The following is a 114,203-nucleotide window of genomic DNA, read 5'->3' on the forward strand; positions in this document are numbered from 1 at the left end:
TCCGCGCCGGGACGCGGCCTCACCCCGGACGGTTACCACTTCCTCGCCGCGCTGCCCCGCATCGACCGGGAACAACGCAACGAGGATCTCGCCGCCGCGGTCGCCGAGCTGGTCAAGCTCTCGATCAAGCAGTGGCCCGGCACTCCGGCGCCTCGGGTGCGCCTGCTTCCGGCGGAGCTTCCGTACGAAAGTCTGCCGCCCGCCGAGGGTGAGAAGATCCCGATCGGTGTGGCCGAGGCCGACCTCCAGCCGGTCTGGCTCGACTTCGACAACGAGCCGCACGCGCTGCTCTTCGGCGACGTCGAGTCCGGCAAGAGTTCGTTCCTGCGCGGCCTCGCCAAGTCGATCGCGGCGAGCCACACCCCGGCGCAGGCCCGGATCCTCCTGGTCGACCTGCGGCGCAGCCTGCTCGGCTGCATCCCGGCCGAGCACACCCTCGGGTACGGAACGTCCGCCCAGGTCACCACCGACCTGATCAACCAGGTGGCGGTGGCGATGCGCGAACGGCTGCCCGGTCCGGACGTGACACCGGAGATGCTGGCCAGTCGCAGCTGGTGGAAGGGCCCGCGGCTGTACGTGCTGATCGACGACTACGACCTGGTCGGTCAGGCGGCGCTTCAGCCGCTCATCGAGTTCCTGCCGCAGGCCCGGGACATCGGCTTGCACGTGGTCGTCACCCGGCGGGTCGGCGGGGCGAGCCGGGCGCTGTTCGAGCCGATGATCGGCCGGATCCGGGAGCTGGCGTCGCCGGGCATCGTGATGTCCGGACCGCGCGAGGAGGGTCCGCTGTTCGGCACGTTGAAACCGCAGCCCCTGCCGCCGGGACGGGCCTGGATGGTGACCCGCAAACATGGCGCCCGGCTGGTCCAGCTGGCCTGGACGCCACCTAGCCGCTAGCGCCTCGGCATCCCCACGTATTGCTGCTCCAGCGGCGTCTGGTTCAGGAAGACGAACCGGTCCGGGCCGTTTCCGGTCACCGCGATCATGTCGTCGGTCATGAACTGGAGCAGCTGCCCGTTCTGCTGGTCCAGCCGCAGCGACGCTGCCGCGAGGGTGGCCTCGTCGCCGCCGAGCCTCTGCAACAGGGTCAGGCCGGCTTCCTGCAGCGCCGCGACGCCCGGCCGGTCCAGTTGCCGTAGCACGGTGAGCTGCGTCGACCACGGTCCGAGCGGCGGTGCGGCGGCCGGTCCGGTAACGCCCAGGTCGTAAACGATCAGCGACGGCGTCTGCGCGGTGCCGGGCGGCAGGCTGCTCGGTTCGCCGCCGAGGACGGTGAGCCGGTTGTACTGCCCGGTGGCCCGCTCGCCGAACCCGGACCAGGCCCGTTGCTCGGTGGTCACCACGATCGCACGGGCGCCTACTGCGAACGCTCGGAAGATCAAAAGCTGCGCGGCCCACGCGCCACCGACCAGAGCGACGCGCTCCGGCCTCGGCGAGAAGAGCTTCAGGGGTACGGGAATCTGCTGCTGATTGCGCCCGAGGAGCAGCCCGGCGCCGGTGGCCGGGGTGACGGTGATCCGGCGCAGGCCGGCCCGGGGCATCGAGTGCCAGCCGATCCGCAGGCGTGATGTTCGGCCGGACGGTCCGGTGGGGTCATCGTGTTTGTCGGGTTTGTGGGGGTCGTCAGGTGGGCGGCGAGGAGCTGTCGGGCGGGCCAGGGGTGCCGTGGTCACCAGGGGGGCTGAAGCGCGGGCGGTGGGTGTCTGCTGCCCCGTGAGGGCGGAGGGGTGCGATGCCGTTGCAGGCTGGTGGCCGGTCGGCCTTTGGGTGGGGACGGCGGGTTGTTCGGGCGTACCGAATTCGTTCGTGCGAAATGGGGAGCTGTCGCGAGGCGACTGGCTGGCGCCGGGAGGGGTTGTCATCCGGCGCCACCTCCGGTGGGAGCCGTCGCGTAGGTCGCGGGGCCATGCTCGCCGTCGAGCGGGCGAAGCTCGCCGCCGGCCCGGCGAACACCCGCGAGAAGGACCCGGTCGAGGGCGTCGAGGTCGGCATCGGGCCTGGTGGCGAGGCGGATGAACGCGCGGACCGCCACGTCGTCGCCGGTCGGGTCGAGGATCAGTGCGACGGTGGTCTGCGCGGCTGGCGCGGTCGCGGCCCAGGCGAAGAGCGGTCCGATCTCAGTGACCGAATTCGGCCAGGTCTCCAGCCAGTAGGTCCGGTGGATCAGACGGCCGGAGCGCCAGTGGGTCCAGCTTTCGGCAACGCCGGAGCCGTCCGCTTTGCCTGTTTCGGCCAGTGCGGCGGGTTCGACGTCGCAGGAGCGGGCCAGAAGTTCCAGCAGTTCCTCGGCGACGAGGACGCGGCCGGGAATACCGAGGCGGCGCAGCGCGGTCGCGGTCTTGCGGGTCAGCGCGGCGGTCAGAGCAGCCGCCGAGGTGAGGTCGGCGGTGTGATCGAGAACGGACTCGGCGAGGGCTTTGGCGTCGAGCCGGACGCTGATCGAGGACTCCCGGTGGGCGGGGGTCGGCGTGGAGCCCAGCAGCTGGCGATAGGAGGCGCCGGCCGGTGAGGCCGGCGGGAGGTCGGTGCTGGGGGCCGGCACCGTGTGGGTGACAAGCTCCAGGATCACGCCGGGCTGATCGGTAGCGGTCATGGTGCTGACCAGAGCTTCGAGCGGGACCGGAGCTTGTGGATCGAGGGCGACGACGCCGAACCAGCCGGCTTCGTCGCGGGCGATGCCGGTTTCCTCGTGCGGGCTTTTTCCGGATATGTCGGTGACTGTCAGGCCGGGCGCGATCGTCCGGAGAGCGGCCAGAACCGGACCTTCGTCGGCCTGGCGGCGTGCGGCGCGGCGGCGGCGATGATCGCGGGTGAGCGCGTGGTGTTCCAGCCACCAGCGGTTCTGCCGGCGGGTGAGGGCTGCGGCCAGCAGACCGGCCGCCAGCACCGTGGCGACCAGGGCGGGAACGACGCCCTGCGTGGCGGCGGCGATGACGGCGAAGAGGGCGACCTCGGCGATCAAAATCTGACTCAAGGACAGCGAACCGAGGTGGCCGCGCCGGGCGACGGCCCGGACCGTATCGTCTGCCACACCCTCTCCCTACGATCCGTAGTGGACACATCCTATCCGGGTAGTCATGATCGTCGGGCGGCCGCTCGCAGGTCGTCGAGCATCAGCGTCCGTAGATCGTCGCGGCTCGGCATCCGGCCCATCGCCCGCAGCCGCCCCGATTGGGCTTTGCGCATGCCTTCGAGCAGCTTGCGGGCCTCGCGGGCGTTGCCGAAGTTGCGATTTCGCTCCAGGCTGGAGAAGTGTTCGTGCAGGGCGGTCGGCAGCCCGGCCGCGAAGATGTAGTCGTCGTTGCGCGCGATCCGGTCGGCGATCATCACGAGTTCGTCGGGGCCGTAGTTCTCGAATTCAAGGGTCTTGGCGAACCGGGACGCCAGACCCGAGTTGGCGTCCAGAAAGTCCGACATTTCCGTCGTGTACCCGGCCACGATCACCGCGACCTGGTCCCGGTGGTCCTCCATCAGCTTCACCAGCGTGTCGATCGCTTCCTGACCAAAATCGGCCGCCGCCCCTCCGGCCCGGGCGAGCGTGTACGCCTCGTCGATGAACAGCACCCCGCCCATCGCCGCCTCGAACACCGACGTCGCCTTCTCCGCGGTGTGACCGATGTACTGTCCGACCAGGTCACGCCGGGACACCTCGCGGAACTGGCCGAGCGGCAGCACGCCGAGCGCTTTCAGCAGCTGGCCGTAGATCCGGGCGACAGTCGTCTTGCCGGTGCCCGGAGCGCCCGTGAAGATCAGGTGGTGGCTGACCGCGCCGACGCTCAGCCCGGCGCCGCGCCGCCACTCGTTCACCTGGATCTCGTCGATCAAGGAACGGACCTCGTCCTTCACCCCGTCGAGACCGATCATCGAATCCAGTTCGGACAGCAGTCGATCCACCTCGGCGTCGTCCTGTGCGGTGGTCGTGGCCCGGGTCAGGCCACCGCTACCGGTCAGATCGACGGTGGCGGTCGCCTTCTCGTCGACGTACACGGCCGGCTCGGCGGTCTGCTCCACCCGGCATTTCTCGATCGTCGCGGTGCAGCCCGGCCCGACGACGATGCCCGAACCGATCGTCTGATGCACCCAGGTCTCGACGATCCGCGGCGAGCTGCCGTGCGCTGCGACGATGCCGGCGTCACCGGTGCCGGAGATGTCGCAGCGCTCGATGACCGGCCGTCCGGACTGGTAGATGTAGATGCCTCGATAGCCACAATCGGCCACGGTGGTGCCTCTGATGGTGGGATCCGCACCGAGCCGGACGATCACCCCGTCGTCAGAGATCCCTCTGATCTCACTGGACTCGACGGTGCCGCCCGCGTCGGAGAAGACGAACCCGTACTGCGCGCGCAGAACCCTGATCTCATCGGCCTCGACGGTGGCTCCGTCACTCGCTTGCACCCCGGCGCCGTAACCCGCGTTGATCTCGCTTCTTCTGATCGTGAGATGTCCGCTTTTGACCACAGCAGCGGGGTAGTCGCCCGATGTGAGGTCGACCCCCTCGACGACGACCGCGCCCCCGGTGACCTCAAGCGCCGGGCCGTCGAGCTCGGACGCGTCGATCAGCACATCACCGGTGCCGTGGCCGGTGCCGTTGTCCTTGCCGTTGTCTTTGCCGTTGTCCTTGCCGTTGTCTTTGCCGTTGTCTTCGGCCGCCCGCAGCGTCAGCCGCCGCCCGATGATCTCGAGCCGCTCCCGGTAGACGCCGGGCGCGATCATGACGACCGCCCCGTCCGGCGCGATCTCCAGAGCATCGCGCAAGGTCGGATAACTACCGGGGACCGCCAGGGTGCTGACCACGAGCGGAACTCCTTCATGCGTCCGGTTGATCACCGTCCGGTTGCGACTCCGCACGGGGCGTAAGCCGAGGCTATCGCCCCGGACCGATCATGGAGGCCCCCGTCGATATCTCACCCTCTCCATTTTGTACGCGTCAACGAGGCCGGCAAGTGCGACTACACCTCCCGGACTACACCGCGACCTGGCTGCCACGCACGGCCGCAGCGCGAGCATCCGGCCAAGCGCACCCGCGGCGATAGGGACTATGAGCGGACGCCCTCCGCCGCGAGCATCCCACCCCGCGCCGCCCCGCCCGCGCCGTCCCGCCCGCGCCGTCCCGCCCCGCCCCGCCCGCGCCGTCCCGCCTAGTGCCGTGCCGCCTCGTGCCGCCTCGTGCCGTGCCGCCTCGTGCCGCCTCGTGCCGTGCCGCCTCGTGCCGCCCCGCCTCGTGCCGTGTGCCGTGCCGCCCCGCCCCGCCCCGTGCTGTGCTGCCCCGCGCCGTGCCGCCCCGCTCCGCTCGGCCTGGATCTTGTGGACTTCCCCGCTGACGTGTCCGCGCAACTCCGCAAGATCGAACAGGCCCAGCCGATCTTGTGGAGTTACGCGCAAACGGTTCGACGAAATCCACAAGATCTGGGAGGCACCGCGTTCACGACGTCGAAACGGTGAGACACCGCGTTGGGCGAACCTTGGAGACCGGTTGGGACACGACAGTGCCCGGAACAGGGCCCAGAACACCCACGAGTTTCCAAGATCCGGCACTGTTCACCTGCTGTGGTGGCAGAGCGTCACACAACGCTCCCAGACCACCCGAAATCGACATGCCACCGATGGCCGTCCCGCGAACTTGTGTACTCGTGGTCGATCGGCTGGCCGAACCGCACAAGATCTCCGACCGGCACCTCGCACCGAGAAGCCTCCACGCCGCCCCGAACCCCGCTACTACTCCACGAATGGCGAAACCCCGAGCGGCCAGAACTTGCCAAGATCTGCGAGGCGAGGCGAGGCGAGGCGAGGCGAGGCGAGGGCGGTGCGGGCGCGTGGCGTGGCGTGGCGGCGCGAGGCGTGGCGTGACGGCGCGAGGCGAGCCGTGCCGGCGCGAGGCGTGGCGGTGCGGGCGTGGGGCGGCTTCGGGGCGGCGGGCCGTGGGGCGGTAGGGCGGTGGGGCGGGGGAATAGCGCGGCCCGCGTACCCAAGCGCTGTTAAGCGTGAGGGGGACGCGGGCCGGCGGTGGGCCTGGGGTCAGCGGGGGCGCTGCTGGCGGAAAGCGCCCTTGCTCGGGCGCATGTTCTTGGGGATGGCGCCCTTCGGCATCTGCGGGCGGGCCATCAGGGCGCCGAGCCGCTTGTCGAGGGCGTTGACGTCCTTGCCGGTGAGGTTGCGCGGCAGCTTCAGCATCGTGGAGCGCAGCTTGCGGACCGGGAGCTGGCCCTCTTCGCTGCCGATGATGTAGTCGTAGAGCGGCGCGTTGCCGATCACCTTGACGAGGCGGCGCTTCTCCTGGCCGAGCAGGGAGCGGACGCGCTGCGGGTCACCCTCGGCGAGCAGGATGACGCCGGGGCGGCCGACGACCACGTGGACCATGTCGAACTGCGTTGTGGAGCTGGCCGCGGCGCGGACCCGCCAATCGCCGCGCATGTTCTCCATGAGCGAGGCGGCGGCGCCGGGCTGGCCCTCCGCGACGTTCATCATCGCGGTGTTCGAGCGCAGGTTGAGCACGATCAGCACGGCGAGCAGCGTGAAGAGGACGCCGACCGGAATCCAGACCCAGCCCCCGGTGAGCAGCACGACGACCACAGTCAGTGCCACCGGGATCGCGACTGCCGCGATTACCAGCGGGACGAACCATTTGTCCTGCTTTGCCGTGAACGAAAACACCTGGCCGATCTGCTTCAGGCGCTCGCGAAACGACACCTTCTCCTGGGGCTTTGCCATAGCCGCAAAGTGTAGTGGTGCTCAGGTACCTTACGGCGTCCCGGGCACCTCAGGAGTCCTCAGGTAAGGAGGGGTGGGTCCGGGAATCGGGCGTCGTACCCATGACCGGGTGCTGCCTTCGCGCGAAGAGTCAGTGGTGCAAGAAACGCACCGATCGCGAGGAGAAGCACGATGATCCCGTTCACCAACCCCGAGATCCAGCTCGAACTCATCCGTCAGCAGGGGCAGGAGCTGGCCCGCGAGGCCGCGAAGTACCGGCGTGCGCGGGCGCTCCGGCCGGAAAAACCACGCCACTGGCCCCGATTCAAAAGGCCGTCCGGGCAGTCAGTCGCGTGATCGGGCAGGAAATTCTGTCGTACCCGCATGGCATGCTCGACCTCATGACGGTGAGCGCCCACAGCTCGGTTCTGGTCGGCCGCGAGGCCGACCTGGCCGTGCTGCACGAGGCGCTCAAGCGGGTGCGTGGCGCCGAGCCGTCGGCCGTTCTGGTCGGCGGCGAGGCCGGCGTCGGCAAGACCCGGCTGGTCGAGGAGTTCTGCCGCTCGCTCGGCGACGAGCCGGTCCGCATCCTGCACGGGCAGTGCCTGGAGCTGGGTGAGGAGGGCTTGCCGTTCGCGCCGTTCGCGGCTGCGCTGCGTGAGCTGGCCCGCCGTGAGGGCCGGGGTGTCTTCGACGGGCGTGAAACCGAGTTCGCCCGGCTGCTGCCCGAGCTCGGTCCGCCGCTCGACCTTGCCGAGGCTCGCCGCGGGCACCTGTTCGAGCTGGTCGGGGCTCTCTTCGCCCGGCTCGCCGAGGAGCGCCCGCTGATCCTGGAGATCGAGGACCTGCACTGGGCCGACCGGTCCACCCGCGACCTGATCGGTTACCTCCTTCGCTCGGTCCGGGTGCGGCGCCTGCTGCTGATCGCGACATATCGCACCGATGAGCTGCACCGCGGCCATCCGCTGCGGCCGTTCCTCGCCGAGCTCGACCGGGTTCGCGGCGTGCAGCGCCTGGAGGTCGACAGGCTCGACCGCGACGGCACCGCCGAGCTGCTCGGCCACCTGCTCGGCCTGGAGCCCGACCCGCTCACCGTCGACGCGGTCTGCGAGCGGGCACAGGGCATTCCGTTCTTCATCGAGCAGTTCGCCTCCTCCGCCGACCCGCGCTGCGGCGACATCCCGGAGACACTGCGCGACCTGCTTCTCTCCCGCGTCGACCTGCTGCCCGACGACGCGCAGCGGGTGCTGCGGGTGGCCGCGGTCGGCGGCACCAAGTTCGGTCACGAGCTGCTGGCCCAGGTCGCCGGGGTGGACGAGGCGGCGCTGGAGTCCGCGCTGCGCGCCACGGTCACCGCCCAGCTGATCGTTTTCGACCCCGCCGGGGGTTACGAGTTCCGGCACGCCCTGGTCCGTGAGGCCGTCCACGACGATCTGCTGCCCGGTGAGCACGCCCGGCTGCACGCGCGTTACGCCGAGGTGGTGGAGGCTTCGCCGCATCTGGTCGCGCCCGACCGCGCGCCGGCCGAGATCGCCCATCACTGGCACGCGGCCCACGATCATCCCCGCGCGCTGGTTGCCGCGCGTCGCGCTGCTGATGCCGCGAGCAGCCGTTATGCGTACGCGGAGCAGGCCCGCCTTCTGGAGCGGGTGCTCGAGTTGTGGGAGCAGGTGCCCGACGCGGCCGCCCGGCTCGGCACGACGCACCTGGACCTGCTGGAGGAGGCGGCGCTCGTCGCGATCGACTCCGGCGACCACATGCGGGCGCTCAGCCTGACCCGGGCCGCGATCGGCGACCTGGACTGCGAGGCGGAGCCGTTGCGCGCGGCCCGGCTGCTGATCCGCCGGGCCAAGCTGTTGCGCAACGCCGGCAAGAGCGACGGCGCACCCGAGGCCCGCGAGGCCTACCGGCTGCTGCAGTCGGCGCCCCGAGATCTGGCCTGGCTGAAACTGCTGGGCGACGTGGCGTACCAGATGGCCGGCATCGACGGCGACGAGGCGGGGCGGATCGCGCAGGAGATCAAGGCGGCCGCGTCCGAGTTCGGCGACGAGGCCTCACAGGTCGCCGCCGACATCACGCTGGGGCAGGTGTGCGCCGGGCGGATCTCCGCCGAGGAGGGCCTGCCCGACATGTGGCGGTCGGTCGATCGGGCCCGCGCTGCCGGCGACCTGCCGAACTTCGCCCACGCGCTTGTCAACATCTCCGACTCGCTGTTCGAGCTGGGGCGCTACGTGGAGTCCGCCGAGGCCGCCGCCGAGGGCATCCCGCACGCCGACCGGGTCGGCGTGAGCCGGACGACCGGGGTCTACCTCTTGGCGAACTACGCCGAGGCCCTGATGGCACAGGGCCGCTGGGACGAGGCCGACGCCCGCCTCGCCGAGGCAGCCCGGCTCGACCCGCCCGGCATCCTCGCTGTGGCGTGGCTGTGGCTGCGCGCCCGGATCCGGCTGGCGCGCGGGCACGACGGTGCGGCGCACCTGGTCGGCCGGGCGACCGGCCTCCTGGCGAAACCGTTCCTCACGGCCGAGCACCGGGTGCCGTTGCTGGAGCTGCGGATCCTCGCCGACCTGGCGTCCGGCGACGCGGCGGGCGCGAGGGCTGTCGCCCGGACGGCAGTGCATGAGCCGGGGATTCTGGAGCGGCCGCGATACGGGTGGGCGCTGCTGATCGCGGCGGCCCGGGTCGCCGACGACGACGAGCAGCGCTCGGCGATCCGAGAGGTGGCGGCGGCGCTGCCGGTTCGCTATCCGGCCGAGCTGGCCTCAGCAGCCGAGGTGGCGGCACTGCTGAGCAACGAGCCGGCCCTGTGGGCTGCGGCTGTTGCTGCCTGGCGGGCTGACGGGCAGTGTTTTCAGCTGGCCGGGGCGCTGCTGGCCCATGCCGAATCGGTCGCCGGTGATCGGCAGGCGGCTTCCGAGGCGCTCGGTGAGGCTGCCGAGATCGCTGGGCAGCTCGGTGCCACACCGTTGCTCGCAGCCGTGGATGTGCTGGGGCGGCGGCTCGGGGTTCGTCTCGGCGGCGCCGAAATGCCGGGGGGTTCAGGGGCGGCGGGGCACCCCGGGACGGCGGACGTGCTCACCTCGCGGGAACGGGAGGTGTTACGGCTCGTGGCTGAAGGACAGAGCAACAGCCGGATCGCCGCGCAGCTGTTCATCTCGCCGAAAACGGCGAGCGTGCACGTCTCCCGGATCATCGCGAAACTTGAGGTCAGCAATCGGGGCGAGGCCGCCGCGGTGGCCCGCAGGCTGGGCCTGCTCGACGTGTGAGGACGTTCGGCGAACAAAGACTAAAGAGTGGCCGGGTGACCTCCGATACATAGGGCTGAAGCCCTTCACCCCTTCGGAGGCCGATCGTGGACAACGCTCTCGACATGACGTACCAGGTGGTTGAAAGCCTGTTCGGGCCGGACTCCGCTGTGCCCTGGTGGGCCTGGGTCGCCCCGTTCCTGCTGATCTTCGCGAACCAGCTGATGCCGATGGTCGCACCGAGCCCGGCCGGCGCCGGCTCCGGTAAGAAGGGCAAGAAGTCGAAGAAGAAGTGACGAATGCCCTGGAAGCCTCGCGGCGACCAGGGCATTCGTGTGACTCGGTGAGAGAGGGCGTCAGCCTCGGGCGTCGAGGGCCTGCTTGTAGAGCCGGCCCGCCCGGTACGACGAACGAACCAGCGGCCCGCTCATCACGCCGGCGAAGCCGATCTGCTCGGCCTCCTCGCGCAGCTCGACGAACTCCTCCGGCTTCACCCAGCGCTCGACCGGGTGGTGGCGGGGGGTGGGCCGCAGATATTGCGTGATGGTGATCAGCTCGCAGCCGGCCGCGTGCAGGTCGCGCAGCGCCGCCGAGATCTCGGAGCGTTCCTCGCCCATGCCCAGGATCAGGTTGCTCTTGGTGACCAGCTCGGCCTTGCGGGCCTGGGTGATCACGTCGAGGGAGCGTTCGTAGCGGAAGCCGGGACGGATCCGCTTGAAGATGCGCGGCACCGTCTCGACGTTGTGCGCGAGCACCTCGGGCGCTGAGCCGAAGACCTCGGCGAGCTGCGTCGGGTCCGCGTTGAAGTCGGGGATCAGCAGCTCGACGCCACAGCCCGGCTGGAGCTTGTGGATCTGGCGGACGGTCTCCGCATAGAGCCAGGCGCCACCGTCGGGCAGATCGTCGCGAGCCACGCCGGTGACCGTGGCGTACCGCAGGCCCATCGTGGCGACGGACTCGCCGACGCGGCGGGGCTCGTCGGCGTCGAACTCGGCCGGCTTGCCGGTGTCGATCTGGCAGAAGTCACAGCGGCGGGTGCACTGGTCACCGCCGATCAGGAAGGTGGCCTCGCGGTCTTCCCAGCACTCGTAGATGTTGGGACAGCCGGCTTCCTGGCAGACCGTGTGCAGGCCCTCTTTCTGCACGAGGCCACGCATCTGCGTGTATTCAGGCCCCATCTTCGCCTTGACTTTGATCCACGGCGGCTTCCGCTCGATGGGAGTTTCGGCGTTGCGCGCCTCGATGCGCAGCATGCGGCGGCCCTCGGGAGCAATAGTCACAACCCGAGATTACGCCCGAGACAGCCGGGCGTATCGCGTGGGCGACGAGGCTCACGTGGCCGTTTCTGTGAGAGCGATCACGGTAAGCGCAGCAAAATCGGATGCGCCCTTGTAAGTGCCCCGTTAACCTTCTCGTCACGGCAGTGATGGGACCGAGTACCGCCCCGGGACGCCGGCCGAGAGAGCCACCGACAGCTGTGATGGTGGCCCGTGCGCCGGGAGCGCGAAGACACCCCTGAGCCGGGTAACACAAGAGGCGCCCGCCTGAAGCGGGCGTGAAGGTGTGGTGGCACCGCGAGGATCCCGCTCGCCCACACCTCCCTGGGGCCGCGTTGCAGCACTTAGAGGAGGTACCCCGCCATGCAACGCATCCTCTCCACCGAACTGACGGCCCGCACCGGCGAAAAAGTCACCATCGCCGGCTGGGTCCATCGAGTACGGCAGCTGAAGAAGGTGGCGTTCCTGATCGTCCGCGACGCCGCCGGGTTCAGCCAAGTGATCATGACGGAGGCGTCGGAGCAGCTCACCGAGGGCAGCGTCGTCGAAGTGACGGCCGTGGTCACCGCCAACGAGCAGGCACCCGGTGGCGTCGAACTGACCAGCCCTGAGATCACGGTTTTGAGCCGTGTCGACGTACCCCTGCCGTTTGAACTGCATCGACCCGCGCTGAGCGCGGGCCTTCCCGCCCAGCTGGACCATGCCGCGCTCGCGTTGCGGCATCCGACGCGGGCGCGGAACCTGCGAATCGCCGCCGCCGCGACCGCCGGGTTCCGCAAGGCATTGGAAGCGCAGCGGTTCGTCGAGATCCAGACGCCGAAGATCGTCGAGTCGGCGACCGAGTCCGGTGCGAACGTGTTCGAACTGGACTACTTCGGACGGCCCGGATATCTGGCGCAGTCGCCGCAGTTCTACAAGCAACTCATGGTCGGCGTCTTCGAGCGGGTCTTCGAGGTCGGGCCGGTGTTCCGGGCCGAGCCGAGCGACACGGCGCGGCACCTCGCGCAGTACACCTCGCTCGACGCCGAGATGGGTTTCATCACCGACCACCGCGACGTCATGGCCGCTCTGCGCGACACCCTCGCCGGGATGTTCGAGGAGGTCACGCAGCGGACCGGCTTCGTGCCTCCGCCGGTTCCGGCCGAGATCCCGGCGGTGCATTTCGCCGACGCGTTGCGCATCGCCGGCGCGCCCGCGGACGAGCCGGACCTCGCCCCGGCACACGAGCGTGCCCTCGGCGAATGGGCGCTGCGCGAGCACGGTTCCGAGTTCGTCTACGTGACCGGCTATCCGATGCGCAAACGGCCGTTCTACACACATCCCTCCGCCGACCCTCGGTATTCGAACGGCTTCGACCTGCTCTTCCGCGGCCTGGAAATCGTCACCGGCGGCCAGCGGCTGCATCGTTACGAGGACTATCTGAAGGCGCTCGAGGGTGAGTCCTTGGAGCCCTATCGCGGCTACCTCGACGGCTTCCGTTATGGCATGCCACCGCACGGCGGGTGGGCGATCGGCCTGGAACGCCTGGTCGCACGTCTGGTCGGCGCCGCCAACGTGCGCGAGGTGACTGCCTTCCCCCGCGACCTGCAGCGGCTCGCCCCCTGACCCTTTCTCTTGGGTACGGGTAACCGAGGCCGGACAAACCGGGCCGGCACCGCTGCCCCTGGTAAGCGTTCGGCTGAGGACCGGGTGGTTCGGCTGAGGACCGGGTGGTCTGGCTGAGGACCGGGTGGTCTGGCTGAGGACCGGGTGGTCTGGCTGAGGACCGGGTGGTCTGGCTGAGGACCGGGTGGTCTGGCTGAGGACCGGGTGGTCTGGCTGAGGACCGGGTGGTCTGGCTGGCGCTGAGTGCTGTCACAAGGTGGGCGGAGCAGCAGCGGCAGCCAGCCGGATCAGATCTTGAGCGTGAGCGGGCGCCGCCACTCGGTGGGGGCGCCCGCTCGCTCAACAAGATTCGACGGCGCCCTGCGGCCGGCAGCATGCCACCCACCGAGTTTCCATGCTCTGTCCTGCGCCGGCCCGTGCCGTCGCGTGCTCGGCCCCGTGCCGTCCCGCGCCGTTCCCGCGCCGCTAGGCTTGAATCTTGTGGACTTCCCCGGAGACGTGTCCGCACAACTTCACAAGATCGAAAAGGCCCGGCCGATCTTGCGGAGTTACACGCAAACGGTTCGCCGAACTCCACAAGATCGGCGACGCACCGCGTCCTCCAGGTCGAAAACCGCGAAGCCACCGCGTTCACCACGTCGGAACCGTGAAGCATCGCGTTCACCACGTCGGAAACCGCGAAGCACCGCGTTGGCCGAAGCTTGGGACTGACCAGAGGGCATAGAACACCCACGAGTTTCAAGATTCGGCACTGTTCGCCGCTGTGGTGGCAGAACAGAGCGTTACCACAAAGCCGCCAGATCGCCCGAAATCGTCGCGCCACGGAAGGCCGTCCCGCAAACTCGTGCACTTGTGGTCGGGCGGCCGGCCGAACCGCACAAGATCTCCGAGCGGCGCCTCGCACCGAGAAACCGCCACGCCGCCACGTCGCCCCGAACCCGCTACCGCTCCACAATTGGCGAAACCCGAGTGGTCAGCTCGACGGCCCAAACTCACAAGATCAAGAGCGGTTGAGCGAGTGGCGGCGCAGGCTGCGGGCAGCGCGACGGGCGGCGATGGCAGCGCGGGTCGCGCGTTGGGCGGCGGGTGGCGCGGGCGGCGAGGCAGTGCGGGCGGCGAGGCGGTGCGGCGAGGCGGTGCGGCGGTGCGGGCGGTGCGGCGGTGCGGCGGTGCGGGCGGCGAGGTGGTGCGGGCGGTGCGGGCTGGGGTGGCTCGGGCTGGGGTGGTGCGCGCCGAGCAGGGGCTAGAGGATTACGGCGAGGGTTACCACGGCGACGATGGTGAACGGGACGATTGTGGTGATGACCAGGATCGTCCAGGCGACGGGGTGGCCGAAGTTCAGCGCCACCCCACCACCCTGTTTCGGGACGAAGACCCGCTTGTCACGGGGATCGCGGTAAAGAGCCATCAGAACAGCGTAGGCAAGTGCCGCTCGACGACCGGCAGCACCTCGGCCACCGTGATCGGGCGGCCGAGCTCGGCGCTCAGCGAGGTCACGCCGGCGTCGCGGATGCCGCACGGGATGAAGTTGTTGAAGTTCTGCAGGTCGCAGTCGCAGTTCAGCGCGAAGCCGTGCAGGGTCACGCCACGGGCGACGCGGATGCCGATCTGGGCAATCTTGCGGTCGAGGCCGCCGTCGGTGGCTTTGACCCAGGCGCCGCTGCGGCCCTCGACCCGTTCCGCGGTGACGCCGAACTCGGCGCACACGTCGATCAGCAGCTGCTCGGTGCGGCGGACGTAGGCGACCACGTCGACCGGGTCCGGCAGCTTCAGGATGGGGTAACCCACCAGCTGGCCCGGACCGTGCCAGGTGATCTTGCCGCCGCGGTCGACGTCGACGACGGGGGTGCCGTCGAACGGCCGGTCGGTGGCCTCGGTGCGTTTGCCCGCGGTGTAGACGCTCGGGTGCTCCAGCAGCAGGATCGTGTCCGGCCGGGAACCGTCGGCGACAGCCTCGTGGACACGCTTCTGCTCTTCCCACGCCTGGACGTAATCGACCAGACCGGGTCGGAGGACGGTCAGCACATCAGTAGTCACAGCCTTCAGACTACTCACTGGTCGACCGGGTCGACCCCGGGGCGGATGCGCCACAGGAGCACGTCGTCGACCCGCTCGGGCTCGCCGAACAGCTGGATCGCGGCCGTCTTCACGGCTTCCCGGAACAGGATCTTGTGGTCCGACCCGGTGATCTCGTCGGCCAGGAAGATCGCTTCGACATCCCAGTACGCGAGGTCGGACCGGGCGCGTTCCCGATCGGCGTTGGTGAGCCGTGGAACGTACCCATAGAGCGCCGCCCGGGTGAACAGCCAGTCGGTGGCGAGCGGCGGGGCGCCGATCCGGCCCATCTGCTTGCGGCCCTCCTCGCCCGTGGTCATCGGGCCGAGGAAGTATCCGTCCGGGATCCGGAACTGCGCGCCGCCACGGGCCATCGTGTACGCCTGCCAGCGCTGCCCGTCCGCGTGCACGTTCAGCGCGAACGGCAACGCGGTCAGCACGCCGCCCTCGCTGACGTACTGCTGCCAGGTGCCGTTCGCGATGAAGTCCGGCTCGGTGGCGCGGTCCTGGACGCGTACCGGAAGGGGGAAGATCGGGATGAGGCTCACCGCGATGGCCGCCCAGAGGCCGATCCGGGTGTTCTTGGTTTCCCGGCCGCGCAGCAGATCGTCGACCAGGAACGCGAGCAGGATGCCGAAAACGCCGACCAGGGCGAGCGCGAACCGCAGCGGCAGCGCCGAGTCGAACAGCGGCACGTAGGCGAGCGCGGCGTAGGGGAGCGGGATCGGCAGCTCAGCGCCCATCCAGTTCAGCCGCGGGCCCCAGGAGAGCACCAGGAACACCGCACCGGTCACGCCGACCGCGCGCAGCGTGGCACGGCGACCGGGCTCCGCCCGCCGCCAGAGGATCACAAAAGCGACAAGCATCAAGATCAGCAACGGTACGCCGAAAAAGGACGTCTCCTCGGTCCGATTGGGGCCGAGCTCGGAGCCGAGTCCGAACAGCGCCGCCACCGACCGGCTCGGGAAGGCCAGGTAAGCCGCCACGTCCTCGACGAAGTACCGCTGGTTGAAGCCGGTGCCGGAGAACGACTGCGGCCCGGCGAAGTGCATGTAGAGCGGGTACGCCAGCAGCGCCCCGGCCACCGTGGCGGCCACACCGAGGGCTTTCAAGACCGTCCGGACCGCGGCGATCGCCTCGTGCTTGACCGCCTTGGCGAGCGACCACACGGCGATGAACACGCCGCTCGCGATCGCGGTGAAGAACAGGCCCTCCGGCGCGATCGAGAAGCCGACCGCGAGGCAGACGCCGAGCAGCAGGCCGTTACGCAGCCAGCGGCCCTCCTCGCGCAGTTTCATCACCCGCCACAGCACGAACGGGGCGACCCAGCCGGCCGACCAGTTCAGGTGACCGTTCGCATGCGAGACGAAGCCGGGCGCGAACCCGCAGAACAGACCGGCCAGCCCGGCGGCGATCGGGCTCACCGCGAGCCAGCGGCGGAAGAACAGGTGCCACGCTAACGCCGACCCGGCCAGGTTGAGCGTGAGGATCGTCACGAACGTGACCTGCGGCCCGGCCACATGGGTCAGCGGCGCGAAGAGAACCGAGTACACCGTGATCGATGTGTTCGCCGCGAGGTTCACCCCGAGCGGCGCGTTCATCATGTCGGTGAAGTACGGGTTGGCCCCGTTGCTCAGCATGTAGACGCCGTAGCCCAGCAGCCACTCGAACCACGCCTGGTCACCGACGTTGTCGGAGAGGACATGCTGGTACGGCGCGCGCCACAGCCCGCTCGTCACATAGACGGCGAGGGACAGGGCGATCACGGCGACGGTCAGATGCGCACGCCACGGCCGAGATCTCGGCGGTGACGCCGCGGAATCGGACGGGGGATCGGCGGACGCGGCGGGGGCGGGGGCGGTTACGGACATCAGCGGCAGGTTAGCAAGAGTGACCCCGCAATCAGGGGGCCATCACCGCCTTCATGGCCAACGCTCAGGTAACCGTTGCGTGATCGGGTCGCAGCGCGGCCGCCAGAGCACCCTCGATCGTCGGGTACGCCCACGCGAAACCGGCGCCGGACAGCACTCCCGGCAGGATCCGCTGGCTGCGCTGAGCCTCACCGGCGAGCTCGCCGAGAACCAGGTCCAGCGCCGGGCCGGGCACCGCCAGCAGGGCCGGCCGGTTCAGCGTCCGGGCGAAGGCCTTGGTGAAGTCGATGTTGCGGACCGGGTTGGGCGCGACGATGTTGACCGGGCCGGCCACGTCCTCGCGTTCCAGCAGGAACTCGGCCGCGTTGAGCCAGTCGGCGAGCGCCACCCAGGCCATCCACTGCTGCCCGCCGCCGATCCGGGCACCCGCGCCCATCTTGAACGGCAGCAGCAGCGGCTTGACCAGCGAGCCACTCGCATCGATGGCCGGCGCGGTACGCAGCAGCACCACCCGGACACCGGCGTCCTCGGCGGGACGGGCGGCGGCTTCCCAGACCCGGCACAGGTCGGCCAGGAAGGTGGAGCCGGCCGAGGCGTCCTCGGTGACCGCCTGTTCGCCGGTCTCGCCGTACCAGCCGGTGGCTGAGGACTGGAGCAGGGTGCGGGGGCGATCGGCCTCCGGAAGCTGTTTGAGGGTGCGCGCGATGGTGCCGGTGGTGTTGAGCCGGCTGTCGCGCAGGACCCGCTTGTAGCGCGCTGTCCAGCGGTGGTCGCCGATGTTCGCCCCGGCCAGGTTGATCACCGCGTCGGCGCCGGCCAGCACCGAGAGGTCCAGCCGGCCCTGCGCGGGGTCCCAGGTGGCCTCGTCGGGACTCTGTGCCGGTCGGCGTACCAACCGGGTGACGTCGTGGCCGCTCTGGCGCAGCCGGTCCACGAGCCTGGTGCCGAGGAAGCCTGAGGCACCCGCCATGACGATCCGCATGTACTGATTCTTTCCCGAAGATCTCTCACCGCAAAACAAACCGGGGGCACACCTTTCGGCGTGCCCCCGGTCACATGTGCTGTTACAGACCGAGGTCGGCCTCGAAGTGGCCGCCTTCCAGCCGCTCCTTGAGCGTGCCGAGGAAGCGGGCCGCGTCGGCACCGTCCACGATCCGGTGGTCGTAGCTGAGCGCGAGGTAGACCATCGAGCGCGGCGCGATGATCTCGCCGAGCTCCGGGTCGTTCACGATCACGGGCCGCTTGACGACCGCGCCGAGGCCGAGGATGCCGACCTGCGGCTGGTTGATGATCGGGGTGTCGAAGAGCGCACCCCGGCTGCCGGTGTTGGTCAGCGTGAAGGTGCCGCCGCCGATCTCGTCCGGGCCGATCTTGTTGTTGCGGGTCCGGTCCGCGAGGTCCGCGATCCGCTTGGAGAGCCCGGCAAGGTTCAGGTCGCCGGCTTCCTTGATGACCGGGACGACCAGGCCCTTCGGCGCGTCCACCGCGATGCCCAGGTGCTCCGAGCCGTGGTAGGTGACCGTGCCGGCCTCGACGTCGATCGAGGAGTTGACCACCGGGTGCTGCTGCAGCGCCTCGACCGTGGCCAGGGCGAAGAACGGCAGGAAGGTGAGCTTCACGCCGTGCTTGGCCTGGAAGTCGGCCTTCGCCTTGTTCCGCAGGTTGGCGATCTTGGTGACGTCCACCTCGACGACCGTGGTGAGCTGCGCCGAGACCTGCAGCGACTCGACCATGCGCCGGGCGATCGTGGCGCGGATGCGGGTCAGCTTCTCGGTGCGGCCACGCAGCGGGCTGGGCTCCGCCTTGGCCGGGGCGGCCTTGGTGGCGGCCGACGTGGCAGCGGCCGGGGCGGCAGCCGGCGCCGGAGCGGCGGCAGCGGCCTTGGCGGCAGCGGCCTTCTCAGCGGCGTCCAGCACGTCCTGCTTGCGGATGCGGCCGCCGACGCCGGTGCCGGCGAGCGCGGACAGGTCCACGCCCTTCTCGGCGGCCAGCTTGCGGACCAGCGGCGTCACGTAACCGGCGTCGCCGGCGCCGTTCGACTTGACCGTCTCGGCGGCCGGAGCGGCCGGCTGAGACGGTGCCGGGGTGGCCGGCTTGGCCTCGGAGGCCGGAGCCACCTGAGGGGCCGGGGCCGACTCGATCCGCGGCTGAGGCGCGGGCTGCGCCGGCGCCTCCTGCTTCGGCTCGGGCTTGGGCTTGGGCTCGGGCTTCGGCTCGGCGGCGGGCGCGGGCGTCGACTCGGCGGGAGCCGACGCGGGCGCGGCGCCCGGCGTACCGATGATGGCGAGTTCGGCGCCGACGTCGGCGGTCTCGTCCTCGGCGACCTTGATCTCCAGGACGGTGCCGGCGACGGGCGACGGGATCTCGGTGTCGACCTTGTCGGTGGAGACCTCGAGCAGCGGCTCGTCGACCTCGATGGTCTCGCCGACCTGCTTGAGCCAGCGGGTCACGGTGCCCTCGGTGACGCTCTCACCGAGCGCGGGCATCTTGACCGCGGTGCCCTCGGCGGAGCCACCGGCGGCGGGAGCGGCCGTCTGCGGGGCAGGGGCCTCCTCCTCGACCGGCTTCTCGGTCGACGGGGTGTCGAGAGCGGCGGGCTCCGGTTCCGGCTCAGCCTCCTGCTGCTGGGCCGGTGCGGAAGCGGACTCGCCGGCGTCCTCGCCGTCACCGGCGATGACAGCGAGCTCGCTGCCGACGTCGGCGGTCTCGTCCTCGCCCACCACGATCCGGGTCAGCACGCCCGCCGCTGGCGACGGGATCTCGGTGTCGACCTTGTCCGTGGAGACCTCGAGCAGCGGCTCGTCCGCCTCGACCCGCTCGCCCTCCTGCTTGAGCCAGCGGGTGACGGTGCCCTCGGTGACACTCTCTCCCAGCCGCGGCATGGTTACCGATACCGGCATTTTTCCCCAAACTCCCTAAAGCGATGAACGGTGCAGATCAGCTGTGCGCGTGCAGGGGCTTGCCCGCGAGCGCGAGGAAGGCCTCGCCCAGCGCCTCGTTCTGCGTCGGGTGGGCGTGTACGAGCTGGGCGACCTCCTCGGGGAAGGCTTCCCAGTTGTAGATGAGCTGCGCCTCGCCGACGAGCTCACCCATCCGGGCGCCGACCATGTGGATGCCGACGACCGGGCCCTCGTTGACCCGGACCAGCTTCACGAAGCCCGCGGTCTTCAGGATCTGGCTCTTGCCGTTGCCGCCGAGGTTGTAGTTGTACGACGAGATCTTGTCCGCGCCGTACTTCTCCTTGGCCTTCGCCTCGGTGAGGCCCATCGAGGCCACCTCGGGGTCGGAGTAGGTGACGCGCGGGATGCCGGCCTCGTCGATCACGGCCGGGTTCAGGCCGGCGATCTCCTCGGCGACGAAGATGCCCTGCTGGAAGCCGCGGTGTGCGAGCTGCAGGCCGGGCACGATGTCGCCGACGGCGTAGATGTTGCCGACGCCGGTCCGCAGACGCTCGTCGACGATCACGAAGCCGCGGTCGAGGGTGATGCCCTGCTGCTCGTACCCAAGGTTGGCGGTGACCGGGCCGCGGCCGACCGCGACCAGGAGAACCTCGGCCTCGATGGTCTCGCCGCCGGCGATGGTCACCTTCACACCGTTCTCGGTGTTCTCGACCTTCTCGAACGGCTTGCCGACCTTGAAGTTGATCTTCCGCTTGCGGAAGGCGCGCTCGACCTGCTTCGAGATGTCCTCGTCCTCGGCGGCGACCAGCCGGGGCAGGGCCTCGATGATGGTGACGTCGGCGCCGAACGACTTCCAGACGCTGGCGAACTCGCAGCCGATCACGCCGCCGCCCAGCACGATCGCCGAGGTCGGTACGCGGTCCAGCTTCAGAGCGTGCTCGCTGGTGAGCACCCGCTTGCCGTCGACCTCGAGGCCGGGCAGCGAGCGCGAGTAGGAGCCGGTGCCGAGGATGATGTTGCGTCCGGTGTAGCGCTGGCCGGCAACCTCCACGGTGTCCTTGCTGACGAGCTTGCCCTCGCCGGCGACGACCGTGATGTTCTTGTTGTGGCCGAGGAGGCCGGTGAGGCCCTTGTAGAGGCGGCTGACGACGCCGTCCTTGTACGCGTTCACACCGGCCATGTCGATGCCGACAAGATCCGCCTTGACGCCGAACTGCTCGCTCTCGCGAGTCTGGTCCGCGATCTCGGCGGCGTGCAACAGCGCCTTTGTCGGGATGCAGCCGCGGTGCAGGCAGGTGCCGCCCAGTTCGGACTTGTCGATCAGGGCTACCGAGAGGTTGAGCTCGGCCGCACGCAACGCGGCCGCGTACCCACCGCTGCCGGCGCCGAGAATGACGATGTCGAAGGTTCCGCCGTTGGGCTGGCTCACGTTGACTCCAGTGGTCGCATCGTCTCCGTGTGGGTCACACAATGGAAACGGTCACAGTCCCGTCACTGACATCTTGTCACTTGCGGACCCGGTCAATGCAGTCAGGTGCCCCAACGCTGGGCGCGTCGCCGTACCCTTGCTGGATCCGGCTGGAGGAGGGGCAGTGGCTTGGTTTCGGCGGCGACGCGGTTCCGGCGGCCCCGGTGGGCGGCCGGTGAAGCAGGCCGATCTGGAGCATCTTACGGAATTCGCACGTTCCCGGCGCGGTGTCGAGGCATTCATCGAACCGCAGACCACAGTGACCGAGACCACCGTGTTGCTTGTCGCACATGACGGCGAGTGGACCCGGCGCCGGATCGAATCCCCGGAAATCGCCCGGCGGTTCGCCCATCAGCTCTCGATGCCGATCTACGACGTCAAGCTGATGGGCTACCCGCAGCGGATGCGCGATTACAACGAGCGGCAGAAACGTCTCTAGAGCTTGTCGACGATCGCCAGGAACGTGCGGATCGGCACGCCGGTGCCGCCCTTCGTCCAGTAACCGTTCGCCTCACCGGTGTGATAGCTGGGGCCCGCGATGTCGATGTGCGCCCACTCGACACCCTCGGTGACGAACTCCCGCAGGAACACGCCGCCCTGGAGCATGTGGCCGGCCCGGTCCAGGTTCGCGTTCGTCTGGCAGATGTCGGCGATCTCCGACTCCATGCCCTTGCGGACGTCGTCCGGCAGCGGCATCCGCCAGGCCGGCTCACCGACCGCGGCGCCGGCCGCCTCGACCAGCGCGGTCGCCTCGTCCGAGCCCATCAGGCCGGCGATCCGCTTGCCCAGCGAGATCACCTGCCCGCCGGTAAGAGTGGACGCCTCGAACAGGTAATCGGTGCCGTCGGCGCAGGCCCGCGCCATCGCGTCACCGAGCACCATCCGGCCCTCGGCGTCGGTGTTGAAGACCTCGACCCGCTTGCCGTTGAACATGGTGATCACGTCACCCGGCCGGTACGCCGACCCGGACGGCATGTTCTCGGCGATCGCGAGGTAACCGGAGACCGCGACGCCCGGCTTGATCGCGGCGATCGCGAGCATCGCGGAGGCGACGGCGGCCGCACCGGCCATGTCGGACTTCATCTCCCACATGCCGGCCGACGGCTTGATGCTGACGCCGCCGGTGTCGAACGTGATGCCCTTGCCGACCAGCGCGACCCGTTTCGGGTCGGTGACACCCTCCGGCGTGTAGGTGAGTTTCACCAGTCGCGGCGGGGCCTCGGAACCCTGGCCGACCGCCACGATGCCGCCGTAACCACCGGCCTTGAGCTGGTCGAAGTCGAGCACCTCGACATCGAGGCCGGTGCCCTCGGCCTCGGCGACGACCCGGTCGGCGAAGTCGGCCGGGCGCAGCACGTTCGGCGGCTCGTTGACCCAGTCGCGGGTCAGCCGCACGGCACGGGCGACCACCTCGGCACGGCGTACCTCGGCGAGAGCGGTCTCGTCGGACGCGTCCGGCACGTGCACCTGGAGCGCGGTGACCGGGTCGCGGCGGTTCTTCTGCGGCTTGGTCTTGTAGCCGGCGAAGCGGTATCCGCCGAGCAGGGCGCCTTCCAGCACGGCGCGCAGCACCGACGCGGCGTCCTCGTCGGCGAACGGCAGGGCCAGCGCGACCGTACCGCTGCCGGCGAGCGCGCGGACCGCGGCGCCGGCGCCGCGGCGCAGGGTCTCCAGGTCGGGGGCGGGGCCGGTCGGCTCGTTGCCGAGGCCGACGGCGATCAGCAGGGGCGCGGCGACCGTGCCGAGCGTGGCGAGCTTCGTCACCTCACCGGGGGCGCCGCTCGCGCCGAGCAGAGCCAGCGTCGCGGTCAGCTTGCCGTCGAACGCCGCGGCGATGCTCTCGGCGCCGGCGGCGGGCAGCAGCGCGCCGTCCTCCTCGGGCTGGCTGTGCAGGCCGATGACGATGGCATCGACCGCCAATTCGGCCGGGTCGGTGTCGACCAGGCTGAGGCTGGGCTGGGTCACTCGGGCACTCCGGGACGTCGGGGCCGGGCGCCACCGGTGGGCGCGCTCCCGGCTGGTGGGGAAGCAAGTAGCTGTCCCCGCGACTCTAACCAGCCCCAAGGTCACCGGTAAGTTGAGTCTCATGTCTGCCGAGCTTCTCCACTCTCCGCTGCACGAACGCCACGCCGCGCTGGGCGCGAAGTTCGCCGCCTTCGGCGGCTGGGACATGCCGCTCGAGTACGCCGGGGGCGGCGTTCTGCGCGAGCACGCCGCGGTTCGCGAAGGCGTCGGTGTCTTCGACGTCTCGCACCTCGGCAAGGCCCGGGTACGCGGCGCCGGAGCGGCCGATTTCGTGAACTCCTGCCTCACCAACGACCTGGGCCGCATCCAGCCCGGCCAGGCGCAGTACACACTCTGCTGCGACCCGTCGGGCGGCGTGGTGGACGACCTGATCGCGTACCTGTACGGCGACGACCACGTCTTCCTGATCCCGAACGCGGCGAACACGGCCGAGGTCGTCCGCCGGCTCGTCGAGGCGGCGCCGGACGGGATCACCGTGACCGACGAGCACCGCTCGCACGCTGTCCTGGCCGTGCAGGGCCCGCAGTCGGCCGAGGCACTGGCGAAACTGGGCCTGCCGACCGCGCACGACTACATGTCGTTCGAGACCGCCACGCTCAACGGCGCCGAGCTGATCGTCTGCCGCACCGGATACACCGGCGAGCACGGCTACGAGCTGGTGATCCCGGCAGCCGGCGCCGTCGCGGTCTGGGACGCGCTCATCGACGCCGGCGTGCGCCCCTGCGGCCTCGGCGCCCGCGACACGCTGCGCACCGAGATGGGATACCCGCTGCACGGTCAGGAGCTCTCCCTGGAGATCTCCCCGGTGCAGGCCCGCTCCGGCTGGGCAGTCGGCTGGACCAAGCCCGCCTTCTGGGGCCGGGACGCGCTCATCGCGGAGAAAGCCGCCGGACCCCGCCGCCGGCTCACCGGTTTGGAGATCACCGGGCGCGGGATCCCGCGCGGCCACATGCATGTGTACGCCGGGGAGCGCGAAGTGGGTGAGACCACCAGCGGCACGTTCTCGCCGACGAAGAAGGTGGGCATTGCCCTGGCGCTGCTCGACACGTCGGCGGGCCTGTCCGAGGGCGACGTCGTCGAGATCGACATCCGAGGCCGCCGCGTCGAGGCGAAGCTGGTCAAGCTACCGTTCGTCACCCCGTCGGTCCGCTGACCCTCAGCTGAGCGTCAGGACGATCAGGGTCACCGTCGTGGCCGACTCGACGGCTGCTCCGAGGACGTCGCCGGTCACGCCGCCGAATCGGCGTACACAATGGCGCACCAGAAGGACCACGGCGGTGAGTGCGGCGGCGACGGCGAGTGGGCCCTGCCAGGGACGGCCCGGTGTCGCGGCAGTCGCGAGAGCGGCGACGACGGCCGCGGCCGTCAGGACCACCGGAAGCGGCACAGTGGACGCGACCGTGGCGCCCAGGCCTTCCGGACGGGCGGCGGGGATGCCTCGGCGGCAGGCAACCGTGATGGCGAGGCGGCCGGTGGCCCAGGCGGTGATGATGGCGATCGCGCTTGCTTCGGTGAGCGCGGCGGCCTGAATCAGCAGGGTGGTCGCGACCGCCGCCACACCGAACGGCCCGATGTCAGCCTTTTTCATGATTTCTAGGGCTTTGTCGCCGGAGCGGTAGGAGCCCAGCGCGTCCATCGTGTCGGCCAGGCCGTCCAGGTGCAGACCACGGGTCAGCAACGCGCCGGCCGCGACCGTCACGCCGGCCGCGACCAGAGCGGGTGATCCGAGCGCCCGGAGACCCTCGGAGACGCCCGCAAGAGCCGCGCCGATCATCGCGCCCACCAGAGGGGCCAGCGACATCGCCACGGCGGCCGTGGGCCGGTCCCAGCGACTGGCCCGCAGCGGCAGGACGGTCAGCGTGGCGATCGCGAGCCGGAGCCCGTCAAACAACCTCTTGATCCGCCATCATCCCCGGGTGCACCGGAAGGACCGAGGCCAGACCGATCGCGGTACGCAACACCGGCAGCACCGCGAGAGCGTTGGCACCCTCGCCCAGGTCCAGGCCGACCCGCAGCACCGGCGTCAGGCCCAGCACGTCGGCGCCCTGCTTCACCAGGGCGAGCGTGCCCGCCTCCGGCAGCAGGCACCAGTGCCGGGTCTGGCTCGCCAGGTCCCTGGCGACCAGGCCGGCCGCGATGCCGAGCGGGCCGTCCAGCAGCACCGGGATGCGCCGGGCCGCCGCGCCGAGCAGCACACCGGTCGCCACGGCCAGGGCCGGGCCGCCGAGTTCGCGCAGGATGTCGTTCGCGCCACGGGGTTCCTGGCGGATGCGGTGCAGGGCGTCGCGTACCGCGGCGCAGCGGACCATCCAGGCGTGGTCGTCGTACCGGGCGCCGGGCACCAGCACCCGGGGCAGCATCGCGACCGGCTCGGCGCCGGTCGTCGCGGAGAGCACCGCGGTGGCGACCGCTTCCAGGCCGGCGCCCAGCCCGGCCAGCACGATCGCGTCCTTGCCCGCGTCGGCGGCGGCATCGGCGAGCTGCCAGCCCTGGCGCAGCGCGGCCTCGACCGCCTCGTCGCCGGTGACCGGGCCGTCCTCGATGGCGCCGGCCGCACCGGCACGCAGCACCGAGATGTCGGCGCCGGCCTCACCGGCGAGCCGGCCGAGCAGACCGGTGCCCTGCTCGGCCTCGGCGACGCGGCGTTCGATGTCGGCCAGGTCGCTTCCGGCGGTGGCGTCGCCGGCGTGGCCGCCGGCGATCAGCACGACGCGGACCGCGGACCAGGAGCGGGGTTTCGTGGTGTCCTGGGTGGCGGCGGCGAACTCGACGGCCTCGGCCAGCGCGCCGATGCCGGCGCCGGGCAGGTCCAGGGTGCCGAGGCGTTCCCGGGCGTCCGGGCCGGCTTCGCTGCTGGGCAGGGGGAGGTCCATGCCGGGGGCGATCTCGGTGAGACCGGAGTAGATGAGCGGGAGGGTCATGGTGGCGCCGGAGAGAGCCGCGCTCAGGTTCGCCGCCGGCTCTTCCGCGGGCTCTTCCACAGGTGTCACGACCACCGGGGTCTGCACCGGCGGGGCAGGCGGGGCCGGAGTTGCGGCTGCCACCGGCTGCGCCGGCTTCGGCGCGGGGCGCTCGGCCGGCGTCTCAGGCTTCGGCGCGGGGCGCTCGGCCGGCGTCTCACGCTTCAGCCACGTCGCCTGCCCGGCCACCACGAGCGCCACGCCGTCGCAGGCGCTCGCGAGTGCCTGGTTCGTCACACCCAGCGCGTCGGCGAACGCCCGCCCGACCGGCGTCACCGGCACCAGTGACAACCCGACCTCGGGACTCACCAGCACGACACGAGCCACACACGCGCGGACCGCTTCGGCCAGCGCGGCCACGTCGGCCTCGTCGTCGTTGGGCTGACGGGCCGGGTCCAGCACCGCCGCGACCCAGCCGCCGAGGTCGTCGATGAGCAGCGTCTCGTCCGGCTCGGCCTCGGTGAGCAGCGCTGTCAGCCTGGTCGGATCGGGTCCGGTCTCCTCGGTCGACCACGACTGCGGACGCCGGCGCTGGTGCGCCTCGATCCGGGCCAGCCACTCCGGGTCGTCCTCGCCGCCGATCGCGGTAGCGACGTACCGTACCGACGGCGCGTCTGCCACCAGGGATTCGGCGAACGCGGATTTGCCGGAGCGGATTCCGCCGAGCACCAGGACCGTGTTCCACCGATCTTCGGACATGCCCCGTACCTTAGAGCCGGTCCGCACGCGGACAAGCCGTAGGGTGGAAGCCCACCGACGCAGACGACGTGAGGGGGCGGCTTATGCCGTGGAGTTGGCGGTACGAGGACGTCGACGGTAAGCCGGTCGAAGGACCCGCCGAGACGTTCAGCAGCCAGGCGGACGCCGAGTCCTGGATCGGTCAGGAGTGGCGGCAGCTGCAGACCACCGGCGTCAGTACGGTCGTGCTGGTCGAGGACGACCGGGTCGACTACCAGATGAGTCTCACGCCGGCGGACTGACGTGACCTACGAACCGGTCTATACGCGTACGCCGCGCAACGCCTTCCTGCCGAGCCCGGTCTTCGTCGGGATCGTCGCGGTCTTCGCGGTCAGTGGCGTGATGACCTGGACCAGTTTCGGCAACGTCCGGATCGACGTCTTCCTCTTCGTGATCTCGGGCTGGATCATCTCGCTCTGCCTGCACGAGTACGCGCACGCGCTCACCGGCTACTTCTCCGGTGACCTGAGCGTGGCCGACCGGGGTTACCTGCGGCTGAACCCGTTGAAGTACACCCACCCGCTGCTCTCGATCGTGCTGCCGGTGATCGTGGTGATCCTCGGCGGCATCGGACTTCCCGGCGGTGCGGTCTGGATCGACCATCAGTACATCCGCAGCCGGCTCAAGGACTCGTTGATCAGCGCGGCCGGCCCGCTGACGAACGTGGTCCTCGCGCTGGTCGTGGCGGTGCCGTTCCTGGCCGGGCTGGCACCGGAACTGGCACCGACGGTCACCGGTCAATACACCTTGAGCGACTCGGGGCATCTGGAGTTCTGGGCGGCTCTGGCGCTGCTCGCGTTCCTCCAGGTGACGGCGAGCGTGCTCAACTTCCTCCCGGTGCCGGGCCTGGACGGCGGCAGCATCATCTCGCCGTGGTTCAGCCCGGCGTACCAGCGCGCCTGGAACCTCGTCGCCCCGTGGGGCTTCCTCCTGCTGTTCCTGCTGCTCTGGCAGACGCAGGTGGGTGAGTACTTCTACGTGGCGGTGAACTGGCTTGCCGGGCTGATCAACGTGGAGCCGTGGCTCTACGCCCTCGGCTTCGACCTCATGCGGTTCTGGAGCAGCACCTGATAAAAGGCGCCGGACAAAGGGCCCCGGTTACGGACGCTTGGCCGGGCTGGAGGTGAGCGACGGGTCCCGGGTCACGACCGGGTCCAGGATCTCGTCGATCGCCTTCAGCAGGCCGGCGTCCAGCTCCACGCCGGACGCCTTGACGTTGTCGCGTACCTGCTCGGGCCGGGACGCGCCGATGATCGCGGCGGACACGTTCGGGTTCTGCAGCACCCATGCCACGCCGAGCTGGGCCATGGTGAGCCCGGCCTCGGCGGCGATCGGCTCGAGCCGTGCCACAGCGGTGAGCACGTCGTCCTCCAGCCAGCGGGCGATGAACCCGGCGCCGGACTTCTCGTCGGTGGCCCGCGAACCGGCCGGCGGCTGCTGACCCGGCTTGTACTTGCCGGTCAGCACCCCCTGCGCGAGCGGCGACCAGACGATCTGGCCCAGTCCGAGTTCCTCGGAGGCGGGCACCACCTCGGCCTCGATGACCCGCCACAGCATCGAGTACTGCGGCTGGTTCGACACCAGACGGATCTTCAGCTCGTCGGCGAGCGGCTTGGCGGCCCGGATCTCGCCGGCGGTCCACTCGGACACCCCGATGTAGTGCGCCTTGCCCCGGTGCACCACGTCGGCGAAGGCCTCCATGGTCTCTTCCAGCGGCGTGAAGTGGTCGAACCGGTGCGCCTGGTACAGGTCGACGTACTCGGTGCCGAGCCGCCGCAGGGAACCGTCGATCGACTCCATGATGTGCTTGCGGGACAGCCCGCTGTCGTTCGCACCCGGCCCGGTACGCCAGTAGACCTTCGTGAAGATCTCCAGCCCTTCGCGGCGTTCGCCTTTCAGGGCGCGGCCCAGCACCTCTTCGGCGCGGGTTCCGGCGTACACATCGGCGGTGTCGAAGGTGGTGATGCCCTCGTCGAGGGCCGCGCGCACGCAGGCGAGCGCGGCATCCTCCTCGACCTGGGAACCGTGGGTGATCCAGTTGCCGTAGGCGATCTCGCTGACCAGCAGGCCGGAGCGGCCGAGATGACGGTGCTTCATGACACCGTTTCTACAGGACCGGCCGCGCTTCTTCGTTGATCGCTTCCACGGCCGCCGCCCGGTCCTCGTGGATCAGGTCGATCATCGGCTCGCCCTTGCGGGTCAGCGCGCCCCACCGCCCGTTCTGCGACACCAGGAACGCCGACGGGTGGATCACGACCTTTTCGAAGAACGGCTCCACCACGAGCCGGCCGGTCCGGTCCAGCACGCCGAGGCGTTCGCCCGCGCTGACCACGGCCAGGCCCTCGTCGCTGAACCCGTCCAGCTCGCCGCCGATGTGCAGCGTCGTTGCGAACGCCGGCCAGCCCGGCGGCACCGCGATCCGGCCGTGCCGGTCGAGAGCGCCCCACACGCCGCCCTGCTGGATCAGCGCGATACCCCGCCGGAACGGCCGGGCGTCCTCGAACTGGCCGTTCACGACCGCGCGGTTCTGGCGGTCGATCACGAACCAGCCGCCCCGGGGCTGCCGGGACACCCACGCCAGTCCTTCGGCGAAGGGCGCCACCTGCAGATATTCCCGATTTATCAGGACTTTCCCGGATGGGTCGATCAGCTCCCAGGCGGGGGAGTCGGGTCGGCGTACCCAAGCCACACCTTCGGTGAACGGTCGCACCTCGGCGAAACGAGGCTCGACCGCGGCCGCGAACCCCCACAGCCCGGCGCCGTCGTCGAGCAGCGGCATCGGCGCGGTGATCCGCCCAAGCAGTTCGTCACGACTGCGCGGATAGGGACCCCAGCTCTGCGACGCGGTCTTCCTGCTGATCGCGTCCAGCGCCATCTCGACCCGCTCGATCAGCTCCGGGTCACCGCCCTGCCGCACGTCGAGCGCCCGCTCGAAGTGGTTCACCGCCTCCAGGAACCGCCCCTGCTCGAACGCCGACCGCCCAGCCAGCTCGAAGATCTCCGCCCGGGTCCGCGACGGCAGCTCCACCGAGTCGGCCTGCGCGTAGAGCCGGTCCGCCTCATCGAACTCGCCCCGCCACTGCAACACGTGCGCCAACCGAGCCTGCGCGATCGAAATCGGTCGCAACTCCCCGCTGGTTTCAGCGTGCCGCACCGCTTCCCGCGCGTCGTCGAGCGCCTCGTCCAAATCACCGAGAACCCGCGACACCACAGCCCGCAGACTCAGCAGCCCAGCCCGGACGTTGTCCCGCTCGGCGAACTCCAGCCGGTCCGTAAGCCGATCGATCAGATCACCGAGCCGGTCCGGCTCATCGACCTGCTCACGCAGGGTCTCCGGATCGAAGGTCCAGGCATAGGACGCCAAGATCTCCTCAGGATCAGCCCGCCGCCGGTCACCCACCGACCGCTGGTCCCGCCGCTGCCGCACCGGCTCCCGCTTGGGTACGCCCAAAGCAGGCTGATCCCCAGTCCCAGAGGCTGCCTGGCCTCTTTCGGACAGACGGGATCCCAACACCGCTTCGACGGGGCGGCCAGCCTCAGCCGCGACGAGGGCCGTGAGAGGCGCACTCTCCTCAACCGGAACCGTCTCAGCAAGCGAGGTGGTAACGACAACCGCCGCCGGTTCCTCAGTCTGCTCGGCAGCCGGCTCGGCAGCTTCAGCGACCTTGGTCGCCGGCTCGGCGATCGGCTCGGCGGCCGGCTCGTCGGAGGGCTCATCCGCAAACGCCGAGACGCCGAACGACTGGAAGTCAGCGAAAGGCTGATCAAACTCCGGCCCGTGAGCGGCCGGCTCGCCAGTGGCCGGCTCGCCAGTGGCCGGCTCGCCAGTGGCCGGCTCGCCGGTGGCCGGCTCGTCAGCTGTCAGCTCCCCGAAGGTCTGGAACTCAGCGAAGTCCCTGTCGAAATCAGGTTCCTCAACAGCGACGTCCTCTTCAGCTTCCGGCACGATGTCCGCGTCGACGGTCCGGGGGAGGTAAGCCTCTACCTCGCCCACGACCGGCACGTCCGTGCCCGGCTCGCCCAGGCCCGTCTCGGCCAGGTCTGATCCAGCGACGTCAGGCGCGATCACGTCAGGCGCGGCCATGTTGAGCGCGATCACGTCGGGCGCGACCATGTCTGGCGCGACCATGTCGGGCGCGGCCACGTCGGACTCGATCGCCTCTGGTGCAGCCGCGTCGGGCTCGATCGCCTCGGGCGCGGACAGGTCCGGCTCGACGGGTATCGGCTCGAACGGGATTCCCTCCACGGGGAAGGGCTCGACCAGGATTGGGCCGCCTGCGACCGGGGTCTCGGCGAGAGGCTCGTCCTCGAGCGACACCTGCGCGAGGTGCCGAACGACAAGGGGCTCGTCAGCGACGAACTCATCGGGTACCGGCATGTCGACGATCACCGCGTCGAGCGGCCGATCCGCAGGCTCCTCGACAACGGGCGCGACGTCAACCGCGGACTCTTCGACGACGGGCGTGACGTCGACCGGGGGCTCTTCGGCGACGGGCGTGACGTCGACCGCGGGCTCCTCGGCGATGCGCTCCTCGGCGAGGCTCTCGGAGGTGACCAGTTCTGCCCCGAAGGGGTGCTGGACGACGAAGTCCTCGACCGAAGGTTCGCTGATGGGTAGATCCTGTGCGATCGACCGAACGGTGAGCTGCTCCGCCACGAGAGCCTCGTCGCTCACAGCCCGCTCGCCGACTGGCTCCGCCGGGACCAACCGCTCGCCGACGGGCTCCGCTGAGGCCAACCGATCGCTGATCGGCTCCTCAGCGGGAGGCTGCGGGGCGGCCGGTTCGTCGGCGACGAACTGCTGGGCGACCTGCTCCTCCGCGACCATATGCTCCGCAGAGGGCTCTTCCGGGGTCGGATTGTCGGTTTCGGCTTCCTCGTCGGATTCGATTGCCGGCGCGAACCAACCCTGCGGCCGTACCTCGGGCACGACCTCCGGCTCGGCCTCGGGCTCCACCTCTGCCTCGGGAACCGGCGTCGTCGCGCCGAGCCCGCTCATCGAAAGCAACCAGCCAAGGCCGTGCGGTTCCTCAGCCGGAACCTCCGGAGCGGCATGCTCCTCACGACGGACCTCAGCGACAGGCTCGTCAGGCCGAGAGTGTGCGGCAGGACGCCGTTCCACGGGCGGAACCACAGGCTCCAGCGGCGGACCGGTAACAGTTCCGAGCTCAGCGCCGGCAGCGTGCGTACCCATTCGGCGCGGGTCGATCACCTGCCGATGCTCGTAGTCCGCCTCATGCTTCCCAGCAAGATCAGCCTGTCGCGCGTCACCCGCCCGGCTCGCCTCGTCCCGGCGCACCTGCTCCCCGGCCGGGAAGCGCTCGTCGCGGCGTACCTGCTCGCCCGTGGGGAAGCGCTCGTCGCGGCGTACCTGCTCGCCCGTGGGGAAGCGTTCCTCGCGTCGCGGTTGGTCGCCGGTCGGGAAGCGGTTGTCGTGGCGTGGCGGCTCGCCGCCCTGGAAGCGGGATCCGCCGCGGAGCTGTTCGCCGGCGTGGAAACGGTTCTGGCCGTCGCCGGACTCCTCCGTACGGAAGGACACGCCCGACCCGGAGATCGGAGCAGGCCCGGACACGGGAGCGACAGCTCCCGCCCCGGAAACAGGCGCGATCGGACCCGAACCCGCCGGCCGAATCGCCTCGCCGCCGTGCCCAGGTACCACCGGAACCGCACCATGCCGCGCAGGCCCCGAACCCGGTTGCCCAGGAAGGCCGCCACCTCCGACCTGAGGCTGGGGTACGCCGGACCCGGCCGGTGAGGGCTGTGCGTGCGGGTAGGCCGCGGCAGGCGGCATGACCGGCTGCTGCGGCGTTACGCGGGTCGGCTGCGGCGCGGGGCGCGACGGGGCCGGCCCGTTCCGATCCTGGGGGACCGGACGCAGGTCGAACGGCGCTTCCGGGGTGCGGCCTTCGCGTGGAGTGCGACGTTCGTCGGTATATGCCGGGAATGCCTCGGGCGGCGCCGGGCGGGCACTGCCGTAGGCGGACCCAGCCGGCGAAACCGGACCCGTCGCCGGACGCCCGTCCGGACCAAGCCGCGGAATCTGCTGCTCGTGCCCCGGACGACCACCCTGCTCGTGCCCCGGACGACCACCCTGCTCAGGCAGCGGCCGTCCATCAGGTGAGTGCCGGAGACCCTGGTGCTCGGGGCGACGACCCTGAAGTCCAGGCTCGCGGAACCCGGGATCCTGCACCGGACGCGGCTGCCCACCAGGACCACCAGGACCGCCAGGACCACCCGGACCACCCGGCTGCGGCGGCCCGGAGAACCGGCCCTGCGGCGGCATGCCCGGACCGCCCGGGTGCTGCGGCGGAACCTGCCCACCGCGGCCAGGGCCATGGGGAGGAACCGGACCAGGAGGGGCGGAACTGGGAGGAACCGAACCGGGCGTAACGGAACCGGGCGGAACGGAACCGGGCGGAACGGAACCGGGCGGAACCGGGCCACCCTGATAACCGGGACCGTTGGGGCGGCCGGTGTAACCCGGCGGCGGGACCGGACCGCGGCCCCACTGGCCGGGCTGACCCTGGCCCTCGGGAGCGATCGGCGGCTGAGGAGCCCGCCCCGCCGCCGGACGCGCGGAACCGTACTGACCCGGACCCTGCTGCCCAGGACCAGAACCAGGACCAGAAGCAGGACCAGGACCAGGGCCAGGCGCGGAGCCTGGGACAGGCCCGGGAGCGGAACCCGGCCCCTGGCCGTAGACCGGGCCACCACCACGGCGCTGGTCGCCGCCGCCCTGCCACGGGCGGTCGTCGACGCGGTTGTGGACGTGGATGGGTCGGTTCCAGGACGGGTCCTCACGAGGGCCGCGCGGTTCCTCGTACCCTCGCTGGGTTTGATCCTCGGGCCACGACGGAGCCGGAACCGGCGCTGGGCCGACCGTTGCGCGGCCTCGGCCGCGACCGTCCGCGCCCGGGCTGACCGGCGCCGCGCTCGTCGGGACCGAACTCGTCGGAACGCTGCTGATCGGGACAGAGCTTGTCGGGACAGAGCTTGTCGGGACAGAGCTGATGGGTACGGCGCTGGTCGGGACCGAGCTGATGGGCGCGGCGCTGACCGGGGCGGACGCACTGCCTCGGGACGCCTCGTAGACCGGGGTTTGCACGGCCTTGCGGCGTCCGGGGTCGCCCGGGTAGCGCTGTCCGGGGAGTGCTTCCCACTCCCACGTGATCTCGTAGACCCACGCCGGCTCGTCGTCCCAGCTGTCCGGGCCCGGCCGGGAGCTCCAACCGTTCATCGGGCGGCCAACGGGCGGCCCGGCAGTTGGCGACTCTCCGTCACGGCGTACTCCACCTTGTCCAAAAATCGTGCCGTGGCAGGCCGGGGACCGGGTTAGAGTCGCCCGGCTCCACTGCGGGGGGTATTCGAAAGGAGATTAACGGCGTGAGCCGGATCGACGCCAGGGTGCTGACGATCTCTCGAATCGGTCCGTTCCGCAGCTCGGCCACTACTTTCGGTGTGCTTGTTGCGTCGGGTTTCCGGAGGTACTCCACCTACCGGCAAGCCACCATAGCCGGATCGTTCACCAACATAGTCTTCGGCTTCCTGCGCTGCTACGTGCTGCTGGCGGTCGCGGCAGGCGCGGTGGGGCAGCGGCCGGCGGGTTACGACGTGGAGCAGCTCGCGACGTACGTCTGGGTGGGTCAAGGGTTACTCGCGGTGATCGGAATGTGGGGCTGGACCGAGCTGGCCGAGCGGATCCGCACCGGTGACATCGCGGCCGACCTGTTACGTCCGGTCTCCCCGGTGACCAGCTATCTCGCCGCTGACCTGGGCCGGGCCCTGCATGCGATGCTCACCCGGTTCGGCCCGCCGCTGGTGGCCGGTGCGATCTTCTTCCCACTTCACGTGCCCTCTCGCTGGCAGACCGTTCCGCTCTTCGCCGTCTCTGTGATCCTCGCCGTGATCATCTGCTTCGCTTGCCGTTATGTCGTGAATGCGACCGCTTATTGGCTCCAGGACGCCCGCGGGCCGATCATGCTCTGGACGCTGGGTTCGGGTGTCCTCGGCGGCCTCTACTTCCCGCTGCGGCTTCTGCCGGATTGGGCCACCGTCACTCTTTGGCTGGGTACGCCACTCCCGAGCCTCCTTCAAGCGCCACTCGACGTGATTACCGAACGTGACGGCCCGGCTCTGCAGGCGGGACTTGTCGGGGTGCAGGCGTTCTGGGCGGTGCTGACAGTGAGCCTGGCCGTGCTGGTGCAGCGCCGGGCCGAGCGCCGGCTGGTGGTGCAGGGTGGGTGAGCTGCGGGCGTACGCGGCGCTGTTCGGTGCGCAGACCCGGTCGGTGCTCAGCTATCGGACGTCGTTCGTGGTCGAGCTGTTCGGCAACATGGGCGCCACGGTCTTCGACGTGATCACGGTGCTGGTGCTGTTCCGAGCAACACCGCAGGTGGGCGGATTCACCCTGGCCCAGGCGGTCCTCATGGTCGGGCTCAGCTCGGCCGGGTTCGCGCTGGCCGACATGCTGGTCGGCAACGTGGATCGTCTCAAGACCTATGTCCGGGCCGGGACGCTGGACGCCGTGCTGGTCCGGCCACTGCCAGCCCTGCCGCAGCTGCTGCTCATGGACCTGCCGTTGCGTAAGGCGCTGCGTGTCGTGTTCGGCTTCACCGTGCTCACCGGCGCGGTCGTGATGAACGACATCGACTGGACGCCGGCGAGGGTCGTGCTGATCGTCGTGACGCCGCTGGCCGCTGCCGCCTTCTTCGGCTCGATCTTCGTGATCAGTGCCACGCTCGCTTTCTGGTGGGTCGACTCCGGCGAGATCGGCTCTGCCTTCACCTATGGCGGGCGGGATTTCACTTCGTACCCGATCACGGTTTATGGGGCTGGATTCAGGGGCCTTTTCGCGTACGCGATGGGGTTTGGTTTTGTGGCCTATCAGCCGGCGCTGGCGCTCCTGGGCCGAGCCGATCCGCTGGGTCTGCCGGCCGTGGCCGGCTATCTCTCACCGCTGGTCGCGCTGGCTGCGGCGGCTGTCGCCGCCTGCGTCTGGCGCACCGGAATCCGTCACTATCGGAGCACAGGCTCATGATTCAGGTTCGCGAATTGCAAAAGACCTTTTCGGTACGCGTGAAAGCAGGCCGATTCCGGCGTGAGAAACGTGTCGTCACCGCCGTCGACGGGGTGAGTCTGGCGATCGAGCGTGGCGAGATGGTCGGATATATCGGTCCGAACGGGGCCGGAAAGTCCACCACGCTGAAAATGCTGACCGGGGTGCTGACGCCGTCCTCCGGTTTCATCGAGGTATGCGGGTTCACGCCGGTGCCGCAGCGCACCCGGCTGGCGCTGCGGATCGGTGTCGTTTTCGGTCAGCGTTCCCAGCTCTGGTGGGATCTGCCGCTGCGTGAGTCGTTCGGGCTGCTGCGGCACGTCTACCGGGTGCCGGCCGACGCTCACGAAGCCCGGCTGCGGCGATGCCGCGCGCTGCTCGACCTGGATTCGTTCATGGATACGCCGGTTCGGCAGCTGTCGCTCGGCCAGCGGATGCGCGGTGAGTTGACGGCGGCGCTGCTGCACGGCCCTGAAGTGCTGTTTCTCGACGAGCCGACGATCGGCCTCGATGTCGTCTCGAAGCAGGCCGTGCGGGCTTTCCTCGGCGAACTCGGCGCGAGCGGCGACGTCACGCTGGTGCTGACCACGCATGACCTGGCCGACATCGAGCGGCTGTGCGAGCGGCTCGTGGTGATCGACCACGGCCGGGTCGTGCACGACGGGACGATCGAGGCACTGCACTCGCGCTACGGGTCGCGGCGAAGTCTCGTGGCTGATCTGGAACGGCCATTGCCCGCAGGCTTCGCACTGCCCGGCGCGGTGGTCACCTCGGTGGAGGCGGGCGGGCATCGGGTGACGTTCGCGCTGGAGTCGGTGGCGGCAGGCGCTGCGGTGGCGGGGCTGGTGGCGGCGGTCGGGGTGCGTGACCTGTCGGTGCTGGAACCGGACATCGAGGACGTAGTAGCACGCCTTTACACCGATTTTTAGCGATGTTCCATGATTAATACCGCCCATGATGGTTCGAGGGCTTCGTACCGATGCGGCACGTCCCCCGGGAACGTCACGTAGTCGCCGGGGCCGAGTTCGACCGGCTCGTCCACCGGTCCGGTCCGGATCCGTCCCTTCGACACCACCATGTGCTCGACGCTGCCCGGAATGTGTGCCTCGGCCTCCCGGGGCTCACCCGGCTCCAACTCCATCATGTAGATGTCGCGCCGGGTCTGCGGCGACCCGGTAGCCAGTAGCGTCGCCACGAAATCCGCGTGGTCCGACCGCAGCCGAGGCCCCTCACCAGCACGAATGATCCGCACCGGCGACGTGGGCGGCTCGACCAGCCGGCTGAACGGCACGTCGAGCGCCACCCCGAGCGCCCACAGCGTCTCGATGCTCGGATTGCCGGTGCCGGCCTCGAGCTGGGAGAGCGTCGACTTGGCCAGCCCGGCGCGGCGGGCCAGCTCGGTCAGGGTGATCCCGGCGCGGTCCCGCTCCCGGCGCAGGGCGGCCGCGATGACGGCCAGCGGCGGTGCCGGCTGTTGCATGTTCGCTCCATCGGAAGGGTTGTTCGGTTTGACGAACGCTTCGCGTTCGTTCATCGTAGCGAACATGAGTACGTTTAAACGAACGCTGCGAGATGTGGGCGCGCTCGGTGCGGCCATGGTCGCGGTGGGTGCGTCGTTCGGCGCCATCTCGATTGCGTACGGGTTACCGACCTGGGCGCCGATCGCCATGTCGACAGTGGTCTTCGCGGGCGGCTCCCAGTTCCTGGCGGCCGGCCTGCTCGCCGCCGGCAACCCGATCGCGGCGGTACTGGCAGGTTTGCTGCTGAACGCCCGCCACCTGCCGTTCGGCCTGACGATCGCGTCAACGATCGGTGGCCGCTGGCGCGATCGGCTGGTGGGCAGCCACATCATGACCGACGAGGCGGTGGCGTTCGCCCTGGCCGAGCGGGACCCGGTGCAGCGTCGCCGGATCTACTGGCTGGTGGGCACCACACTCTTCATCACCTGGAACGTCGGAACGATCCTCGGAGTTCTGCTGGGCGGCGCCACGGGAGATCCGGACACCTTCGGGTTGGACGCGGCATTTCCGGCGGCATTGATCGCCCTGATTTTGCCGTCACTGCGGGACCGGGCCACCCGGCTGGTCGCGCTGACCGGGGCGGTGATCGCGGTAGCGCTGACCCCGGTCCTGCCGGCCGGACTGCCGGTCCTGTGCGCCCTGTTCGGCCTGCTGGTGCTGCTGTTCCCGGCCCGCTTCCTGCACGGCGGCCAAGCATCGTCACCCGCCGAACCACCCCCGGACGCCGCAAATCCACCGGCCACCGCTGGCTCGGGGTCGGGTGCTGGCTCGGGGGCCGTGGCTGGCTCGGGGTCGGGTGCTGGCTCGGGGGCCGTGGCTGGCTCGGGGGCCGCTGCTGCTGAGGAGACCCGATGCTGATCGCGGCGATCGTGGTTCTTGGCGTAGGCACCTACGTCATCCGTCTCAGCGGAGTCCTCCTGCGGGAACGTCTCGAACTCTCCGAATCCCTGCAACGCGTCCTGCCAATGGCGGCAGCCGCCCTGCTCACCGCCCTGGCCGCGACAGCCGTCCTGATGGCCGGCAGCGAGTTCGCCGGAGTGGCCCGGCCCACCGGCGTACTGATAGGCGGCCTGCTCGCCTGGCGCCGAGCACCGTTCGTCGTAGTGGTAGTGGCGGCAGCCGGCGTAGCAGCGCTACTAAGGCTGGCCGGCATCCCCTGACAGCCCCACCTGCCGAGATCTTGTGAGTTTGCGGTCGCTCGCGTTTCGGCACCTCCGCTCCTCGGCGCGGCGAAGGCCACGCGCCCAGCCCGCCCGGCAGCCGGGGCCGACGACGGTGTGCGGTTGCGCCATCGGACCGGCCCGAAACGCACCAGTTCCACGGCTCTGCCGTAGCGGTGGACGCACACATACTCACCGCCCGGAAGTAGCGAGCACCGGGTTACTCCACGATCTTGGAGACTTATGGCTGCGTGTCGACTTACGGTCCAGTGTGTTGATTTAGGGTTCGATCCGCACCCAATGCCGACACGCGCACGACAAAACGGCTGCCTGTGTCGACTTCGGGCTCGAATCGCACCCCAAATCAACACGCGGCGGGGCTGCGGTGGAGCGGCCCTGCGGAGCGTGGCGGTTTGCGGTTCACCGGCGACCTGTTCGTCGCTCTGCGTGTCGTGCCCACGGGGCATCGGGTCCGATCTGGGAAGCGGGCGCCGATCTGGGAAGCGGGTGCCGATCTGGGGAGCGGGCGCCGATCTGGGGAGCGGGTGCCGATCTGGGAAGCGGGCGCCGATCTGGGGAGCGGGTGCCGATCTGGGAAGCGGGCGCCGATCTGGGAAGCGGGCGCCGATCTGGGAAACTGGCGCCGATCTGGGAAGCGGGCGCCGATCTGGGAAACTGGCAGAGCCTGGAGGCCCCACCATCCGCCACACATGCGCGACGGCCCGTCTTGACATGACAGCGCGGAACACTCGGCGGCTCGAAGTTCCAAGATCGCGGAGTGGCCGGCTTGGGCCACTCGACGGCTCGCGGGGGGCGACGGCTCGCGGGGGGCGACGGCTCGCATGGGGGCGACGGCTCGCATGGGGGCGACGGCTCGCCGGGTGCGATGGCTCGCCGGGTGCGACGGCTCGCAGGAGCGCCGGCCTATGTAGCCATCAGGGTCAGTGCTGCGTTCCGGGCGTTTTGACAGCGTTGACAGCCAGCCGGACACACCGGCTGTCACGTACGGCTGCCGGCTGTACAGCACGGCGACCACCTGGTACAGCCCGAGGCCGACTGGCGTGCATGGCGAGCGCCGGCTGGTGTGCATGGCGAGCGCCGGCTGGTGTGCATGACGAGCGGTGGCTGGTGTGCATGGCGAGCGGTGGCTGGCGTTCACGGCGAACGTCGGCTGGTGTGCACGGCGAGCGGCCGCTGGCTGGTCGGTGGAACTGGCGCGTTTCGCCACACTCGCTGATGTCGCGCGGGCTTTGTGTGGACCTCGGAGGGCCGAACCGCGCACGATCTCGGAGCGAAGCTCGGGCGGGGCGGCGAACCTCGGGCCGGGCGGCGAGCGGCGGTCCTTGAAACGGGTCAGCGCGCGCCGGCGGTGGACGACTGGCGCGCGCTGGGGAAGCCGGCCGGCCTCGGACCGGGGCGGGGAAGCCGGTGCCTCAGAGCTTGGCGCCGTACTCGACCTTGGACTTCGGGATCCGCATGCGGCGGAAGGTCAGGCCTCGCATGATGCCGTACAGATAGAGGGAGCCCATCCGCTGAGTGCTCTGCGGGAAGCGGGCCGACACCATCTTTTTGATCTTGCGGGCGATCAGGATGCTGTCGACCAGGACGGCCAGGGCCAGCAGGGCCCAGATCAGGGTGCTGATGTTCTGGATCGTGCGGTTCGGCACGGAGGAGCCGATCAGCACGACCACGGCGCCGGCGATGAACCAGGAGCCCACGGTGCGGCGGGAGTCGACGATGTCGCGGACCAGGGAACGCTCCGGGCCGCGGTCGCGGGCGAGCAGGTAACGCTCGTCGCCCTCGCGCATGCCCGCGTTGGCCTCGGCGCGCTCGGCCCGCTGACGCTCGCGCATCTGCTTGTAGGCCTCTTTGCGGTTCTCCGGGGCCTTGTCCTGCACGCGGCGGCCGGTGGCGGCGCGTTTCGGAGTGGCGACACCCAGCTCTTTCTTGCTGGGTGTGTAACTCCTCGGCCGGTTGTCGGCAGCGTTCACCTCCTCCTCCACCTGGGAGGGGGCGACGTCAGCTGGCTTGCGGCGAAACAGCGGGGACACGCCACGAGCGTAGCCAAACGGCGCGGTGTGACACACACCGCGCCGTTGATCGTGACAAAGATGCAGCTCAGGGACGCTCGACGTGGGCGCCGAGGGCGGCCAGCTTGGCCTCGAAGTCCTCGTAGCCGCGTTCGATCAGGTTGACGCCGTAGACACGGGAGGTGCCTTCAGCCGCAAGCGCCGCGATCAGGTGCGCGAAACCGGCCCGCAGGTCGGGGATGACCAGGTCGGCGGCGTGCAGCTTGGACGGGCCGGCGATGACCGCGGAGTGCATGAAGTTGCGGCGGCCGAAGCGGCACGGGGTGCCGCCGAGGCAGTCCCGGTAGACCTGGATGGTCGCGCCCATCGAGTTCAGCGCGTCGGTGTAGCCGAGCCGCTGCTCGTACACCGTCTCGTGCATGATCGAGATGCCGCGGGCCTGGGTGAGCGCGACGACCAAGGGCTGCTGCCAGTCGGTCATGAAGCCGGGGTGCACGTCGGTCTCCAGCGCGACGGCCTTCAGCTCGCCGCCCGGGTGCCAGAACTTGATGCCACCCTCGGCGCCGGTCACGCCGGGGCGGGCGATCCGGTCGTCGGTGATCTTCAGCTCGCCGCCGATGGACCGGAAGACGTTCAGGAACGTCATCATGTCGGCCTGGCGGGCGCCGACCACTTCGATCTCGCCACGGGTGGCGAGCGCGGCGGCGGCCCAGCTGGCGGCCTCGATCCGGTCCGGGATCGGCTTGTGCTCGTAGCCGGTCAAACGAGGCACGCCCTGGATCTCGATGACCCGGTCGGTGTGCACCGTGATGATGGCGCCCATCTTCTGCAGGATGCAGATGAGGTCCATGATCTCGGGTTCGATGGCGGCGTTGCGCAGCTCGGTGACGCCTTCGGCGCGAACCGCGGTGAGCAGCACCTGCTCGGTGGCGCCGACGCTCGGGTACGGAAGTTCCAGCTTGGCGCCGTGCAGACCGTTCGGAGCGCTGAGGTGCATGCCCTCCGGGGTCTTGTCGACCACCGCTCCGAACTCACGCAGCGACCTGATGTGGAAGTCGATCGGGCGCGGCCCGATGTGGCAGCCGCCCAGGTCGGGAATGAACGCGTGGCCGAGCCGGTGCAGCAGTGGCCCGCAGAGCAGGATCGGGATTCGGCTGGATCCGGCGTGCACATTGATCTCGTCGGTGCTGGCGCTCTCCACGTTCGTGGGGTCCATCACCAGCTCGCCGTCCTCGACGCCGTCGCTGACCTTCACGCCGTGCAGTTCGAGCAGGCCGCGGACGACCTCGACGTCCCGGATGCCCGGTACGTCGTAGAGGTGGCTCGGGGTCTCGCCCAGCAGGGCGGCGACCATTGCCTTGGAAACGAGATTCTTGGCGCCACGGACCCGGATCTGACCTTGCAACGGCGTACCGCCGTGCACGATCAGGACATCGTCGGTCAACGTAACCTCCAGCCGGCGGGCGGTGGGCCGCCCGGTGTACGAGGGGCAGAGCGAGGGTGGGGGTACCCGATTCTGCAACCGGGGAAGCATAGCGCTGAGTGACAAATACGCCAGTCGTGGCGCGGCGCGAAACGCAGTCAAATGCCGTTGACTAAGGCAGCCTTAAAAAATCCACCGGACGAGTGGATTCGCTTGACTACTGTGAGTTACGGCCGGACGGGCAAGAGTTACGGCCGGGCGAGCAAGAGTTACGGCCGGGTGAGCAAGAGTTACGGCAGGGCGAGCATCTGATCGAGCGCCACGCGTGCCTCGCGAGCCGTCTTCTCGTCGACCGAGATGACGTTGGGCACACGTCCGGCGACCAGCTCCTCGAGGGTCCAGACCAGGTGCGGCAGATCGATGCGGTTCATCGTCGAGCAGTAGCAGACCGCCCGGTCGAGGAACATGATCTGCTTGTCCGGGTGGGCCAGCGCGAGCCGGCGTACCAAATTGAGCTCGGTGCCGACCGCCCAGGACGACCCGGCAGGCGCGGCGTCGAGGGCCTTGATGATGTATTCGGTGGAGCCGACGTAGTCGGCGGCCCGAACCACCTCGTGGCGGCACTCGGGGTGCACCAGAACGTTGACCCCGGGTACGCGTTCCCGCACCTCACGCACGCTCTCGATGGTGAACCGGCCGTGCACCGAGCAGTGACCCCGCCAGAGGATCATGCGGGCGTTGCGCAGCTGCTCGTCGGTGAGTCCGCCCTTGGGCTTGTGCGGGTCGTAAAGCACGCAGTCGTCGAGGTCGAAGCCCATCTCCAGGACCGCGGTGTTGCGGCCGAGGTGCTGGTCGGGCAGGAAGAAGACCTTGGAGCCCTGCTCGAACGACCAGTCGAGGGCGCGCTTGGCGTTCGACGAGGTGCAGACGACGCCGGAGTTGCGGCCGACGAAGCCCTTGATGTCGGCCGAGGAGTTCATGTAAGTCACCGGGACGATCTGGTCGGTGATCCCGAGGTCCTCGAAGTGCTCCCAGGCGGTCTCCACCTGGCCGAGCACGGCCATGTCGGCCATCGAGCAGCCGGCCGCCAGGTCCGGCAGGATCACCTGCTGGTCCGGGGTCGTCAGGATGTCCGCGCTCTCGGCCATGAAGTGCACGCCGCAGAAGACGATGAACTCCGCCTCCGGCCGGGCCGCCGCCTGCTGGGCGAGCTTGAACGAGTCACCGGTGACGTCGGCGAACTGGATGACCTCGTCGCGCTGGTAGTGGTGACCGAGCACGAAGACGCGGGAGCCCAGCTTCGCTTTCGCCGCCGTGGCCCGGGCCACCAGGCCGGGGTCGCTGGGCGCGGGCAGATCGCCGGGGCAGTCGACGCCCCGCTCGCTGGCCGGGTCGGTGTTCTGACCGAGCAGCAGGAGGGCGAGGGGGGTGTTCGCGGGTTCGGTCCAGGTCGACGTCACGTCCCTCATCGTTACACAAGGGGCCGGACAGAAGCTGCGCCCGGACGGGGTGTGCTGCCACACTCGCGGGTGTGCGCGTACTGATCTGTCCGGACAAGTTCGCCGGCACCCTTTCTGCCCCCGCTGTCGCCGATGCGATCGCGGAGGGCTGGTCCGTCCCCGATGACGTGCTCGTTCGCCGGCCGCTCGCCGACGGGGGCCCAGGTTTCGTCGATGTGCTGGCGGCCGCCCTCGATGGCCGGCGGGTCCCGGTGCAGACGGTCGATCCGCTCGGCCGGCCGGTCCAGGGCGAAATCCTGATAAAGGACCACATCGCGTACGTCGAGAGCGCTCAAGCCTGCGGTCTGCATCTGCTGGCGACGGCCGAGCGTGACCCGAAATCCACCACCTCGTACGGCCTCGGCCTGCTGCTTGCCGCCGCGGTGGAGACGGGCGCCTCCGAGATCGTGGTGGGCCTCGGTGGCTCGGCGGTGAACGACGCGGGCGCCGGGATGCTCGCCGCGCTCGGCGCCGGGCCGGTCGACGTCTCCGGAAATTCGCTTCCGTACGGTGGCGGCCCGCTGATCGCCGCGGCCGGTCTGGCCGGAGAGCCCCGGCTGCGTCAGGTGAGCCTGGTGGCCGCGACCGACGTCGACAACCCGCTGACCGGGCTGCACGGTGCGAGCAACGTGTTCGGGCCGCAGAAGGGCGCCTCGCGGGAGGACGTGCTGCGCCTCGACGCCGCTCTCGAACATTTCGCGGGTGTGCTGGAGCAGGCCTTCGGGCGTACCCACTTGAAAGAAGAACCAGGTGGAGGCGCGGCAGGCGGCCTGGGGGCCGCTCTGATCGCGCTGGGTGGCCGGGTGATTTCGGGTATCAACCTGGTCACGAATTTGATCGGTCTGGACGCCGAGCTCGACGCCGCCGACCTGGTGATCACGGGGGAGGGGTCGTTCGACCATCAGTCCCTGCGCGGAAAGGTGGTCGCCGGGGTCGCGGCCGGCGCGCGGGACCGCGGCGTGCCGTGCGTGGTGCTGGCCGGGCGCAACGAGACCGGGTACCGGGAGGCGGCAGCGGCCGGGGTGACCGAGACGCACACGTTGGTGGAGCATTTCGGTTCGGTCGAAACGGCCCTGGCGGAACCCGCACGCGGCCTGCGAGAACTTTCCGCGAGCCTGGCCGGCCAGTGGAGTAGGTGATCTGTGATCCCTGAGATTGGGAATCTTCGGGATTGGAGTTAGCGTTGGCCTGTACGGCACCTGACCGCACCCTGCAGGGAGATACCTACGTGACCACTGAAGCGCACACCGAGTCGACCGAGGCGACCGCCCCGACCGGCGTCACCCTCACCGACGTCGCCGCGGTGAAGGTCAAGGCCCTGATCGAGCAGGAAGGGCGCGATGACCTGCGCCTGCGCATCGCCGTACAGCCTGGTGGCTGCTCCGGCCTGCGCTACCAGCTCTTCTTCGACGAGCGTTCGCTCGACGGCGACGTGGTGAACGACTTCGACGGTGTCGGCGTAGTCGTCGACCGCATGTCCGCTCCTTATCTCGCGGGCGCGACCATCGACTTCGCGGACCGCATCGACGCGCAGGGCTTCACCATCGACAACCCGAACGCGCAGAACTCCTGCGCCTGTGGCGACTCGTTCCACTAAAAGCCACCAGAAGCACCGATCAGCAGGCCGTCCCGTTCACGGGGCGGCCTGCTGTGCTTCACCGGCCGGTAGTCTCAGGACGTAACAGCCCCCTGTTTCCTATCCCCGAGGGCCGAAATGAAGATCGCCGTCACCGGCTCGATCGCCACCGACCACCTGATGCACTTCCCCGGCAAGTTCGCCGACCAGCTGATCGCCGATCAGCTGCACAAGGTCTCGCTCTCCTTCCTCGTCGACGACCTGGTGGTCCGGCGTGGCGGTGTGGCTCCGAACATCGCGTTCGGCATGGGCAAGCTGGGTCTGCGGCCGATCCTGGTGGGCGCGGTCGGCGCCGACTTCGCCGATTACCGGTCCTGGCTCGAACGGCACGGGGTCGACTGCGACTCGGTGCACATCAGCGACGTGGCGCACACCGCGCGGTTCGTCTGCACCACCGACGACGACCTGAACCAGATCGCCTCCTTCTACGCCGGCGCGATGAGTGAGGCCCGCAACATCGAGCTGGCCCCGGTCAACGAGCGGGCCGGCGGCCTCGACCTGGTGCTCGTCGGTGCGAACGACCCGGCCGCGATGCTCCGGCACTCGCAGGAGTGCCGTGCCCGTGGCTACGCGTTCATCGCCGACCCGTCGCAGCAGCTCGCCCGGATGGACGGCTCGGACGTGATCAGCCTGATCCGCGGCGCCGAGTACCTGATGACGAACGAATATGAGCGTTCCCTGCTGGAGACGAAGGCCGGTCTCACCTCCGACCAGGTTCTGGACGAGGTGAAGATCCGGGTCACCACGCTCGGCAAGGACGGCGTGGAGATCACCGGCAAGGACATCGAGCGCATCCACGTGCCGGTCGTCCCCGGCGTGATCGGCGAGGACCCGACAGGTGTCGGCGACGGCTTCCGGGCCGGTTTCTTCGCCGGCGTCTCCTGGGGCCTCGGCCTGGAGCGTTCGGCACAGATCGGCTCCCTGGTGGCGGCCCTGGTCCTGGAGACCGTCGGCACCCAGGAGTACGACATCAAGGCCGGCGATTTCAGCAAGCGCTTCGCGGCCGCGTACGGGGACGAGGCCGCCGCCGAGATCGCTCCGCACCTCCCCAACTAGGACGTAAACACATGGTTCTCGCGGTCTTCGCCGGGCTTCCCGGCGTCGGCAAGAGCACCCTCGCCGCGCAGGTCGCCACCGAGCTGCCGGCGGCGGTGCTCGCCGTCGACACTGTCGACTTCACGCTCCAGCGGTACGACGTGCAGGAGCACCGCCCCGGCTACGCCGCTTACGGCGTGGTCGCCGCGCTCGCCGAGGAACAGCTCAAGATCGGCCACAGTGTGATCATCGACGCGGTCAATCCGGTGAAGTCGGCCCGCCAGCTCTGGGTGGACCTGGCCGAGCGGATGGATGTTCCGCTGCGCGTCGTCGAGGTGGTCTGCGGTGACGACGCGGAGCACCGCCGCCGGGTCGAGGCTCGGTACGCGGCCCGCGACCACGACGGCGTCCCGGACTGGGTGCGCGTCCTGGAACGTCAGGCGGAGTACGAGCCGTACCTGGGCCCGCGCCTGGTGGTCGACACCTTCCAGGCGAAGGACCCGGTGGACCCGGTCGTGAAGTACCTCAGATAACCCTTCGCACGTCGAACTGATGGCCGTGGCCGGCGACGAACTCCTGCCCCTTCATGCGGCACCAGGCAGGGATGTCGTTGGCCGCGGCCGGATCGTCCGCGAGCACCCGGACGATCTCGCCGACCGGCACGCCCGGCATCGCCTTGGCCAGCTTGATCACCGGCAGCGGGCAGCGCTGTCCGAGACAGTCCAGCGTGATCAGAACCCGGCCTCCTTCCGGATGTCCTCGACAAGACCGGGCAGCACCGCCAGGAAGCGGTCCACCTCCGCCGAGGTGGTGCCACGATGCAGCGACACCCGGACGTTGCCGTGGCTGAGCACGCCCATCGCTTCCAGGACGTGACTGGGCCGCAGCGTCGACGAGGTGCACGAGGAGCCTGAGGACACCGCGAAGCCGTGCCGGTCCAGGGCGTGCAGCAGGGCCTCGCCGTCCACGTACAGGCAACTGAACGTGGTCAGATGCGGCAACCTGTCGATCGGGTCGCCGACGATCTCCACGTCCGGCACGGTTTCGGCGACACGGTTCCGGATCCGGGTGGTGAGCTCGCTCAGGCGTACCCTCTCGCTCTCGGCCTCGGCCACGACGGCTCGCAGGCTTGCCGCGGCCGCGACCACCGCGGGCAGATCGAGCGCGCCCTGCGCGCGAGGGCGATAAAGATCATCCTGTGGTGACGGTGAGAGCCACCGCACACCCTTGCGCACCACCAGCACCCCAACCCCCGGTGGCCCACCCCATTTGCGCGCGCTCGCGCTCAACAGAGACCACCCCTTGGGTACGCGCAAACGACCCACCGACTGAGCAGCGTCGACGAACAGCGGCACGCCGGCCGAGGCGCAGGCCGCCGCCGCTTCCTCGACGGGCTGGACGGTTCCGGCCTCGTGACTGGCGCTGATCAAGCTCGCCAGGGCCACGCCGGGCGCAGACACGGCCCGGCCCCACGCGTCCAGATCGAGCCGGCCGAGACGGTTCACACCCACCTCGGCAGCCTCAGTGGACCGGGCGGCGTGCAGGACGGCCGAGTGCTCGATCGCCGAGTGGACCAGGGTGCGGCCGGCTCGCTGCCGTCCGGCCAGGCCACCCAGGACGGCGGCTTGGGCGGCGGCGGTTCCGGACGGCCAGAAGGAGACTTCGTCCGTGCGTACCGAAAGGATCTCGGCGACCACCGCGGTGGCCGCCTCCTGCAGTTGCTGGGCCCGCCGGCCTGCCGCGTAGAGGCGCGAGGGGTCCGCCCAGCCGTCGGCGAGCGCCGCGAGCAGGGCTTCTCGTGTCACCGGATGGAGGGGAGCCGCGCTCGCCGCGTCCAGGTATACCGGTGGCCCGGCCGGATCGCCTGTGTAATCCACACAGGGAACGGTATCGTCCGGTTGTCCGGGAGTTTGCTTTGCGGAGGGCCTCGGCCCCCCGGTCGCGGGCGGTCCGTTCTTGGTCGAGTAGTGTGCGACCGTCGGTGAGCCTTGCCGCCAGGTGTCCGGTTTGGGCAGGCGGCAACTGCTAAGGAGGCAGAAGCAGGTGGGCGCAAGGAGTTCGGCCACACGGCCGCGGGCACTAGGCCGGGCGGCCGGGCTGGGTCTCGGCGGTGCGACGCTGCTGACGCTGCTCTCGGGGTGCTCGATCGAGGACTGGGGAAGCGCGTTCGGCCACTTCGGATGGCCGGGCCGGGGCATCAGCCTGCAGGCACATCAGATGTACGACCTGTGGATCGCGTCGACGATCGCGGCCCTCGTGGTCGGCATCGGCGTGTGGGGTCTGATCTTCTGGTGTGTGATCCGGTACCGCAAGCGCGGCGAGGAATTGCCCGTGCAGACCCGGTTCAACATGCCGTTGGAAATTCTCTACACAGTTACGCCGGTTCTCATCGTCGCGGTGCTCTTCTACTACACCGCCATCGTGCAGACCAGCGTGGACAAGCTTTCGAAGAACCCCGACCAGATCGTCGAGGTCGTGGCGTTCAAGTGGAACTGGCAGTTCAACTACCGCGACGGCATGGGCGAAGAGGCCAACACGGTGGCTTCGACCATCGGTTCCTCGGACGTCATCCCGATCCTGGTGCTGCCGGTCGGTCAGAAGATCCGTTTCGAGGAGACCAGCAAGGACGTCATCCACTCGTTCTGGGTGCCGGAGATGCTGTTCAAGCGGGACGTCTTCCCGGGCAGCGTGCGTAACGTCTTCGAGGTCACGCTCGACTCCGAGGGCCGCTACGTCGGCCGCTGCGCCGAGCTGTGTGGCACATACCACGCCTTCATGAACTTCGAGCTGGTCACGGTCTCGCCGGACAAGTTCAACCAGTTCCTGGAGTCCAAGAAGAGCGGCGCCTCGACCCAGGAGGCGATGGCGGTCATCGGCTTCACCGGTGCGGACGCTTACGCGACCACCACGTCGCCGTTCAACACCCGCCGCCAGACCCACAGCTGGAACCAGCCCGAGACCGTAGCCGCAGGGAAGTAGGCTCCACGTGCGCACCGAATACAAGATCTTTTCCGGCGTCGCGCTGTTCCTCTTCGGCGCGGCGGCGGTGTACGGCTTCTACACGCACGCGACTGCCACCGACGGCGCGGTCAGCAGCGGCTCGGCGTACGCGGGCGGCGTGGAGTGGGTCGGCGTTGTCGCGCTGATCCTCTCCGGACTGCTCTGCTCGATGTGCGGCGGCTTCTTCTGGTTCGTCGCCCGGCGCATCGACCTCCGCCCGGAGGACCGCGAGGACGGCGAGATCTTCGAGGGTGCCGGCGAGGTCGGCTTCTTCAGCCCGGGCAGTTACTGGCCGTTCGGCATCGCGCTCTCCGCGGCGATCGCCGGTATCGGCCTGGTGTTCTGGATGTGGTGGCTGCTGGCCTTCGGCCTGATCGCGGTCGTCATGACGTCCTGCGGCATGCTGTTCGAGTACTACTCGGGCACGCGGCACCCGGAGACGTCGTCGCACCACTGAGTTCATTTGTGGAAAGGCCCGCATCCCTGGAGGGTGCGGGCCTTTCTCATGTCTTCTATGCCGCTCTCAAGTCTTCTATGCCGCGCGGCGCTGCTCTGGGGCGATCTTGCGGCTCTTGGGCGGCAGCCACATGTGTACGACGATCGGGGCGACCACCTCGGCCGCTCCGCATCGGGTGCAGATCAGCTCGGGGCAGTCGTCGTGACCGTCCTCGCAGGGCGGAACCTCGAAGAGCATGTCGCCGTCGCAGATGACGCAGCGGAGTTCACGTTCGCGCACGGGTGTCTCCTTGCCTTCGCCGGTGCTGTCACCCCGGAGGGTGTTATTACCCGAATGCCATTCAGACGTTGTCACGCATTTCGGGCAATTTCGGTCATTTAGGCTCGGCGTGTTGGAAGGTTTTCGCTCATTCGGCGGATTTGGCAGCCTGGGCCGTGGCCACCCAGCGGTCCAGCTGAGCCGTCACGGCGCCGGAGTCGATAGTGTCCTGGGCTCGGGTGATTCCGGCCCGCAGCGTGTCCCTGAAGTCGCCGGGGAAGCCGCTCTGTGCCGCGAGGGCAGCTGCCGCGTTCAGCACCACGGCGTCGCGTACCGCGCCGTGCTCTCCGGCGAAGGTCCGCCGTGCAACGTCGGCGTTGAACGCGACGTCGCCACCGCGCAGAGCGTCCGGCGCGCTGCGCGGCAGGCCCAGCTCGGTCGCGTCGATGAGGAACTCCTCCACCTTGCCGTCTTTCGCGACCCAGACCCGGGTCGGCGCGGCGGTGGTGAACTCGTCCAGGCCGTCCTCGCCGCGCATCACCAGCGCTGAGTCGCCGCGGCCGGCGAAGACCTCGGCCATCACCGGCGCCATCCGCGGGTCGAAGCAGCCGACCGCGGCCGCCGTCGGGCGGGCCGGGTTGGTCAGCGGGCCCAGCACGTTGAAGAACGTCGGAACGCCCAGCTCACGACGGGTGACCGCGGCGTGCCGCATGCCGGGGTGGTACCGCGCCGCGAAGCAGAAGCCGATCCCGGCCTCGGCGACGGTCCGGGCCACACCGGCCGGTCCGAGGTCCAGCGGGATGCCGAAGTGCTCCAGCAGGTCCGCCGTGCCGGTGGTGGACGACGCCGACCGGTTGCCGTGTTTCACCACGGTCACCCCGGCGGCGGCCGTCACGATCGCCGCCATGGTGGAGATGTTGACCGTGTTGGCCCGATCGCCGCCGGTGCCGACCACGTCCACGGCACTGGTACGCGTCTTCTCCGGCAGCTCGACCAGGGTGGCGCTGGCGAGCATCGCCTGCACCAGACCGGCCAGCTCGGCCGGCGTCTCACCCTTGGCGCGCAGCGCCACCGCGAAGCCGGAGATCTGCACCGGCGTCGCGTTGCCCGCCATGATCTCGCCCATGGCCCAGGCGGTGTCCGCGGTGGCGAGCTCGTCGCCACGGAGCAGGGCACTCGTCAGGTTGGGCCAGGTACGTGCGGCCATCGAGGGGGCCTTTCGTTCCGAGGGGGGTTTTCTTTCGTTCCGAGGGGGTTTTTATTGAGCCTGGGTGCCGAGCGGAATCGCGCCGGCACGGCGGGCACGTAGCAGCCCGGCCACCGTCTGCCCGGTGGTCACCGGGTCGAGCGGGGCGAGCAGCGTGGCGTCGACCTGCGCGTACGCCGCCAGCCAGCGATCGGCGGCCCGGGCGATGACGACGCAGGTGGGCGGGGGAGTCAGGTACTCGTCCTTGGTCTGACGGGCGATGCCCAGACCGCCGGCGGGCGAGGCCTCGCCGTCCAGGACCATCAGGTCGATCTCGTACTCGTCGAGCAGCCGGCGGCAGTCCTCCCAGGTGGAGGCGTCGGTGAACTCGACTTTCAGGTCGGCGGCGGGCCGTGTGCCGATGGCGAGCCGGATCTGGTCGCGGACAGCTGGGTCGTCGCTGTAGAGCAGAACGGTGTACTCGTTCATCATGTGCCCCGCCTCACGTCGTAGGTCCCGCAGATCGTACCGAATCTGTTATCTCGTGTAAGGCTCCGGTGGCGTCGGCTCTCCGGGGGTTGTGATCTTGGCCTTATCCCGGGCTTCCTCGGCCTCCTGGCGGTCCAGGGCGCGGTCGATCCGCTTGGCCTCCCGCTCCGACTGGCGGACCCACTGCACCACCAGGATGCCGAGCATCGTGACGCTGACGATCTCGCCGCCGGCCCACAGGATGCCGCCCGCGGTGACCTGGTCGGCGTGCGGATCCATCCAGGTCAGGCCCAGGTTCGGGTACCAGTCACCGCCGAGCAGTTCCTTGCTCTGCATGATCGTCAGGCCGAGCACGGTGTGGAACGGGACGCTCAGCACCATCAGCAGGGCGCGACCCGGGTACGGCCAGCGGTTCGGCAGCGGGTCCAGGCCCAGCAGCGGCCAGAAGAAGAGGCAGCCGGTCACCACGAAGTGCAGGTGGACGAACTCGTGCAACCAGGCGTGCTCAAGTGTCTGCCGGTACGCCCCGGTGAAGTAGAGGACGAACGGGTTCGCGATGAACAGTCCGAACGCGACCAGCGGAAACGTCAGCACCCGGACGAAGCGGCTGTGCAGCGCTTTCAACAGGATCTTGCGAGGAGCTGGTCGCAGGACCCGCAGCGCCAGCGTCGTCGGCGCGCCCAGGGCCAGGAAGATCGGCCCGACCATGGAGAGCACCATGTGCTGGACCATGTGTACCGAGATCAGCGTGGTGTCGTACGCCTCGATGCCGGTCACCGACACCGCCGCGATGGAGCCGAGTCCACCCGCGACGAACGCCACGGTCCGCCCGACCGGCCAGTGGTCGCCGCGCTGGTGGAGACGCCAGACGCCGTACAGGTACAGCGATGCCGAGACCACCAGGCCCAGCGCGATCAGACTGACCAGGTTGAACTGAGTGAAGATGGCCGCCGGGCTGAACGGAGGGAGTCCAGTATCCTCTCCGGAGGCCGCGAGTGGGGCCATTTTGTCGAGAAGCACCCCCCGAGGCTAGGCCTACCCGCTGGTCACAGAATATTCCGGGCTGCAACTCGTGCCGGATTAGGGACCCCGGGGGACCTTGGACCTTGTTCGGATGAATAATGAGGCCGTGACAGCGGCAGCCATCGACAAGAGCCGGATCCACTCGCTCACGCGACCGAACATGGTCAGCGTCGGGACAATCGTGTGGCTCTCCAGCGAGCTCATGTTCTTCGCGGCGTTGTTCGCGATGTACTTCTCCATCCGCGCAGCGGATTACAGCATGTGGGAGAAGCACACCGAGGCACTGAACATCCCTTACGCCACCACGTTCACGGTGATCCTGGTTCTTTCCTCGGTCACCTGTCAGCTGGGCGTCTTCGCGGCGGAGAAGGGTGACGTGTTCGCGCTGCGGCGCTGGTTCACGATCACCTTCGTGATGGGGCTGATCTTCGTGCTCGGCCAGGCGAACGAGTACCGCCACCTCGTGCACGACGGCGTCACGCTCAATGGCGACGGATACGGCTCGATGTTCTATCTCACCACCGGGTTCCACGGACTTCACGTGACCGGTGGCCTCATCGCCTTCATCATCTACATGATCCGGACGACCATGGGCCGGTTCACCCCGGCGCAGGCGACGTCGGCAATCGTCGTCTCGTACTACTGGCACTTCGTGGACATCGTGTGGATCGCGCTGTTCGCCATGATCTATTGGCTGCAGTAGTGACCAGCGCCGACGGCGAGGATCTCAACAACACCCAAAGGGACATATCAGATGACTTCTGACACCCCCGCCCGCAGGCGTGCCCGGGTGTTCTCCCGGCGGCGCAGCGCGCCGAGCCGGGCACGCCGGCGGCTCGGTGCAGCGGTACGCATGATCGCGGCACTCGCGCTCGCCGGAGGCGTGTACACCGCCTTCACTCCTGGCGCGTTCGCCGAGGACAACGTTCAGTTGTCCGCCGCTGCCCAGGAGGGCAAGGCACTCTTCGACAACAGCTGCATCTCCTGCCACGGGCGGGACGGTCAGGGTGTCAAAGAACGCGGCCCGAGCCTGATCGGTGTCGGTTCCGCATCCGTCGAGTTCCAGGTGAGCACCGGCCGCATGCCGATGACCCGCCAGGAGGCCCAGGCGGAGCAGAAGGCGCCGCAGTTCGACGAGACCCAGACGAAGCAGCTGGCGCAGTACATCCAGGAACTGGGTGGCGGCCCGGAGCTTCCCGAGGGCGACCTCACCGAGGATCTGAAGACCAACCCCGAAGCACTGGCGCGCGGCGGTGAGCTGTTCCGGATCAACTGCACCTCCTGCCACGGCTTCGGCGGTGGCGGTGGCGCTCTGTCGTCCGGCAAGTTCGCTCCGAGCCTGCACGACGCGACGGAAGAGCAGATCTACGCGGCCATGCTGACCGGCCCGCAGAACATGCCCGTCTTCGGCGACAACCAGCTCACGCCGGATGAGAAGCGCGAGATCATCACGTACATCACGGTTCAGCTCCAGGACGACCGGGACCCGGGTGGTCTGTTCAACCTCGGTCGGTACGGCCCGTCGACGGAAGGCATGGCGATCTTCCTGGTCGGCATCGTCCTCCTTGTCTTCACGTCGCTCTGGATTGCGGGGAAGTCATGACGGCTGTGCACCACGCGGGCGAGGCCGGCACCCCGCCGGTCGACGTGAACGACCCGCACCTCACGCGATTCGACATCGTGAAGGAGGGGCTCCGGCGCGACGACATCGAGATCGTCACGTACGAGTCCCAGTTCCACGGGCAGAACTCCAAGGCGGAGAAGCGGGTCGTCCGCAACATCGCCCTGCTGTTCGCCATCTCCGGGATCCTGACGCTGGCGTTCATCGTCTTCTACATCGTCTGGCCGTGGGAGTTCGAGCTCGGCCACACGCGCAGCGACTACTTCACGCCGATCCTGGGTGTCACGCTCGGCCTCGGCCTGCTGGCGCTCGGGTACGCGATCCTGGCCTGGGCCAAGAAGCTGCTGCCGCACGAGCTCTCGATCCAGCAGCGGCACGGCGACCCGTCGTCGGACGAAGAGCGGCTGATCACCGGGCAGACGGCGCTGTTCGTCGCCGACGAGCTCGGTGTGCAGCGGCGGCCTCTGCTGAAGGGTGCGATCGCGCTCGGCCTCGCGCCGGTCGGTATCGCCATCGCCGCGCCGATCGTCGGTGGCCTCATCGAGAACCCGCACAAGGGTGATCTCCCGATGATGTACACCACCGGCTTCAACCCCGGTAACAACGGCGGCGAGCTGGTTCGCCTCACCCGTGAGGACGGCAGCCCGATCCGGCCCGAGGACGTCACCACCGGCGGTCAGATGACCGTGTTCCCCGGTATCCCGGGCGGCGCGACCAACCACTGGGCCGACTCTCCGACGCTGCTGATCCACCTGCGTGCGGACGACGCGGCCGAGACGCGGCGAAATGCGGAATCCGACAAGAACGGCCGAAACGTCGGTTCGATGTGGGGCAACTTCGTAGCGTTCTCCAAGATCTGCACGCACGCCGGCTGCCCGGCGAGCCTGTACGAGCAGCAGACGAACCGTTTGCTGTGCCCGTGCCACCAGTCGCAGTTCCTCATCACCAACAACGCGCAGCCGGTTTTCGGACCCGCGACCCGGCGTCTGCCGATGCTGCCGCTTACAGTGGACGAGGAAGGTTTCTTCGTGGCAGCGTCCGACTACAAGGACACCGTCGGACCTGACTTCTGGGAGCGGCCGTGAAGCGCCGAAAAATTGACCTCGCACAGGCTCCGGTCAACTTCGCCAAGGGCGCTGATGACCGGTTCCAGGCGGCGACCCCGCTGCGGGGTCTGCTGAACAAGGTGTTCCCCGACCACTGGTCGTTCCTGCTCGGCGAGATCGCCCTGTTCTCGTTCATCGTGCTGCTGCTCAGCGGCGTGTTCCTGACTCTCTTCTTCGACCCGTCGATGAAGGAAATCGCGTACGACGGGTCCTACCTGGGCCTGCGCGGCACCGAGATGTCAGCCGCGTACGCGTCGTCGCTGCACCTGTCGTTCGAGGTCCGTGGTGGCCTCTTCATGCGGCAGATGCACCACTGGGCAGCGCTGCTGTTCATGGCGTCGATCATCGTGCACATGGCCCGTGTCTTCTTCACCGGCGCGTTCCGCAAGCCGCGTGAGGTCAACTGGGTCATCGGCATCCTGCTCTTCCTGCTCGGGTTCTTCGCCGGCTTCACCGGTTACTCGCTCCCGGACGACGGCCTTTCCGGCACCGGTCTCCGCATCGCCTCGGCGATCATGCTGACCCTCCCGGTCATCGGCACCTGGCTCTCCGCCGCGATCTTCGGCGGCGAGTTCCCCGGCGAGCTGATCATCGGCCGGTTCTACATCGCGCATGTGCTGCTCATCCCGGGCATTCTGCTCGGCCTGATCGCGGCTCACCTGGGCATCGTCTTCAAGCAGAAGCACACCCAGTGGCCGGGCCCGATGCGGACCAACGAGAACGTCGTCGGCGAGCGGATGTTCCCGCGGTACGCGATGAAGCAGGGCGGCTTCTTCATGGCTGTCTTCGGCGTCATCGCCCTGATGGCCGGTCTCTTCCAGATCAACCCGATCTGGCTGTTCGGGCCGTACCGGGCGTCCGAGGTCTCCTCGGCCTCGCAGCCTGACTTCTACGTCATGTTCATGGACGGCCTGGTCCGTCTCATGCCGAACTGGCAGATCTACATCTTCAACTACAGCCTTCCGCCGATGTTCTGGCCGGCCGTGGTCGGCCTCGGTGCACTGTTCACGCTGCCGATGGCGTACCCGTGGCTGGAAGCGCGCAAGCTGAAGGACAAGCGTTCGCACCACCTGCTGGAGCGTCCTCGTGACAACCCGGAGCGGGTCGGCATCGGCATGATGGCGTTCACGTTCTTCATGGTCGCCACGATCTCCGGCTCCAACGACGTCATCGCCGACAAGTTCCACATCAGCCTGAACGCGATGACCTGGGCCGGCCGCATCGGCCTGCTGATCCTGCCGCCGCTGGCGTACTACATCGCGGTCCGCATCTGCCTGGGTCTCCAGCAGCACGACCGTCAGGTTCTCGCCCACGGTGTCGAGACCGGCATCATCAAGCGCCTGCCGAACGGCCAGTTCGTCGAGGTCCACCAGCCGCTGGGCCCGGTCGACGAGCACGGCCACCCGGTGCCGCTGGAGTACGCCGGCTGGGTCGTACCGAAGAAGATGAACCGCGTCGGCGCTCTGGCTCCCGCGGTGAAGGGCTTCTTCTTCCCGGTCGAGAAGCCCGCCGAGACGCCGGTTTCCCCGGCCGTCGGCGGGCCGGTGAAGCGGGAAGAGATCAAGTCCGGCCGCTGATCCTCAGGTTCCAGACGAAAGGCCCGTCGCGGATGCGGCGGGCCTTTCGCTTTGCTTGGTGCGGCGGGGCGGCTTTGCTTGGGGCGGCGCGGCTTGGCGCGGCTCGGCGGTTTGGCTGCGCTCGGCGGTTTGGCTGCGCTCGGCGGTTTGGCTCGGCTTCAGTCGGCGTCGGGGAGGCCGATCGCGAAGGCGTCCTCGAGGTCGTGCTTGGAGTACGCCCGGAACGCCACGAACGTCTCGCTGTTGATCACGCCGGGCGTCTTCGAGATCTTGCCGGCGATCACCTCGGCGATGTCGTCGAAGCGCGGCACCCGCACGATCGCGATCAGGTCCACGCCGCCGGCGACCGAGTAGACCTCGCTGACACCTTCCAGCGAGGCCAGCGCCTCAGCAACCTCGGGGATCGAGTCGGTGGCGCAGTCGATGTGGACGATCGCGGTGTTCACCTGCGGGCTCCTCAGCATTGAGCGAAAACCAGTCGGACCCATGCTATCCACGCCCCAGCCCCACCGGCCCCCACCCTGCCCACGCGATGACCGCCCATACGTTTTGCAGGCATGCCCTCGCGCGCAGCTTGATCGACTCTCGCTCCCGGATCTTGTGAGCTTGTGCCGCCGCCCTGGCCACAAACTCACAAGATCGACGGTTGTGATCGAGGGTGATCACCGGTTGACCTCGGTCGTGCAGGACAACGTCCGCAGTCGCGTCGACGCGGGTTCGTTTCGAGCCGAAAGTCGACACGCGGGGCGGGTTCCGTTGGGTGTGTCGATCTGATCCCTAAGTCGACGAAGGACGCCGCGATTCGTGGCGATCTTGAGCGATTTTCTCCGCTGGGGAGTCGAAGATCGCTCAAGATCGCCCGTAGAGGCAGGCAGGCAGGCAGGCAGGCAGGCAGGCAGGCAGGCAGGCAGGCGCGGGGCGGTGCGTCGCGGGGCGGTGCGTCGCGGGGCGGTGCGTCGCGGGGCGGTGCGTCGCGGGGCGGTGCGTCGCGGGGCGGCGCGTGGCGTGGCGGCGCGTGGCGTGGCGGCGCGTGGCGTGGCGGCGGGGCGGGGCGGGGCGTGGCGGCGGGGCGGGGCGCGGGGCGGTGCGTCGCGGGGCGGAGCGTGGCGGGGCGGCGTGGCGGGGCGGCGGGGCGTGGCGGCGTGGCGGGGCGGCGGGGCGTGGCGGCGGGTGTGGCGGGGCGGCGGGGCGTGGCGGCGTGGCGGCGTGGCGGCGTGGCGGCGGGCGTGGCGGGGCGGTGGGGTGGGGCGGCGGGGCGGTGGGGTGGGGCTAGGGGACCTGGACTGTCAGGCCGGTGTGGGCTCGGATGGCGGTGGTGAGGGTTTCGTCGGCCGTCACTGTGGCGCCTGGCCAGATCACGCTGTTGGAGACTGTGCCGGCCACCTGGGCGCCGCCGCCGACCACTGAATTGGTCACTGAGCCGGTCACCACGGCTGACTCGGCGATCAGGCCGGCGCCGGCTGCTGCGTGCAGGTTGGCGGCCAGGTAGTCGGCTGGAGTGCCGGTGTCCAGGTAGAAGCCTTCGTACGGCACGAGCTCCAGCTCGCCTGCTGCCTCGGCGGGGCGCCAGGTGGTGCGTACCAGGCTGCTGTCCTCGTCGGTCAGGTCCTTGATGTAGCGCCACGGCAGCAGGGAGAAGCCGGCGAAGCGCATGCCGCTGAAGCCGCCGGTCTCGCCGTCGCGGCAGGGGAGGACCAGCATGCGTACGGTTTCGCCGGACCAGCCCTCCAGCAGGGCGGCGATGTCCTTGCCCGGTTCGCGGGCCGGGTCGGTCAGGTACGCGTCGGCGTTGCCGGCCAGCGCGCCCCGGCCGTCGATCCAGTTTTTCATCCGGCCGATGCCGCCGGACGTGCCGAGCGGGCCGTCCGGTTCGACCGACAGGTGGGCGCGGTCGCCGACGTGGGCGACAACCTGGTCGGCCAGGTATGCGGCGTTGACCGCGACCGACGAAGGGCCGGAGAGGCCGACGCCGGCCAGGCGGTTCAGGGCGAGATCCAGCAGCGGGATGTTGCCGACCGGGCAGAGAGCTTTCGGTACGAGTTCGGTGAGCGGGCGCAGGCGCTGACCCTCACCGGCCGCGAGAACCACGCCGCAGACTTCGACGGTCATTGCTGATCCTCCCGAGCCGGCGCGTCAGAGCTCGGCGCGACAGCGCGCGGGCCGATGCCGTAGATGCCGAGCAGCCTCTCGGTCGGCCAGGTGAGTTTCGGCAGGTCGTCGACGGAGAACCAGGCCGCCTCGAGCACCTCGCCACCGTCCACGGCGAGGGTGGTGGTCGACGCCGGGACGGAGCCGAACCAGACCGTGTCGACCACGCCGCCGTTCGGGTGCACGATGGCGTTGGGATTGCCGGGTGCCAGGTCGCCTGGCTCCAGGCGTACCCCGGCCTCTTCGAAAAGCTCGCGCGCCGCACCCACAGCGGGCAATTCGCGGCGCTTGAGCAGACCGGCAGGGAGTCCCCAACCGCGACCCGGCGGCTGACGCAGCAGAAGGAGGCGCCCTGGCGCCTCCGCATCGCGGATCACGGTGACCGCACCGACGAGGTATTTGGGGGAGACCGCGCGGGCGATCTGGCGGCGCAGCGGCAACGGCAGCCCATAGAAGACCTGATAAGCGAGGCCGCGCAATTGCCGAGGAGTTTTCACGCCGGTAAGGCTATCCGGGCTCAGTCCGGGTGGTCGACCAGGGCGATCAGCTGTTCGACCACGGCGTCCGGTTCGAGGCTGCGCTCGCAGACCGCGACCAGCAGAGTTTCCAGGTCGGGGTAGCCGAGCTCCTCGGCGAGGCGGCGCAGCGGAACCTCGCTGGCCAGGCCGCGATCGTGTTTGCGAAGGGTGAGACCGATGGTGGCGCGGCCGAGGCGGACCTTGTCGGCGATGCTGATGCCCGGCTCGTTCTTCTCGTCGAAGAAGCGGTTGATCTGCATCTGCGCCTGGCTGGACTTGACGAAGCCGAGCCATTCCTTGCGGGGGCCTCGGGGGGCGTCCGGCTCGACCTCGATCTGCTCGTCGGTCTCGGAGAAGATCTCGACCACGTCACCGTCGCGGAGGGGGGAGCTGAGAGGGGCGAGACGTCCGTTGATGGTCGCGGCCAGACATTGGTCACCCTTGCGGGGACTCAATTCGTACGCCACATCGACCGGAGTTGAGCCGCTGGGCAGCTCGTGGGCGTTGCCCTGGGCGAAAACGGTGATCTGGCCCTCGGCGAGGTCACATCGGAGCGAATCGAGGAACTGGGCCGCGTCGGTCGTGTCCTGTTGCCAGTCGAGTACTCGTTTGAGCCAGGTGAGCTGATCGGCGCCGGGTGGCTCGTCGGCCACCTTCGGATATCGGAAGCTGGTGGCGACGCCGTACTCCGAGTACCGATGCATGGTCTCGGTCCGGATCAGCACCTCGACCAGCTTGCCCTCCGGACCCACGACCGTGGTGTGCAGCGAGCGGTACAGGTTGTTCTTCGGTGAGGCGATGAAGTCCTTGAACCGGCCGGCGACCGGGCGCCATCTGCCGTGGATCGCGCCGAGCGCCGCGTAACAGTCGGTGTCCGGGCCGTCCACGATGACCGCGATGCGGGGCAGGTCGAGCGGGATGCCGCCACCGCCGGCGACGGTGTCTTTCCAGATCGAGTAGTAGTGCCGGGGACGCGGGGTGACCTCGGCGTCCACCCGGGAGCGGCGCAGCGCCGTTCGGGCTTTGCCGGAGACGTCAGCGAGGTATTCGTCCCAGCCGGGACGGTTTTTCACATGGGCGTCGATCCGGGCGAACGAGTCCGGTTCCAGATGGAAGAGCACCACGTCGTCGAGGTCGCGCTTGAGCGCCTGGATGCCGAGCCGGTCACAGAGCGGCACGAGCACGTCCAGCGTGGCAGTGGCGATCCGGGCGCGGGAGGCGGTGGAGCGGGCACCGAGCGTCCGCATGTTGTGCAGCCGGTCGGCCAGCTTGATCACCAGGACGCGGACGTCCTTGCCGGCCGCCACGATCATCTTGCGGATCGTCTCGCCCTCGGCGGCCTTGCCGTAGTACGCCTTGTCGAACTTGGTCACGCCGTCGACCAGGTGGGTCACCTCAGGGCCGAAGTCGCCGTGCAGCGCCTCCAGCGTGTAACTGGTGTCCTCGACCGTGTCGTGCAGCAGGGCCGCGACGATCGTCGTGGTGTCCATGCCCAGCTCGGCGCAGATCTGTGCGACGGCGAGCGGATGCGTGATGTACGGATCGCCGGATTTGCGGAACTGGCCGCGGTGCATGCTCTCGGCAATCGCGTAACTGCGGCGGACCACTGCCACGTCAGCGGACGGGTGGATGCTCCGATGCGTCCGGGTCAGCGTGGCGACCGGATCGTCCTCGTTGCTCTGAAAGCTGAAGATCGAGCGCAACCGCCGGGTGAAAGGGGCAGTAGGCAAGGCACGCCCCAGAGCGGCGCCGTGGCCGGCGTCGACGTCCACCCGGACACCCCCTCACCGATCGTCCAGCTCCACCTGAAGCTTGGAGTCGCCTCGCGTCTCCCTGCTAGCGAAGCACCGAGGCGGCTGATCGCCAAAGGCATCAAGCCGCCAAATGAGGTGAATCACCACGAGGGTCGCGCGTGCCTTACAGCCTAAGCGAGCAAGCGTCATCCGAACGGTCAGTTACCGATAGGCGAACGGACGAGTCTTAGGTCGAAGCGGCACCCTCAGCCCTACTGAGCAGGGTGGCGAAACGCGCGGCGCCACGAACCGGTGACACCCAGTCGCCGGCGGTTTCCACCAAGCGGGTGTCAGGCTTCTCCAGCCACGCCAGGATCCGCTCGGTCTCCTCGGCGGACGCGGCGTGCACCGGGCCGGGTCCGGGAAGGACCGTCTCGGCCGTCATCCTCGCCGCGTCCAGGGTCGGGCGAGGGTGCGCCCGGGGCGGCGAGGTCGCCGCGGCGGCCAGCCGGCCGTGCCGGACCACTGAGATCTCCCAGCCGCCCTTGTCGTCGCGGCGGGCCGCCACCAGCTCGCTCATGCTGGTCAGCGCCTCCAGTTTCTGCATCCGGATCAGGGCGCGCAGCAGGGCCACCAGACGGGAGCGGACGGTGGCTGCCTCCTCGTAACGCTGGCGGCCGGACAGCACGTCGATGCGGGACATCAGCGCGTCAACGACCGGGCCGGGGTCGCCCGAGGTGGCAGTGCGGAACGGGAGCGCCGCGCGTACGTCGTACTCCTCCTCGGAGATCTCGTGCTCGCAGGGTGCCGGGCATTTCCCGAGCTCAGCCAGCGCGCAGGCCGGCGTTTTGGTCTTGAGGGAAAGTTTGTGGTTGCACTGCCGCAAGGGAACGGCGTCGTAGACGCCGGCGGCGGCCAGCTCGGCGGTGCGCCGCGACGAGAACGGCCCGAGATAGGTCGCGCCATCGTCCGCGAAACGCCGCACAACCGACAACCTCGGGTACGCCTCAGCGGTCAGTTTCAGCCAGACGACCCGCTCCGGGTATTTGGACCTGCGGTTGTACGGCGGGGCGTGTGTTGCGATCATCCGCAGCTCGCGGACCTCGGCCTCCAGCGAGTGGGCGCACTCGACGGCCTCGACCCGGACCGCGGCGGTGAGCATCTCGGAGATCCGCGCCCGCTTTTCCGCGGCCGTGAAGTAACTGCGGACCCGGGTGGCGATGTCCTTTGACGTGCCGACATAGAGCGGCCGGTCGTCGGCGGCCCGGAACAGGTAGACGCCGGGCACGTGCGGCAGGCCGTCGGCGAGATGTCTCTGCCGGCGCTGGGCCGGGGTCACCGCCTTGGCGAACTCGATCGCGTCGCCCAACGAGTGCACCTTGAAGCTGCCGAGCCGCTCGATCAGGCCGTGCAGCACGTCGACAGTGGCTTTCGCGTCGTCGAGCGCCCGGTGGTTCGGCTCGACCTCGGAGTGGAAGAACCTGGCCAGGGTGCCGAGCTTGCGGTTGGGCACCTCGTCACGGGTCAGCGCCCGGCGGGCCAGCGCCGCGGTGTCCAGCACCCGGATCTGCGGCCAGGGGTAACCGTGCCGGGCGCACGCCGCCTTGAGGAAGCCGACGTCGTAGGGCGCGTTGTGCGCCACCAGCACCGCGCCGCGCAGGAATTCCAGCAGGGTGGGCAGGACCGTCTCGATCGGCGGGGCCGGCCGCAGCATCGACTCGGTGATGCCGGTCAGCACGGTGATGAACGGAGGCAGCGGAACACCCGGGTTGACCAGGGTGGCGAACTCGCCGAGCTGCTCGCCCGCACGGACCTTGACGGCGCCGATCTCGGTGATGCCCGCGCCGTCCGCGGCGCCGCCGGTGGTCTCCAGGTCGAGCACGACGAACGTGGTGTCCGCGAGGGACACGGCCGCGGGGTCGACCGATCCGTCAGCGGTCAGCAGCGAGTCCAGAGTGCCCTGCACGTATGCGGGTTGTGTCACGGGCGGCACCTTAGACAACGGGTATGACAGTTCCCTTTGAAAAGATCACTTGGTCCGAGAGGCCAATCGGTCATGGCCGGTGTGAGAATGGGGAGATGTCCGCGCCGCTCGAACCCGAAGACCGCCCCGATGAGGAGGCGGCGGAGGAGTTCGTGCCCGAGCCGGTCCTGCCGGAGGCCGTCCGGCAGCGGATCACCGTCCTGGCGGCAGCGGCCCTTCCTGGCCTTCCCGGCGACGAGCTGCCCGTGCCGCTGCGCCGGGTCGCCCGGTTCGCCCCGAATCGCCGGGCCCGGCTCGGCGGTCGTGACATCGCCGCACAGCTCGTCGCCGACCCGCTCTTCCGGCAGCGCATCGGCGCCCGGGTGATCACCGATGCCGGCGATCTCGGCGTGGCCGTGACCAACGGGGTCGCCCCGGCCGCCGCCGACCCGGTCGAGGTCGCCGCACTGGCCTATCTGGCCAGGCCGGACGGCTGGCGGCAGCTGATCGACGCGGCCGGCGACGCGGTGCGCGCCGAGGCGGACAGCGCCGCGATCACCGGGCAGGTGCGCGCCGCCGAGCAGCGCGCGGTCCGCGCCGAGCACGATCGGACGGTGGCCCGGGTCGAGGCCGACAAGCTCCGCGACGAGCTCGCCCGGGTCCGCGAGGAGATGGGCCAGCTGCGCGAGGAGGCCCGCTCGACGGGCAAGGCGCTGCGTGAGGCGCTTGCCACCCAGAAACGCGCCGCCGACCTGCTGGCGACGGAAAAGGGGAGGGCCGCTCGGGCCGCCCTCGACCATGAGGCGGAACTGCGGCGGCTGCGCGGCAAGCTGGCCGACGCGGAGGCCGCCGCGGCCAGCGGCAAACAGGCCGCCAAGGACGCCCGGTCGGTCGACGACGCCCGCCTCTGGCTGCTGCTCGAGACGATCGGGCAGGCCGCCAGCGGGCTGCGCCGCGAGCTGGCCCTCGGCCCGGCCGACAAGCTGCCCGCCGACTTCGTGGCCGAGGCGTCCGCCGAGCCACCCAGCGCCCCGGAGCGCTCCCGCGCCCGCGCGCAGGACACCGACGACCCGGGCCGGCTCGACCAGCTGCTCGCGCTGCCGCGGGCGCACCTGGTCGTCGACGGTTACAACGTCACCAAGCGCGGCTTCGCCGACATGTCGCTGGAACAGCAGCGTAAGCGGCTGATCACCGGGCTGGGCGGCATCGCGGCGCAGACCGGCGACGAGATCACCGTGGTCTTCGACGGCGCCGAGCGGGTGCACGGGCTGCCGCCGGCCCCGCGTGGGGTGCGGGTGCTCTTCTCCCGCAAGGGGATGACCGCCGACGAGCTGATCCGGCAACTGGTGCGAGCCGAGCCACCGGGCCGCCCGGTCGTCGTGGTCTCCTCGGACCGCGAGGTGGCCGACGGAGTGCGCCGGCATGGCGCGTACCCGATGGGCGCCGATTCTCTGATCCGCCGATTGTCGCGGTCGTAAAACTGTCGTACCCCTCGCTTAGCGTGACTGGCACGCGACATTGGAGGGGTAATGATCATTGACTGTGGTCGTTGCGCCGAGCGGACCGCCGAGTGCCAGGGCTGTCTGGTCAGCGCGCTCATCGACACCCCGGACGGCCTGGCCGATCTCACACCGGCCGAGCTGCGGGCGATCGAGACGTTCGAGCTCGCCGGATTCGAGGTGGAGCTGCTGGAGACGCCACCGCCGCCGGTCATGGTGCGCCGGCACGTAGCGTGATCATGATTAGGATATTCAGATGTCGCCGAGAGCTTGGGCCGTTACCGCGCTCGTCGTGTTGTTCGCGGCGCTTGCCGCGTTCGCGGCGGCGAAAATTCCGTGGCATCGCGCGCCCGCGCCCCGGGCCGACCAGCTCGACGCGCTCGGCCGGCTCGACGCCGAGCAGGTGGAGCGGGCCCGTGACTTCCACGGCGAGCTGCGCCCCGGGCGGTACGCCTCGATGGCCATCGGCCTCTCGGTGGCGGTGGTGCTCGGCCTGACCCCGATCGGCGCGCGTCTGGTCAGTGCCGTCGGCGACCACTGGCTGGTCCAGGCCGTGTTCGGCGGGCTGCTCGTCGTCCTGGTCACCGAGCTGGTCACCCTGCCGATCGCGATCTGGCGGCACACCGTCGTGGTGCGTTACGGCATCTCCACCCAGAGCTGGTCCGGCTGGGCGGTCGACATGCTGAAGTCGTACGCGGTGGGCGCTGTGCTCGGCGCTCTGGTGCTGGCCGGCTTCTTCACCATCACCCATTTCGCCCCGCAGTGGTGGTGGGCATTCGGCGCGGTCGGTGTGGCCGGACTGGTCGTGCTGCTGTCGTTCGTGCTGCCGGTGCTCGTCGAGCCGATCTTCAACAAGTTCACGCCGATGGCCGAGGGCCCGCTGCGCACCGATTTGCTCGCCCTCGCCGAGCGCGACGGGGTGCCGGTCCGTGACGTGCTGGTCGCCGATGCGTCGCGCCGGACGAAAGCGGTCAACGCGTACGTGTCGGGGCTGGGGCCGACCCGGCGGATCGTCGTCTACGACACGATGCTGACCGAGGCCACGCCGGACGAGGTGATCTCGGTGACCGCACACGAGCTGGGCCACGCCAAGGACGGCGACGTGCTCACCGGCACGGTCATCGGTGCGCTCGGGGCCGCTGCCTCGGTGATCGTGCTCTACCTGGTCGGTTCCTGGGGCGGGCTGCTACGGCTCGCCGGTGTCGAGTCGATCGGTGAGCCACGCGCGATCGGGCTGCTGCTTGTGCTCACCACGATCGCCGGGCTGGTCGCCGGACCGGCGCAGGCGTTCGTCTCCCGCCGCGTCGAGGCCCGGGCCGACACACACGCCCTCGACCTGACCGGCGATCCGGAGACCTTCGAGGCGATGCAGCGCCGTCTCGGCACCGTGAACCTGTCCGATCCCGACCCGCCGCACTGGGAGCACGCCATGTTCGCCTCACATCCGTCCACCGTGCAGCGGATGGCCGCGGCTCGTGCGTACGCCCGGGGTGCCCGCTGATGGCCCGCACCCTGCTCGTGACGAACGACTTCCCGCCGCGCCCCGGTGGCATCCAGCAGTTCGTGCACAACCTCGCGGTGCGCCAGCCGGCCGGGTCGATCGTCGTCTACGCCTCGCAGTGGCGCGGGTCCGCCGAGTTCGACGCGGAGCAGCCGTTCGAGGTGGTGCGCGAGGACACCGGGGTACTGCTGCCGGTTCCGGCCGTTGCTCGCCGAGCAGGCGAGATCGCCCGGGCGCATCAGTGCGACACCGTGCTCTTCGGTGCCGCCGCCCCGCTCGGCCTGCTCGCTCAGGGGCTGCGGAGGAACGCCGGGATCCAGCGGGCGGTCGGTATCACCCACGGCCACGAGATCGGGTGGGCGGCCCTGCCCGGCGCCCGTGGGCTGCTGCGCCGGATCGCTCGGAGCAACGACGTCATCACGTACCTCGGTGACTTCCAGCGGACCCGCCTCGACAAGGCCTTGCACGGGCTCACCGACCTGCGGCGGCTCGCGCCCGGCGTGGACGTCGACACGTTCCACCCCGGAGCCGACGGTTCCGAGGTGCGCCGACGGCACGGGCTCGCCGACCGGCCGGTGGTCGTCTGCGTCTCCCGGCTGGTGCCGCGTAAGGGCCAGGACATGCTGATCCGGGCGCTGCCGCAGATCCGCCGCCGCGTGCCGGGGGCAGCATTGCTGCTGGTCAGCGGCGGGCCGTACCGGAAAACGCTGGAACGGCTGGCCCGGGAGAACGACGTCGAGGCCGACGTGGTCTTCACCGGTTCGGTGCCGTGGGCCGAGCTGCCCCAGCACTACGCGGCCGGCGACGTCTACGCGATGCCGTGCCGCACCCGCTCTGCCGGGCTCGACGTCGAGGGTCTCGGCATCGTCTACCTGGAGGCCTCGGCCACCGGGCTGCCGGTCGTCGGCGGCGATTCGGGCGGCGCACCGGACGCGGTCCGCGAGGGCGAGACCGGGTTCGTGGTGGGCGGCCGTGACGTACCGGCCATCGCGGGGCGGATCGTCGACCTGCTCAGCGACCCCGATCGGGCGAAATCGATGGGCAAGGCCGGCCGGTCCTGGGTGGAGCAGGAGTGGCGATGGGAGAGGCAGGCGGCCCGGCTGACCGCGCTGCTGGCCGGCGACATACGTGAGTGAGGCGGAATCCCGGTGGACACCGGCTGCTGAAGCAGCGTAATAACGAAGCAGGCCGTTGCCTGCGGCCCGGAAACTGACGGACCCCTCCCGATAGGAGGCCGCCGATGCCGGACGCCGCAAACCCTCCGCCTGAGAACGCCACCCTCCTCGAGTCCGAGGAAGACGGCGAGCTGGAGTTGCCCTATTGGCTGACCAGCACGGCCGAGGCAGCGAACACCACGTTCCTGCAGATGGCCCGCCGGCTGCCCCGGCTGCTCCGGGACGCCTGGTTGCTGGCGTGGCGGGCCAGCGCCCGGACCACCGCTGCGGTTCTCGTGCTGCAGCTGGCCGCCGGCGCCGCGGCCGCACTCGGGCTGATCAGTGTGGTCGGTGTCTTCGACGGTCTGTTGCAAGCTGGTCCGACTCCGGAACGGGTGCGGTCCGCCGTACCCTCGCTGTTGATTTTGATCATTGCTCTTGCGGCGCGTGGGCTGCTCGCGTCGGCTGCGGCAGCGGCGCACGGCCGGCTGTCGCCGCAGGTTTTCGAGGCCGCCGAGATGCGTCTGCTGGATCTGACGACCGGGGTGGATCTGGCGACGTTCGACGATCCGGACTGGCGGGACGCCATGGAGCGGGCCCGGGATCGCGGGATCGACGCGGCGCAGCGGATCGTCGACTTCGGCATCGACGTGCTCACCAACGTGATCGGCCTGGCCGCCGTGGCCGGTGTGCTCGCCGTGCTGCACCCGGTCCTGCTGCCGTTACTGGTGCTGGCGGCGCTGCCGACCGGGTGGGCAGCGGTGCGCGCGGCCCGGCTCAGCTATCGCAGCCGGCTTCGGCTCGTCGCGGTCTGGCGGCGCCAGCACATGCTCGCCGACCTGCTCGCGGCGCGCGAACCGGCCGGCGAGGTGCGGGCTTTCACGGTACGCCGATTCCTGCTCGCCGAGGTCGGCCGGCTGCTCCGGATCTCCACCGTGGAGGAGGTCCGGGTGGTGACGAGATCGGTGCGCAGCAATCTGTACGGGCAGGCGCTCAGCGGCCTGCTGACCGGTCTTGCCTATGTGGTGCTGCTCTGGCTGCTCTGGACCGGCCGGATGGAGCTGGCCGCCGGAGGTGCCGCCGCCTATGCGATCAACATCGGCATCGGGAAGCTCCGTGAGTTGGCGTTTTCGGTCAACCGGGTCTACGAGTTCGGCCTGTACTTCGCCGACTTCCAGGGCTTCTGCGACCTGTCCCAGCAGCGGGCCGAGGCCTCGTCGGATTCGCAGGTCCCGGCTCGTTTCACCGAGATCGTGCTGGACGGGGTGACGTTCAGCTATCCCGACGCTTCCCGCCCGGCCGTCGCCGACGTCAGCCTCACGCTGCGGCGCGGCCAGATCATCGCCCTCGTCGGCGAGAACGGATCGGGCAAATCGACCCTCGCGGCGGTGCTCGCCGGGCTGTACCGCCCCCAGCAGGGCACGGTCACCTGGGACGGCGTCGATGTGAACAGGCTGCACCCGGAATCGCTGCGTGAACAGGTAGCGGTCGTCATGCAGGAGCCGACCCGATGGCCCTTTTCGGCCAGACTCAACATCGCGATCGGCCGCCACGACCGGGTCGCCTCGCTGGCGAACGTGCAGGAGTCGGCGCGGGCCGGTGACGCGCACGAGTTCGTGATGGAGCTGCCCCGGGAGTACGAAACCTTGCTTTCCCGGCATTTCACCGACGGCGCTGATCTCTCCGGCGGCCAGTGGCAGCGGCTCGCGGTCAGCCGTGCCTTCCACCGCGACGCGCCCCTGCTGATCTGCGACGAACCCACCGCGAATCTGGACGCTCGCGCAGAGCATGACGTCTACCAGCGGTTACGCACGCTTGCCGCCGGCCGGACCGTCGTCCTGATCACGCACCGGATGGCGAGTGTCCGCGAAGCCGATCGGATTTTCGTCCTGGATCACGGCTCGGTGGTCGAAGAGGGTGATCACGAAGAGCTGATGGCGGCCGGCGGACTGTACGCGCAGTTGTTCACGCTCCAGGCCAGCGCCTACCAGTCGGCGTGAGGGGCGTGTCAAAGTAGTCCCATGGATCCGGTGGGAGTGGTAGCGGTCGCTGTGGTGCTGGTGGCCGGCGCGGCCGTGGGCCTCTGGCGCCGCCGCACCGACGGCCGGTTGACGGCGGTGAGCCCGGTCCTCAGCCGGGCTGCTGTTCCGGTGGGTGGTTCAGCCGGCGGGTCGTCAGCCGGCGGGTCTTCAGCCGGCGGGTCTTCAGCCGGCGGGTCGCCTGCGGGGCCGGCCTCTGGCGCGGCCGGCGACCCGCCGGTGGCCGAGCCGGGCGATTCCGCTCACTCTTCCGACATTTCGGGTACGCGTCTCAGCGTCGACCTTTTGAAACGACTTGGCGTGGAACCGGCCCCGGCGACGCTGCTCCAGTTCTCGACGGCGTTCTGCGCGCCGTGCCGGGCGGTGCGGCGAGTGAGCGACGAGGTGGCGGCGTTGCTCCCCGGCGTGCAGCACATCGAAGTCGACGCGGAAAGCCACCTGGACGAGGTCCGCGAACTGAACGTGTGGCGGACACCAACCCTGTTCGTCCTGGACGGCGAAAACCGCGTCATCAAGAAGGCAACCGGAGTCCCCTCAAAGCCGCAGCTGATCGCCACGTTGGCCGAAATCCTCCCCGCCCACTGATCCGCCTCGCCGCATCCGCCTCAAATATCGGTGTGTCGCCGAGTTGCATGCACGGGCTATGCGTGGATCTTGGAGACTTCTGGCCGCTCGACTCACGCCGTATGTGGAGCGGTAGCGGGTTCGGGGCGTCGTGGCGGTGGTGCCGTGGTGGCGTGGCGGCGTGGCGGCGTGGCGACGTGGTGGCGTGGCGGCGTGGCGGCGTGGCGGCGTGGCGTGGTGGCGTGGTGGCGTGGTGGCGTGGTGGCGTGGTGGCGTGGCGGTTTCTCGATGTGAGGTGCCGCTCGGAGATCTTGTGCGGTTTGGCCGGCCGATCAACCACGAGTGCACGAGTTTGCGGGGTTGTCGCCTGCGACATGTCGGCTTCGAGTGGTTTGGGGGCATTGTGGCGACGCCTTCGCCGATCTTGTGGACTTAGGCGAACCGTTTGCGCGTAACTCCGCAAGATCGGCTGGGCAGGTTCGATCTTGCGGAGTTGTGCGGTCACGTCTACGGGGAAGTCCACAAGATCCAGGCCGACCTGAGCAGGGCGGGGCTGGGCAGGGCAGGGCGAGGCGGGGCCAGGACGGGTCGCCGGTTATTTGCGCACTGCACGCTTGCCTTCCGCCGCGCTGCAGCGTGGCTGTAGTTGCCGCCCCTGGGCCGCGAAGGGTGGCTCACGATCGGCCAGCTTGCTTGCCTGCCTGCTAAGTCGGATAAATCCTCATTCGAGGCTGGTCGCGGAGATCTTCGCAAGGATGGGTCACCCCGCAGGCAGACGGTGCCACGATCGCGGCTTGGACAAGGGAAGAGCTATGCAGCGGGCGTATGGGCGGGTGGATGCCCGGGCGGCGAGGGCTTATGTGGCAGGGGGGCGAGACGGCGGCGGCGGGCGTGGTGGCGGCGGTGGGCGTGGTGGCGGAGAGGCGGCGGTGGGCGTGGTGGCGGAGAGGCGGCGGTGGGCGTGGTGGCGGCGGGAGGTTAGGCGGCGGTTAAGGGGGAGTGGGTGGGAGGCTTGGTGGGTGGGGGAGGGCGGGTCAGGTTGCGGGCGCCGGGGATCAGCAGCTGGGACGCCGCTGCCAGGAAGAGCACCGCCGCGCAGCACGTCAGCACCCGGTCGGTTCCGAAGCGTTCGGACATCGGGCCGGCCAGGGCGTTGCCGATCGGCATGGCCAGGAACGATGTGACGTAGTCCCAGGATGCGACCCGGCCGAGCATCTGGTGCGGGACGTTGTCCTGGATCGCGGTTTCCCAGGCTACGTCGAAGAAGATCAGGCCGGCGTACCCGATCACCGCGCCGGCCATGACGGCCACGAGCAGGCCGGGCCAGACGAAGGACAGCGCCCACACCGGCATCAGCATCAGCATCAGCCAGCCCGCCCGCAGCGACCGGCGTGGGCGGAAACGCATGCCGATCGCCGCGCCCAGGAAGCCGCCGAAGCCTTCGGCCGCGGCGATCAGGCCGATCGCGTGTGCGCCACCGAGTCGTTGGACGGCCACCACCTGCACCAGGACCAGGATCATGCCGTTGGCGATGTGGTAGACCGTCGCGCCGAACAGTCCGCCGAGGAGCCAGTCCCGGCTGCGGATCTCCTGCCACCCGGCGGCCAGCTCGGTGAGCATGGGGTTGCGGGGGCCGCGCTCCGCGCGTACCGAAATCATCGCGGCCGCGACCAGTGAGAAGAGGAAGCTGACCGCGTTGGCGATGAATCCCGCCGGAGCGCCGAAGGCGGCGACGGTGATGCCGCCCAGGGTGGGGCCCGCGATGCCGCACGCGGTTTGCAGCATGCTCAGCGTCGCGTTCGCGGATTGGCGGCGCCCGACCGGCACCAGCATCGGTTTGAGCGCGACCATCGACGGGGTGAAGAAGCTTCCGGCGCCGGCCGAAACGACGGTGAGCGCGCAGAGCAGCCCGAGGTGATATCCGGAGACGGCGAACATCCAGGCGATGCCGGCGGTGGCGGCGAAACGGATCAGATCGGACCAGACCATCACCCGTTGAGGCTGGAGACGGTCAGCCCACACGCCGCCGAACAGGGTGCAGACGAGCATCGTGGCGATCGAGCTGGCCATCACGAGTCCGAGGTCGCGGGCGCCGCCGCCGATGGTGACCACGGCCACGGCAAGTGCCACGGTCTGGAATCCGTTGCCGAGCCAGGACAGGGCCTGACCGGCGGCAAGCAACCGAAAATCTCGAGTCATGCCGTCGAAGGTAGTTCAGTGTCTAACTATTAGGCAACTAATAATCAGAGGCATGGCAGAATTGGGCCATGGGAGACGGAGTGGATCAGCATGTTGCCCGGTGGGGTGCGTTCTGGAAGGACGAGCCCGCCTTCGTCCCCGAGGTCGAGGGTGCCCTGGTCCGGATGAAACAGATCCTGCGATGGATCGAGCGCGCCGACGCAGCCGAATTTGCCAAGAGCGACGACTTCACGCTGCAGGACTACAAGACCCTGCACGTGCTCATGGTTCAGCCGTGGCCGACCGAGGCGACCCCGGCGCAGCTCGCCGAAGCGGCGAACGTCACCCGTGCCGCGATGACCAGCCGGCTGGACCGTCTCGCCGAGGCTGAGTTGATCACGCGGCAGGTGGATGGCGCTGATCGCCGGCGGGTGCTGATCCGGCCCACGCAAAAGGGGCGGGACATGTGGAATCGATACATCTTCGAGGGTATGGCCCGGGATCAGCAGGCGCTCGGTGCGCTATCTGCGGCGGAGATGGGACAACTCAACGACCTGCTGCGGAAAGTCCTACTATCCCTAGGTGAATAAAGAGCTTGACCCTCGCGGCCAGCGTTTTGCCGCCACGCTCACCAGCATCGTCATCGCCGTCGTGCTGATCACCGGCTCCGGCTGGCTCGCCCTCGCGCAGGCAGTCGTTTTCGCCATCACCGCGTACGACCCGCGGCGTGGCCCGTACGCCCTGATCTTCCGGGCGCTCGTGCTGCCCCGGCTGGGGCCGCCCGCCGAGCGGGAGCCGGCCGCGCCGGTGCGTTTCGCCCAGCTCGTCGGATTCACGTTCCTGAGCGTCTCCGCGGGGGGATATCTTGGGGGCGCGGAGACACTGGGAATCGTCGCAGCCGCGTTCGGGCTGCTTGCGGCGTTTCTCAACGCCGCTTTCGGCCTGTGTCTGGGGTGCGAGGCCTATCTTGCTATTCGCCGCCTAAGCAGCAGAACCGCCGAAAATGTCCGAAAAGCCTAGAATTTCGGGGCGTCGGGAGCTTCCAGCAGGCCCAATCGGAGCGCGGTCATGAGAGCCTGCGCCCGGTTGGCCGCGCCCAGCTTCTCGTACAGCTTCGAAATGTGGGTCTTCGCCGTCGACTCGGAGACGAACAGCTGCTTCGCGATCCCGGCGACACTCATGCCGTCGGCGAGGAGGCGGAGCACCTGACCCTCACGCGGGGACAGCTGCGGACCGGACGGAGCGAGCCGGCGTTTCATCGCCTCGGCCAGGTCGGCCGCGGTGAAGGCGCTGGGAGCGGACGCGGCATGCCTGGCGGCCGCCACGACCTCGTCGGCGGGGGCGGTTTTCGGCACGAACGCGCTGGCACCGGCCTCGAGAGCGCCGAACAGCTGGTCGTCGCCCGCGTACATGGTCAGGACCACGATGCCCATGTTCGAGTTGTTCTTACGCAGCGCGCGGGTGGCCTCCAGGCCACTGCCGTCGGGCAGGCGCAGGTCCATGATCACGACGTCCGGCTGCAGGGCGCCGGCTTGGCGCACCGCCTCCGCCGCGGTCGCAGCCTCGCCGACGACCTCGAACTGCCGGTCGCGCTCGAAGGCGTGTCGCAGCCCTTTACGGATCAGGTCGTGGTCGTCGACAAGCAGGACCTTGGTGCGCCCGGTCGGCGCAGGGGTGGTCATGGTCGGGTTACTCCCCTTCTGGAGCGGAAACACTCTCCCGCACGCTATCGCGCCGAGGCGGTGTTCCGAGCACTACGGCGACGGTTGTCCCGCTCGGGTGTCTCGGCGTGATCTTGAGACGACCTCGGATGCGTTCGGCACGCTCGGCCATGATGGTAAGACCGTATCTGCCATCGGGGCGCTCGTCCGCGAACCCCTTGCCATCATCGGACACTTCGATTTCCGCGTACGGCGGGTCGATCGTGCAGGTGACCCAGAGATTGGACGCGCCCGAGTGCTTGCGGGCGTTGGTGATCGCCTCCTGCGCGATGCGTAGCAGCTCGGCCTCGGTCGCGGCGGGCAGCCGGGCCGTCGACTCGTCGAAGGTGAAGTGCACGCGCAGGCCGGCACTCGTACCCAAAGTCCGTGCGTATTCCGCGATGGCCGCGGCCAGACCGCCGCTGCGATCGACTTCCGACCGTAGCTCGAAGAGGCTCAGCCGCAGCTCAGTGATCACCCGGGTGACCTCGCCGCGCAGCGTGCGCAGCTCCTCGGCGGTCTCCTCGGCGCCCTCCGGCAGGGTCGCCTGCGCGTTGTCGATGCCGTAACCGACCATGACCAGCTCCTGCGCGACCCCGTCGTGGATCTCCCGGGCCAGCCGCTGACGCTCCTCGTTCGTCGCGAGCGAGCGCACGTCGTCGAAGAGCAGGGCGGCTTCCAGCCGCAGCGCGGCCGGGCCGGTCACTTCGGTCACCCCTTGGACCACCCCTGATGGGTACGCCCCAGCGGCATCAGTCTCCAGAATGACCAACCCGATCGTCCGCACCCCGGCGACCAGCGGCACCACCAGCGACGACGCCTCACCGCCCGAGTGCGTGCGCGCCTGCGAGCGGCTGGCGGTCTGCGGCTGCTGGGTGGCCCACGCGTCCGCGATCGCCGAGTCGGCGTCGAGGGTGGTCTCCCAGTCGACCCGCTCGGCGCCGCTCTGCGCCAGCACGACCAGCCGGCCGCCGCCGCTCGCCGACAGCACGGCGGCCCGGTGACCAGGGGCGACCGCGCGCAGCTCCTCGAGCAGGTGCTCGGAGATGCCACCCGGGTCGAGCGTCGCGCCGGGCAGCGAACGAGCCACGCTGCGCAGCTGGGTGAGCAGGCGGGTGGCCTCCGCGTAAGGCTGCGGGGTGGGCTCGGGCGGCTGGAGCAGCTGGCGCATCGTCTCGGCGGCGAACGTCACGATCGCGCCGAGGACCAGCCACTGCCCGCAGGCCGCGATGTAACCCGGCTCACCGATCGAGCCGGAGACCAGGCCGCCGGCCACCATCGTCGCCGCGGCGACGCCGAGCAGCATGGGTCCCTCGGTCGAGCGACGGTGCAGCGCCGCGGTGAGCAGCGGCACCGCGAGGTAGGGCAGCACGGCTTCGGCGCCGAACCCGGCGTCGACCCGGCCGATCGTGTCGGCCGAGGACGCCACGAAACCGGCGGCCAGGCTGGTCACCACCACCTCGGCGGCCCGGCCGGCCGGCGCCCACAGAGGGTGCCGGGGCGACAGGAAGGCGGGCGCGGCGGCGATCGCGAGCAGCGCGATCCAGCCGAGCTGTCGCGGATCCTCGGTGGCGGTCAGGGTGAGGACGGCGACCAGCGCCAGCATCACGACGCGGGCGACGGCTTCGGCCGGGCGCAGACGCGCGGGACCATTTGCTGGGGCTGGCACGTGAGGGATGGTATCGGGAGGGGCCGACATCGGCCCATCCGTCGCGGCCCTCATCAGTCGTCTGTCGCACCCAGCGAGTAGCCTCCGTGCATGGCCGACACCTCGACGCAGTCGATCCAGATGCATGCGCCGCTGGCCCGTGTCGCCGCGGTGATCTGCGACTTCCCGCGTTACCCGGACTGGGCCGAGTCGATCAAACTCGCCGAGGTCGTGGAGGAGTACGAGGACGGTTACGCCGCCCAGGTCCGTTTCCAGATCGACGCCACGGTGCTCGTCGACGAGTACACCTTGGAGTACGCGTACGCCGACGATCTCTCCCGGATCGAGTGGCACCTGATCGCGCCGTCCAAGACGCAGCGCTCCCAGGACGGCTCCTACGACCTGGTGGAGAACGCGGACGGCACGACCACGGTGACGTACTCCCTGGCGGTGGATCTCGCCATCGGCATGCTCGGCATGTTCCGCCGCAAAGCAGAAAAAGTGATCATGGATACGGCGTTGAAGGAGCTCAAGCGCCGCGTCGAGAGCCTTCCGGCGGCCTGAGCCGGCACGGCGACGAGAGGAACGCAGATGGCCGGTTCAGCACGTGATGAGGCCGAGCGGCTGGTCGCGACGTTCCTCGCGAGGGCCGCGGCGGGCAGCCTTGGCGACTCGGTCTCCGGCCTGTTCGGGATGGCCGGGAACGCCGCCGGGTCGCACGCCGCCGGGTCGCACGCCGGCGGGTCGCACGCGATGGCCAACGGCAGCGCGGAGTGCTGTGTCTGCCCGCTGTGCCGGGTGATCGCGGCCCTGCGCGACCCGAGTCCGGAAACGGCCGAGCGGCTGGCCAGCAGCGCCGGCGACATCGCGACCGGGGTGGCCGGGCTGATGCGCGCGTTCTCCTCGATGGCGGGGGAGCGGCCCAAGCCGGCCCCGGCGCCGAGATCACCCGAGCACCACCAGGCAAACCCGGATGGCGTCTGGGCGGCGGCCACTCACCAGGCCCAGCCAGAGCCGGCACCTGCGCAGACAGTCACCGATGACCCGTGGGCGACGGCCACGGCGGAGAGCGCCCGGGAGGCCGCTGCCGCCGCCAAGGCGCGGGCGGCGGCCGCTGAGGAAGCCGTGGCCCGAGCCGTCGCGACGGCGAAAGCGATCCGAGAGCGGCGAGCCCAGGAGCAGGCAGCGCACGATCAGGCGGCCCAGGAGCAGGCAGCGCACGATCAGGCGGCCCAGGAGCAGGCAGCGCCAGAGCGGGAGCCGGCGCCGTTCGAGGACGTGTTCGGCGCCCCGCGGACGCGTACCCATGATGTCTGGGCCTCGGCGATCGCCCAGGCGCAGGCCGCGGCAGAGGCGGAAGCCGGCGCGCAGGCCGCGGCCATAAGCCGGGAAGCGGCCATAAGCCGGGAAGCGGCCATAACCCGGGAAGTGGCGGAGGCCGGGGCAGGTGGCTCGGGCGAGCACCGTAGCGTGGATCATGACCTGGGCGCTTCGGCGCCCGAGGACCGTGGCAGCGCCGGTCCGGGCGACGGCGCCCGGCCAGGCGACGCGGTGTGAACTTCGCAGAGGGGACGGGCAGCGTGACGCTGACCATCGGAATCGACGTCGGCGGGACCAAGGTCGCCGGTGGGGTGGTCGACGAGCAGGGCAACGTGCTCGCGTCGAACCGCCGGCCGACGCCGGCGGAGGACCCGGCCGCCACCCGGGACACGATCGTCGAGGTCGCCGCCGAGCTGGCGGCGCAGTACCCGGACGCGACCGCGATCGGCATCGGCGCCGCGGCCTGGATCGACGCCGCCGGTTCGACGGTGCTGTTCGCACCGAACCTGGCCTGGCGTGACGAGCCGCTGCGCGATTACGTGACGAAGGCGACCGGCCTGCCGACCGTCCTGGAGAACGACGCGAACGTCGCCGGCTGGGCCGAGTTCCGGTTCGGCGTCGCCAAGCACGCCGACGACTCGATGGTGATGATCACCGTGGGCACCGGCATCGGCGGAGCCATCGTGATCAACGGGAAGCTCTGGCGGGGCGCCAACGGCATCGCCGCCGAGCTGGGCCACATCCAGTCGGTCGCGGACGGGCACCCGTGCGGCTGCGGCCGGCTCGGCTGCCTGGAGCAGTACGCGGCGGGCAGCGCCCTGGTCCGGTTCGCCCGAGCCGGAGCGCGGCAGCAGCCGGAGCGCGCGAGTCAGCTCCTGGAGCTGGCCGGGGGCGACGCCCTGGCCATCACCGGCCGGCAGATCACCGAGGCCGCACAGGCCGGCGACGGTGTCGCGAAAGATGCGTTCGCCCAGGTGGGGTACTGGCTCGGGGTGGCCCTGGCCGACCTCGCGCAGAGCCTCGATCCGCAGATCATGGTGATCGGCGGCGGCGTGGTCGAGGCGGGGGACCTGCTGATGGGCCCGGCCGAGCAGACGTACCGGGACCAGCTCGCCCAGCGCAACCGGTTCCCGGTGGCCGAGGTGCGCGCCGCCGAGATGGGCAACGCCGCGGGCGTCGTCGGCGCCGCTGACCTGGCACGTCTGGCCTGACCATGACCCTGCCGAAACTGCGGGTGGTCAGCTACAACGTGCACGGGCTGCGGGATGACCGGCCGGCCCTGGCCGGGCTGATCCGCGAGCTGGACCCGGACGTGCTGGTGGTGCAGGAAGCGCCGCGCCGATTCCGCTGGCGGGACCGGTGCGCCGCGTTCGCCGCCGAGGCCGGCCTGGTGGTGGCGGCCGGCGGTCAACCGGCGCTCGGCAACCTGATCCTGGTCAGCCTGCGGGTGGCGGTTCACCGGACCTGGTGCGTGCGCTACCCGTTGACCCCGGGCCGGCACCTGCGCGGGGCGGCCTTCGCCGAGGGTTCGGTGCTGGGCGCGGCCCGGTTCGTGGTGACCGGCTCACATCTGGCGACGGATCCGGCGGAGCGGCCGGAGCAGGCCGCCGAGTGGAAATCCGAGATGTCAGATATTTCCGGGCCGTTGATCGTGACGGCCGATCTGAACGAGGGCCCCGGCGGCGGGGCGTGGCGTACGGTCGCCGACGGGCTGGTCACCTCGGAGAAGGACGTGCCCACGTTCCCGGCCACACTGCCGCAGCGGCGCATCGACGCACTCTTCGTCAGCCCGGACATCTCCATCGACCGTTACGAGATCATCGACAATGAGCGAGCACGTCGAGCGAGTGATCATTTACCGGTCGTAGCGGACCTTCTGCTCCCTTCCTCGTAAGCCTCGCTTCTGCAAGGATCGCCGGGTGCACGACACCCCCGACCCGGGCGACCGTGGCGACGCCGTCTGTGTCGTCGGCGCCGGCGCCAGCGGATTGGCCGCGATAAAGAGCCTGCGTGAGCAGGGTTTCGCGGTCGACTGCTACGAGCGCGAGACGTCCGTCGGCGGCGCCTGGAACTGGCGCCACGACCGCAGCCCGATCTATTCCGGCACCCATCTGATCTCGTCGCGGCCATTGACCGAGTTCCCCGACTTCCCGATGCCGGACACCTGGCCCGATTACCCGCACCACTCGCAGGTTCTGGAGTACCTGGAGCGGTACGCCAAACACTTCCGTCTCGATCAGGACATCTGGTTCGGCATGGAGGTGTCGTCGGCGGTGCCGGCCGGTGACGGCAAGTGGGATGTCACGATCCGGTCGACCGGGGGTGGGTCGTCCCGGGTGCAGCGGTACGCCGCGATTGTGGTGGCAAATGGGCACAATTGGGAGCCGCTCAAGCCGGCTGTCGAGGGCGAGTTCCGGGGGGAGCTGCTGCATGCCTCGGCGTACAAGGACCCGGCCCGGCTGCGTGGCCGCAAGGTCCTCGTCGTCGGCGGTGGCAACACCGGCTGTGACATCGCCGTGGAAGCGGCCCAGCAGGCCACCCGGGTCTGGCATTCCACCCGGCGCGGTTACTGGCTGGCGCCCAAATATCTCTTCGGCCGCCCGGCCGACCAGGTCAACGATCGCCTGCTCAGCTGGGGACTGCCGCTGCGGCTGCGGCAGTGGCTCTATCGCCGGACGGTGAAGCTGACCACCGGCGACCTGACCCGTTACGGCCTGGCCGAACCGGATCACCGGCCGTACGAGAGCCACCCGATCGTCAACAGCCAGCTGCCGTACTACCTCGGGCACGGCACGATCGTGCCGGTACCGGACGTGGAACGGTACGACGGCGCGAGCGTGATCCTGACCGACGGCACCACTGTCGAACCGGATCTGGTGATCACCGCGACCGGCTACCGGCCCCGATTCGACTTCCTCGCGCCCGCGTTGCTCGACACCGACGAGCACGGCCGGCCCGACCTGCACCTGCACGCCTTCGCCCGGCGGCACCCGACCCTCGCGGTGATCGGCCTGCTGCAGCCGGACTCGGGTGTGTTCCCGCTCGCGCACTGGCAGAGCGTCGCGGTGGCCCGCTGGCTGCGGCTTCGTGTCACCGACCCGGACCGCGCCGCCGCCGTGCAGCAGAAGGAGTCCACCCGGCCGGTGCAGAGCTGGTCACGCCGCCGGGTGATCCCGACCCAGCGGCACTGGTTCGAGGTTGATCACGTGGCCTACCTGAGGTCCGTTGAGGGTTTGCTGGAAGAAATGGGCGCGGTCCGGTGAAGTCCGATCTGGTGCGATTCGAGGACTGGACCGACCCGGTGCCGCCGGCCGCGCGCGAGGTCGTCTCCTGCCTGCCGGAGGACGACATCGGTCACCCGCCGCTGCTTTTCATTTCCGGACCTCGGCCTGCGGCCTCGATTTTTTCTGATCACTGGCTCGGTCACGCCGCCGGTCGCGGATTTCCTTCGTACGCGCTGAGCCCGCGCCCTGGCGGCGACCTGCGGGCCCAGGTTCACGACACGGTGCAGGTGGCCGCGTCGTTGCCCCGGCAGGCGGTGCTGATCGGGCACGGCCTGGGTGCGCTGGTGGTGGCGCGGGCGCTGGGGCGTTACCCGGCCCGCGCGGCCATGCTGACCGCCCCGGTGCTGGGCGGCTGGCCGGTGGCCCGGGCGTTCTCGCTGTTCTCCCGGCCGGCGCTGCCCGCTCCGGTGGGTGATCCGCCGGTTCTTGTCGCGGGCAGCCCGGACGATCGGGCGGTCAGCCGAAAGGCGCTGGACCGGGCGGCTGCCGGTTACGGCGGCGCCCCGCTGCTCTTCCCCGGCATGGGTCACGACCTGATGCTGGAGGAGGGCTGGGAGGAGCCGATCGACGCGATCCTGGACTGGCTGGAGAAGCAGTTACCTATGCCAGGGCACTGAGGCGGCTGGTGCCTTCTCGGCGGTGTCCGGGAGACGCTCCGCGAGCCGGCCGGTGTGATCAAGAGCGGTCAGATAGGCCCGCGCCCACGCCAGGATGTCGTGTCCCACGAGGTGCTCGCGCATCGCGGTCATCCGGGCGGTCAGATCGGCCGGCTCGGCGCTCATCGCGTGCAGCAGCGTCTCCTTGAGCCCGTCGACGTCGTGCGGGTTGACCAGGAAGGCCTGTTCCAGCTCGGCGGCTGCCCCGGCGAACTCGCTGAGCACCAGCGCGCCGCCGCCGTCCTCGCGGGCCGCCACGAACTCCTTGGCGACCAGGTTCATCCCGTCCCGCAGCGGGGTCACCACCATGACGTCCGCGGTCTGGTAGAGCGCCGCCAGCTGAGACCGGGCGAACGGCTGGTTCAGGTAATGGATGGCCGGCTCGCCGACCCGGCCGAATTCCCCGTTGATCCGGCCCACCTCGCTCTCGATCCGGTCGCGTAGGGCCTGATAGCTGTCGACCTGTTCCCGGCTGGGAACGGCCACCTGGACCATGACGGTGTCGCGTACCTTCACGTGCCCGTCCCGCAGCAGCTCGCTGTACGCGGTGAGCCGGTGCTCGATGCCCTTGGTGTAATCCAGCCGGTCAACACTGAGCAGCACCCGTTTCGGCCGGCCCAGGTCGTGACGCAGCTGCTTGGCCTGGCGCAGGACGTCGGGCCGGCTGGACAGGGCCCGCATCTCGGCCACGTCGATGGAGACCGGGAACGCGCCGGTGTGCACGGTCCGCCCGTCCACGATGATCATGTCGTCGGTGGCGTGCGCACCGAGCAGTTTCTGGGCGAGCTGAGCGACGTTGTGGGCTGCCTGCGGCCGCTGGAAACCGACCAGGTCGGCGCCGAGCATCCCGCGCAGCAGCTCGATCCGGCGGGGGAGCTGCATGTAGAGCTCGGGCGGCGGGAACGGCACGTGCATGAAAAAGCCGATCAGCAGGTCGGGGCGCAGGTCCCGGAGCATCTGCGGCACCAGTTGCAGGTGGTAGTCCTGCACCCAGACGGCGGCGCCGTGCTCGGCCACCTCGGCGGCGGCCTCGGCGAACCGGCGGTTGACGCTGCGGTACGTCTCCCACCAGCCCCGATCGAAAACCGGCTGCTGGACGGCGTCGTGGTACAGCGGCCAGAGCGTCGAGTTCGCGAACCCCTCGTAGTAACCGCGCAGCTCGGCCGCGCTCAGCGACACGGGCCGTAACCGCAGGCCACCGATGTCCGGCAACTGTGGGGCGGGGCCGACCCCGCCGGCCCAGCCGACCCAGGTGGCCGGCGTTTGCTCCAGGATCGCGTGCAGGGCGCTGGCCAGGCCGCCCGGACTTCGGCGCCATTCACAGGCGCCGTCCGGGGCGGCATTGTCATCCAGCGGCAGACGGTTGGCTACGACGACGAGCGAACTCTGGCGCATCACCGAAGGTTACTGGCTGAACACCCATGATCGTCTATGTGATCCGTTACAGCGTCGTTCTTGTCGTGGTTCCTGTCGTCTTTCCCGTCGTTTTTCCTGGCTCAGACCACGGCGCCGTCGTCGAAGTCGTCGTCATCGTCGCCGGAGCGCAGCCGCCAGACCAGCGTCACCGCGCCGCCGACGATCCCGGCGAAGCCGAGGAGTGTGACGTAGGTGCTGTCGATGAGCGGGATCAGGCGCGGGAAGAGGAAGAGCACGAAGCCGATCACCACGCTCAGCAGGCCGGCCACCGCGTATTTCGAGATCTTCGGCATCGGCGGGGGCGGCGGCGGGACGTATCGCTCGTCCTCGTCCTCGTCGTCGTCCGGGCTGTCCGGCAGGTCGGTGCCGAACGTGTCGAGTCCGTAGAGGAGGGACTGCTCCTCCGGTGGTGGATCGGTGCGTCGCCTGTTCAGCGGGCGGCCGTCCTCGCCGACCGGGCGGCCGCCGGTCTGCGGCGGCTCCTCCTTGGCCACGCTCTCGACGTCTGGCCAGGGCGTGCCGCCGGTGCCGTCGGTGGTGTGGAAGCCGGCAATGATCTTGTCCCACTCGGCGTCCACCTCGGCCTGCGGCCGGGCGTCCGTCGTCACCGGCGGAGCGGGCGGCGTGGCCGGTAGCCCGCCGGTCACCTTCTCCAGGTGCTCGCGAGCGGTGTCGAGATGTGTGCGATCCACGTAGAGCCGATCGATCGGCCGAGCCGGCAGCGTCGTGGCCCGCAGAATCGGGTTCAGATCCGCCGTCGGTTGAAGGTATGCCGCGATGCCGCCGGCCGCCAGAACATCGAGCAGATGCTCACCCACCCGCGGATCCACGTCACCCGCCACGGCGTAATCCGCCGCGTCGAGCCCGTTGTCGCGTCGCCCCCGACGGGCGCCACCCGTTGTCACCGATGCACCCCCCTTGCCGACCGTGCCTTGAATGGTGACACGGCAGGCGCCTGTTGCGGGAGTGCGTTGTGGCGCGCCGCTCCCGCTTCGTACGCTTCTCCCCGCCCCGGGACGCCGGTGGCATCCACTGAAAGGGACGTCAGTGTTCTACTGGCTACTCAAGTTGGTGATCCTCGGTCCGTTGCTGAGGCTGGTCTTCCGCCCGAAGGTGGACGGCCTTGAGAACGTGCCCCGCTCCGGTCCGGTGATCCTGGCCTGCAATCATCTCTCGTTCTCCGACTCGATCTTCACCCCGCTGATCGTCCGGCGGAAAGTGACCTTCGTCGCCAAAGCCGAATACTTCACCGGCAAGGGGATCAAGGGATGGCTCTCCCGGATGTTCTTCGTGGGCGCCGGGACCATTCCGGTGGACCGTTCGGGCGGGGAGGCCGCCCAGGCGGCGCTGGACACCCTCCTGAGAGTCCTCAAGGAGGGCAACATCGCCGGAATCTACCCGGAGGGCACCCGTTCCCCGGACGGGCGGCTCTATCGCGGTAAGACGGGGGTTGCCCGGCTCGCGCTGGAGAGTGGCGCGGTGGTCGTGCCGGTGGCCCTGCTGAACACCGACGAGATCCAGCCCACCGGCACGCTGATCCCGACGGTGAAGCGGGTCCGGATCCGGATCGGCAAGCCGCTGGACTTCTCCCGGTACGCCGAGAGCCGCGGCGACCGCTTCGTCGAACGAGCGATCACCGACGAACTCATGTACGAGCTGATGGTGCTCTCCGGCCGCGAGTACGTCGACGTCTACGCGGCCTCGCTGAAGAGCCCCGTCAATTCATCCCCGCGCGCCGCTTGAGGGCCTGCACGTCGGTCACGACGATGCGCCGGCCCTCGGTACGTAGCCAGCCCCGGTTGGCGAACGACCCGATCGCCTGGTTCACGCTCTGCCGGGAGCCGCCCGCCATCTCGGCGAGCTGGCTCTGATTGAGCTCGATGGTGATCATCGGCGCCTGGCTCTCCCCGGAGAGCCGGACCAGGGTTTTCGCCACCCGGCCAGGCAGGTCGAGGAAGACGTGATCGGCGTTCTGCTCAGTGAGGCGGCGGATCAGGCCGCCCACCGAGCGCATCACGGCGTCCAGGATCCGCGGGTTCGAGTGCACCAGGTCCATGAAGGCGGCCCGGGACAGCGAGAGCGCCTGGGAATCCTCGATCGCCTCGGCGGACGCGCTGCGCGTCGAAGCGTCCAGCAGGGACACCTCACCGAGCACGTCGGGTGGGCGCACGACGGTGAGCACGGCGCGCTCACCGGTCGGCGCGGTGCGGAAGACCGCGACCGCGCCTCGTTTCATGATGATCAGAGAGTCGCCGGGATCGTGCTCGACGAAAAGAATCTGACCCTTGCGATAGTGACGCGGAACGGCCGTGGCGATGACCCGCTGCCGTACGTCCGGCTCAAGTCCCGCGAACATTTCCACGCCGGTGAGCGCGTCGCCGGAATCCGGCAAGCGATGGTCCACGGCGCTAATCCCTCCCCCGGTGGGGACCGCGTCGACCCGGCCGGCGCCGGCCCCACGACGCGAACGATCACTCTTAGCACGAAGCGCGCCCCGAACGCCATTCCTTCGTCGGACATCGAAGCTCACTCCCGTACGATCATGTCCCTTCGGTTGCTTTCTGTAAACCTCCCATCGCCTTCTGTGATTGTCGCCCCCGCTGTCCGTCGCTTTGGCGGCTTGTGTCGAGATAATCCCGCAGTGCCGGATGATGAGCTCCTTCAATCGACATTGCGCGACCAGTGGCACCTCATTCCATCGAAGATCACCGAACAGCCGTCGGCCCTGATGTCCCGGGGCTGGGAGATCACGACGGCCTCCGGGGCGTACATCGCCCGGCTCACCGAGGCTGGAGCGCGGCAACCGATGGAGGCCGGCCTGATGGCGGCCGAGCACCTGCGCGGGCGGCGGATCGACGCGGGGGAGCCGGTACGCACACTCGCCGGGGCGCTGACCGTGGAGACCGAACAGGGCGCGTTCGCGGTTTCCCGCCGGTTGCCGGGGCGGCACCTCGACGGGCGCGATCCGATCGATCAGCAATGGTGGGGCGAGCGGCTTGGGGTCGTACACAAGGCTCTTCAAGGTTTTCGGCATCCTGGCCTGCGCCCATGGCAGTTGCCTGACCCCGACGCGGCCCATCTCGACGCGGAGCCCTGGGTTCGCGCCGCGGTCTCCACCGCGGTGTCCGCCGCGACCCGGCTGACCGTGACCGATCAGCTGACCTATGGCGTGCTGCACGGCGACCCGGCCGCTGACGCCTTCGTCCTCGATCCGGAGACCGGACGCTCCGGCCCGCTGCACTGCGGCGCCTGCGGCACCGGACCACTGGTGTACGACATAGCGGCGGCCGTCGCCCACGCGGGCGGACCCGATCACTGCGCCGAGATGCTCGACGGGTACCTGGCGGCAGGGCCGGTGCGCGCCGACGAGCTGGACGCGGCTCTGCCGGTTCTGCTGCGGCTGCGCTGGGCGATGCAGGCGGACCGGGCGGCTCGCTGGGAGTGCGCGGAGGGGCTCGGCGCCGCGAGAGAGGCCCTGGAGTCCATGCCCGGATGTTGATGGGCGAAGATAGGCGGCGATGGTGTATCGCTATTTTTACGACTGTGAATTCATCGAGGACGGTCGGATCGTCGACCTCGTCTCGATCGGTGTCGTCGACGAGTTCGGCCGCGAGTTCTACGCGGTCAGCACCGAGTTCGACGATTCTCGCGCCGTGCCCTGGGTGCGCCGCAACGTGCTCGACAAGCTGCCGTCCCCGTCCGACAAGGCGTGGCGCAGCCGGGAGCGGATCCGTGCGGACCTCTACGAGTTCCTGATCGAGCCGATCAAGGGCCGCTCCGAGCAGATGGAGCTCTGGGCCTGGTACGCGGCCTACGACCATGTCGCGCTCGCTCAGCTGTGGGGTGCCATGCCGGCGCTGCCCCGGGAGATCCCGCGGTTCACCAAGGATCTGCGCCAGCGGTGGGACGATCTCGGTCGCCCGAAGCTGCCGGAGATGGCCGGGCGGCATGACGCACTTGTCGACGCCAAGCACAACCTGGCGCGCTGGCAGGTACTCGCCAGCACCCCTCAGCCGCTTTAGCGGCTTTTTGGCGGCTTCAGCGGCTTCAGCGGCTTCAGCGGCTTTTCAGTGGGGGGACGCACTCCTTCATCACGGCCTGGACGTCGTCCTCGGTCAGTTGTGGGCCGAGGTCGCCGTTGTCCGGCCGGGCGCGCAACCCGTCCACGATCAGTTGCAGGTATCGCTCGTAGAGCTCGGGCCGGCAGGCCGCGCTGTTCTGCGCCAGGTCGGTGATCATCGCCAGGATGATCGGGAAGTCGTGCATGCCGGCGTCCGCCCGCAGCGTGCCCTCGACGTGCGCCCGGTCGATGATCTGCTGAAGCAGCGGCACCATGAGTTCGCCGATCCGCGCGAAATGGTGCTGGTCCATGGTCAGCGCGGCGTCGCGCAGGCCGCGGTCACCGGCGTGCATCCGGGTCGCCCGGCGCAGGAAATCCACCAGGCCGTCCCACGCGCTCGGCGCGGCGAGCGCCTCCTCGGCGAGCGTGATCATGTCTTCCAGCCGGTCGGTGAAGACCGCCTCGACCAGTGACTCCTTGGTGGGGAAGCGGCGGTAGACGGTGCCGACCCCGACGCCCGCGTGATGGGCCACGTCGTCGAGCGTGGCGGCGAAGCCTCGGGTCGCGAAAACCTCGTGCGCGGCCTCGATGATTCGCTCCCGATTGCGCTGAGCATCCCGCCGCAGCGGCCGGACCTGCGTCTCCGTCATGTGTCGAAGCCTACAACTAAGTGGAGGTAATCCCTCAGCTTCTGCTGCTAGCCTCCGAAACGGAGGATGTTCCTCAACTTCCTGGAAGGCAGCGATGAGCACGCTTACTGATCGACCACGTCCCGCCGGACGTGAGGAGCAGGCGTCGAACGGGCGCTGGTGGGCCCTCGTCGTCCTGGCACTGGCACAGCTCATGGTGGTGCTGGACGCCACGATCGTGAACATCGCATTGCCCACCGCCCAGGCCGACCTTGGTTTTGACGACGCCGGCCGGCAGTGGGTCGTCACCGGTTACGCCCTGGCCTTCGGCAGCCTGCTGCTGCTCGGCGGCCGGCTCTCCGACTTCTTCGGCCGCAAGCGGATGTTCGTCATCGGCCTGATCGGCTTCGCGCTCGCCTCCGCCCTCGGTGGCGCGGCGCAGAACCTCGAAGTGCTGATCTTCGCCCGTGCGCTCCAGGGCGCCTTCGGCGCCGCGCTGGCCCCGGCCGCGCTGTCGCTTCTCTCCACGACGTTCACCGAGCCCGCCGAGCGCGGCAAGGCGTTCGGCATCTTCGGTGCCATCTCCGGCGCCGGTGGCGGCATGGGCCTGCTGCTCGGCGGCGTGCTCACCGAGTACGTCTCCTGGCGCTGGTGCCTGTACGTCAACCTGGTGATCGCCGCGATCGCCGTGGCCGGCGCCTTCCTGAAGCTCAAGGACGAGCCGGTCAAGGCCGAAGGCAAGATCGACGTCCCGGGTGCGGTCGCCGCGATCGCCGGTCTGGTCGCCCTGGTCTACGGCCTGGCGAACGCCGAGACCGACGGCTGGACCGACGCCATGACCCTCGGCCCGATCGTGGCCGGCCTGGTCATCCTCGGCATCTTCGTGGCGATCGAACGCCGCGTCGAGCACCCGCTGCTCCCGATGCGCGTCGTCCTCGACCGCAACCGCGGCGGTTCGTACGCCTCGATCGCGATCGCCGGCGCCGGCATGTTCGGCATCTTCCTGTTCCTCACCTACTACCTGACCGCGATCCTTGCGTTCACGCCGATCCAGACGGGCCTCGCGTTCCTGCCGATGCTCGGCTCGGTCATGCTGACCGCGACCACGGCCGGCACGATCCTCACCCCGAAGATCGGTCCGCGTCCGCTGGTGCCGGTCGGTGCGCTGATCGCCGCGTTCGGCATGCTCTTCCTGACCCAGCTCGAACTGGACTCGACGTACGTCTCCGGCGTGCTGCCGGGACTGATCATTGTCGGTCTCGGCCTCGGTCTGGTCTTCGCGCCGACGCAGAACGCCGCGACCTCCGGCGTCACCCACTCCGACGCCGGTGTGGCCTCCGCGATGATCAACACGGTGCAGCAGATCGGTGGTTCCATCGGCACCGCGCTGCTCAGCTCGTTCGCCGCTTCCGCGGCCAGCGACTACATGGCCGGCAAGACGCCGACCGCGCAGCTCGCCGCCGAGGCTCAGCTGCAGAGTTACCACACGGTGTTCTGGTGGTCGGCAGGATTCTTCCTGCTGGCGGCCGTGGTGGCGGCGGTGCTCTTCCGCACCGGCCCGCTCGACGTCGACCCGGACGCCCCGCCCGCGATGGCGCACTGAGGTTCGTTACCACTGACTACTAACAGCGTGTGGATTTCGGGCTGACCCGAAATCCACACGCTGTTTTGCTTTCTATTTTTCTTGCTTTCTGTTTTCTGCTTTTCTGTTTTCTGCTTTTCTGTACGGATTCGTCCCGGCCGGCCAGTCGGTTGTGAGCCGCTTTCCGCCAGCCGGAGCAGGCAGTCGGAGCAGGGAGTCGGACCAGGCAGTCGGAGCAGGGCTTACCGTCCAAGCTCAGCCGGGCGCCTGCCAGTGTGTTGACTTAGGGTGCGCTCCGCGCCCAGCGTCGACACACACGCGGCGAATTCCCCACCCGTGTGTTGATTTTGGGTGCGCTCCGCGCCCAACGTCGACACACACGCGGCGAATTCCGTGCCCGTGTTGACTTGAGGTTTGGCTGCGGAGGGTGACGCGCTGTCATGGCTAGGCGGGCCGGTAGTCGATGTATGGAGCATGGTGGGGCCTCCAGGCTCTGCCATTCTCCAAGATCGGCACGTGGTGCCCGCGGGCATCACGCAGAGCGACGAACCAGCCCCCAGCGAACCGTGCATCGCCGCGTCCCGCCGTGCACCGCCGCGTCCCGCCGTGCACCGCCGCGTCCCGCCGTGCACCGCCGCGTCCCGCCGTGCACCGCGGGGCCGGCTCCGTCGCTGCCCCCGAAGCGTGTTGATTTAGGGTGCGATTCAAACCTCTTGAGTTTCGCCATCTTGGTGATCTAGGCGGTGGCTTGTTCCCAGGCCAGACAGACGTCGTGGATTTGTTGGGGTGTTGGCTGGCCACGGTTGTGTCCAAGAATCCTGGCGGCGATCATCACGCGGCGTAGCTGGACGATCATGTCGAGGTAGGCGGGCCGGGTTTTGGTGCGGTACCAGGGTGCTTCGGCGCGGCGGGCGGTGACGGTGTCGGTGCCGTGTAGGTGGTACCAGACGATGATCAGGCTTTGGGTGATCAGGCCGAGCGGGACAGTGCGGTCGATCGCGGTGCGGGTGCGGTTGCGGGCTTCGCCGACGCCGGTGAGCTGTTTGGCGTCGGCGAACGCGACTTCGATGCTCCACCGAGCGGCGTAGCGGCTGATGATCCGTTCGGCGCTGGTGTGTAGGTCGGTGGTGAACACGGCGATGCCGTAGCCGCTGGTCATGGCGTGGTCGCGGAGCAGGATGACCCGGATGGCGCGGGAGCGGTAAACGCCGTACCACAGGCAGACGGTGTCGGCGAGGGTGACCGTGTCGGTGCGTCCGTAGCGGGCCACGGTGGCCTCGCGCCAATGGGTGTCGGGGTGGGTGGCCAGCTGTGTCGGGGTGCCGATGCGCTCGCCGATGCGTTTCGGGCGCCCGCTGCGTCCGGGGACCGGGGTGGCGATCCAGTGCAGTGCGGTGTTGGCGCGTAGCCGGGAGGTCAGGGTGACATCGTCGGGCAGGCCACGGTGCTTGGCCGCGCCGAGGGTCGCGCCGGACGCGCCGTCGGCGCCGGCGTACCAGCAGTCGGCGACCACGTCGAGGTGCCGGCCGGGACACGCCTGGGCGATCATCGTGACCAGGCGGCCGGCCAGGGCCTGTTTCGACTGCTCGGCCGCTGTCGAGCCGGGGGTGTGCAGCCAGAGGGCGAACGCGATGGGCAGGCAGACCGGCCGATCCAGTAGCGGCAGCTCCAGCACGATTCCGGCGACGACCCAGCAGTGTCCCCACCGCTGCCGGCTGTCTTTGGCGCCCTTGGTCTTGGTCGCGGCGTCGTGATGCCAGCCCGCCCCGGCCACCCGGCGACCCGAACGGGTGAACAAGGTGTCATCGACCGCGATCAGCAGCTCGGCCTGCGGCGGCACGAGTAACCGCACGACCAGCGTCAGCAACACCATCGACACCTGATCCACCGACCACACCGCCCGGGAGAAGAAGCGGTGTGCTCTGCAGTGATGCCAGGCCTGGGACAGGCCCGCACCGATCAGCATCCCGGTCACCGTCCGCCGCTGGGGCCGGGCGACCATCCCGGACACCAGCATCGTGAACGTGGCAAACGTCGGCGCAGTGAAGCACGCCCGGAAGTGGCACAGCAACCAGAACCAGGAGCCGGGTAACGTCGTAATCGGGAGCATCAACGAACAGCCTTTTTAGCGGAGGGCACGTTCGTTGATGCTCCTTCCTGTCGATCCGCCTACCGCCCGCCCCGGCGGACACCCTGTCCGCCGCCACCCGAACGATCCCCAAAATGGCGAAAGTCGAGAAACCTCAAGTCAACACGGGCGGGCAATTCGCCGCGTGCGTGTGGACATTGGGTGCGGATTGCACCCTAAATCAACACACTGGCCGCGGTTGTGGGGTCGCTTCGGCAGTGCCGGGTGAAACAACGGGCTGGGTGTTGGGCGCGGCGGTAGTACTTGTGAGTTTCGGGTCGTTTCGATGGCGCAACCGCACACCGTCGTCTCCTCAAGCGAATTGGACAGCAGGGGCAACGGCGGCAGTCAGCCAAGTGGATCTTGCGGTGCGGCCGCCGGGTCCGGCTCCGCCCCGCCCCGCCCGGGCCGCCCCGGCCCGCCCGGCTCCGCTCCGCCCCGGCCCGCCCGGCCCGCCCGGCCCGCCCCGCCCCGGCCCGGCCCGCCCCGGCCCGGCCCGGCCCGCCCCGGCCCGGCCCGGCCCGCCCCGGCCCGGCCCGGCCCGGACGTCGGCCTCTGCCTTCGTCACTCCGGCTCGGTTTGGGTTGGGTTGGGTTGGAGGGCGGTGGTTTGGGTGGGTGTGCGGAAGCCCCGGCCGGGGCCGGGGCTTCGGGGCTGGCTGGGGTCAGATCTTCAGGCCGTGTCCGTACGGGTAGAGGGGTGCGGCTGTGTCGTTCGGGACGTCTTCGCGGGATGCCTCGACGGCTGCCATTGAGGACGGGAGTTCGAAGGGCAGCGTCCCGCTTGACCGGACCCGGCCGAACAGCACGTCCAGCAGGGCCTCGTCGCTCGAGCCGAAGCTGCCGATCAGCGCCGCCGCGGTGCCGGCCAGCGGGGTGAGCACGGCCGGCCGGTCCAGCAGGATGTCGACCACTGTCGGTACCGATGCTGCCAGCTCCTGGATCGGCGCCAGCTCGGATTCGGTCCACTCCAACCGACCGGCGTGGAAGAACGCCTCGAAACCGCCGCCACGGGGCTCGAACGGCGCGGCCCGCCGGACGATCGCCACATCGGCGAGCGCCGGGTCGCTGACAACCTTGGCGTAGGACGCCGCCACCGCCGGGTCGACGCCATCCAGATAGACAGCGATCCCCTCCGAAAGCGGAAGCACCGGCGCGTCGGCCGAAGCGGACGCCTGCCCCGGCGCGCCTGCCGAAGCGGACGCGAGCCCCGCCCCAGCTGGGCGGTCGGTGAGGACCACGATCGCGCGGCGCTGGGCCTCCAGCCCGGCTGCCCGGAACGACGACTGGCCCGCGATCCGGCCGGCCTCGGCGGGGTCCACGTACCGGCGGTCGTCGAACAGGCCCATCCGGAACTTGTCGCGCAGGATTCGGCGTACCGAAGTGTTGATGCGCTCCTCGCTGATCCGGCCCTGTTCGACAAGGTCGACGATCAGCTCGGGGCACTGCTCGCCGCCGAGTTGATCAGCGCCGGCATTGATAATCATCTCAACGCGCGACAGCCGGTCCAGGTGCTCGACACCCCAGGCGCGGGCCGGCATCGGCGTACCCATGATCTCGGCGTCGGTGACCAGGCCCCAGTCGGTGCAGATCACGCCGTCGAAGCCGTATCGGCCGCGCAGCAGACCCTCCAGGATCCCCTTGTTGAAGCCGAACCCGACCTCTTCGAAAGAGGTGTCGACGGGCATTCCGTAGTACGGCATCACCTGTGCGGCGCCGGCCTTGAACGCGGCTTCGAACGGCTTGAGGTGGTAATCCCACATGCCGCCCGGGTAAACCTGCTCCCGGCCGTAGGCGAAGTGCGCGTCCTCGCCGTTCATCTGCGGCCCGGCGCCCGGGAAGTGCTTCACCATCGCCGCCACCGAGTCCGGGCCGAGCGCCGGGCCCTGCAAACCCTGGATGTAAGCGACCAGCAGCGACGCCACCATGTCGGCGTCCGACCCGAGCGTGCCGCTGGTACGCGCCCACCGCGGCTCGCTCGCGAGGTCGGCCATCGGATGCAGAGCCACCCGGATGCCGGCGGCCACGTACTCCTGCCGGGCGATGTCGGCGAATTCGCGTACCAAGGCTGGGTCTTTGGTGGCACCCAGGCCGATCGGTTCCGGCCAGGCTGAGAAACCGCCTGCAGCGGCGGAAGCCGCGGGGTTGTCGATGACGCCATGGCGAGGGTCGGTGGAGACGGTGACCGGAATGCCGTGGCCGGTCTTCTCCGCCAGTTCCTGAATGCGGTTGTGCCACTCGGCGATCTTCCGGGGCGGGACCGGGGCCATCGTCAGGATGTTCACGTGATTGATCAGCTTGCCGGCGATCAGGTCGGTCGCGGAGGCGAACATGCCGTCGCCCTCGTGCAGCGTGCCGTCCGGGTTGACCGCGATCATCGTGTGGAACATCAGTCCGGCTTTTTCCGCGAGGGTGAGGCGGGAAAGCAGGTCGGTAACCCGGTCTTCGATGGTGCTCATGACAACCTCCGAGAGATTTTCAGCGTGCGCCGCGGACCATGCGGACCAGGACGGAGCCGACGACGGCCACCACCGCTCCGCTCAGGAACAGGGCGCTGTAGTTCGAGCCACCACCGATCGCGAGGATCGGCGCGGCCAGGATCGGGACGAGCGACTGCGGCAGGGCGTTCGCGATGTTCATGACGCCCATGTCCTTCGCGGCGTCGTCCGGGTTCGGCAGGACGTCGGTGGCGAGTGCCAGGTCGACAGCGAGGTAGACACCCTCGCCGACCCCGAAGATCGCGCAGGCCACCAGGAAGACGCTGAAGCTGCTGCTCAGTGCGATGATCACCAGCGACGCGGCGATCACCATGCCGGCGCCGAGGACGAACGGCTTACGCATGCCGGTGCGGTCCGAGAGGATGCCGCCGAAGGTCGAGCCGGCGACCAGGCCGACGGTGGTGATCAGGGTGGCGACCAGGATGCCGTTCGCGACGTTGTCGGTGGTGTACCCGAAGCGGTCGATCAGCAGGTAGGACTGGTACGTGGTGACGCAGGCCAGACCCATCCAGATGAGGAACCGGCTGACGATGTTCCACGCGAAGTCGGGGTGCCGGCGCGGGTGGATGTAAAAGGTGCGCAGGAACTCGCTGAACCGGTACGGAGCGAAGTGGCCCTTCTCGGCCGGACGGTCCTTGAGGATCACCACGAGCAGCGCCACGGTCGCCACACCGATCGCGGCCGGGACCATGAACATCAGCACGGCGTTGCCGGACAGTGCCGCCGCGAGCGCGCTGCCGACCAGGATCGCGACCGAGGTCATCAGGCCGAGGATGCCGCTGACCTTGCCGCGCTGCTGGGACGGGATCTGGTCGGACAGCAGGACGGTGAGCGTGGAGAGCGTGGCGTTCACGCCGAGCTGTGCGATCGCCCATCCGACGGTGAGCGCCAGGACGCTGCCGCCGAGGGCCACGATCAGCAGACCGGCGAAGCCGAGCAGCATGCCGCCGATCAGCCACGGGCGGCGGCGCCCGAACCGGGAGGTCGTGCGGTCCGACATGGCGCCGAAGAACGGGTTGCCGATCAGCGCGAGCACGGCACCGACGCTCAGGACGGTACCGAGGGCGGAGGCCTTGCTGTCCGGGGCGATCTGCGCGACCCGGATCGCCATCGTGACGACGACCGGGGTGAGGATCGTGAGGTACGCGCCGAGCTGAGCGAGGGCCATCGCCACGATCAGCCTGGTCGGTGCGTCCGGTGCGGGGGAAGCCGGCTGCTGAACCGCTGCCGGACGGGACTGAATCGTGGTCATCGCACACCTCGCGGGGGCTTTTTGTTAACAGCTTGTTTTCTGAAGGTATCGACTTGATTTGCGGTAAACCAGAGGCTGGAAGGCCTGGTCAGAGCCATGATTCGCCTGTGTCTCTGCTTTTTGCGCCGGCGTTATGCCGCTTTTGTAGCCCTGTGGGTGTGACGCCGGTCCCACCCTTGGCCGGATTTTGTCCAGTCTCGGCAAAAGGCCTAGGTTCGAACCCATGAGTGGGCGCCGGGTCCATCTGGTCCGCCGCGATCTGATCTTCGCGGCAGTCCGTGAGGCAGGCCGGATCAGTCGCGCCGATCTCGTGCGCCGCACCGGCATGGCCCGGATGACCGTCAACGGGCTCGTCGCCGAACTCCTGACCGCCGGTGTCCTCGCCGAACAAGCCGCTGCCCACTCCGGCACGCGAGCCGGTCGCCCCGCGCGGTCCCTCACCCTCGGGCCCGCCGCCGGCGGCGTCGTGGGCGCGCTCATCGGAGCGGATGGGGTACGCGTAGCCGAGGCCGATCTGGCCGGCAACATCCTGCATGAACGGCACCACGACATCGACACCTCCGACCCTTCCACCGCCCTGGACGCCATTGCCGAGGTGATCACCGGAACCGGCCGGATCTGGTCGACAGTTGCCGGGTTCTCCGCACCGATCAGCGGCGGCGTCATCCAGAGCAGCAGCGTCCTGCCCGGCTGGGCCGGTACCTCACCCGCCGCCGAGCTGGGTCGCCGTCTCGGCCACCGTGTGATCGTCCGCAACGACGCCGATCTGAGCCTCCTCGGCGAGGTCGGGTACGGCGTGGCCGCCGGTCACCAGGACGTCTGTTACCTGCGGGTCGCCACCGGCATCGGGTGCGGCCTTCTCCTCGGCGGAACGGTGCACCACGGCGCCACCGGGGTGGCCGGGGAGATCGGGCACGTCCAGGTCGACGAGACCGGGGCGCTCTGCCAATGCGGCAACCGGGGATGTCTGGAGACCATCGCGTCACCGCGGCAGATCCTGGCCGCGCTGTCGGCCAGTTACGGGTCGCCGGTGACCGCGTCGCAGGCCGTCGAGCTCGCCCGGACCGACGCCACCGCCGAGCGGATCCTGGCCGACGCCGGACGCATGATCGGCCGGGTGGTCGCGGCACTCGCCAACGGCATCAACCCGTCGCTCGTCGTCCTGGACGGGCCGCTGATCACGCCGGACGGGCCGATCCTGGCGGGCGTCGCCGAGTCACTGCATCGGTACGCGCAGCCGGAAGTGGTGGAGAGCACCGCGGTCCGGGTCAGTGCGCTCGGTGGGCGGGCCGCGTTGCTGGGAGCGGTCGGCGCCGCGTTGCGGGTCACGCCGGCGGCGCGGGGGGAGCGGGCGTTCCTGCCGGTGCCGGCGGCCTCCGCGGACACCCCCGCGGTTCCTTCTCCCGGGCGCCGGGAGCGGCTCGTCCGGCGCGACATGATCCTTGACGCGCTGCGCGGGCAGGGGCCGACCGCGCGCAGCGACCTCGTGAAGATCACCCGGTTGCCCCGGGCCGCCGTCGTGGAACTCCTCGCCGAACTCCGGCACGAGGGCCTGGTCGAACTCTGTGCTCCGGCGGAAGCCCGGGCCGGCCGGCCGTCGCCACATTTCCGGCTCACGGTCGGGTCCGGCCGGTTGATCGGCATCGCGCTGGCCGTACCCGGGATCCGTGCCGTGGTCGCGGACGGCGCCGGTCGGATCGAAGAGACCGTGACGGTGCCGTTCCCGATGTCCAACGACTCGCACCCGATGCTGCGGGCGGCTGGTGATCTCGCCCGGGAGCTGCTCGACCGGCACGGCCCGGAAGCGCGGATCGCGGTGAGTGTTCCGGCGCCCGTACACCCGGGTACCGGACGCTTCGGCATCCGCAGCGTCCTGCCGATGTTCTCCGGTTTCGCACCCGCCGAAGAGATCGCCGCAGCCGTCGGCCGTCCGGTCCGGGTCGAGAACAACGCCCAGCTCGCGGCCCTGGCCGAGATGCGCCGGGGCGCCGCCCGGGGCGCGCGGGACGTGCTCTACCTGAAGGCCGACCAGCACACCGGCGCCGGCATCGTGGCAGGCGGGCGCATGCACCGGGGCGCGATCGGATATGCCGGGGAGGTCGGCCATCTGAACGTGCGGGAGATCGGCCCGTTCTGCATCTGTGGGAGCCGGGGATGTCTGTCCGCGTTCCTGGCGCCGGCGTACTTCGGCGCCCTGATCGAGCCCCGCCCGGCCGCTTTCTCGCCCGTCGCGCCCGGTTCGCCGGCCCCGCCCGGTTCGCCGGCCCCGCCCGGTTCGCCAGTCTCCCGGGCGTCGACCGAGGGCGAGGATCGGCTGCTCACCCTGGCGGCCGAGGGAAATCGTCCGGCTCAGCGGGCGCTGCTCGACGCGGGGCGGCTGATCGGGCGTACCGTCGCGCCGCTCTGCGACGTCCTCAACCCGGCGGTGGTCGTGGTGGGCGGGCGTTTCGTGGAGGCGGGCGGCTTCGTGGTCGAGGGGATCCGCGAGGCGCTGCTCCGGCACAGCGCACCCAGCGCCGCCGCGGGCCTGAGCGTCGTCCGAGCCGAGCTGGGCTTCGACGCCGAGGCCTTGGGCGCGGTGGAACTACTCCTCTGAGGGTATGTGCGAAGGCATGACTGAGCAGGAGCAGCGCGACAAGGTCCGGGACATGGTCTCGGACGCCAAGATCTGCATGGTGACGACGATGACCGCGGACGGGCGGCACGTGAGCCGGCCGATGGGTTTGCAGGAGATGGAGTTCGACGGGGACCTGTGGTTCTTCGCCTACGCGGATTCGGACCTGGTGGAGCAGATCGCGATTCACCCGCAGGTGAACGTGGCGTTCAGTGACACGAAGCAGCACAACTGGGTCTCCATCGCCGGCGCGGCCTCGCGGGTGGACGACCGGGCCAAGGCGGAGGAGCTGTGGAGCCCGCTGCTGAAGGCCTGGTTCCCGGACGGGCTGGAGACGCCTGGCCTCACGCTTGTCAAGGTGGACGGCGAGACGGCCGAGTACTGGGAGGCCGCGCACAGTTCGAAGGTCGTCACGCTGCTGGGATATGCGAAGGCGGCGGTAACCGGAAAGACCCCGGAGGCGGGGGAGAACGAAACAGTCAGGCTTTAGCGGGGCGCGTTCGACCGGTGTGAGGAGGGCGACTACAGTTCGGGTGCGGCCCGCCCCGGGCCCGGCAACGCTGCCGACGATTACGTTCCTGGGGCCATTACGGGCTATCCGCATCTCGCTCGACCCGATCCAGGGGGAAGAAAAATGCGTATCGGCGTGCTGACCGGCGGCGGCGACTGCCCCGGCCTCAACGCGGTCATCCGGGCCGTCGTCCGCAAGGGCGTCACCGCTTACGGCCACGAGTTCGTCGGATTCCGCGACGGCTGGAAGGGCCCGCTCGAGGGGCTGACCAAGCCGCTGGGTATCGCTGAGGTCCGCGGCATCCTGCCGCGTGGCGGCACGATTCTCGGCTCCTCGCGGACCAACCCGTTCAAGATCGAGGGTGGCGTCGAGCGGATCAAGGCCAACCTGGCCGAGCAGGGCGTCGACGCGCTGGTCGCGATCGGTGGCGAGGACACCCTCGGTGTCGCCACGAAGCTGCACGACCTGGGCGTCAACGTGGTCGGCGTGCCGAAGACGATCGACAACGACCTCAACGGCACCGACTACACGTTCGGCTTCGACACCGCGGTCAACATCGCGATGGAGGCCATCGACCGGCTGCACACCACCGCCGAGTCGCACCACCGCACCCTGGTCGTCGAGGTCATGGGCCGGCACGCCGGCTGGATCGCGCTGCACGCCGGCCTTGCCGGTGGCGCCAACGTCATCCTGCTGCCGGAGCGCAAGTTCGACGTCGAGCAGGTCGCGACGTACGTGACCAAGCGCTTCCAGGTCGAGTACGCGCCGATCGTCGTGGTCGCCGAGGGCGCGCAGCCGCTCGACGGTCAGATGGTCCTGCACAACCAGGAGCTGGACAGCTTCGGCCACGTCCGCCTCGGCGGCATCGGCCAGTGGCTCGCCGAGCAGATCGAGGAGAAGACCGGCAAGGAAGCCCGCACGGTCGTCCTCGGTCACATCCAGCGCGGTGGCACCCCGACCGCGTTCGACCGGGTGCTCTCCACCCGGTTCGGCCTGCAGGCCATCGACGCCGTCAACGAGGGCGACTTCGGCAAGATGGTGGCGCTGCGCGGCACCGACATCGTCCGGATCCCGCTGATCGAGGGCACCGGCGAGCTGAAGACCGTTCCGCTGGAGCGGTACGAAGAGGCTGAGGTCTTCTTCGGTAACTGAGCCTGTTAGCTGTACCTGCTAAAAAGTGGGGGCCGGGGCTTTTCCCGGCCCCTTTCTTCATGCCCGGAGGCAAACGTGCAGACCGTCGCAGTTCTCGGTACCGGCAAGATGGGCGAACTCGTCGTCTCCGGCCTACTGCGCTCCGGCTGGCCGGCGGATCGGCTGCTGGCCACGGCGCGGCGTCCGCAGCGCGCGTCGGATTTGTCGGAAAAGTACGGCATCACGGTGGTCGGCAACGCCGAAGCCGCCGACAAAGCGGATATCTTGGCCGTCGCGGTCAAACCGCAGGACGCCGGCCCGCTCTTCGACGAGATCGGCGGCCGGGTCGGCGCCGGGAAGCTTGTGGTGTCGCTCTGCGCCGGGCTGACCACCGGCTTCTTCGCCGCCCGGCTGCCCGAGGGCACCCCGGTCGTGCGGGTCATGACGAACACGCCGGCGATGGTGAACGAGGCGATGACAGCGATCTCGGCCGGCCCGTACGCGTCCGCCGAGCACCTGGACATCGCCGAGCAGATGTTCAAGCCGCTCGGCGCGACGATCCGGGTGCCGGAGTCGCAGCAGGACGCGGTGACGGCGTTGTCCGGTTCCGGTCCGGCCTACTTCTACCTGTTCGTCGAGTCGATGATCGAGGCGGGCGTTCTGCTGGGCCTGCCGCGGCAGACCGCGCACGAGCTGATCGTGCAGACCGCGGTCGGGTCGTCGGTGATGCTGCGCGACTCGGGCGAGCACCCGGCGAAGCTGCGCGAGGCGGTGACGTCCCCGGCCGGGACGACCATCGCGGCGATCCGCGAGCTGGAAAACCATGGGGTACGCGCGGCGATGCTCACGGCGCTGGAGGCGGCACGGGACCGCGCCAGGCAGATCGCGGGAGAAATGAAGTAGTTCGTAACCCTTTCGAGCAGGGCGAGTTACGTTGGGGGAAGCACTCAACCCGTTCGTGCTCTCGCAATATCGATCGGCATGCGCCAAACTAGCGCGGCCGGTGCCAGCTCTCATCGACTGTGGTGATCACTCATGACTCCCGTGCAGACCGTGCGTTTCCAGAAACTCGAGCGGATCGAGGATCTCGAACGGGTGGTCAGCCTGCTGTGTGAGGTCTGGGAGGCGGAGTCCCCGGTCGATCTGATCAATGCGTCCAACCTGAAACTCATGGTGGAGGCGGACGGCTACATCGTCGGCATGTTCACCGACAAGGACGAGATGATCGGTGCGGCCGTCGCCATCCGCGGCAAGGACGCGCTGCACTCGCACTTCGTCGGCGTGCGCCCCGGTCGTCAGGGCCGCGGCCTGGGTTACCTGCTGAAACAGGACGAGGCCGAGTGGGCCAAGGACGAGGGGTTCCGGGTGATCCGGTGGACCTACGACCCCCTGGTCCGCCGTAACGCATACTTCAACCTCGCCAAGCTGAGCAGCAAGGTGCTCAGCTACGAGAAGAACTACTACGGCGAGCTGAACGACGGTCTCAACGACAACGACGAGACCGACCGGTTGATGATCGAGTGGGAGTTCGCCGACGGCGAGCCGGTGCGGCTGGACGCCCCGATGGAGGCCGACTCGTGGGACTTCACCGAGCGGCCCGCGGCCCTGCTCGATCTCGGTGACGGCGTTCATCGGCTGGTGCCGACCCCGGCCGACATCGAGAAGCTCCGGCTCCACGAACCTGAGCGGGCGCAAGCTTGGCGGTCCGGCGTCCGCGCAGGTTTCGCCAAGGCAGAGGCCGATGGGTACGAGGTGACAGGCTTCACCCCCGACGGATGGTATGTGTTGCGACGTCCGTGAGCTCCAGGATCTCGCCGGCGCACCCCCAGGACAGGGTGACCCCGCCGCCGCCGTGCCCGTAATTGTGGATGACGTGTGGATGACGCTCGTCCGGGCCGATGCGCACCTTGTCGCGGACCGGTCGCAGGCCCACCCGGTGCTCCAGCAGCCGGGCGCCGGCCAGGGCCGGTTCGGCCTGGGTGCAGCGCGCGAGGATCGCTTCGCGTACCGCCATGTCGGGCCTGGTCGACCACACTCCGGTGCGGCGGCTGCCACCCAGCATCACCTGGTCGCCCTGCGGTAACACGTACGTCGTGAGGCCGTCCTCGTCGTCCTCGTCGTGCTCCACGAAGAACGTGTCGATGCCCGGGTTGCCGACCACCAGCAGGTCGCCACGGACCGGTCCGATGGTGTCGCCGGGTACCAGCGCGCGGGCGCCGAGGCCGGTGCAGTTCACCACCACGGCACCGAGGCGGGGCAGCTCGGTCCGGGTGATCGGCGCGGTGAGCGCCACCTCGCCGCCGCCGTCGCGCAGCCGGGCTGTCAGATATGCCAGGTAACGGGTCATGTCGATGAGCGGAACCCGGAAGCGCCAGCCGTCCGTGTACGGCTCCGGGAGCGTCCCCGGCTCGCACCGGTGCACGTCCTCGGCGCCGGGGCCGGGTCTCGGGGTGACCAGCCCGTTGCGGCTCGCTTCGACGCCGCTGGTCATCCGGACCCCGGTGGCCGGGTCGCCGGCGAGGTCACGGAAGACGTCGAGGGATTCGAGGGCCCACGCCTCGGCGCGATCGTGCGCCACCAGGTGCGGTCCCCAGATCGCGCCGGCCGCACATGAGGTGCGCCCGGGAAGCTGTGCACTGCGGACGAGCACTCGATGACCGGCCTCGGTGAGGCGCACCGCGCAGGTCAGGCCGGAGACTCCGGCGCCGACAACGACCACGTCCGTCCCGTGGATCATCTGTACATTTTATCCGAACTTGGCCAGGTGATCGATGGTGATGAACATGAGATGAATGCGGAAGGTGACAATACGGGGACGTTGCGCTATCGGGGTCGGTGCGGTCCAATCGACTCTTGGAACGAGTCTCCAGACGGGAGCAACACGGGGCGATGCTGGTTCTGGGTGAGGTGCTCACGTCCCTGCTGCCGTCTTCCACGGCGCTGCCGGCCGACGCCTGCGAGCGATTACTGGCGCTCACCACCGGCGCGCAGGTCCGCAGATCCGACCGCCCGATGTCGTACGTGGTGTCGCCGGAGCGGCTGACCGGGGTGGACTGCCAGGTGCCGACCGGCCCGCACGGCACGGCTCGGGCGATCGGCACGGTCACCACCCGGGCGGTGCTGACCGGCGGGCACGTCCTGCAGTCCTCGACGCGGACCGTGGCGGAGCGCAGCTCGCACAACCGGCGGCTGCCCTGGTCGTACTATCTGGCACGGCCGAGCACCGTCGAGGTGGTCGGGAAATACAAGGAGCGGGCCCTGGCCGACGCGTTCCTGGACGTGGTGCCGTCCTCCCCGATGCTCAACCTCGCATCGATCGCCGGGCACACCGCCGACCGGGTCCGGGCCAGCTCGCTTGTCGACTCGCGGGTGCCGTTCCGGAGCCGGCAGACCACGCTGCGCTGGGTCGCGCAACTGTCGTCGAGCGAGGACGCCTTCACCTTCACCGTGGAGCGTGCCGACCACCGGACGGTGCGGCTGGAGACACAGGGCACCGATCTCGGCGACGTGGTGGCGCTCTGCGAGGACCTGGCCCTGCACGACTGGCTGCTGACCACGCTGACCGGCATCGTGACCCGGGCCGCGCTGACCACGCCGAAACCGTCGGCGGCGGCCGACCGGATCCGTCCGGCCGTCGACCACCTGCTGCACCTGTGGATGCCCGGCGCCCGCCTGGAGGTGCGTACCCGGAAGTTCTGGGAGCAGATGGAGCAGCGCGCCGGATTCGGGGTGCAGTGGGCCGCCTCGGTGCAGCGCATCCGCGACCATCTGGCCCTGAGCACGCTGCGGGAGCTCAGCACCTTGCGAGAGCTTGGTCAGCTGGCCGGACCGGCGTCGTGAGCGGGCTGTCCATGCAGGCAGGGAGCTCGGGACGCCGTCTGTCGGAGGTGATGCGCAAGGTCCTGGTCGCGCTGATCACCGGCGGTATCGCGTACGCCCTGACCAACCTCGCTCAGAAGGACCCGCTGCTGTCCGTCACGCTCTCCGTGCTGGTCGGCGGGTCGGCACTGGTGGTGCAGTTCCTGGTGGAGTTCGAGGGCCGGCTGCGCGAGGTGCAGATCGGCCAGGTGGATCAGGCAATCCAGATAAAGGAGTGTGTCGACGAACGGTTCCGGGCGATCAGCGAGGCGACCGAGCTCTTCGGCCTGATCGAGGAGTCCGCGGTGCAGACCGAGTTGCTGAGCCAGCTGGTCCGGCACTCCACCAAGATCGGTACGGAATCACCGGCGCTCGCCCACCGGCTGGCCCAGCGCGAGCTGGCCCGGATGTCGGAGTTTCTCAAGGAGCTCGGTGACGGCGCCGAGGCGATCTACGACGGCGAGGACCGGGACTGGCTGCTCAGCCTCACCCACTCGGCCGGCCAGGGCATCGACGCGACCAGTCTGACCACGGTGGACGGCGGCGGGATGTGGGCCACCGATCTCGGCCAGCGTTACCTGGACTCGCAGCGTGACGCGGTGCAGCGCGGTGTGAAGATCCGCCGGATATTCATTCAGGACCGGCCCGAGCCGGGCGGGCAGACCGCGCTCGACAAGATCTACCGCCAGCACGCGGACATCGGCGTCGAGGTACGTGTCCTCGACCTCTCCACCGCCACCGACCTGCGCCGCACCTCGCTCTTCGACTTCGTGCTTTTCGACGGCGTGATCAGTTACGAGGTGACGACCGGCACCTGGCTCGACGAGAACAACCCGCCGATCGTGGTCAACACCCGGCTGGTGCTGCGTCCCAGCCGGGTCGAGGAGCGCGGCGACCGGTTCCGCGAGCTGTGGGACGTCGCGACACCCCGGTGATCACAGCATTCTGGTCGCGTCGCCGTCGAAGACGTACGAGATCCGCTGCACCAGATCGCCGGGGAGCGCGAAGCTCTCACCCGCGGCGCGCTTGCTGATCTGGAGCTGCACCTCCTCGTCGACGTTCACCTGGCTGAGCACCACGCCGACCGCCGCCTCGATGTTCTGGAAGCGCCGGGCCAGCATGGACAGCGTCCGGTACGCGCTGAACGGCTGAGCTTTCGGATTGAGCCGCAGAATCGCCGGCATCTCCGCCCAGCTGGACGGCAACCGATCGCCGACCGGCTGGGGCGGCGCCACCGGGCGTCCTTCGTACCGGAGCATGCCGAGCCGCAGCAGCTGCCAGACCGACGCGAGGTAGGGGCAGGACCACTGCCGGCCGCCGGGTTCCTCGGAGAAGATTTCGACGGCCAGGAAGATCGAGTGGCGGTTCTTGGCGTTCTCGGTGGGTGGCTGCCAGCCCAGGCGCCGGCTCATCGCGGGCTGCGTGGACGAGCCGGGCGGCCGGTCGCCGTTGGTGAGCCATCCGCTGTCCTGCGGCGGCGGCCACACCCCGTCGGTGCCGGGCTGCGGGTCGGCGACCAGCCGGTCCAGCACCAGCTCGGCCGGGCGGACGTCGCCGGCCTCGGCGCAGCCGGCCTCGCGGGCCACGTAATCGATGGTCAGCCCGTTGTCCCCGGCCGCCTCGACGAGCTGGGCGATCACCACGTCCGGGCTGCTGAACTCGGTGAAGTAGTCGTCCACCAGGAAACACGTGCTGATCCGCGGGCTCTTTCCCGGCCCGAGAACCCCGGCGATGCGATCGTGTGCGGCAGCGACCCACGGCTGCACCTCGCGGAAGTGCCGCCGCAGCTGATCGATGCCGCCGGCGTAATCCTCCATGTAGAGGTGACCCAGCTCGATCGAGACGTGTGCCAGCGGGAGCTGCGCGACCCGGAGCTGCGCCGACCGCTCCTGAAAGGTGGTCTCCGGCGCTCCCGAAGGCCCGGTCACCGGACCTCCCAGGCCTTGTCGTCGAGGAGCAGCTCGGACAGCCGCTTGAACGCGTCAGCGGTCCGCTCGTTGGCGATGCCGATGTTGTTCACGTCGTGAGCGGTGATCAGCTGCTCGCGCCACTGGAGGACCGGGTCGAGCGGCACGGTGTGCAGCAGCCAGAGCGGCCCGGCGCCCTCGGCCTGCGCGATGGTCTGCAGCTTGCCGTCCCACTCGCTGATCCACACTGCCTGCTGGGAGGTGAGACCGGGCCGGGACGGGTCGACAAGCGCGGTCCGCACGAACCGCAGCGACGACAGCAGCTCTTCCCGGTCGAAGCCCAGGTCCTCGCCGGCCTCCAGGATCCCGTGATCGCCGTGCACGAGGGCGGCGGCCGCGATGACGTGCTGTTTCGTCCACCGGTGATAAACCAGCCAGCGAGTCTTCACGCCGTTCAGCTGTTTCGCCGCGGCCAGTGCCATCTGCAGTGCGTACGACCGGCCGGCGCTCAGGTCGACGAAGCAGATGTCGAACTCGCCGATCAGTCGCTTGATCAGGCTCGCGCAGCGGCGGACCTGCTCGGGGCTGCTGGGGAACTCGCCGATGCCGATGTCGCCGGGCATCAGGATCAGCCGGCCCGCGTCGTACGCCCGGTCCTTGACGCTGTCCCGCTCGGTCTCGGCGAAGACGTCGATGCGGTGCGGTTCGGCCACGTTGCCCAGAAGGTACGAGTGAAGGCCGCCTCCGTGCACGCCGAGACGCCCCGAGTCGACGTCGAAGACCGAACCCGCTGTCGGTGACCCGAAGTCGAAGTCGAGGTAGCAGACGTCGTTGCCGGCGAGCGCGCTCTGGTAGGCGACGTTGCTCGTCGTCACCGAACGGCCGGTTCCCCCTTTGTCGGAGGTGGCGAAGACCAGCATCGTCACGACTCGCCGTCGAGGTCGCTGCGGGCGGCGGCGAACCGGTCCAGGGTGAGCAGCACGTCTATGGCGAGGGCCGACGCGGTGCCGGGCCGCTCGTCACGGATGGCACGACCGCGCTTGAGCTTGGCGGCCAGCGCCAACAGGTCCATCTGCATGGCATGCCCGCCGTTCGGTGAGCCCTGCAGCAGCTCCTGGTCGTAGATGTGCTCGGCCTCGCTCAGCAGGTCACCGGCGAAGCCGGCCAGCTCGTCGCTGCGCAGTGGTGGCTCGGTGATCACCTGGGCGGCGGTGATCAGGCAGTCGACAACACGCTTCGTGTGGTACCAGGAGGGTGAGTCGAAGAGGTTGTCGAACTCCTCGAAGACCAGGCCCGGCTGGTCCCAGAGCCCGCGGCGGCGGTCGTCGAGCAGGCGCCGCGAGTCCAGGTGGCTCCAGATCTCGTCGGCCAGCGCGAGCATCCGGCCGCGCAGTTGCGGGTCGCCGAGCAGCCCGGCCAGACTGATGGTCCGTTTCAGCAGCAGCGGCGCGAAGTCGGACATCATCCAGGTCAGCTGCGGGCCACCCTGGTCGTCGCTGCCGCCCAGGTTGATCGGGAAGCCGGGCGCGTGCAGAAGGTACGACTGGTCGCCGGCGAAGACCCGGCGGTTGATCCGGGATCGGTTCGCCAGCTCTTCGAGGACCTTGCCGACCCGGTCCAGGTCGGCGTCGCCGGCACGTTTGCGGACCAGGTCCTGGACGACGATCGAGGAGACGTGCAACGAGAAGTACTCCGACTCCTTCTCCGTGGTGCGCTGCCAGGGGATGTCCTCCAGCGGCCAGCGTCCGCCGCCGCTCGGCACCGCGATCTTCGACCAGTACGACTGGGTCAGGTCCCAGCGCAGCTGTAATCCCTGTGCGAGGCGCAGCTGTTCCTCGTTGAGCAGGCCCAGCTGCCGGGTCCGGGTCGAGAAGAGCGCCTCGATGGCGTCCAGCGCCACCGTGGTGAAGTAGATGTAGGGTGCCGGCTCGGCCAGGCCGGGCAGCTGGTCGCCGACCTCCTGGCTGGTGATGATGGCCGGGGCGTCGCGGACCACACCCCAGCTCCAGCCGCACTCGAAGAGCCGGTCCGGGTGGTCCAGCTCGTCGGCCACGCCGGCGCCGGAACCCATGGTCACGTCGCGCAGGCTGGCCCGGATCTCCCGCAGCGTCTCCTGGATCACCGGGACGATCCGCCGGGTGGAGAGGTTGCGCTGGTTGACCGTACGGCACAGGGCACGGCCGTCGCGGGAGTCCACGTCGAAGATGTTGACCGTGAAGCTGCGCAGCAGGCCCACCATCGCGGCGGAGAGCCGTTTGCTGGCCATCGCCTCCAGCCGGTCGATCTCGGACCGGGAGCTGCGGCGTTTCAGGCTCTTGCGGAACTGCCGGGCGAAACCGATGGTCGCCAGCGACAGGGAGAGCGAGATGGCGAACGAGTCGACCACCGGCTGGGCGAGCTGCTGCGGGTTCAGCGTCGAGATGTCCTCGCCGGGCAGGCCCCGGAAGTAGCTCTCGGCCGCGAAGATCGGCGTGCCGTTCTTGTCGGTGTACGTCGTCAGGTACGACTCGACGGCTTCCAGCAGGGTGAGCGGGATGTCCATCACGCCGCCGAGCGGTTTCATGGCGGCCTGGACGTCGTCGGCCACGCGCTCCGGTGAGTCGAGCGCGAACTGCTCGATGCCGGTGGCCGGGCCGAGGACACAGAGCAGCTGTTCCGCATCGCTGATGGAGTTACGGCCGTCGCGGCCGCCCCACTGCCACTCGCCGTCGCGATAGGAGTGCTCGACAACCGCTTGCCAGATCTCCAGAAGCTGCTGCCGGGGCTGAACCCTCATAGCGGAGTCACCTACCACTCGCGGAGTAGGGCCTGATGGGACGCCAGTTTACAAAGTAGACGCTCGCCGGTGATCCGCCTGTACGACGGAAGCGCGGATCGTAACCGAAAGGCTACAATCCGCGCTCCGCGGCGGAAATTGGATCAATACCAGATGGCGATCCGCGAGCCGTTGTCCTCCTCGGGCGGGCTCGGGTGGCTCAGCCCGGTGCCGGTCGCGACCCGGTGCGCGGTCCAGGCGACCGCGGCGGCGTCCAGGATGTCGTCCGGCGGCGCCTGCCCCGCCGGGCCGAGCTGGTCCGGGAGGACGATGCCGTTGCGAGCCAGGAGCTCCCGGCGCCGGGCCTGCCCGCTCCAGGTCTTTTTAGCGTACGGAAGAGGCTCTCCCGACATGGTCCGGAAGGAGAGCTCGGGGTGGGCCTCGAAGAGCAGGCCCGGATGTCTTTCCCAGATGGCGTTCGCCTCCAGGAGCTTGGGCCGCAGCGCCCAGGACTGCCGGCTGAGGCCGGCGCCGGTCAGCTCGCGGCAGAGCCGGTTCGCCGAGGTGAAGTCCTGTTCCATCCAGACCGGACGGGGCGGCACCCGGAAGACGCTGCTGCGGCGTGGTCCGAGCTGGTCGGCGGCGAGGGTGTCGGCTGATCGCCAGCGGTCGGGGAGCATGCCCAGGGGGATGTCGACGCCGATCACCGCGGCGCCGGAGCTGCCCGCGACGATCTCGTAGAGAGTGGACGCCAGCACCGCGCGCCCGAAGGCGCCGTCCCGGAGCTCGACGCCGACCCAGCCGAGCGCGTACGCGTCGACCCCGATCACGTGAATGCTCATCGGCGGGGATAGTCCAAATCGGTCGCGCAGTGGGTGGGGGCGCCAATGCTGACGTCGAAGATGGTCATGATCTAAGACTACGCGCAGTGCCCGTGTGAACGCACGCCGTCATCGTCGGCTTCCAGATGTTAAACAGACCTTAAAGGTCCTCACCTCCCTTGACTGTTGTTAATCGATGTGACTACGGTCTCTGCATCCCTCTCTTTGGAAAGTTTCCTAACTGTTTGAGGAGACATCCCCGTGCAGAAAACCGCCCGCCGGGCGATCTTCGCCGGTGCGGTCGTGCTCGCGGCAAGTGTCGCGGTCCCGGTCGTGTCCGCGTCAGCCGCCGCCGCATGCGCCACCCCCTGGAGCTCCACCGCCGTTTATGTGAAGGACAACGTCGCCTCGCAGAACGGCCATAACTACACCGCCAAGTGGTGGACGCAGAACGAGTCCCCGGCGACCAACAGCACCCAGTGGGCCGTCTGGATCGACAACGGCGTCTGCGGGGGCACCACCCCGCCGACCACGCCGCCGACGACGACACCGACCACACCGCCCACCACCACGCCGACGACGCCTCCCACGACGACGCCGACGACACCGCCCACCACCAGCCCGACCACGAACCCGCCGACCGGCAGCAAGTGGGTCGTCGGCTACTTCGCCGAGTGGGGGGTCTACGGCCGCGGTTACCACGTGAAGAACATCGACACGTCGGGCTCCGCCGCGAAGCTGACCCACATCCTGTACGCGTTCGGCAACACCACGGGCGGCAAGTGCTCGATCGGTGACTCGTACGCGGACTACGAGAAGGCGTACACCGCCGCGGAGAGCGTGGACGGCGTCGCGGACACCTGGGACCAGCCGCTGCGTGGCTCGTTCAACCAGCTCCGCAAGCTGAAGGCGAAGTACCCGCACCTCAAGGTCATCTACTCGATGGGTGGCTGGACCTGGTCCGGCGGCTTCTCCGACGCGGCCAAGAACCCGGCGGCGTTCGCCGAGTCCTGCTACAACATGGTCGAGGACTCGCGCTGGGCCGACGTGTTCGACGGCATCGACGTCGACTGGGAGTACCCGAACGCCTGTGGTCTCACCTGTGACACCAGCGGCCCGGCCGCGTACGCCAACGTCATCTCGGCGCTGCGCACCAAGTTCGGCTCCAGCAACCTGATCACCTCGGCGATCTCCGCCGACGGCAGCGCCGGCGGCAAGCTCGACGTCGCCGACTACGCCTCCGGCATCGCGAAGCTCGACAAGGTCTTCCCGATGACGTACGACTACTTCGGCGCGTTCAACGCCGCGGGCCCGACCGCCCCGCACTCGCCGCTGACCTCGTACACCGGTATCCCGCAGGCCGGCTTCAACTCCGACGCCGCGATCCAGAAGCTGAAGAGCAAGGGCGTTCCGGCGGCCAAGATCCTGCTCGGCATCGGCTTCTACGGCCGCGGCTGGACCGGGGTCACCCAGGCGGCGCCGGGCGGCTCCGCCACGGGCGCTGCCGCCGGCACCTACGAGGCGGGTATCGAGGACTACAAGGTCCTCAAGACCAAGTGCCCGGCCACCGGAACCGTCGGCGGCACGGCGTACGCCTTCTGCGGCAACAACTGGTGGAGCTACGACACCCCGTCGACCATCGCCGGCAAGATGACCTACGCGAAGAACCAGGGTCTCGGCGGCGCGTTCTTCTGGGAGCTCTCCGGTGACACCACCAACGGTGAGCTGATCACGGCCATCAAGGGCAACCTGTAAGTCACGTACTGAGAACGAGGGGCACCGGGCGCAAGCTCGGTGCCCCTCTTCCGTACGCTTTGCCCATGCGCCGTGAGTGGCACCAGCTCAGTCATCCGGGGGTGGGCAACCCGGCACTCCAGACGTCCCGCCCCTCCACCGACTCCGCGGAGGACGAGGCCCTCGGCCTCGACCGCTGGCGCAGCCTGCCGCGCCTGCAGATGCCGCCGTGGCCGGACATGGACGAGGTCGGCGAGGTCTGCAAGGTCCTCGACAACGTCCCGTCCATCGTCGCGCCGTACGAGGTGGACCAGCTCCGGGTCAAGCTCGCCGAGGTCTGCGAGGGCCGGGCGTTCCTGCTACAGGGCGGCGACTGCGCCGAGACCTTCGCCGACAACACCGAGAGCCACCTGCTCGCCAACGCCCGCACGCTGCTCCAGATGGCGGTCGTGCTGACGTACGGCGCGTCGATGCCGGTGGTGAAGGTGGCCCGGGTCGCCGGGCAGTACACCAAGCCGCGGTCGTCGCTGACCGACTCGCTGGGCCTTCCGGCGTACCGGGGCGACCTGATCAACTCGCTGGACGCGAACGAGGCGGCCCGCGTCGCCGACCCGCAGCGCATGATCCGGGCGTACGCGAACTCGGCGGCCGCCATGAACATGCTGCGGGCGTACCTCGCCGGTGGTCTGGCCGACCTGAACGGCCTGCACGACTGGAACAAGGACTTCGTCCGCGCCTCGCCGGCCGGTGAGCGTTACGAGGCGATCGCCCGCGAGATCGACCGCGCCCTCGACTTCATCCGCGCCTGCGGCATGACCGACGCCGAGGCGCTGCGCACGGTCAGCCTGTACTGCTCGCACGAGGCGCTCGCCCTGGAGTACGACCGGGCGCTCACCCGGGTGAGCGACGGCCGTGCCTACGGCTTGAGCGGCCATTTCCTGTGGATCGGTGAGCGGACCCGGCAGCTCGACCACGCGCACATCGACTTCATCAGCCGGATCGCCAACCCGATCGGTGTGAAGCTCGGCCCCGGCACCAGCCCGGAGACCGCGATCGAGCTCTGCGAGAAGCTGAACCCGGAGAACATCCCGGGCCGGCTCACGCTGATCAGCCGGATGGGCAACGGCAAGGTCCGCGACGCCCTTCCCCCGATCGTGGAAAAGGTGACAGCGACCGGCGCCAAGGTCGTCTGGCAGTGCGACCCGATGCACGGCAACACCCACGAGTCCTCGAACGGGTACAAGACGCGCCACTTCGACCGGGTCGTCGACGAGGTGCTCGGTTACTTCGAGGTGCACCGCGGCCTCGGCACCCACCCGGGCGGCATCCACATCGAGCTGACCGGCGAGGACGTCACCGAGTGCCTCGGCGGCGCCCAGGGCATCGAGGACCTCGACCTGCCCGGCCGGTACGAGACCGCCTGCGACCCGCGGCTGAACACCCAGCAGAGCCTGGAGCTGGCGTTCCTGGTCGCGGAGATGCTCCGTGGCTGACCTCCGGTCGACTGGACTGGCTGCTGACCTCCGGTCAGATACCGTCACCCGGCCGACCGCCGGGATGCGCGAGGCGATGGCGACCGCTGCCGTCGGCGATGACGTCTTCGGCGACGACCCGACGGTCAACGCGCTGGAGCTGCACGTCGCGGCGCTCTTCGGGCACGAGGCGGCGCTGTTCGCCCCGTCCGGGACGATGGCCAACCAGATCGCGCTCCAGCTCGTCGTCGCCCCTGGCGGCGAGCTGCTGGCCGGTGCCGACGCGCACGTCGTGACGTACGAACTGGGCGCGGCCGCCGCGCTCGGCGGCATCTCCACCCGCACCTGGAGCCCGGACAGCGCCGCGCTGGACCCCGAGCGGATCGCCGGGATGATCCGTCCGGCCGGGTACCCGTCGGTGCCGACCTCGGCGATCGCCGTGGAGCAGACCCACAACCTCGGTGGCGGCGGCGTCGTCCCGCTCTCGGTGCTGCAGGACCTGCGCGCGGCCGCCGACGCCCACGGCATCGCCCTGCACTGCGACGGTGCCCGGATCTGGCATGCGCACGTCGCCGACGGTGTGCCGCTCGCCGAGTACGGCGCGCTCTTCGACACCCTCTCGGTCTGCCTCTCCAAGGGCCTCGGCGCGCCGATCGGCTCGCTCGTGGTCGGCAGCCGGGAGAAGATCGCCCGCGCCCGGGTCCTGCGCAAGCGGATGGGCGGCGGGATGCGCCAGGTCGGCATCCTCGCGGCCGCCGGCCGGTACGCGCTGGACCACCACGTGCAGCGGCTCGCCGAGGATCACGAGCGGGCGCACCGGATCGCCGAGGCCCTCGCCGAGTTCGGGGTCGTCGAGCCGGACCGGGTGCGTACCAACCTCGTACCCCTGGATCTGTCGAAATCGGCGCTGGACGCGCCGACGCTGGCTGCGGAGGCAGCCAAGCAGGGCGTCCTGATCGCAGCGATGCTGCCGCGCACCGCGCGGCTGGTCACCCACCTCGATGTCGACGACGCCGCGGTGGATCACGCGATTGAGGTGCTCAGCTCGCTGCTGGCCTGATTAGGCAAAATTCGGGGCCGGGGCGGCCGATAGGGTCCTCGTGGGTAACAGAACTCGGGCCCGCAGGGCCAGCGCTATCGTCGCCGCCACGGTCACCGGACTCTCGGTGATCGTGGTACATCCCGGCGCGGTCTTCTCGGCCGCCAGTGTTCCGGTGTCCCCGCGAACACGGACAATCTCGTCCCTCGCTCTCCCGTCGGTCACGAGCATCGCGCCGACAAGCGGCTCGATGGCCGGCGGCACGGCCGTCACCGTGCGCGGGACCAATTTCCTCACGCTGGACCGCACGAACAAGGAAGCGGTCATGTTCGGCGACGTCCCGGCCAGCCGGTTCGTGATCAAGTCGGACAAGGAAGTGCTGGCGATCAGCCCACCCGGCACCGAGGGTCCGGTCGCGGTGAAGGTGACCAGCCTGGAGGGCGACAGCGAGACGACCGCCGAGTTCACCTACCAGAAGGGTCTCGGCATCGAGATCACCAGCGTCGAGGCCAGCGCGGCGGGCGGCGCCAAGATCATTGGTACGGTCACCGGCGGCACCGTCGGCTCCACCGCGGCCGCTTTCAAGGGCATGCGGATCACCGCCGCCGTCGGCGAGGTGAGCGCACCGGTCGCCTGGGTGGACGCCACGCACCTGCGGATCACGATCCCGCCGACCAGCACGGCCGCCGCCGCGACCGTGACCCTGATCGAGGCCGGCGCGGCCGGTACGCCCTCCACCGGCACTGTCGACTACTACCCCGTGGTCACCCGGGTGTCGCCGTCGCGGGTGAGCACGGCCGGTGGCGCCACCGTCCAGATCATGGGGGCGGGCTTCCTCGGCGTGGACGAGTCGGACCCGTCCGCGGTGACCTTCGGCGCAGCTCCGGCGACCTCGTTCACGGTGGTTTCGGGGACTCAGATCGACGCCGTGGTCCCGGAGGCCCCCTCCGGCTCGGTGGCGGTGCAGGTCGCCACGGTCACCGGCTCGAGCCGGGAATCCGACGCCGCGCGGGTCATCTACCGAGGGCCGCTCACTTTTGATCTGGCCGACGACACCCAGTTCCTGCGTGCCGGTGGTGGGCAGCACATCCTCGGGGTCACCGGTGGCACGGTCGGCGACAGCGCGAAGGCGTTCACCGCCGAGAAGATCAGCGTGAAGATGGGCACCACGAAGCTGCAGACCGCCTGGGTCGACTCGACCCACCTGCGGGTGAGCCTGCCGTCCCTGACCGCCGAGACGGTGACCCTGACCATCCTTCAAGACGTGACGGCCGGTCCGGCGGCCACGCTTCCGGTCGCTCCGGTGATCACCAACATGTCGTCGAACAGCAGCTCCCTGGCCGGCGGGAAGTCCGTGAAGATCACCGTGGCCGGTACGGACTCGGCCACCGACTTCACCTTCGGGTCGAATCCGGCCACCTGCAAGGCGGTGCAGAGGAGCACCACCGTGTTCCTCTGCACGGTCCCGGCTGCCACCGCCGCCGGCCCGGTACGGGTCAGCTTCAAGACGGGCACCGACGTTTCGAGCCGCTACACCGCGGCGTCGGCATTCAGCTATTCAGCACTCGACTGAGAGGGTCATCGTGCACGTCATCCTTCGTGGCGCGGCCGTCGTGACGGCAGGCGCTCTCATTCTCGCCGGCGGCGCCGGTGCGGCCTCAGGCGCCGCGCCTGCCGCCCGGCCCGTCGTCTCCGGGATCACTCCGGCCAAGGTCAGCACGGCCGGCGGCGGCACCGTGACGATCGTCGGCAAGGGTTTCGCCGACGTCTCCACTGTCACGTTCGGGGAGCTGGAGGCGACCTCCTTCGACGTCGTCTCCACCACCAAGATCACTGCGGTGGTGCCGGCCGGGTCCGGGGGCGCCGTGCCGGTCACCGTCACCGCTGCGGACGGGGACAGCCTGGTCACGAAGACCACTGTTGTCACGTACCGCACGCCGCTCGGCATCGACGTCTCGGACAACCCGGTGGCCAAGGCCTCCGGCG

Annotated in this window: 102 protein-coding genes (2 of these 102 only partly in view); 56 read left to right on the forward strand and 46 right to left on the reverse strand. The window is 69.5% G+C overall.

Annotation, left to right across the window (positions count from 1 at the left end):
• Positions 1-897, forward strand: partial view of a type VII secretion protein EccCa gene (gene eccCa, locus ACQP2E_RS07110; protein WP_433829081.1) — the final stretch only. The gene continues 3,042 nt to the left of window position 1, outside the view; only the last 897 of its 3,939 coding nucleotides appear in the window; its start codon lies off the left edge, out of view; it ends in the stop codon at positions 895-897.
• On the opposite strand, the gene ACQP2E_RS07115 is transcribed toward eccCa, so the two are convergent.
• The 4 genes from ACQP2E_RS07115 to ACQP2E_RS07130 form a co-directional block, all read right to left on the reverse strand.
• Positions 894-1,541 (reverse strand): hypothetical protein, encoded by a 648-nt coding sequence (locus ACQP2E_RS07115; RefSeq protein ID WP_433829083.1) that lies wholly within the window; start codon positions 1,539-1,541, stop codon positions 894-896. The genes eccCa and ACQP2E_RS07115 overlap by 4 nt on opposite strands.
• A gap of 317 nt (positions 1,542-1,858) precedes the next feature.
• Positions 1,859-3,031, reverse strand: coding sequence for a type VII secretion protein EccE (locus ACQP2E_RS07120; protein ID WP_433829085.1), 1,173 nt, complete (start codon positions 3,029-3,031; stop codon positions 1,859-1,861).
• A 44-nt stretch (positions 3,032-3,075) separates the two neighbouring features.
• A complete protein-coding gene (locus ACQP2E_RS07125) occupies positions 3,076-4,794 on the reverse strand; it encodes a right-handed parallel beta-helix repeat-containing protein (RefSeq protein WP_433829087.1) in 1,719 nt (572 codons plus the stop codon).
• 1,221 nt (positions 4,795-6,015) lie between these two features.
• The gene (locus tag ACQP2E_RS07130) at positions 6,016-6,708 is read right to left on the reverse strand and encodes a DUF4191 domain-containing protein (RefSeq protein WP_433829089.1); all 693 of its coding nucleotides are present in this window, start codon (positions 6,706-6,708) and stop codon (positions 6,016-6,018) included.
• Positions 6,709-6,879: 171 nt separating this feature from the next.
• Here ACQP2E_RS07130 and ACQP2E_RS07135 point away from each other — a divergent pair, with 171 nt between their 5' ends.
• The 3 genes from ACQP2E_RS07135 to ACQP2E_RS07145 all read left to right on the forward strand — a co-directional run bounded on the left by ACQP2E_RS07135 (position 6,880) and on the right by ACQP2E_RS07145 (position 10,228).
• Positions 6,880-7,044 (forward strand): hypothetical protein, encoded by a 165-nt coding sequence (locus ACQP2E_RS07135; RefSeq protein WP_433829091.1) that lies wholly within the window; start codon positions 6,880-6,882, stop codon positions 7,042-7,044.
• 44 nt (positions 7,045-7,088) lie between these two features.
• Complete coding sequence (locus ACQP2E_RS07140) at positions 7,089-9,953, forward strand: helix-turn-helix transcriptional regulator (RefSeq protein WP_433829093.1); 2,865 nt, start codon at positions 7,089-7,091, stop codon at positions 9,951-9,953.
• A gap of 86 nt (positions 9,954-10,039) precedes the next feature.
• The gene (locus tag ACQP2E_RS07145; protein WP_433829095.1) at positions 10,040-10,228 is read left to right on the forward strand and encodes a hypothetical protein; all 189 of its coding nucleotides are present in this window, start codon (positions 10,040-10,042) and stop codon (positions 10,226-10,228) included.
• A gap of 60 nt (positions 10,229-10,288) precedes the next feature.
• Here ACQP2E_RS07145 and lipA read toward each other — a convergent pair whose 3' ends face one another.
• Complete coding sequence (gene lipA, locus ACQP2E_RS07150; protein WP_111648892.1) at positions 10,289-11,185, reverse strand: lipoyl synthase; 897 nt, start codon at positions 11,183-11,185, stop codon at positions 10,289-10,291.
• Positions 11,186-11,572: 387 nt separating this feature from the next.
• Here lipA and aspS point away from each other — a divergent pair, with 387 nt between their 5' ends.
• Positions 11,573-12,814 (forward strand): aspartate--tRNA(Asn) ligase, encoded by a 1,242-nt coding sequence (aspS, locus tag ACQP2E_RS07155; protein ID WP_433829097.1) that lies wholly within the window; start codon positions 11,573-11,575, stop codon positions 12,812-12,814.
• A 1,243-nt stretch (positions 12,815-14,057) separates the two neighbouring features.
• Here aspS and ACQP2E_RS07160 read toward each other — a convergent pair.
• The 6 genes from ACQP2E_RS07160 to lpdA form a co-directional block, all read right to left on the reverse strand.
• Positions 14,058-14,222, reverse strand: coding sequence for a peptide ABC transporter substrate-binding protein (locus ACQP2E_RS07160; RefSeq protein ID WP_433829099.1), 165 nt, complete (start codon positions 14,220-14,222; stop codon positions 14,058-14,060).
• Positions 14,222-14,851, reverse strand: coding sequence for a lipoyl(octanoyl) transferase LipB (lipB, locus tag ACQP2E_RS07165; protein ID WP_433829101.1), 630 nt, complete (start codon positions 14,849-14,851; stop codon positions 14,222-14,224). The genes ACQP2E_RS07160 and lipB overlap by 1 nt, the downstream gene beginning before the upstream one ends.
• A gap of 14 nt (positions 14,852-14,865) precedes the next feature.
• Positions 14,866-16,740: a DUF2079 domain-containing protein gene (locus tag ACQP2E_RS07170; protein ID WP_433829103.1), complete on the reverse strand. Its 1,875-nt coding sequence runs from the start codon at positions 16,738-16,740 to the stop codon at positions 14,866-14,868.
• A 64-nt stretch (positions 16,741-16,804) separates the two neighbouring features.
• On the reverse strand, positions 16,805-17,722 hold the full coding sequence (locus ACQP2E_RS07175; protein WP_433829105.1) for a TIGR01777 family oxidoreductase: 918 nt from the start codon (positions 17,720-17,722) through the stop codon (positions 16,805-16,807).
• A gap of 82 nt (positions 17,723-17,804) precedes the next feature.
• A complete protein-coding gene (gene sucB / locus ACQP2E_RS07180) occupies positions 17,805-19,640 on the reverse strand; it encodes a 2-oxoglutarate dehydrogenase, E2 component, dihydrolipoamide succinyltransferase (RefSeq protein ID WP_433829107.1) in 1,836 nt (611 codons plus the stop codon).
• 37 nt (positions 19,641-19,677) lie between these two features.
• The gene (gene lpdA / locus ACQP2E_RS07185) at positions 19,678-21,069 is read right to left on the reverse strand and encodes a dihydrolipoyl dehydrogenase (RefSeq protein WP_433829109.1); all 1,392 of its coding nucleotides are present in this window, start codon (positions 21,067-21,069) and stop codon (positions 19,678-19,680) included.
• A 163-nt stretch (positions 21,070-21,232) separates the two neighbouring features.
• Between lpdA and ACQP2E_RS07190 the strand changes: the two genes are divergently transcribed.
• Complete coding sequence (locus tag ACQP2E_RS07190; RefSeq protein ID WP_433829111.1) at positions 21,233-21,547, forward strand: hypothetical protein; 315 nt, start codon at positions 21,233-21,235, stop codon at positions 21,545-21,547.
• Here the strand turns inward: ACQP2E_RS07190 and ACQP2E_RS07195 are convergent.
• Positions 21,544-23,073: a leucyl aminopeptidase gene (locus ACQP2E_RS07195; protein WP_433829113.1), complete on the reverse strand. Its 1,530-nt coding sequence runs from the start codon at positions 23,071-23,073 to the stop codon at positions 21,544-21,546. The genes ACQP2E_RS07190 and ACQP2E_RS07195 overlap by 4 nt on opposite strands.
• A gap of 121 nt (positions 23,074-23,194) precedes the next feature.
• Here ACQP2E_RS07195 and gcvT point away from each other — a divergent pair, with 121 nt between their 5' ends.
• Entirely contained in the window at positions 23,195-24,286 is a 1,092-nt protein-coding gene (gene gcvT, locus ACQP2E_RS07200; RefSeq protein ID WP_433829115.1) for a glycine cleavage system aminomethyltransferase GcvT, read from the forward strand.
• 3 nt (positions 24,287-24,289) lie between these two features.
• On the opposite strand, the gene cobS is transcribed toward gcvT, so the two are convergent.
• On the reverse strand, positions 24,290-25,033 hold the full coding sequence (gene cobS, locus ACQP2E_RS07205; RefSeq protein WP_433833804.1) for an adenosylcobinamide-GDP ribazoletransferase: 744 nt from the start codon (positions 25,031-25,033) through the stop codon (positions 24,290-24,292).
• Positions 25,017-26,792, reverse strand: a complete 1,776-nt coding sequence (locus ACQP2E_RS07210) for a bifunctional adenosylcobinamide kinase/adenosylcobinamide-phosphate guanylyltransferase (protein WP_433829117.1) — start codon at positions 26,790-26,792, stop codon at positions 25,017-25,019. The genes cobS and ACQP2E_RS07210 overlap by 17 nt, the downstream gene beginning before the upstream one ends.
• An 83-nt stretch (positions 26,793-26,875) precedes the next feature.
• On the opposite strand from ACQP2E_RS07210, the gene ACQP2E_RS07215 reads away from it, so the two are divergent.
• Both ACQP2E_RS07215 and ACQP2E_RS07220 read left to right on the forward strand, forming a co-directional pair.
• Positions 26,876-27,073, forward strand: a complete 198-nt coding sequence (locus tag ACQP2E_RS07215; RefSeq protein WP_111648879.1) for a hypothetical protein — start codon at positions 26,876-26,878, stop codon at positions 27,071-27,073.
• A gap of 1 nt (position 27,074) precedes the next feature.
• On the forward strand, positions 27,075-27,902 hold the full coding sequence (locus tag ACQP2E_RS07220) for a site-2 protease family protein (RefSeq protein WP_433829120.1): 828 nt from the start codon (positions 27,075-27,077) through the stop codon (positions 27,900-27,902).
• Positions 27,903-27,929: 27 nt separating this feature from the next.
• Here the strand turns inward: ACQP2E_RS07220 and ACQP2E_RS07225 are convergent, their stop codons facing one another.
• Together ACQP2E_RS07225 and ACQP2E_RS07230 are read right to left on the reverse strand one after the other, a co-directional pair.
• Positions 27,930-28,928 carry an aldo/keto reductase family protein gene (locus tag ACQP2E_RS07225; protein WP_433829122.1) on the reverse strand — a complete coding sequence of 333 codons (999 nt, stop codon included), beginning with the start codon at positions 28,926-28,928 and terminating at the stop codon, positions 27,930-27,932.
• A 10-nt stretch (positions 28,929-28,938) separates the two neighbouring features.
• Positions 28,939-32,370, reverse strand: a complete 3,432-nt coding sequence (locus ACQP2E_RS07230) for a WG repeat-containing protein (protein WP_433829124.1) — start codon at positions 32,368-32,370, stop codon at positions 28,939-28,941.
• A gap of 1,420 nt (positions 32,371-33,790) precedes the next feature.
• Between ACQP2E_RS07230 and ACQP2E_RS07235 the strand changes: the two genes are divergently transcribed.
• The 4 genes from ACQP2E_RS07235 (at position 33,791) to ACQP2E_RS07250 (ending at position 36,815) form a co-directional block, all read left to right on the forward strand.
• Positions 33,791-33,922: a hypothetical protein gene (locus ACQP2E_RS07235; RefSeq protein ID WP_433833806.1), complete on the forward strand. Its 132-nt coding sequence runs from the start codon at positions 33,791-33,793 to the stop codon at positions 33,920-33,922.
• A gap of 301 nt (positions 33,923-34,223) precedes the next feature.
• Entirely contained in the window at positions 34,224-35,075 is an 852-nt protein-coding gene (locus ACQP2E_RS07240) for an ABC transporter permease (RefSeq protein WP_433833808.1), read from the forward strand.
• A complete protein-coding gene (locus tag ACQP2E_RS07245) occupies positions 35,068-35,868 on the forward strand; it encodes an ABC transporter permease (protein ID WP_433829126.1) in 801 nt (266 codons plus the stop codon). Before ACQP2E_RS07240 ends, ACQP2E_RS07245 begins: the two co-directional genes overlap by 8 nt.
• Entirely contained in the window at positions 35,865-36,815 is a 951-nt protein-coding gene (locus ACQP2E_RS07250; protein WP_433829128.1) for an ABC transporter ATP-binding protein, read from the forward strand. The genes ACQP2E_RS07245 and ACQP2E_RS07250 overlap by 4 nt, the downstream gene beginning before the upstream one ends.
• Here the strand turns inward: ACQP2E_RS07250 and ACQP2E_RS07255 are convergent.
• Positions 36,812-37,366 carry a helix-turn-helix domain-containing protein gene (locus ACQP2E_RS07255; RefSeq protein WP_433829130.1) on the reverse strand — a complete coding sequence of 185 codons (555 nt, stop codon included), beginning with the start codon at positions 37,364-37,366 and terminating at the stop codon, positions 36,812-36,814. The two genes, ACQP2E_RS07250 and ACQP2E_RS07255, sit on opposite strands and share 4 nt — an antisense overlap.
• A gap of 64 nt (positions 37,367-37,430) precedes the next feature.
• Between ACQP2E_RS07255 and ACQP2E_RS07260 the strand changes: the two genes are divergently transcribed.
• Both ACQP2E_RS07260 and ACQP2E_RS07265 read left to right on the forward strand, forming a co-directional pair.
• On the forward strand, positions 37,431-38,264 hold the full coding sequence (locus ACQP2E_RS07260) for an AzlC family ABC transporter permease (protein WP_433829132.1): 834 nt from the start codon (positions 37,431-37,433) through the stop codon (positions 38,262-38,264).
• The gene (locus ACQP2E_RS07265; protein ID WP_433829135.1) at positions 38,258-38,566 is read left to right on the forward strand and encodes an AzlD domain-containing protein; all 309 of its coding nucleotides are present in this window, start codon (positions 38,258-38,260) and stop codon (positions 38,564-38,566) included. The genes ACQP2E_RS07260 and ACQP2E_RS07265 overlap by 7 nt, the downstream gene beginning before the upstream one ends.
• Before the next feature lie 1,433 nt (positions 38,567-39,999).
• Here ACQP2E_RS07265 and ACQP2E_RS07270 read toward each other — a convergent pair.
• The 3 genes from ACQP2E_RS07270 to nadA all read right to left on the reverse strand — a co-directional run bounded on the left by ACQP2E_RS07270 (position 40,000) and on the right by nadA (position 43,479).
• Positions 40,000-40,617 (reverse strand): DUF3043 domain-containing protein, encoded by a 618-nt coding sequence (locus ACQP2E_RS07270; protein ID WP_433829137.1) that lies wholly within the window; start codon positions 40,615-40,617, stop codon positions 40,000-40,002.
• Positions 40,618-40,684: 67 nt separating this feature from the next.
• Positions 40,685-42,040: a UDP-N-acetylglucosamine 1-carboxyvinyltransferase gene (gene murA, locus ACQP2E_RS07275; protein WP_111648869.1), complete on the reverse strand. Its 1,356-nt coding sequence runs from the start codon at positions 42,038-42,040 to the stop codon at positions 40,685-40,687.
• Between the two features lie 269 nt (positions 42,041-42,309).
• Positions 42,310-43,479 carry a quinolinate synthase NadA gene (gene nadA, locus ACQP2E_RS07280; protein ID WP_433829139.1) on the reverse strand — a complete coding sequence of 390 codons (1,170 nt, stop codon included), beginning with the start codon at positions 43,477-43,479 and terminating at the stop codon, positions 42,310-42,312.
• Between the two features lie 71 nt (positions 43,480-43,550).
• Between nadA and ACQP2E_RS07285 the strand changes: the two genes are divergently transcribed.
• The 4 genes from ACQP2E_RS07285 (at position 43,551) to ACQP2E_RS07300 (ending at position 46,722) form a co-directional block, all read left to right on the forward strand.
• Complete coding sequence (locus ACQP2E_RS07285; RefSeq protein WP_433829141.1) at positions 43,551-44,657, forward strand: glycerate kinase family protein; 1,107 nt, start codon at positions 43,551-43,553, stop codon at positions 44,655-44,657.
• 89 nt (positions 44,658-44,746) lie between these two features.
• Entirely contained in the window at positions 44,747-45,115 is a 369-nt protein-coding gene (gene erpA, locus ACQP2E_RS07290) for an iron-sulfur cluster insertion protein ErpA (protein WP_433829143.1), read from the forward strand.
• A gap of 117 nt (positions 45,116-45,232) precedes the next feature.
• Complete coding sequence (locus ACQP2E_RS07295; RefSeq protein ID WP_433829145.1) at positions 45,233-46,210, forward strand: carbohydrate kinase family protein; 978 nt, start codon at positions 45,233-45,235, stop codon at positions 46,208-46,210.
• Between the two features lie 11 nt (positions 46,211-46,221).
• Complete coding sequence (locus ACQP2E_RS07300) at positions 46,222-46,722, forward strand: AAA family ATPase (RefSeq protein WP_433829147.1); 501 nt, start codon at positions 46,222-46,224, stop codon at positions 46,720-46,722.
• On the opposite strand, the gene ACQP2E_RS07305 is transcribed toward ACQP2E_RS07300, so the two are convergent.
• Together ACQP2E_RS07305 and ACQP2E_RS07310 are read right to left on the reverse strand one after the other, a co-directional pair.
• Complete coding sequence (locus ACQP2E_RS07305) at positions 46,715-46,924, reverse strand: sulfurtransferase TusA family protein (protein WP_433833810.1); 210 nt, start codon at positions 46,922-46,924, stop codon at positions 46,715-46,717. The genes ACQP2E_RS07300 and ACQP2E_RS07305 overlap by 8 nt on opposite strands.
• A complete protein-coding gene (locus ACQP2E_RS07310) occupies positions 46,921-48,066 on the reverse strand; it encodes a cysteine desulfurase family protein (protein ID WP_433829149.1) in 1,146 nt (381 codons plus the stop codon). Before ACQP2E_RS07310 ends, ACQP2E_RS07305 begins: the two co-directional genes overlap by 4 nt.
• Positions 48,067-48,211: 145 nt before the next feature.
• Here ACQP2E_RS07310 and ctaC point away from each other — a divergent pair, with 145 nt between their 5' ends.
• Both ctaC and ACQP2E_RS07320 read left to right on the forward strand, forming a co-directional pair.
• Entirely contained in the window at positions 48,212-49,168 is a 957-nt protein-coding gene (ctaC, locus tag ACQP2E_RS07315) for an aa3-type cytochrome oxidase subunit II (RefSeq protein ID WP_433833812.1), read from the forward strand.
• Between the two features lie 7 nt (positions 49,169-49,175).
• Positions 49,176-49,646, forward strand: a complete 471-nt coding sequence (locus ACQP2E_RS07320; RefSeq protein ID WP_433829151.1) for a cytochrome c oxidase subunit 4 — start codon at positions 49,176-49,178, stop codon at positions 49,644-49,646.
• A gap of 75 nt (positions 49,647-49,721) precedes the next feature.
• On the opposite strand, the gene ACQP2E_RS07325 is transcribed toward ACQP2E_RS07320, so the two are convergent.
• The 4 genes from ACQP2E_RS07325 to ACQP2E_RS07340 all read right to left on the reverse strand — a co-directional run bounded on the left by ACQP2E_RS07325 (position 49,722) and on the right by ACQP2E_RS07340 (position 52,584).
• Positions 49,722-49,925 carry a hypothetical protein gene (locus ACQP2E_RS07325; RefSeq protein ID WP_433829153.1) on the reverse strand — a complete coding sequence of 68 codons (204 nt, stop codon included), beginning with the start codon at positions 49,923-49,925 and terminating at the stop codon, positions 49,722-49,724.
• Between the two features lie 127 nt (positions 49,926-50,052).
• The gene (gene trpD / locus ACQP2E_RS07330; protein WP_433829155.1) at positions 50,053-51,111 is read right to left on the reverse strand and encodes an anthranilate phosphoribosyltransferase; all 1,059 of its coding nucleotides are present in this window, start codon (positions 51,109-51,111) and stop codon (positions 50,053-50,055) included.
• A 51-nt stretch (positions 51,112-51,162) separates the two neighbouring features.
• Complete coding sequence (locus ACQP2E_RS07335) at positions 51,163-51,579, reverse strand: hypothetical protein (RefSeq protein ID WP_433833814.1); 417 nt, start codon at positions 51,577-51,579, stop codon at positions 51,163-51,165.
• Positions 51,580-51,627: 48 nt separating this feature from the next.
• Positions 51,628-52,584, reverse strand: a complete 957-nt coding sequence (locus tag ACQP2E_RS07340) for a cytochrome c oxidase assembly protein (protein WP_433833816.1) — start codon at positions 52,582-52,584, stop codon at positions 51,628-51,630.
• A gap of 124 nt (positions 52,585-52,708) precedes the next feature.
• Between ACQP2E_RS07340 and ctaE the strand changes: the two genes are divergently transcribed.
• The 4 genes from ctaE to qcrB are packed head-to-tail and all read left to right on the forward strand — an operon-like array spanning position 52,709 to position 56,906.
• Complete coding sequence (ctaE, locus tag ACQP2E_RS07345) at positions 52,709-53,305, forward strand: aa3-type cytochrome oxidase subunit III (RefSeq protein ID WP_111648858.1); 597 nt, start codon at positions 52,709-52,711, stop codon at positions 53,303-53,305.
• Positions 53,306-53,356: 51 nt separating this feature from the next.
• A complete protein-coding gene (gene qcrC, locus ACQP2E_RS07350) occupies positions 53,357-54,205 on the forward strand; it encodes a cytochrome bc1 complex diheme cytochrome c subunit (RefSeq protein ID WP_433829157.1) in 849 nt (282 codons plus the stop codon).
• Positions 54,202-55,308: a cytochrome bc1 complex Rieske iron-sulfur subunit gene (gene qcrA, locus ACQP2E_RS07355; protein WP_433829159.1), complete on the forward strand. Its 1,107-nt coding sequence runs from the start codon at positions 54,202-54,204 to the stop codon at positions 55,306-55,308. The genes qcrC and qcrA overlap by 4 nt, the downstream gene beginning before the upstream one ends.
• Positions 55,305-56,906 (forward strand): cytochrome bc1 complex cytochrome b subunit, encoded by a 1,602-nt coding sequence (gene qcrB, locus ACQP2E_RS07360; RefSeq protein ID WP_433829161.1) that lies wholly within the window; start codon positions 55,305-55,307, stop codon positions 56,904-56,906. The genes qcrA and qcrB overlap by 4 nt, the downstream gene beginning before the upstream one ends.
• Before the next feature lie 158 nt (positions 56,907-57,064).
• Here the strand turns inward: qcrB and ACQP2E_RS07365 are convergent, their stop codons facing one another.
• From ACQP2E_RS07365 to ACQP2E_RS07385, 5 genes are all read right to left on the reverse strand, one after another.
• The gene (locus tag ACQP2E_RS07365; protein ID WP_111648854.1) at positions 57,065-57,352 is read right to left on the reverse strand and encodes an Lrp/AsnC family transcriptional regulator; all 288 of its coding nucleotides are present in this window, start codon (positions 57,350-57,352) and stop codon (positions 57,065-57,067) included.
• 823 nt (positions 57,353-58,175) lie between these two features.
• On the reverse strand, positions 58,176-59,015 hold the full coding sequence (locus tag ACQP2E_RS07370; protein WP_433829164.1) for a sugar phosphate nucleotidyltransferase: 840 nt from the start codon (positions 59,013-59,015) through the stop codon (positions 58,176-58,178).
• Positions 59,012-59,551: an NUDIX hydrolase gene (locus ACQP2E_RS07375; protein ID WP_433829166.1), complete on the reverse strand. Its 540-nt coding sequence runs from the start codon at positions 59,549-59,551 to the stop codon at positions 59,012-59,014. The genes ACQP2E_RS07370 and ACQP2E_RS07375 overlap by 4 nt, the downstream gene beginning before the upstream one ends.
• A gap of 20 nt (positions 59,552-59,571) precedes the next feature.
• Positions 59,572-61,344 carry a RelA/SpoT family protein gene (locus ACQP2E_RS07380; protein ID WP_433829168.1) on the reverse strand — a complete coding sequence of 591 codons (1,773 nt, stop codon included), beginning with the start codon at positions 61,342-61,344 and terminating at the stop codon, positions 59,572-59,574.
• A 208-nt stretch (positions 61,345-61,552) separates the two neighbouring features.
• Complete coding sequence (locus ACQP2E_RS07385) at positions 61,553-63,289, reverse strand: DEDD exonuclease domain-containing protein (RefSeq protein WP_433829170.1); 1,737 nt, start codon at positions 63,287-63,289, stop codon at positions 61,553-61,555.
• A gap of 95 nt (positions 63,290-63,384) precedes the next feature.
• On the opposite strand from ACQP2E_RS07385, the gene ACQP2E_RS07390 reads away from it, so the two are divergent.
• The 7 genes from ACQP2E_RS07390 to ACQP2E_RS07420 all read left to right on the forward strand — a co-directional run bounded on the left by ACQP2E_RS07390 (position 63,385) and on the right by ACQP2E_RS07420 (position 70,319).
• Positions 63,385-64,746 carry an NYN domain-containing protein gene (locus ACQP2E_RS07390; protein ID WP_433829172.1) on the forward strand — a complete coding sequence of 454 codons (1,362 nt, stop codon included), beginning with the start codon at positions 63,385-63,387 and terminating at the stop codon, positions 64,744-64,746.
• A gap of 51 nt (positions 64,747-64,797) precedes the next feature.
• Complete coding sequence (locus ACQP2E_RS07395; RefSeq protein WP_433829174.1) at positions 64,798-65,004, forward strand: hypothetical protein; 207 nt, start codon at positions 64,798-64,800, stop codon at positions 65,002-65,004.
• Positions 65,005-65,023: 19 nt separating this feature from the next.
• Positions 65,024-66,268, forward strand: coding sequence for a M48 family metallopeptidase (locus tag ACQP2E_RS07400; protein WP_433829176.1), 1,245 nt, complete (start codon positions 65,024-65,026; stop codon positions 66,266-66,268).
• Positions 66,268-67,404 carry a glycosyltransferase family 4 protein gene (locus ACQP2E_RS07405; protein ID WP_433829178.1) on the forward strand — a complete coding sequence of 379 codons (1,137 nt, stop codon included), beginning with the start codon at positions 66,268-66,270 and terminating at the stop codon, positions 67,402-67,404. Before ACQP2E_RS07400 ends, ACQP2E_RS07405 begins: the two co-directional genes overlap by 1 nt.
• Before the next feature lie 104 nt (positions 67,405-67,508).
• A complete protein-coding gene (locus ACQP2E_RS07410) occupies positions 67,509-69,422 on the forward strand; it encodes an ABC transporter ATP-binding protein (RefSeq protein WP_433829180.1) in 1,914 nt (637 codons plus the stop codon).
• A gap of 21 nt (positions 69,423-69,443) precedes the next feature.
• Positions 69,444-70,046 (forward strand): TlpA family protein disulfide reductase, encoded by a 603-nt coding sequence (locus ACQP2E_RS07415; protein WP_433829182.1) that lies wholly within the window; start codon positions 69,444-69,446, stop codon positions 70,044-70,046.
• 147 nt (positions 70,047-70,193) lie between these two features.
• Positions 70,194-70,319, forward strand: a complete 126-nt coding sequence (locus ACQP2E_RS07420) for a hypothetical protein (RefSeq protein ID WP_433829184.1) — start codon at positions 70,194-70,196, stop codon at positions 70,317-70,319.
• Positions 70,320-71,003: 684 nt separating this feature from the next.
• Here ACQP2E_RS07420 and ACQP2E_RS07425 read toward each other — a convergent pair.
• Positions 71,004-72,224: an MFS transporter gene (locus ACQP2E_RS07425; RefSeq protein ID WP_433829186.1), complete on the reverse strand. Its 1,221-nt coding sequence runs from the start codon at positions 72,222-72,224 to the stop codon at positions 71,004-71,006.
• Between the two features lie 80 nt (positions 72,225-72,304).
• Here ACQP2E_RS07425 and ACQP2E_RS07430 point away from each other — a divergent pair, with 80 nt between their 5' ends.
• Both ACQP2E_RS07430 and ACQP2E_RS07435 read left to right on the forward strand, forming a co-directional pair.
• A complete protein-coding gene (locus tag ACQP2E_RS07430) occupies positions 72,305-72,793 on the forward strand; it encodes a MarR family winged helix-turn-helix transcriptional regulator (protein WP_433829188.1) in 489 nt (162 codons plus the stop codon).
• A complete protein-coding gene (locus tag ACQP2E_RS07435) occupies positions 72,786-73,223 on the forward strand; it encodes a DUF4395 domain-containing protein (protein ID WP_433829190.1) in 438 nt (145 codons plus the stop codon). The genes ACQP2E_RS07430 and ACQP2E_RS07435 overlap by 8 nt, the downstream gene beginning before the upstream one ends.
• Here ACQP2E_RS07435 and ACQP2E_RS07440 read toward each other — a convergent pair.
• Entirely contained in the window at positions 73,220-73,885 is a 666-nt protein-coding gene (locus ACQP2E_RS07440) for a response regulator transcription factor (RefSeq protein ID WP_014441555.1), read from the reverse strand. The genes ACQP2E_RS07435 and ACQP2E_RS07440 overlap by 4 nt on opposite strands.
• Before the next feature lie 7 nt (positions 73,886-73,892).
• Positions 73,893-75,572, reverse strand: a complete 1,680-nt coding sequence (locus tag ACQP2E_RS07445; protein WP_433829193.1) for a GAF domain-containing sensor histidine kinase — start codon at positions 75,570-75,572, stop codon at positions 73,893-73,895.
• A 90-nt stretch (positions 75,573-75,662) separates the two neighbouring features.
• Here ACQP2E_RS07445 and ACQP2E_RS07450 point away from each other — a divergent pair, with 90 nt between their 5' ends.
• Genes ACQP2E_RS07450 through ACQP2E_RS07475 form a run of 6 tightly spaced genes read left to right on the forward strand, consistent with a single transcriptional unit; the run spans position 75,663 to position 80,772 of the window.
• The gene (locus ACQP2E_RS07450) at positions 75,663-76,115 is read left to right on the forward strand and encodes an SRPBCC family protein (RefSeq protein ID WP_433829195.1); all 453 of its coding nucleotides are present in this window, start codon (positions 75,663-75,665) and stop codon (positions 76,113-76,115) included.
• Between the two features lie 27 nt (positions 76,116-76,142).
• Positions 76,143-77,108, forward strand: a complete 966-nt coding sequence (locus ACQP2E_RS07455) for a hypothetical protein (RefSeq protein ID WP_433829197.1) — start codon at positions 76,143-76,145, stop codon at positions 77,106-77,108.
• Between the two features lie 23 nt (positions 77,109-77,131).
• Positions 77,132-78,082 (forward strand): ROK family glucokinase, encoded by a 951-nt coding sequence (locus ACQP2E_RS07460; protein ID WP_433829199.1) that lies wholly within the window; start codon positions 77,132-77,134, stop codon positions 78,080-78,082.
• Positions 78,083-78,084: 2 nt separating this feature from the next.
• On the forward strand, positions 78,085-78,765 hold the full coding sequence (locus ACQP2E_RS07465; RefSeq protein WP_433829201.1) for an endonuclease/exonuclease/phosphatase family protein: 681 nt from the start codon (positions 78,085-78,087) through the stop codon (positions 78,763-78,765).
• Positions 78,766-78,790: 25 nt separating this feature from the next.
• The gene (locus ACQP2E_RS07470) at positions 78,791-80,134 is read left to right on the forward strand and encodes a flavin-containing monooxygenase (RefSeq protein ID WP_433829203.1); all 1,344 of its coding nucleotides are present in this window, start codon (positions 78,791-78,793) and stop codon (positions 80,132-80,134) included.
• Positions 80,131-80,772, forward strand: coding sequence for an alpha/beta hydrolase (locus ACQP2E_RS07475; RefSeq protein ID WP_433829205.1), 642 nt, complete (start codon positions 80,131-80,133; stop codon positions 80,770-80,772). The genes ACQP2E_RS07470 and ACQP2E_RS07475 overlap by 4 nt, the downstream gene beginning before the upstream one ends.
• On the opposite strand, the gene ACQP2E_RS07480 is transcribed toward ACQP2E_RS07475, so the two are convergent.
• Together ACQP2E_RS07480 and ACQP2E_RS07485 are read right to left on the reverse strand one after the other, a co-directional pair.
• Positions 80,752-82,206, reverse strand: coding sequence for an alpha,alpha-trehalose-phosphate synthase (UDP-forming) (locus ACQP2E_RS07480; protein WP_433829207.1), 1,455 nt, complete (start codon positions 82,204-82,206; stop codon positions 80,752-80,754). The genes ACQP2E_RS07475 and ACQP2E_RS07480 overlap by 21 nt on opposite strands.
• Before the next feature lie 101 nt (positions 82,207-82,307).
• Entirely contained in the window at positions 82,308-83,132 is an 825-nt protein-coding gene (locus tag ACQP2E_RS07485) for a DUF308 domain-containing protein (protein WP_433829209.1), read from the reverse strand.
• Between the two features lie 142 nt (positions 83,133-83,274).
• On the opposite strand from ACQP2E_RS07485, the gene ACQP2E_RS07490 reads away from it, so the two are divergent.
• On the forward strand, positions 83,275-83,970 hold the full coding sequence (locus ACQP2E_RS07490) for a lysophospholipid acyltransferase family protein (protein ID WP_433829211.1): 696 nt from the start codon (positions 83,275-83,277) through the stop codon (positions 83,968-83,970).
• On the opposite strand, the gene ACQP2E_RS07495 is transcribed toward ACQP2E_RS07490, so the two are convergent.
• Positions 83,945-84,631 (reverse strand): Crp/Fnr family transcriptional regulator, encoded by a 687-nt coding sequence (locus ACQP2E_RS07495; protein ID WP_014441566.1) that lies wholly within the window; start codon positions 84,629-84,631, stop codon positions 83,945-83,947. The genes ACQP2E_RS07490 and ACQP2E_RS07495 overlap by 26 nt on opposite strands.
• A gap of 237 nt (positions 84,632-84,868) precedes the next feature.
• Here ACQP2E_RS07495 and ACQP2E_RS07500 point away from each other — a divergent pair, with 237 nt between their 5' ends.
• Both ACQP2E_RS07500 and ACQP2E_RS07505 read left to right on the forward strand, forming a co-directional pair.
• Positions 84,869-85,726, forward strand: a complete 858-nt coding sequence (locus tag ACQP2E_RS07500; protein WP_433829214.1) for a phosphotransferase enzyme family protein — start codon at positions 84,869-84,871, stop codon at positions 85,724-85,726.
• A gap of 19 nt (positions 85,727-85,745) precedes the next feature.
• Complete coding sequence (locus tag ACQP2E_RS07505) at positions 85,746-86,249, forward strand: polyadenylate-specific 3'-exoribonuclease AS (protein ID WP_433829216.1); 504 nt, start codon at positions 85,746-85,748, stop codon at positions 86,247-86,249.
• 34 nt (positions 86,250-86,283) lie between these two features.
• Here the strand turns inward: ACQP2E_RS07505 and ACQP2E_RS07510 are convergent, their stop codons facing one another.
• Entirely contained in the window at positions 86,284-86,937 is a 654-nt protein-coding gene (locus tag ACQP2E_RS07510) for a TetR/AcrR family transcriptional regulator (RefSeq protein ID WP_433829218.1), read from the reverse strand.
• Positions 86,938-87,031: 94 nt separating this feature from the next.
• Between ACQP2E_RS07510 and ACQP2E_RS07515 the strand changes: the two genes are divergently transcribed.
• Positions 87,032-88,519, forward strand: a complete 1,488-nt coding sequence (locus tag ACQP2E_RS07515) for a DHA2 family efflux MFS transporter permease subunit (RefSeq protein WP_433829220.1) — start codon at positions 87,032-87,034, stop codon at positions 88,517-88,519.
• 715 nt (positions 88,520-89,234) lie between these two features.
• Here the strand turns inward: ACQP2E_RS07515 and ACQP2E_RS07520 are convergent.
• From ACQP2E_RS07520 to ACQP2E_RS07530, 3 genes are all read right to left on the reverse strand, one after another.
• On the reverse strand, positions 89,235-90,608 hold the full coding sequence (locus tag ACQP2E_RS07520; protein ID WP_433824481.1) for an IS701 family transposase: 1,374 nt from the start codon (positions 90,606-90,608) through the stop codon (positions 89,235-89,237).
• A 682-nt stretch (positions 90,609-91,290) separates the two neighbouring features.
• Complete coding sequence (locus tag ACQP2E_RS07525; protein ID WP_433829222.1) at positions 91,291-93,084, reverse strand: glycoside hydrolase family 3 protein; 1,794 nt, start codon at positions 93,082-93,084, stop codon at positions 91,291-91,293.
• Positions 93,085-93,103: 19 nt separating this feature from the next.
• On the reverse strand, positions 93,104-94,375 hold the full coding sequence (locus ACQP2E_RS07530; RefSeq protein ID WP_433829224.1) for an MFS transporter: 1,272 nt from the start codon (positions 94,373-94,375) through the stop codon (positions 93,104-93,106).
• 223 nt (positions 94,376-94,598) lie between these two features.
• Here ACQP2E_RS07530 and ACQP2E_RS07535 point away from each other — a divergent pair, with 223 nt between their 5' ends.
• The 5 genes from ACQP2E_RS07535 (at position 94,599) to ACQP2E_RS07555 (ending at position 100,431) form a co-directional block, all read left to right on the forward strand.
• Positions 94,599-96,971, forward strand: coding sequence for an ROK family protein (locus tag ACQP2E_RS07535; RefSeq protein WP_433829226.1), 2,373 nt, complete (start codon positions 94,599-94,601; stop codon positions 96,969-96,971).
• A gap of 16 nt (positions 96,972-96,987) precedes the next feature.
• Entirely contained in the window at positions 96,988-97,479 is a 492-nt protein-coding gene (locus ACQP2E_RS07540) for a pyridoxamine 5'-phosphate oxidase family protein (RefSeq protein WP_433829228.1), read from the forward strand.
• 144 nt (positions 97,480-97,623) lie between these two features.
• Complete coding sequence (locus ACQP2E_RS07545) at positions 97,624-98,652, forward strand: 6-phosphofructokinase (RefSeq protein ID WP_433829230.1); 1,029 nt, start codon at positions 97,624-97,626, stop codon at positions 98,650-98,652.
• A 108-nt stretch (positions 98,653-98,760) separates the two neighbouring features.
• Positions 98,761-99,534 (forward strand): pyrroline-5-carboxylate reductase, encoded by a 774-nt coding sequence (proC, locus tag ACQP2E_RS07550; protein WP_433833818.1) that lies wholly within the window; start codon positions 98,761-98,763, stop codon positions 99,532-99,534.
• Between the two features lie 132 nt (positions 99,535-99,666).
• Positions 99,667-100,431 (forward strand): GNAT family N-acetyltransferase, encoded by a 765-nt coding sequence (locus ACQP2E_RS07555; protein ID WP_433829232.1) that lies wholly within the window; start codon positions 99,667-99,669, stop codon positions 100,429-100,431.
• Here ACQP2E_RS07555 and ACQP2E_RS07560 read toward each other — a convergent pair.
• Positions 100,394-101,368 (reverse strand): FAD-dependent oxidoreductase, encoded by a 975-nt coding sequence (locus ACQP2E_RS07560; RefSeq protein ID WP_433829234.1) that lies wholly within the window; start codon positions 101,366-101,368, stop codon positions 100,394-100,396. The genes ACQP2E_RS07555 and ACQP2E_RS07560 overlap by 38 nt on opposite strands.
• Positions 101,369-101,520: 152 nt before the next feature.
• On the opposite strand from ACQP2E_RS07560, the gene ACQP2E_RS07565 reads away from it, so the two are divergent.
• Both ACQP2E_RS07565 and ACQP2E_RS07570 read left to right on the forward strand, forming a co-directional pair.
• Positions 101,521-102,471 (forward strand): SCO2521 family protein, encoded by a 951-nt coding sequence (locus ACQP2E_RS07565; protein WP_433829236.1) that lies wholly within the window; start codon positions 101,521-101,523, stop codon positions 102,469-102,471.
• Positions 102,468-103,424, forward strand: a complete 957-nt coding sequence (locus ACQP2E_RS07570; protein ID WP_433829238.1) for a DUF6879 family protein — start codon at positions 102,468-102,470, stop codon at positions 103,422-103,424. Before ACQP2E_RS07565 ends, ACQP2E_RS07570 begins: the two co-directional genes overlap by 4 nt.
• Here ACQP2E_RS07570 and ACQP2E_RS07575 read toward each other — a convergent pair whose 3' ends face one another.
• The 4 genes from ACQP2E_RS07575 to ACQP2E_RS07590 all read right to left on the reverse strand — a co-directional run bounded on the left by ACQP2E_RS07575 (position 103,425) and on the right by ACQP2E_RS07590 (position 107,993).
• Positions 103,425-104,417 (reverse strand): SCO2522 family protein, encoded by a 993-nt coding sequence (locus ACQP2E_RS07575; RefSeq protein ID WP_433829240.1) that lies wholly within the window; start codon positions 104,415-104,417, stop codon positions 103,425-103,427.
• Positions 104,414-105,316 (reverse strand): SCO2523 family variant P-loop protein, encoded by a 903-nt coding sequence (locus tag ACQP2E_RS07580; protein ID WP_433833820.1) that lies wholly within the window; start codon positions 105,314-105,316, stop codon positions 104,414-104,416. The genes ACQP2E_RS07575 and ACQP2E_RS07580 overlap by 4 nt, the downstream gene beginning before the upstream one ends.
• A 2-nt stretch (positions 105,317-105,318) precedes the next feature.
• On the reverse strand, positions 105,319-107,172 hold the full coding sequence (locus ACQP2E_RS07585) for an SCO2524 family protein (RefSeq protein WP_433829242.1): 1,854 nt from the start codon (positions 107,170-107,172) through the stop codon (positions 105,319-105,321).
• A gap of 143 nt (positions 107,173-107,315) precedes the next feature.
• Positions 107,316-107,993, reverse strand: coding sequence for a DUF429 domain-containing protein (locus ACQP2E_RS07590; RefSeq protein ID WP_433829244.1), 678 nt, complete (start codon positions 107,991-107,993; stop codon positions 107,316-107,318).
• Positions 107,994-108,233: 240 nt separating this feature from the next.
• On the opposite strand from ACQP2E_RS07590, the gene ACQP2E_RS07595 reads away from it, so the two are divergent.
• From ACQP2E_RS07595 to ACQP2E_RS07615, 5 genes are all read left to right on the forward strand, one after another.
• Positions 108,234-109,727 carry a glycosyl hydrolase family 18 protein gene (locus ACQP2E_RS07595; RefSeq protein ID WP_433829246.1) on the forward strand — a complete coding sequence of 498 codons (1,494 nt, stop codon included), beginning with the start codon at positions 108,234-108,236 and terminating at the stop codon, positions 109,725-109,727.
• Positions 109,728-109,792: 65 nt separating this feature from the next.
• A complete protein-coding gene (locus tag ACQP2E_RS07600; protein ID WP_433829248.1) occupies positions 109,793-111,199 on the forward strand; it encodes a class II 3-deoxy-7-phosphoheptulonate synthase in 1,407 nt (468 codons plus the stop codon).
• 64 nt (positions 111,200-111,263) lie between these two features.
• Entirely contained in the window at positions 111,264-112,238 is a 975-nt protein-coding gene (locus ACQP2E_RS07605) for a threonine aldolase family protein (RefSeq protein ID WP_433833822.1), read from the forward strand.
• Between the two features lie 40 nt (positions 112,239-112,278).
• Positions 112,279-113,790 carry an IPT/TIG domain-containing protein gene (locus ACQP2E_RS07610; protein ID WP_433829249.1) on the forward strand — a complete coding sequence of 504 codons (1,512 nt, stop codon included), beginning with the start codon at positions 112,279-112,281 and terminating at the stop codon, positions 113,788-113,790.
• 10 nt (positions 113,791-113,800) lie between these two features.
• A protein-coding gene (locus tag ACQP2E_RS07615) for an IPT/TIG domain-containing protein (protein WP_433829251.1) crosses the window boundary here: on the forward strand, positions 113,801-114,203 show its beginning. It continues 500 nt past the right edge of the window; 403 of the gene's 903 nt are visible here — the first part of the coding sequence; it begins with the start codon at positions 113,801-113,803; its stop codon lies beyond the right edge, outside the window.

Source organism: Actinoplanes sp. CA-015351, assembly GCF_050955685.1.
Taxonomy (GTDB): Bacteria; Actinomycetota; Actinomycetes; order Mycobacteriales; family Micromonosporaceae; genus Actinoplanes.

Excerpts from the sequence above, each read along its gene's own strand:
- ACQP2E_RS07510 (WP_433829218.1), bottom strand. The coding sequence starts at position 86,937 with ATGACGGAGACGCAGGTCCGGCCGCTGCGGCGGGATGCTCAGCGCAAT.
- ACQP2E_RS07535 (WP_433829226.1), top strand. The coding sequence starts at position 94,599 with ATGAGTGGGCGCCGGGTCCATCTGGTCCGCCGCGATCTGATCTTCGCG.
- ACQP2E_RS07465 (WP_433829201.1), top strand. The coding sequence starts at position 78,085 with ATGACCCTGCCGAAACTGCGGGTGGTCAGCTACAACGTGCACGGGCTG.
- ACQP2E_RS07140 (WP_433829093.1), top strand. The coding sequence starts at position 7,089 with ATGACGGTGAGCGCCCACAGCTCGGTTCTGGTCGGCCGCGAGGCCGAC.
- ACQP2E_RS07565 (WP_433829236.1), top strand. The coding sequence starts at position 101,521 with ATGCTGGTTCTGGGTGAGGTGCTCACGTCCCTGCTGCCGTCTTCCACG.
- ACQP2E_RS07260 (WP_433829132.1), top strand. The coding sequence starts at position 37,431 with ATGAGTACGTTTAAACGAACGCTGCGAGATGTGGGCGCGCTCGGTGCG.
- ACQP2E_RS07480 (WP_433829207.1), bottom strand. The coding sequence starts at position 82,206 with ATGCGCCAGAGTTCGCTCGTCGTCGTAGCCAACCGTCTGCCGCTGGAT.
- qcrC (WP_433829157.1), top strand. The coding sequence starts at position 53,357 with ATGACTTCTGACACCCCCGCCCGCAGGCGTGCCCGGGTGTTCTCCCGG.
- ACQP2E_RS07135 (WP_433829091.1), top strand. The coding sequence starts at position 6,880 with ATGATCCCGTTCACCAACCCCGAGATCCAGCTCGAACTCATCCGTCAG.
- ACQP2E_RS07585 (WP_433829242.1), bottom strand. The coding sequence starts at position 107,172 with ATGAGGGTTCAGCCCCGGCAGCAGCTTCTGGAGATCTGGCAAGCGGTT.
- ACQP2E_RS07295 (WP_433829145.1), top strand. The coding sequence starts at position 45,233 with ATGAAGATCGCCGTCACCGGCTCGATCGCCACCGACCACCTGATGCAC.
- trpD (WP_433829155.1), bottom strand. The coding sequence starts at position 51,111 with ATGGCCGCACGTACCTGGCCCAACCTGACGAGTGCCCTGCTCCGTGGC.
- ACQP2E_RS07130 (WP_433829089.1), bottom strand. The coding sequence starts at position 6,708 with ATGGCAAAGCCCCAGGAGAAGGTGTCGTTTCGCGAGCGCCTGAAGCAG.
- ACQP2E_RS07255 (WP_433829130.1), bottom strand. The coding sequence starts at position 37,366 with ATGCAACAGCCGGCACCGCCGCTGGCCGTCATCGCGGCCGCCCTGCGC.
- ACQP2E_RS07405 (WP_433829178.1), top strand. The coding sequence starts at position 66,268 with ATGGCCCGCACCCTGCTCGTGACGAACGACTTCCCGCCGCGCCCCGGT.
- qcrA (WP_433829159.1), top strand. The coding sequence starts at position 54,202 with ATGACGGCTGTGCACCACGCGGGCGAGGCCGGCACCCCGCCGGTCGAC.
- proC (WP_433833818.1), top strand. The coding sequence starts at position 98,761 with ATGGGCGAACTCGTCGTCTCCGGCCTACTGCGCTCCGGCTGGCCGGCG.
- ACQP2E_RS07115 (WP_433829083.1), bottom strand. The coding sequence starts at position 1,541 with ATGCCCCGGGCCGGCCTGCGCCGGATCACCGTCACCCCGGCCACCGGC.
- ACQP2E_RS07170 (WP_433829103.1), bottom strand. The coding sequence starts at position 16,740 with ATGTCCGTAACCGCCCCCGCCCCCGCCGCGTCCGCCGATCCCCCGTCC.
- ACQP2E_RS07340 (WP_433833816.1), bottom strand. The coding sequence starts at position 52,584 with ATGGCCCCACTCGCGGCCTCCGGAGAGGATACTGGACTCCCTCCGTTC.
- ACQP2E_RS07160 (WP_433829099.1), bottom strand. The coding sequence starts at position 14,222 with ATGGCTCTTTACCGCGATCCCCGTGACAAGCGGGTCTTCGTCCCGAAA.
- ACQP2E_RS07560 (WP_433829234.1), bottom strand. The coding sequence starts at position 101,368 with ATGATCCACGGGACGGACGTGGTCGTTGTCGGCGCCGGAGTCTCCGGC.
- ACQP2E_RS07530 (WP_433829224.1), bottom strand. The coding sequence starts at position 94,375 with ATGACCACGATTCAGTCCCGTCCGGCAGCGGTTCAGCAGCCGGCTTCC.
- ACQP2E_RS07335 (WP_433833814.1), bottom strand. The coding sequence starts at position 51,579 with ATGAACGAGTACACCGTTCTGCTCTACAGCGACGACCCAGCTGTCCGC.
- lipA (WP_111648892.1), bottom strand. The coding sequence starts at position 11,185 with ATGCTGCGCATCGAGGCGCGCAACGCCGAAACTCCCATCGAGCGGAAG.
- ACQP2E_RS07455 (WP_433829197.1), top strand. The coding sequence starts at position 76,143 with ATGGCCGGTTCAGCACGTGATGAGGCCGAGCGGCTGGTCGCGACGTTC.
- ACQP2E_RS07370 (WP_433829164.1), bottom strand. The coding sequence starts at position 59,015 with ATGACCGTCGAAGTCTGCGGCGTGGTTCTCGCGGCCGGTGAGGGTCAG.
- ACQP2E_RS07600 (WP_433829248.1), top strand. The coding sequence starts at position 109,793 with ATGCGCCGTGAGTGGCACCAGCTCAGTCATCCGGGGGTGGGCAACCCG.
- ACQP2E_RS07515 (WP_433829220.1), top strand. The coding sequence starts at position 87,032 with ATGAGCACGCTTACTGATCGACCACGTCCCGCCGGACGTGAGGAGCAG.
- ACQP2E_RS07425 (WP_433829186.1), bottom strand. The coding sequence starts at position 72,224 with ATGACTCGAGATTTTCGGTTGCTTGCCGCCGGTCAGGCCCTGTCCTGG.
- ACQP2E_RS07545 (WP_433829230.1), top strand. The coding sequence starts at position 97,624 with ATGCGTATCGGCGTGCTGACCGGCGGCGGCGACTGCCCCGGCCTCAAC.
- ACQP2E_RS07590 (WP_433829244.1), bottom strand. The coding sequence starts at position 107,993 with ATGAGCATTCACGTGATCGGGGTCGACGCGTACGCGCTCGGCTGGGTC.
- ACQP2E_RS07505 (WP_433829216.1), top strand. The coding sequence starts at position 85,746 with ATGGTGTATCGCTATTTTTACGACTGTGAATTCATCGAGGACGGTCGG.
- ACQP2E_RS07390 (WP_433829172.1), top strand. The coding sequence starts at position 63,385 with ATGTCCGCGCCGCTCGAACCCGAAGACCGCCCCGATGAGGAGGCGGCG.
- sucB (WP_433829107.1), bottom strand. The coding sequence starts at position 19,640 with ATGCCGGTATCGGTAACCATGCCGCGGCTGGGAGAGAGTGTCACCGAG.
- ACQP2E_RS07540 (WP_433829228.1), top strand. The coding sequence starts at position 96,988 with ATGACTGAGCAGGAGCAGCGCGACAAGGTCCGGGACATGGTCTCGGAC.
- ACQP2E_RS07175 (WP_433829105.1), bottom strand. The coding sequence starts at position 17,722 with ATGCGGATCGTCATGGCGGGTGCCTCAGGCTTCCTCGGCACCAGGCTC.
- ACQP2E_RS07300 (WP_433829147.1), top strand. The coding sequence starts at position 46,222 with ATGGTTCTCGCGGTCTTCGCCGGGCTTCCCGGCGTCGGCAAGAGCACC.
- ACQP2E_RS07215 (WP_111648879.1), top strand. The coding sequence starts at position 26,876 with ATGCCGTGGAGTTGGCGGTACGAGGACGTCGACGGTAAGCCGGTCGAA.
- ACQP2E_RS07440 (WP_014441555.1), bottom strand. The coding sequence starts at position 73,885 with ATGACCACCCCTGCGCCGACCGGGCGCACCAAGGTCCTGCTTGTCGAC.
- gcvT (WP_433829115.1), top strand. The coding sequence starts at position 23,195 with ATGTCTGCCGAGCTTCTCCACTCTCCGCTGCACGAACGCCACGCCGCG.
- ACQP2E_RS07555 (WP_433829232.1), top strand. The coding sequence starts at position 99,667 with ATGACTCCCGTGCAGACCGTGCGTTTCCAGAAACTCGAGCGGATCGAG.
- ACQP2E_RS07605 (WP_433833822.1), top strand. The coding sequence starts at position 111,264 with ATGCGCGAGGCGATGGCGACCGCTGCCGTCGGCGATGACGTCTTCGGC.
- ACQP2E_RS07210 (WP_433829117.1), bottom strand. The coding sequence starts at position 26,792 with ATGTCCGAAGATCGGTGGAACACGGTCCTGGTGCTCGGCGGAATCCGC.
- ACQP2E_RS07250 (WP_433829128.1), top strand. The coding sequence starts at position 35,865 with ATGATTCAGGTTCGCGAATTGCAAAAGACCTTTTCGGTACGCGTGAAA.
- ACQP2E_RS07520 (WP_433824481.1), bottom strand. The coding sequence starts at position 90,608 with ATGCTCCCGATTACGACGTTACCCGGCTCCTGGTTCTGGTTGCTGTGC.
- ACQP2E_RS07580 (WP_433833820.1), bottom strand. The coding sequence starts at position 105,316 with ATGCTGGTCTTCGCCACCTCCGACAAAGGGGGAACCGGCCGTTCGGTG.
- ACQP2E_RS07265 (WP_433829135.1), top strand. The coding sequence starts at position 38,258 with ATGCTGATCGCGGCGATCGTGGTTCTTGGCGTAGGCACCTACGTCATC.
- aspS (WP_433829097.1), top strand. The coding sequence starts at position 11,573 with ATGCAACGCATCCTCTCCACCGAACTGACGGCCCGCACCGGCGAAAAA.
- ACQP2E_RS07395 (WP_433829174.1), top strand. The coding sequence starts at position 64,798 with ATGATCATTGACTGTGGTCGTTGCGCCGAGCGGACCGCCGAGTGCCAG.
- ACQP2E_RS07225 (WP_433829122.1), bottom strand. The coding sequence starts at position 28,928 with ATGAAGCACCGTCATCTCGGCCGCTCCGGCCTGCTGGTCAGCGAGATC.
- ACQP2E_RS07450 (WP_433829195.1), top strand. The coding sequence starts at position 75,663 with ATGGCCGACACCTCGACGCAGTCGATCCAGATGCATGCGCCGCTGGCC.
- ACQP2E_RS07525 (WP_433829222.1), bottom strand. The coding sequence starts at position 93,084 with ATGAGCACCATCGAAGACCGGGTTACCGACCTGCTTTCCCGCCTCACC.
- ACQP2E_RS07410 (WP_433829180.1), top strand. The coding sequence starts at position 67,509 with ATGCCGGACGCCGCAAACCCTCCGCCTGAGAACGCCACCCTCCTCGAG.
- ACQP2E_RS07415 (WP_433829182.1), top strand. The coding sequence starts at position 69,444 with ATGGATCCGGTGGGAGTGGTAGCGGTCGCTGTGGTGCTGGTGGCCGGC.
- ACQP2E_RS07400 (WP_433829176.1), top strand. The coding sequence starts at position 65,024 with ATGTCGCCGAGAGCTTGGGCCGTTACCGCGCTCGTCGTGTTGTTCGCG.